The 113,508-nt window shown below is 71.7% G+C and carries 104 protein-coding genes, 1 tRNA gene and 2 pseudogenes (2 of these 107 running past the window's edge); 48 read left to right on the forward strand and 59 right to left on the reverse strand.

Going from position 1 to position 113,508, the window contains the following annotated elements; translation table 11 throughout:
• Positions 1-591, reverse strand: the 5' end (the start) of a protein-coding gene (argS, locus tag ACMCNO_RS29495) for an arginine--tRNA ligase (protein WP_412752698.1). The gene continues 1,074 nt to the left of window position 1, outside the view; the window shows 591 of its 1,665 coding nt (coding positions 1-591); it begins with the start codon at positions 589-591; its stop codon lies off the left edge, out of view.
• A 97-nt stretch (positions 592-688) separates the two neighbouring features.
• Between argS and ACMCNO_RS29500 the strand changes: the two genes are divergently transcribed.
• Positions 689-1,492 carry a DUF3105 domain-containing protein gene (locus ACMCNO_RS29500; protein ID WP_412752699.1) on the forward strand — a complete coding sequence of 268 codons (804 nt, stop codon included), beginning with the start codon at positions 689-691 and terminating at the stop codon, positions 1,490-1,492.
• Positions 1,489-2,166, forward strand: a complete 678-nt coding sequence (locus ACMCNO_RS29505; RefSeq protein ID WP_412752700.1) for a DUF305 domain-containing protein — start codon at positions 1,489-1,491, stop codon at positions 2,164-2,166. The genes ACMCNO_RS29500 and ACMCNO_RS29505 overlap by 4 nt, the downstream gene beginning before the upstream one ends.
• Positions 2,167-2,311: 145 nt before the next feature.
• On the opposite strand, the gene ACMCNO_RS29510 is transcribed toward ACMCNO_RS29505, so the two are convergent.
• Positions 2,312-2,725 carry a hypothetical protein gene (locus ACMCNO_RS29510; RefSeq protein WP_412752701.1) on the reverse strand — a complete coding sequence of 138 codons (414 nt, stop codon included), beginning with the start codon at positions 2,723-2,725 and terminating at the stop codon, positions 2,312-2,314.
• Positions 2,726-3,052: 327 nt separating this feature from the next.
• Between ACMCNO_RS29510 and ACMCNO_RS29515 the strand changes: the two genes are divergently transcribed.
• Positions 3,053-3,124 (forward strand) — tRNA-Arg (locus tag ACMCNO_RS29515).
• A gap of 383 nt (positions 3,125-3,507) precedes the next feature.
• Entirely contained in the window at positions 3,508-5,274 is a 1,767-nt protein-coding gene (locus ACMCNO_RS29520) for a DUF4062 domain-containing protein (protein WP_412752702.1), read from the forward strand.
• A gap of 83 nt (positions 5,275-5,357) precedes the next feature.
• On the opposite strand, the gene ACMCNO_RS29525 is transcribed toward ACMCNO_RS29520, so the two are convergent.
• The gene (locus ACMCNO_RS29525) at positions 5,358-6,254 is read right to left on the reverse strand and encodes a hypothetical protein (protein ID WP_412752703.1); all 897 of its coding nucleotides are present in this window, start codon (positions 6,252-6,254) and stop codon (positions 5,358-5,360) included.
• Positions 6,255-7,572: 1,318 nt separating this feature from the next.
• Between ACMCNO_RS29525 and ACMCNO_RS29530 the strand changes: the two genes are divergently transcribed.
• The 3 genes from ACMCNO_RS29530 to ACMCNO_RS29540 all read left to right on the forward strand — a co-directional run bounded on the left by ACMCNO_RS29530 (position 7,573) and on the right by ACMCNO_RS29540 (position 12,335).
• Positions 7,573-8,778 carry an MFS transporter gene (locus ACMCNO_RS29530; protein WP_412752704.1) on the forward strand — a complete coding sequence of 402 codons (1,206 nt, stop codon included), beginning with the start codon at positions 7,573-7,575 and terminating at the stop codon, positions 8,776-8,778.
• Between the two features lie 441 nt (positions 8,779-9,219).
• Complete coding sequence (locus tag ACMCNO_RS29535) at positions 9,220-11,958, forward strand: amidohydrolase (RefSeq protein WP_412752705.1); 2,739 nt, start codon at positions 9,220-9,222, stop codon at positions 11,956-11,958.
• Positions 11,955-12,335 (forward strand): amidohydrolase family protein, encoded by a 381-nt coding sequence (locus ACMCNO_RS29540; protein WP_412752706.1) that lies wholly within the window; start codon positions 11,955-11,957, stop codon positions 12,333-12,335. Before ACMCNO_RS29535 ends, ACMCNO_RS29540 begins: the two co-directional genes overlap by 4 nt.
• Before the next feature lie 58 nt (positions 12,336-12,393).
• On the opposite strand, the gene ACMCNO_RS29545 is transcribed toward ACMCNO_RS29540, so the two are convergent.
• Positions 12,394-13,560: a hypothetical protein gene (locus ACMCNO_RS29545; protein WP_412752707.1), complete on the reverse strand. Its 1,167-nt coding sequence runs from the start codon at positions 13,558-13,560 to the stop codon at positions 12,394-12,396.
• A gap of 177 nt (positions 13,561-13,737) precedes the next feature.
• Between ACMCNO_RS29545 and ACMCNO_RS29550 the strand changes: the two genes are divergently transcribed.
• Positions 13,738-14,349, forward strand: a complete 612-nt coding sequence (locus ACMCNO_RS29550) for a hypothetical protein (RefSeq protein ID WP_412752708.1) — start codon at positions 13,738-13,740, stop codon at positions 14,347-14,349.
• 12 nt (positions 14,350-14,361) lie between these two features.
• On the opposite strand, the gene ACMCNO_RS29555 is transcribed toward ACMCNO_RS29550, so the two are convergent.
• Genes ACMCNO_RS29555 through ACMCNO_RS29570 form a run of 4 tightly spaced genes read right to left on the reverse strand, consistent with a single transcriptional unit; the run spans position 14,362 to position 18,687 of the window.
• Positions 14,362-15,561, reverse strand: coding sequence for an ABC transporter ATP-binding protein (locus ACMCNO_RS29555; protein ID WP_412752709.1), 1,200 nt, complete (start codon positions 15,559-15,561; stop codon positions 14,362-14,364).
• Between the two features lie 18 nt (positions 15,562-15,579).
• Positions 15,580-16,413 (reverse strand): carbohydrate ABC transporter permease, encoded by an 834-nt coding sequence (locus ACMCNO_RS29560; RefSeq protein ID WP_412752710.1) that lies wholly within the window; start codon positions 16,411-16,413, stop codon positions 15,580-15,582.
• Entirely contained in the window at positions 16,413-17,345 is a 933-nt protein-coding gene (locus tag ACMCNO_RS29565) for a carbohydrate ABC transporter permease (protein WP_412752711.1), read from the reverse strand. The genes ACMCNO_RS29560 and ACMCNO_RS29565 overlap by 1 nt, the downstream gene beginning before the upstream one ends.
• A gap of 19 nt (positions 17,346-17,364) precedes the next feature.
• Complete coding sequence (locus ACMCNO_RS29570) at positions 17,365-18,687, reverse strand: extracellular solute-binding protein (protein WP_412752712.1); 1,323 nt, start codon at positions 18,685-18,687, stop codon at positions 17,365-17,367.
• 348 nt (positions 18,688-19,035) lie between these two features.
• Here ACMCNO_RS29570 and ACMCNO_RS29575 point away from each other — a divergent pair, with 348 nt between their 5' ends.
• A complete protein-coding gene (locus ACMCNO_RS29575; protein ID WP_412752713.1) occupies positions 19,036-20,034 on the forward strand; it encodes a hypothetical protein in 999 nt (332 codons plus the stop codon).
• A gap of 39 nt (positions 20,035-20,073) precedes the next feature.
• Positions 20,074-21,408, forward strand: coding sequence for a hypothetical protein (locus ACMCNO_RS29580; protein ID WP_412752714.1), 1,335 nt, complete (start codon positions 20,074-20,076; stop codon positions 21,406-21,408).
• Between the two features lie 12 nt (positions 21,409-21,420).
• On the opposite strand, the gene adhE is transcribed toward ACMCNO_RS29580, so the two are convergent.
• The 4 genes from adhE to ACMCNO_RS29600 form a co-directional block, all read right to left on the reverse strand.
• A complete protein-coding gene (gene adhE, locus ACMCNO_RS29585) occupies positions 21,421-24,060 on the reverse strand; it encodes a bifunctional acetaldehyde-CoA/alcohol dehydrogenase (RefSeq protein ID WP_412752715.1) in 2,640 nt (879 codons plus the stop codon).
• A 124-nt stretch (positions 24,061-24,184) separates the two neighbouring features.
• The gene (locus ACMCNO_RS29590; RefSeq protein WP_412752716.1) at positions 24,185-24,859 is read right to left on the reverse strand and encodes a type II CAAX prenyl endopeptidase Rce1 family protein; all 675 of its coding nucleotides are present in this window, start codon (positions 24,857-24,859) and stop codon (positions 24,185-24,187) included.
• Entirely contained in the window at positions 24,856-25,674 is an 819-nt protein-coding gene (locus tag ACMCNO_RS29595; RefSeq protein WP_412752717.1) for a hypothetical protein, read from the reverse strand. Before ACMCNO_RS29595 ends, ACMCNO_RS29590 begins: the two co-directional genes overlap by 4 nt.
• Positions 25,671-27,116 (reverse strand): hypothetical protein, encoded by a 1,446-nt coding sequence (locus ACMCNO_RS29600; RefSeq protein ID WP_412752718.1) that lies wholly within the window; start codon positions 27,114-27,116, stop codon positions 25,671-25,673. The genes ACMCNO_RS29595 and ACMCNO_RS29600 overlap by 4 nt, the downstream gene beginning before the upstream one ends.
• Positions 27,117-27,259: 143 nt before the next feature.
• Between ACMCNO_RS29600 and ACMCNO_RS29605 the strand changes: the two genes are divergently transcribed.
• The gene (locus tag ACMCNO_RS29605) at positions 27,260-28,819 is read left to right on the forward strand and encodes a GGDEF domain-containing protein (RefSeq protein ID WP_412752719.1); all 1,560 of its coding nucleotides are present in this window, start codon (positions 27,260-27,262) and stop codon (positions 28,817-28,819) included.
• Here ACMCNO_RS29605 and ACMCNO_RS29610 read toward each other — a convergent pair.
• Together ACMCNO_RS29610 and ACMCNO_RS29615 are read right to left on the reverse strand one after the other, a co-directional pair.
• A complete protein-coding gene (locus ACMCNO_RS29610; RefSeq protein ID WP_412752720.1) occupies positions 28,779-30,425 on the reverse strand; it encodes a serine/threonine-protein kinase in 1,647 nt (548 codons plus the stop codon). The two genes, ACMCNO_RS29605 and ACMCNO_RS29610, sit on opposite strands and share 41 nt — an antisense overlap.
• Positions 30,426-30,550: 125 nt before the next feature.
• On the reverse strand, positions 30,551-31,735 hold the full coding sequence (locus ACMCNO_RS29615; protein ID WP_412752721.1) for a serine/threonine-protein kinase: 1,185 nt from the start codon (positions 31,733-31,735) through the stop codon (positions 30,551-30,553).
• A gap of 172 nt (positions 31,736-31,907) precedes the next feature.
• On the opposite strand from ACMCNO_RS29615, the gene ACMCNO_RS29620 reads away from it, so the two are divergent.
• The 3 genes from ACMCNO_RS29620 (at position 31,908) to ACMCNO_RS29630 (ending at position 35,123) form a co-directional block, all read left to right on the forward strand.
• Positions 31,908-33,578, forward strand: a complete 1,671-nt coding sequence (locus ACMCNO_RS29620) for a CocE/NonD family hydrolase (protein WP_412752722.1) — start codon at positions 31,908-31,910, stop codon at positions 33,576-33,578.
• Between the two features lie 140 nt (positions 33,579-33,718).
• Positions 33,719-34,198, forward strand: coding sequence for a VOC family protein (locus ACMCNO_RS29625; protein WP_412752723.1), 480 nt, complete (start codon positions 33,719-33,721; stop codon positions 34,196-34,198).
• Between the two features lie 52 nt (positions 34,199-34,250).
• The gene (locus ACMCNO_RS29630) at positions 34,251-35,123 is read left to right on the forward strand and encodes an alpha/beta hydrolase (RefSeq protein ID WP_412752724.1); all 873 of its coding nucleotides are present in this window, start codon (positions 34,251-34,253) and stop codon (positions 35,121-35,123) included.
• Positions 35,124-35,186: 63 nt separating this feature from the next.
• On the opposite strand, the gene ACMCNO_RS29635 is transcribed toward ACMCNO_RS29630, so the two are convergent.
• Positions 35,187-35,543: an STAS domain-containing protein gene (locus tag ACMCNO_RS29635; protein WP_412752725.1), complete on the reverse strand. Its 357-nt coding sequence runs from the start codon at positions 35,541-35,543 to the stop codon at positions 35,187-35,189.
• A 273-nt stretch (positions 35,544-35,816) separates the two neighbouring features.
• Between ACMCNO_RS29635 and ACMCNO_RS29640 the strand changes: the two genes are divergently transcribed.
• Positions 35,817-36,815 (forward strand): AraC family transcriptional regulator, encoded by a 999-nt coding sequence (locus tag ACMCNO_RS29640; RefSeq protein ID WP_412752726.1) that lies wholly within the window; start codon positions 35,817-35,819, stop codon positions 36,813-36,815.
• A 46-nt stretch (positions 36,816-36,861) separates the two neighbouring features.
• Here ACMCNO_RS29640 and ACMCNO_RS29645 read toward each other — a convergent pair whose 3' ends face one another.
• A complete protein-coding gene (locus ACMCNO_RS29645) occupies positions 36,862-37,200 on the reverse strand; it encodes a hypothetical protein (protein ID WP_412752727.1) in 339 nt (112 codons plus the stop codon).
• A 316-nt stretch (positions 37,201-37,516) separates the two neighbouring features.
• Between ACMCNO_RS29645 and ACMCNO_RS29650 the strand changes: the two genes are divergently transcribed.
• Entirely contained in the window at positions 37,517-37,807 is a 291-nt protein-coding gene (locus ACMCNO_RS29650) for a hypothetical protein (protein WP_412752728.1), read from the forward strand.
• A 252-nt stretch (positions 37,808-38,059) separates the two neighbouring features.
• Here the strand turns inward: ACMCNO_RS29650 and ACMCNO_RS29655 are convergent, their stop codons facing one another.
• The gene (locus ACMCNO_RS29655; RefSeq protein ID WP_412752729.1) at positions 38,060-38,965 is read right to left on the reverse strand and encodes a Gfo/Idh/MocA family protein; all 906 of its coding nucleotides are present in this window, start codon (positions 38,963-38,965) and stop codon (positions 38,060-38,062) included.
• A gap of 76 nt (positions 38,966-39,041) precedes the next feature.
• Here ACMCNO_RS29655 and ACMCNO_RS29660 point away from each other — a divergent pair, with 76 nt between their 5' ends.
• Entirely contained in the window at positions 39,042-39,407 is a 366-nt protein-coding gene (locus tag ACMCNO_RS29660) for a hypothetical protein (RefSeq protein WP_412752730.1), read from the forward strand.
• A gap of 34 nt (positions 39,408-39,441) precedes the next feature.
• Positions 39,442-39,882, forward strand: a complete 441-nt coding sequence (locus tag ACMCNO_RS29665) for a hypothetical protein (protein WP_412752731.1) — start codon at positions 39,442-39,444, stop codon at positions 39,880-39,882.
• Between the two features lie 58 nt (positions 39,883-39,940).
• Here ACMCNO_RS29665 and ACMCNO_RS29670 read toward each other — a convergent pair whose 3' ends face one another.
• The 6 genes from ACMCNO_RS29670 to ACMCNO_RS29695 all read right to left on the reverse strand — a co-directional run bounded on the left by ACMCNO_RS29670 (position 39,941) and on the right by ACMCNO_RS29695 (position 47,000).
• The gene (locus tag ACMCNO_RS29670; RefSeq protein WP_412752732.1) at positions 39,941-41,401 is read right to left on the reverse strand and encodes a glutathionylspermidine synthase family protein; all 1,461 of its coding nucleotides are present in this window, start codon (positions 41,399-41,401) and stop codon (positions 39,941-39,943) included.
• Between the two features lie 6 nt (positions 41,402-41,407).
• Positions 41,408-41,809: a hypothetical protein gene (locus tag ACMCNO_RS29675; RefSeq protein ID WP_412752733.1), complete on the reverse strand. Its 402-nt coding sequence runs from the start codon at positions 41,807-41,809 to the stop codon at positions 41,408-41,410.
• Between the two features lie 80 nt (positions 41,810-41,889).
• Positions 41,890-42,657 (reverse strand): 3-oxoacyl-ACP reductase FabG, encoded by a 768-nt coding sequence (gene fabG / locus ACMCNO_RS29680; RefSeq protein ID WP_412752734.1) that lies wholly within the window; start codon positions 42,655-42,657, stop codon positions 41,890-41,892.
• 242 nt (positions 42,658-42,899) lie between these two features.
• The gene (locus ACMCNO_RS29685; protein WP_412753854.1) at positions 42,900-44,015 is read right to left on the reverse strand and encodes a chitinase; all 1,116 of its coding nucleotides are present in this window, start codon (positions 44,013-44,015) and stop codon (positions 42,900-42,902) included.
• Between the two features lie 106 nt (positions 44,016-44,121).
• Positions 44,122-45,405: a chitinase gene (locus ACMCNO_RS29690; protein ID WP_412752735.1), complete on the reverse strand. Its 1,284-nt coding sequence runs from the start codon at positions 45,403-45,405 to the stop codon at positions 44,122-44,124.
• A 173-nt stretch (positions 45,406-45,578) separates the two neighbouring features.
• Positions 45,579-47,000, reverse strand: a complete 1,422-nt coding sequence (locus ACMCNO_RS29695) for a carbohydrate-binding protein (protein WP_412752736.1) — start codon at positions 46,998-47,000, stop codon at positions 45,579-45,581.
• Between the two features lie 954 nt (positions 47,001-47,954).
• On the opposite strand from ACMCNO_RS29695, the pseudogene ACMCNO_RS29700 reads away from it, so the two are divergent.
• Positions 47,955-48,620, forward strand: a pseudogene (locus tag ACMCNO_RS29700) (polysaccharide deacetylase family protein); the annotation flags it as partial.
• Positions 48,621-48,873: 253 nt separating this feature from the next.
• Here the strand turns inward: ACMCNO_RS29700 and ACMCNO_RS29705 are convergent.
• Entirely contained in the window at positions 48,874-49,803 is a 930-nt protein-coding gene (locus tag ACMCNO_RS29705; RefSeq protein WP_412752737.1) for an Fpg/Nei family DNA glycosylase, read from the reverse strand.
• A 408-nt stretch (positions 49,804-50,211) separates the two neighbouring features.
• On the opposite strand from ACMCNO_RS29705, the gene ACMCNO_RS29710 reads away from it, so the two are divergent.
• The 5 genes from ACMCNO_RS29710 to rocD all read left to right on the forward strand — a co-directional run bounded on the left by ACMCNO_RS29710 (position 50,212) and on the right by rocD (position 54,325).
• The gene (locus ACMCNO_RS29710; RefSeq protein ID WP_412752738.1) at positions 50,212-50,454 is read left to right on the forward strand and encodes a GntR family transcriptional regulator; all 243 of its coding nucleotides are present in this window, start codon (positions 50,212-50,214) and stop codon (positions 50,452-50,454) included.
• Between the two features lie 169 nt (positions 50,455-50,623).
• Positions 50,624-51,235, forward strand: a complete 612-nt coding sequence (locus tag ACMCNO_RS29715; protein WP_412752739.1) for an ATP-dependent Clp protease proteolytic subunit — start codon at positions 50,624-50,626, stop codon at positions 51,233-51,235.
• Between the two features lie 106 nt (positions 51,236-51,341).
• Positions 51,342-51,968, forward strand: a complete 627-nt coding sequence (locus ACMCNO_RS29720) for a hypothetical protein (protein ID WP_412752740.1) — start codon at positions 51,342-51,344, stop codon at positions 51,966-51,968.
• A gap of 333 nt (positions 51,969-52,301) precedes the next feature.
• A complete protein-coding gene (ddaH, locus tag ACMCNO_RS29725; protein WP_412752741.1) occupies positions 52,302-53,108 on the forward strand; it encodes a dimethylargininase in 807 nt (268 codons plus the stop codon).
• The gene (gene rocD, locus ACMCNO_RS29730; RefSeq protein ID WP_412752742.1) at positions 53,105-54,325 is read left to right on the forward strand and encodes an ornithine--oxo-acid transaminase; all 1,221 of its coding nucleotides are present in this window, start codon (positions 53,105-53,107) and stop codon (positions 54,323-54,325) included. Before ddaH ends, rocD begins: the two co-directional genes overlap by 4 nt.
• Before the next feature lie 57 nt (positions 54,326-54,382).
• Here the strand turns inward: rocD and ACMCNO_RS29735 are convergent, their stop codons facing one another.
• Together ACMCNO_RS29735 and ACMCNO_RS29740 are read right to left on the reverse strand one after the other, a co-directional pair.
• Entirely contained in the window at positions 54,383-55,525 is a 1,143-nt protein-coding gene (locus ACMCNO_RS29735) for an FHA domain-containing protein (RefSeq protein WP_412752743.1), read from the reverse strand.
• An 80-nt stretch (positions 55,526-55,605) separates the two neighbouring features.
• Positions 55,606-55,899 (reverse strand): 4a-hydroxytetrahydrobiopterin dehydratase, encoded by a 294-nt coding sequence (locus ACMCNO_RS29740; RefSeq protein WP_412752744.1) that lies wholly within the window; start codon positions 55,897-55,899, stop codon positions 55,606-55,608.
• Positions 55,900-56,028: 129 nt separating this feature from the next.
• Between ACMCNO_RS29740 and ACMCNO_RS29745 the strand changes: the two genes are divergently transcribed.
• Entirely contained in the window at positions 56,029-56,811 is a 783-nt protein-coding gene (locus ACMCNO_RS29745) for a hypothetical protein (protein WP_412752745.1), read from the forward strand.
• Positions 56,812-56,839: 28 nt separating this feature from the next.
• On the opposite strand, the gene ACMCNO_RS29750 is transcribed toward ACMCNO_RS29745, so the two are convergent.
• The 12 genes from ACMCNO_RS29750 to ACMCNO_RS29805 all read right to left on the reverse strand — a co-directional run bounded on the left by ACMCNO_RS29750 (position 56,840) and on the right by ACMCNO_RS29805 (position 71,830).
• Positions 56,840-57,898 carry a 1-acyl-sn-glycerol-3-phosphate acyltransferase gene (locus ACMCNO_RS29750; protein ID WP_412752746.1) on the reverse strand — a complete coding sequence of 353 codons (1,059 nt, stop codon included), beginning with the start codon at positions 57,896-57,898 and terminating at the stop codon, positions 56,840-56,842.
• Complete coding sequence (locus tag ACMCNO_RS29755; protein WP_412752747.1) at positions 57,898-58,755, reverse strand: patatin-like phospholipase family protein; 858 nt, start codon at positions 58,753-58,755, stop codon at positions 57,898-57,900. Before ACMCNO_RS29755 ends, ACMCNO_RS29750 begins: the two co-directional genes overlap by 1 nt.
• An 89-nt stretch (positions 58,756-58,844) precedes the next feature.
• Positions 58,845-60,350 carry a chitinase gene (locus tag ACMCNO_RS29760; protein ID WP_412752748.1) on the reverse strand — a complete coding sequence of 502 codons (1,506 nt, stop codon included), beginning with the start codon at positions 60,348-60,350 and terminating at the stop codon, positions 58,845-58,847.
• 51 nt (positions 60,351-60,401) lie between these two features.
• Positions 60,402-61,622, reverse strand: coding sequence for an ABC transporter ATP-binding protein (locus tag ACMCNO_RS29765; RefSeq protein WP_412752749.1), 1,221 nt, complete (start codon positions 61,620-61,622; stop codon positions 60,402-60,404).
• Between the two features lie 46 nt (positions 61,623-61,668).
• Complete coding sequence (locus ACMCNO_RS29770) at positions 61,669-62,589, reverse strand: hypothetical protein (RefSeq protein WP_412752750.1); 921 nt, start codon at positions 62,587-62,589, stop codon at positions 61,669-61,671.
• A 61-nt stretch (positions 62,590-62,650) separates the two neighbouring features.
• Positions 62,651-62,806 (reverse strand): hypothetical protein, encoded by a 156-nt coding sequence (locus ACMCNO_RS29775; protein ID WP_412752751.1) that lies wholly within the window; start codon positions 62,804-62,806, stop codon positions 62,651-62,653.
• A gap of 112 nt (positions 62,807-62,918) precedes the next feature.
• Positions 62,919-66,092 (reverse strand): cyclic nucleotide-binding protein, encoded by a 3,174-nt coding sequence (locus ACMCNO_RS29780; protein ID WP_412752752.1) that lies wholly within the window; start codon positions 66,090-66,092, stop codon positions 62,919-62,921.
• 234 nt (positions 66,093-66,326) lie between these two features.
• On the reverse strand, positions 66,327-67,880 hold the full coding sequence (locus tag ACMCNO_RS29785) for a S1C family serine protease (protein WP_412752753.1): 1,554 nt from the start codon (positions 67,878-67,880) through the stop codon (positions 66,327-66,329).
• 70 nt (positions 67,881-67,950) lie between these two features.
• On the reverse strand, positions 67,951-69,513 hold the full coding sequence (locus tag ACMCNO_RS29790) for a sensor histidine kinase (protein ID WP_412752754.1): 1,563 nt from the start codon (positions 69,511-69,513) through the stop codon (positions 67,951-67,953).
• A gap of 7 nt (positions 69,514-69,520) precedes the next feature.
• A complete protein-coding gene (locus ACMCNO_RS29795; protein WP_412752755.1) occupies positions 69,521-70,237 on the reverse strand; it encodes a response regulator transcription factor in 717 nt (238 codons plus the stop codon).
• Positions 70,238-70,307: 70 nt separating this feature from the next.
• Positions 70,308-71,069 carry a lysophospholipid acyltransferase family protein gene (locus ACMCNO_RS29800; protein WP_412752756.1) on the reverse strand — a complete coding sequence of 254 codons (762 nt, stop codon included), beginning with the start codon at positions 71,067-71,069 and terminating at the stop codon, positions 70,308-70,310.
• Positions 71,069-71,830 (reverse strand): GNAT family N-acetyltransferase, encoded by a 762-nt coding sequence (locus ACMCNO_RS29805; RefSeq protein ID WP_412752757.1) that lies wholly within the window; start codon positions 71,828-71,830, stop codon positions 71,069-71,071. The genes ACMCNO_RS29800 and ACMCNO_RS29805 overlap by 1 nt, the downstream gene beginning before the upstream one ends.
• 128 nt (positions 71,831-71,958) lie before the next feature.
• Here ACMCNO_RS29805 and ACMCNO_RS29810 point away from each other — a divergent pair.
• The 11 genes and pseudogenes from ACMCNO_RS29810 to ACMCNO_RS29860 all read left to right on the forward strand — a co-directional run bounded on the left by ACMCNO_RS29810 (position 71,959) and on the right by ACMCNO_RS29860 (position 84,573).
• Positions 71,959-72,325: pseudogene (locus ACMCNO_RS29810) on the forward strand (type II toxin-antitoxin system RelE/ParE family toxin).
• Positions 72,322-72,639: a helix-turn-helix domain-containing protein gene (locus ACMCNO_RS29815; RefSeq protein WP_412752758.1), complete on the forward strand. Its 318-nt coding sequence runs from the start codon at positions 72,322-72,324 to the stop codon at positions 72,637-72,639. Before ACMCNO_RS29810 ends, ACMCNO_RS29815 begins: the two are co-directional and overlap by 4 nt.
• Before the next feature lie 41 nt (positions 72,640-72,680).
• On the forward strand, positions 72,681-73,346 hold the full coding sequence (locus ACMCNO_RS29820; protein ID WP_412752759.1) for a hypothetical protein: 666 nt from the start codon (positions 72,681-72,683) through the stop codon (positions 73,344-73,346).
• Between the two features lie 51 nt (positions 73,347-73,397).
• Entirely contained in the window at positions 73,398-74,330 is a 933-nt protein-coding gene (locus ACMCNO_RS29825) for an ABC transporter ATP-binding protein (RefSeq protein ID WP_412752760.1), read from the forward strand.
• The gene (locus ACMCNO_RS29830) at positions 74,327-75,154 is read left to right on the forward strand and encodes an ABC transporter permease (protein WP_412752761.1); all 828 of its coding nucleotides are present in this window, start codon (positions 74,327-74,329) and stop codon (positions 75,152-75,154) included. Before ACMCNO_RS29825 ends, ACMCNO_RS29830 begins: the two co-directional genes overlap by 4 nt.
• Positions 75,155-75,279: 125 nt before the next feature.
• Positions 75,280-79,008, forward strand: coding sequence for a multifunctional oxoglutarate decarboxylase/oxoglutarate dehydrogenase thiamine pyrophosphate-binding subunit/dihydrolipoyllysine-residue succinyltransferase subunit (locus ACMCNO_RS29835; protein WP_412753855.1), 3,729 nt, complete (start codon positions 75,280-75,282; stop codon positions 79,006-79,008).
• 95 nt (positions 79,009-79,103) lie between these two features.
• The gene (locus ACMCNO_RS29840) at positions 79,104-79,283 is read left to right on the forward strand and encodes a DUF6104 family protein (protein ID WP_412752762.1); all 180 of its coding nucleotides are present in this window, start codon (positions 79,104-79,106) and stop codon (positions 79,281-79,283) included.
• A complete protein-coding gene (locus ACMCNO_RS29845; protein ID WP_412752763.1) occupies positions 79,273-79,998 on the forward strand; it encodes an AAA family ATPase in 726 nt (241 codons plus the stop codon). The genes ACMCNO_RS29840 and ACMCNO_RS29845 overlap by 11 nt, the downstream gene beginning before the upstream one ends.
• Before the next feature lie 71 nt (positions 79,999-80,069).
• Positions 80,070-82,136: a phosphate acetyltransferase gene (gene pta, locus ACMCNO_RS29850; RefSeq protein WP_412752764.1), complete on the forward strand. Its 2,067-nt coding sequence runs from the start codon at positions 80,070-80,072 to the stop codon at positions 82,134-82,136.
• Complete coding sequence (locus tag ACMCNO_RS29855; RefSeq protein WP_412752765.1) at positions 82,133-83,245, forward strand: acetate/propionate family kinase; 1,113 nt, start codon at positions 82,133-82,135, stop codon at positions 83,243-83,245. Before pta ends, ACMCNO_RS29855 begins: the two co-directional genes overlap by 4 nt.
• A gap of 98 nt (positions 83,246-83,343) precedes the next feature.
• Positions 83,344-84,573 (forward strand): acyltransferase family protein, encoded by a 1,230-nt coding sequence (locus tag ACMCNO_RS29860; RefSeq protein WP_412752766.1) that lies wholly within the window; start codon positions 83,344-83,346, stop codon positions 84,571-84,573.
• Between the two features lie 84 nt (positions 84,574-84,657).
• On the opposite strand, the gene ACMCNO_RS29865 is transcribed toward ACMCNO_RS29860, so the two are convergent.
• The 3 genes from ACMCNO_RS29865 to ACMCNO_RS29875 form a co-directional block, all read right to left on the reverse strand.
• Positions 84,658-85,359, reverse strand: a complete 702-nt coding sequence (locus ACMCNO_RS29865) for an anti-sigma factor family protein (RefSeq protein ID WP_412752767.1) — start codon at positions 85,357-85,359, stop codon at positions 84,658-84,660.
• Positions 85,356-85,928: a sigma-70 family RNA polymerase sigma factor gene (locus ACMCNO_RS29870; RefSeq protein ID WP_412752768.1), complete on the reverse strand. Its 573-nt coding sequence runs from the start codon at positions 85,926-85,928 to the stop codon at positions 85,356-85,358. The genes ACMCNO_RS29865 and ACMCNO_RS29870 overlap by 4 nt, the downstream gene beginning before the upstream one ends.
• A gap of 150 nt (positions 85,929-86,078) precedes the next feature.
• Positions 86,079-86,564: a hypothetical protein gene (locus ACMCNO_RS29875; protein WP_412752769.1), complete on the reverse strand. Its 486-nt coding sequence runs from the start codon at positions 86,562-86,564 to the stop codon at positions 86,079-86,081.
• Between the two features lie 205 nt (positions 86,565-86,769).
• Between ACMCNO_RS29875 and ACMCNO_RS29880 the strand changes: the two genes are divergently transcribed.
• Positions 86,770-87,801 (forward strand): CHRD domain-containing protein, encoded by a 1,032-nt coding sequence (locus ACMCNO_RS29880; RefSeq protein WP_412752770.1) that lies wholly within the window; start codon positions 86,770-86,772, stop codon positions 87,799-87,801.
• Positions 87,802-87,996: 195 nt separating this feature from the next.
• Here ACMCNO_RS29880 and ACMCNO_RS29885 read toward each other — a convergent pair whose 3' ends face one another.
• Positions 87,997-88,161 (reverse strand): hypothetical protein, encoded by a 165-nt coding sequence (locus tag ACMCNO_RS29885; protein WP_412752771.1) that lies wholly within the window; start codon positions 88,159-88,161, stop codon positions 87,997-87,999.
• Positions 88,162-88,331: 170 nt separating this feature from the next.
• Between ACMCNO_RS29885 and ACMCNO_RS29890 the strand changes: the two genes are divergently transcribed.
• Positions 88,332-89,987: a hypothetical protein gene (locus ACMCNO_RS29890; protein ID WP_412752772.1), complete on the forward strand. Its 1,656-nt coding sequence runs from the start codon at positions 88,332-88,334 to the stop codon at positions 89,985-89,987.
• Between the two features lie 80 nt (positions 89,988-90,067).
• Here ACMCNO_RS29890 and ACMCNO_RS29895 read toward each other — a convergent pair whose 3' ends face one another.
• The 3 genes from ACMCNO_RS29895 to ACMCNO_RS29905 all read right to left on the reverse strand — a co-directional run bounded on the left by ACMCNO_RS29895 (position 90,068) and on the right by ACMCNO_RS29905 (position 92,835).
• Positions 90,068-91,018 (reverse strand): zinc-binding dehydrogenase, encoded by a 951-nt coding sequence (locus tag ACMCNO_RS29895; RefSeq protein ID WP_412752773.1) that lies wholly within the window; start codon positions 91,016-91,018, stop codon positions 90,068-90,070.
• Between the two features lie 102 nt (positions 91,019-91,120).
• Complete coding sequence (locus ACMCNO_RS29900; protein WP_412752774.1) at positions 91,121-92,374, reverse strand: NADP-dependent malic enzyme; 1,254 nt, start codon at positions 92,372-92,374, stop codon at positions 91,121-91,123.
• A 152-nt stretch (positions 92,375-92,526) separates the two neighbouring features.
• Positions 92,527-92,835 (reverse strand): S26 family signal peptidase, encoded by a 309-nt coding sequence (locus ACMCNO_RS29905; RefSeq protein ID WP_412752775.1) that lies wholly within the window; start codon positions 92,833-92,835, stop codon positions 92,527-92,529.
• A gap of 85 nt (positions 92,836-92,920) precedes the next feature.
• On the opposite strand from ACMCNO_RS29905, the gene sodN reads away from it, so the two are divergent.
• From sodN to ACMCNO_RS29920, 3 genes are read left to right on the forward strand one after another with little or no spacing between them, the layout of a single operon-like run.
• Positions 92,921-93,325 (forward strand): superoxide dismutase, Ni, encoded by a 405-nt coding sequence (gene sodN, locus ACMCNO_RS29910; RefSeq protein WP_412752776.1) that lies wholly within the window; start codon positions 92,921-92,923, stop codon positions 93,323-93,325.
• Positions 93,326-93,381: 56 nt separating this feature from the next.
• On the forward strand, positions 93,382-93,834 hold the full coding sequence (locus ACMCNO_RS29915; RefSeq protein ID WP_412753856.1) for an N-acetyltransferase family protein: 453 nt from the start codon (positions 93,382-93,384) through the stop codon (positions 93,832-93,834).
• A 29-nt stretch (positions 93,835-93,863) separates the two neighbouring features.
• On the forward strand, positions 93,864-94,277 hold the full coding sequence (locus ACMCNO_RS29920; RefSeq protein ID WP_412752777.1) for an anti-sigma regulatory factor: 414 nt from the start codon (positions 93,864-93,866) through the stop codon (positions 94,275-94,277).
• 78 nt (positions 94,278-94,355) lie between these two features.
• Here ACMCNO_RS29920 and ACMCNO_RS29925 read toward each other — a convergent pair whose 3' ends face one another.
• Complete coding sequence (locus ACMCNO_RS29925) at positions 94,356-95,105, reverse strand: FadR/GntR family transcriptional regulator (protein WP_412752778.1); 750 nt, start codon at positions 95,103-95,105, stop codon at positions 94,356-94,358.
• Between the two features lie 156 nt (positions 95,106-95,261).
• Entirely contained in the window at positions 95,262-95,660 is a 399-nt protein-coding gene (locus ACMCNO_RS29930; RefSeq protein WP_412752779.1) for a hypothetical protein, read from the reverse strand.
• A gap of 70 nt (positions 95,661-95,730) precedes the next feature.
• Between ACMCNO_RS29930 and ACMCNO_RS29935 the strand changes: the two genes are divergently transcribed.
• Both ACMCNO_RS29935 and ACMCNO_RS29940 read left to right on the forward strand, forming a co-directional pair.
• On the forward strand, positions 95,731-96,681 hold the full coding sequence (locus ACMCNO_RS29935) for a diacylglycerol/lipid kinase family protein (protein WP_412752780.1): 951 nt from the start codon (positions 95,731-95,733) through the stop codon (positions 96,679-96,681).
• A gap of 417 nt (positions 96,682-97,098) precedes the next feature.
• Complete coding sequence (locus ACMCNO_RS29940) at positions 97,099-97,353, forward strand: WhiB family transcriptional regulator (RefSeq protein ID WP_020513708.1); 255 nt, start codon at positions 97,099-97,101, stop codon at positions 97,351-97,353.
• A 218-nt stretch (positions 97,354-97,571) separates the two neighbouring features.
• Here ACMCNO_RS29940 and ACMCNO_RS29945 read toward each other — a convergent pair whose 3' ends face one another.
• The 4 genes from ACMCNO_RS29945 to ACMCNO_RS29960 are packed head-to-tail and all read right to left on the reverse strand — an operon-like array spanning position 97,572 to position 101,036.
• Positions 97,572-98,408 (reverse strand): sirohydrochlorin chelatase, encoded by an 837-nt coding sequence (locus ACMCNO_RS29945; RefSeq protein WP_412752781.1) that lies wholly within the window; start codon positions 98,406-98,408, stop codon positions 97,572-97,574.
• Complete coding sequence (locus ACMCNO_RS29950; protein ID WP_412752782.1) at positions 98,390-99,151, reverse strand: phosphoadenylyl-sulfate reductase; 762 nt, start codon at positions 99,149-99,151, stop codon at positions 98,390-98,392. The genes ACMCNO_RS29945 and ACMCNO_RS29950 overlap by 19 nt, the downstream gene beginning before the upstream one ends.
• Positions 99,148-99,345, reverse strand: coding sequence for a hypothetical protein (locus tag ACMCNO_RS29955; protein WP_412741089.1), 198 nt, complete (start codon positions 99,343-99,345; stop codon positions 99,148-99,150). The genes ACMCNO_RS29950 and ACMCNO_RS29955 overlap by 4 nt, the downstream gene beginning before the upstream one ends.
• Positions 99,342-101,036, reverse strand: a complete 1,695-nt coding sequence (locus tag ACMCNO_RS29960; protein WP_412753857.1) for a nitrite/sulfite reductase — start codon at positions 101,034-101,036, stop codon at positions 99,342-99,344. Before ACMCNO_RS29960 ends, ACMCNO_RS29955 begins: the two co-directional genes overlap by 4 nt.
• Positions 101,037-101,380: 344 nt before the next feature.
• Here ACMCNO_RS29960 and ACMCNO_RS29965 point away from each other — a divergent pair, with 344 nt between their 5' ends.
• Positions 101,381-103,039, forward strand: a complete 1,659-nt coding sequence (locus tag ACMCNO_RS29965) for a glycosyltransferase family 39 protein (RefSeq protein ID WP_412752783.1) — start codon at positions 101,381-101,383, stop codon at positions 103,037-103,039.
• Between the two features lie 36 nt (positions 103,040-103,075).
• Here ACMCNO_RS29965 and ACMCNO_RS29970 read toward each other — a convergent pair whose 3' ends face one another.
• A complete protein-coding gene (locus ACMCNO_RS29970; protein WP_412752784.1) occupies positions 103,076-104,608 on the reverse strand; it encodes a sensor histidine kinase in 1,533 nt (510 codons plus the stop codon).
• A gap of 23 nt (positions 104,609-104,631) precedes the next feature.
• The gene (locus ACMCNO_RS29975; RefSeq protein ID WP_412753858.1) at positions 104,632-105,666 is read right to left on the reverse strand and encodes an SIS domain-containing protein; all 1,035 of its coding nucleotides are present in this window, start codon (positions 105,664-105,666) and stop codon (positions 104,632-104,634) included.
• A gap of 200 nt (positions 105,667-105,866) precedes the next feature.
• Between ACMCNO_RS29975 and ACMCNO_RS29980 the strand changes: the two genes are divergently transcribed.
• Complete coding sequence (locus ACMCNO_RS29980) at positions 105,867-107,582, forward strand: tetratricopeptide repeat protein (protein ID WP_412752785.1); 1,716 nt, start codon at positions 105,867-105,869, stop codon at positions 107,580-107,582.
• On the opposite strand, the gene ACMCNO_RS29985 is transcribed toward ACMCNO_RS29980, so the two are convergent.
• Positions 107,563-107,784 carry a biotin/lipoyl-binding carrier protein gene (locus ACMCNO_RS29985; RefSeq protein ID WP_412753859.1) on the reverse strand — a complete coding sequence of 74 codons (222 nt, stop codon included), beginning with the start codon at positions 107,782-107,784 and terminating at the stop codon, positions 107,563-107,565. The genes ACMCNO_RS29980 and ACMCNO_RS29985 overlap by 20 nt on opposite strands.
• 156 nt (positions 107,785-107,940) lie before the next feature.
• On the opposite strand from ACMCNO_RS29985, the gene ACMCNO_RS29990 reads away from it, so the two are divergent.
• Positions 107,941-108,015: a 50S ribosomal protein bL37 gene (locus tag ACMCNO_RS29990; protein ID WP_369752275.1), complete on the forward strand. Its 75-nt coding sequence runs from the start codon at positions 107,941-107,943 to the stop codon at positions 108,013-108,015.
• A 72-nt stretch (positions 108,016-108,087) separates the two neighbouring features.
• Here ACMCNO_RS29990 and rsrA read toward each other — a convergent pair whose 3' ends face one another.
• The 5 genes from rsrA to ACMCNO_RS30015 form a co-directional block, all read right to left on the reverse strand.
• Entirely contained in the window at positions 108,088-108,366 is a 279-nt protein-coding gene (gene rsrA / locus ACMCNO_RS29995; RefSeq protein ID WP_412752786.1) for a mycothiol system anti-sigma-R factor, read from the reverse strand.
• 4 nt (positions 108,367-108,370) lie between these two features.
• Positions 108,371-109,189, reverse strand: a complete 819-nt coding sequence (locus ACMCNO_RS30000; RefSeq protein WP_412752787.1) for a sigma-70 family RNA polymerase sigma factor — start codon at positions 109,187-109,189, stop codon at positions 108,371-108,373.
• Between the two features lie 162 nt (positions 109,190-109,351).
• The gene (locus ACMCNO_RS30005) at positions 109,352-109,972 is read right to left on the reverse strand and encodes an alpha/beta family hydrolase (RefSeq protein ID WP_412752788.1); all 621 of its coding nucleotides are present in this window, start codon (positions 109,970-109,972) and stop codon (positions 109,352-109,354) included.
• A gap of 191 nt (positions 109,973-110,163) precedes the next feature.
• Complete coding sequence (locus ACMCNO_RS30010; RefSeq protein WP_412752789.1) at positions 110,164-110,559, reverse strand: WhiB family transcriptional regulator; 396 nt, start codon at positions 110,557-110,559, stop codon at positions 110,164-110,166.
• A 250-nt stretch (positions 110,560-110,809) separates the two neighbouring features.
• Complete coding sequence (locus ACMCNO_RS30015) at positions 110,810-111,490, reverse strand: SOS response-associated peptidase (protein ID WP_412752790.1); 681 nt, start codon at positions 111,488-111,490, stop codon at positions 110,810-110,812.
• An 86-nt stretch (positions 111,491-111,576) separates the two neighbouring features.
• Between ACMCNO_RS30015 and aroA the strand changes: the two genes are divergently transcribed.
• Positions 111,577-112,884: a 3-phosphoshikimate 1-carboxyvinyltransferase gene (aroA, locus tag ACMCNO_RS30020; RefSeq protein WP_412752791.1), complete on the forward strand. Its 1,308-nt coding sequence runs from the start codon at positions 111,577-111,579 to the stop codon at positions 112,882-112,884.
• Between the two features lie 44 nt (positions 112,885-112,928).
• Positions 112,929-113,508, forward strand: partial view of a ribosome small subunit-dependent GTPase A gene (rsgA, locus tag ACMCNO_RS30025; protein ID WP_412753860.1) — the 5' portion only. 437 nt of this gene lie beyond the right edge of the window; the window shows 580 of its 1,017 coding nt (coding positions 1-580); it begins with the start codon at positions 112,929-112,931; its stop codon lies beyond the right edge, outside the window.

A 113,508-nucleotide genomic window follows, 5' to 3' on the forward strand; every position in this document is an offset into this window, starting at 1 on the left:
GCCGCCGTACCCGTCCTCGGGGACCGGCTCACCCTTGGCGCTGGCGTACAGGGACTTGGCGAACCGGTCGATCTGGGAACCGGCGTCGTTGAAGTAGTACTCCGTGCCGACGTCGGCGCCGGAGGCGCGCAGCAGCCGGGCCAGCGCGTCGCCGACCGCCGCCCACCGGACACCCCCGATGTGCACGGGACCCGTGGGGTTGGCGGAGACGAACTCGAGGTTGATCCGCTGGCCGGTGAGGCGGGGGGTGTGGCCGTACGCGCCGGCCGCCAGCACGATGTCGCGGGCCAGCTGACCCGCCGCATCGGCGTCCAGGCGGATGTTCAGGAAGCCCGGCCCGGCGATCTCCACGCTCTTGATCCCGGCGCGGCGGCCCAGTTCCTCGGCCAGCGCGGTGGCCAGCTCGCGGGGGGCGACCCCGGCGCGCTTGCCGAGCTGCATCGCGAGCGTCGAGGCGTAGTCGCCGTGCTCCGGGTTGCGGGGCCGCTCGACGGTCGTCGTTGCGGGCAGCACGGTCGCGTCGATGCCTCGGGCGGCGAACACGGCCCGGGCGGCGTCGAGAACGGTGATGGCGAGGTCGGCGGGAGTCACCGAGTCATGCTATCCGGGTAGACTTTGGCGTTCGGCGGCGTCCCGGTGCCCTGCTCACGGGCCCGGCTCTCATTTTCGAACACATTGACGAGGCACGATGAGCATGAGCACCCCGGGTCCTGAGCGGAACCCGTCCAGTGTCAAGGTCGACAAGACGTCGGGCCAGGGCAAGCCCCCGGCGAACGGCGCCAAGCCTTCCCCCAGGCCCGGCGGCGCCAAGCCCGGCGGCGCGAAGTCTGGCGGCAAGGGCCGCAAGACGGTCGCACCGGTCAAGGTCAACAGTGGTCGAAGCTGGGGGCCGATCGCGGTCGTGGGCGCCGTCATCGTCATCGCCCTCGGCATCATCGGGTTCGGGGTGTACGCGACCGTCCAGGGCAGCAAGGCCTGGGAGGACAAGGCCGCCGACATCAAGGGCATCGTCAACTACCGCGCCCAGAAGAACCCGCAGATCGACGCCAGGGATCACAAGAAGGGACCGCAGACGTACGTCACCAACCCGCCGGTGGGCGGCGCGCACAACTCGGCGTGGCAGAACTGCATGGGTGACGTGTACACGGAGCCGATCGCCAACGAGCACGCGGTGCACAGCCTGGAGCACGGCGCCGTCTGGGTGACCTACAAGCAGGGTCTGGGCGCCGACCAGGTCGCCGAACTCGCCGACAAGGTCAAGGGCAAGGACTACCTGCTCATGAGCCCGATGGCGAACCTCGACAAGAACGTCTCGCTGCAGGCGTGGGGTTACCAGCTCAAGGTCGACAGCGCGAGCGACCCGCGGATCGACGAGTTCGTCAAGGCCCTGCGGCTGAACGCCTCCATGGAGCCCGGCGCGCCCTGCTCCGGCGGCAACACCACGACCGGCCCGGTGGCGGACGCCACCAACGGCACCAACATGAACAAATGACGGACGCACCCACCGACGCGGACGCGGCGGCCCCGGCGGCCGCCGCGCTCGGCGACGAGCCCGAGCGGCCCACGAGGCGCCGGTGGGGCGCCGGCTGGGTCGCCGCGGCGCTCGTCCTCGGCCTGGTGGTCGGCGCGGCCGTGGGCCTGCTGATCCCGCGCCTGAACACGCCCGCCGACGACTCGGTCGAGGCGGGCTTCCTGCGCGACATGAGCACCCACCACGCCCAGGCGGTCGAGATGTCCATGATCGCCCACGCGAACTCCACGAATCCGGAGATCGTCACGCTGGCGAACGACATCGCGCTCACCCAGCACGGCCAGATCGGCTACATGCAGGCGTGGCTGCGCGACTGGGGTCTGAGCCCGACCAGTTCCCAGCCGCCGATGGCGTGGATGCCGAATTCGGCGGGCTCGGTGGTCAACGGCCTCATGCCGGGCATGGCCAGCCCGGACGAGATCGCCGCGCTGCGCAAGGCGACCGGCAAGGAGCTGGACATCCAGTACCTGACCTTGATGCGCAAACACCACCTGGGTGGGATCCACATGACCCAGGAAGCATTGAAGTCGTCCGACAACGAGGACGTGACCTGGCTCGCCCAGACCATAGTCACCAGCCAGCAGGGCGAGATCAATCTGATCAACGATCTGCTGAAGAAACTCGGGTCGGCGTAGACCACGGACAATGTCGCCCTGGGCCTGTTTCCTCAGGACATCCAGATGGGCTGTGCCAGTAATGAAACCGGCACAGCCCATTGGTGAATTACTCAGGCCGTCGGACGCCGACCGTATGGCGATCGGTTCGACGCGAATCCGATGGTCAGTTCCGCACCGAGATCGTGGGGCTGTCCACCGTCATGTGCAGCGCACCCGAACGGGTGTAAACGTAAACCCGGGTCTTCACCGACTTCGTCGACACCGGCAGCGTCTGGAGGTTCAGGTACAGGCAGCAGTGCCGTCCGGTCTGCGTGATCCGGCCGGTCTTCGAGCCTCGCTCGGACCCGTTGACGACAAGCACTTCCTTGTACTTGTAGATGCTGGAGTCCGGGGTGCGGTTGATGTAGAAGTCACCGCGCGTGTTAAGGCCGGAATCCCCGTGATTGACGCAGACACTGATCGTCGGGTTCGACGTGTTGCAACCACCCGCGGCAAAAGCCGGGGAGGCGCTCGTCACCGTTACCAGAGCGACACCGACAGCAGCTGCCATCGCATGACGAGCAAACTTTAGCCGCATCAAGAATCCTTCCGACGTGGGGGGTTCATTGACACGACCCACCGCCGCACAAGGCGGTTACATGACACGTCGCGCGCAAGGCAACCCCCGTGATTACCAGGCGGTAAGCACAGTAGCCATCGCCTGGCGATGATTCAAGGTCATATATCGCTCCCCACAGGCAGCGCCCCCGACCCGGGTGCCAGGCAGCCGGGCGACCATCATCCCGCCCGCGCGACTGCCGCACGACAAGATCGGCTAGCGGGAACTCCGGTCCGGTGGCCGCGACGCGCCGCCGGAGCCGGTTGGTCATTCGTCAGCGGCGCCTGCTAGGCTTCTCAGCGCTGAGCCCCCGTAGCTCAGGGGATAGAGCGTCGCCCTCCGGAGGCGAAAGCGCAGGTTCGAATCCTGCCGGGGGCACGTCACAGAACCGTGCAGTGCCAGCGGGTACGTTGATCGTCGAAGCGACCTACCCCGCTGCCACCGGGCCGCAAGGCCAGATCCGCACCCTCCGCTCCGGGAAGCTAAGACGTTTTGGCGATCTGCCCGCGCGGACGGGTGATCGGCAGGCGGCACGCACCGGCACGCCAGGGGGCACCGATGGCAACTATCGCACCCAATGCTCGGCGTGTTCGCGTTGATGGTCGCGACGATATCGGGATCGTGGTCGACGAGGGCAAGGAGCACGCGGCCACGGAGTAAGTTCCGAGGACGTAGCGTTCCATCAGGGGTGACCGCGCGGTGATCAGCTACGTGACTGCGAGACGATGACACGGTGAGGATTTTCGTCAGCAGCGTGCGGCGTGGGCTCGAGGAGGCGCGCGATGCGCTCCCGGCCTGTCTCGGCGATTGGTCACACCCCGGTTCGGTTCGAGGACTTCACCGCCCAGCCCCTGCCGAGCCGGGAGGCATGCCTCGCGGGAGTAGCCACCGCCGATGCCTATCTCCTGATCTTGGGGCCTAACTACGGCTACCGCTTCCCGGACACCGGACAGTCACCCACCCACGACGAGTGGGTGGCCGCGCAATCTACCGGCATCCCGAGGTTGGTGTACCGGAAGCTGGACGTGACCTTCGAGGCGGAGCAGGAGACGTTCGTCCGATCCATAGGCGACTACGCGACGGGCGTTTTCTACGACACGTTCTCGACCACCGCCGAGCTGCTGACCAAGGTCGCCGGCAAGCTCCGGGAACTGCAAGAGGCCGGCAACCCGCTCGCCTTCTCACCACTGACCGCACCCGTCACCGTGACATGGCGAACAGACTTTGAGCAGCAACAACGCCATGGCTTCACCTCCCCGCCCACAGCGTTGGAGGTCCACGTCGTGCCCGCCAATGCCTCCGTCCGACCCGCACGGATCATGGGCGACCTAGCGAACGCCCTACCGGCTCGGCTACGGGAGAGCGGGCTGGTGAACGCGAGCGAACCACTGACTACCTCGCGGCCCGACGGCGCGATCATGATCACCGTGCCGCACCAACAAACCGGGTGGGACACCGTCCGAGACCCACAGCTACTCGGTATCCGGCTGAGCCCGAACGGCCAGGCATCCGTATGGGCAACCCTGCCTGGTGACGGCATGGGCTCCATCCTCGACGACACGGAACTCCCAAAGCAGGTAGCAGGACTGCTGCGCTTGATCGGGCAGCTTCGCATCGTGGAGTCGCCGAATATGGCGATAGACGGCGAGCCCGTCGCCGTCATTCACTCCGCATGCCTTACTGCCGATGATCCTCGGTTCTTCCTGTATATCAATCAGATAGAGCGGGAGTATCTTGCACCGGCAGGCATTCACGGCGGCGGGCGCAGCTTCATGGTCGTACTACACAAGAACAATTCAGCAGACCTCTATACCGGCTACCAACCGATTGTCACCGGCACCGTCATGCCTGATATCAACGCTGGCGATCCAGTCGATGTGGAAGACGTAACGGACCCTTCCTCCTACCGAGTGCCGGATGTGGACATCGCACCGGGCGACCGCGTGGTCTGCGTCGTGCAATCTGGCTGGAAGTTCGGCCTATACTTTGACTTTTCTCGCAATGTTTCCGGAGCGGACGAAGTTTGGGGGAACCTTGGACCGCTTGCCGACGCTTTGCACACAGCCCGCATCGTCAAGAATCTGCAATTGCAGCTCCTGTTGGATGAGCAGCCCCACATCCTGACGGAAGGCAAGACCGATTTGCAGCACCTTGAGGCTGCGCGCCGTCGTCTCGTCCCTGATCTGCCGTTGCGCTACTTCCGGCCAGGTGAGACCTTCAGCGACAGCATGCTTTACAACGCGTGCGAACAGCAGGCACTCTACGGGCCACCAAACAAAAACAAGTCATTGCAATCTTCGACCGCGACAGTCCCAGTACTCTGCGCAAGCTACAGCAGATCGGGCCATTGGACGGGTTTCAGTCGTGGGGCAACAACGTGTACTCAATGGTGCTGCCCATTCCGCCGCACCGTCGTCCTGGCGGCTATCCCTAAAGCCGCCTTTGCTAGATGCGTGCTAGAGGGCACCGGCGGCTTCGCCGATGTTGACTTTGCGGGATTCGGTGGCGTGTTTAAACGATTAAGCTGATATTGCGCCATGACGCCAACCGTTGTACAGGTCCCGCCGATCTACCCAACATCTTCAGCACAGCACCGGCGCGGTCAGCGGCTTTATCCCGCTGGCGTTTCGTTCAAGCCCAAACCACGCAGGATGTTATCGCGGTTCGCGTTTCCGCGCAGCGCGGTCAAGGAATTCAAGCGGCCCAGCAAAGTCGTGGAAGATGCGGGGCATTTCAAGTCTTGAATCGCCGACAAGGTTTTTTCAAAACGTTGGATGCGGCTCTCAAGGTCCGTTCCACTCGGAAAGTTCGCATTCTTGAGCGCTACCTGCGCGTTCACTTGGGCTTGAGTGGGTGGGCAGCGACCGGGAACTTTTACCCCGGTAGGGCCCACGCGGTCGGCCGTCGCATTCGGATTGCCCGGGCTGAAACCCAGCGCCGGCACCAAAGCGTTAATGTTACCGGAGCCGGCTCCGGCGTTCCCCGTCGCTCCACTCGCGGCCGCGTCACCGGATCCTGTGGCGGCGGCTTTATCCGCTGGCGTTTCGTTCAAACCCAAACCACGCAGGATGTTATCGCGGTTCGCGTTTGTGCGCAGCGCGGTCAAGGAATTCAAGCGGCCCAGCAAAGTCGTGGAAGATGCGGGGCATTTCAAGTCTTGAATCGCCGACAAGGTTTTTTCAAAACGTTGGATGCGGCTCTCAAGGTCCGTTCCACTCGGAAAGTTCGCATTCTTGAGCGCTACCTGCGCGTTCACTTGGGCTTGAGTGGGTGGGCAGCGACCGGGAACTTTTACCCCGGTAGGGCCCACGCGGTCGGCCGTCGCATTCGGATTGCCCGGGCTGAAACCCAGCGCCGGCACCAAAGCGTCAATGTTACCGGAGCCGGCTCCGGACTCGGCGGCCTGGCTCATCCCCGTGCCGACCGCGAGCGCCGAGCCGAGCAGCGCTGCGGCGGCACCTGCAATCACCAGCTTGCGCGTCCGGCTGCTGACTCCGCGTCGATACATGCACGGCTCCACTTCGTCTCGGTACTGCTTGTGCCGAGATATACGAGAAATGATGTGGCAGCAGTTCATGACGCTGAGCAAGCGTTCCTTAAAGCTTCTTTAACGCCACTCCCGGGGCGTGCAGCCGCCAGCATCGTCGCGCCCACGTCCGCGGGCACCCGGCCGCGCCATTCTCACCGGTGCCGAACCCGTCGCGGTATCAAGACTCGTCTTCCTAACCCTGATCATCGCCGGCGTGATTGGGCTCAAGGTCAGTCACTGAGATCCACGCCGAGCGACTGTCAACGCCAGCGCACAACCGGACCGACGGATAGCCCACCCGGCGGCCGAGGAGTGCCACTGGCGCCCAGGCCCTTCGATGGTGCGCCCCATCCCTCCGCTGACCGGGGCACCAACCTGCGCACCAACGGAATATGGAAGGCCAAGGTCAGTCGTAACAAATCGCAGCGCAGGCACACCGTGCAGCCGACCCGCGAGCGCAGGGCCGTCTCCAGCCGGGGGCACCATTGCTCACCAGGACTTTCAGGCCACCGACCAGCGCAAACGCTGGCGGTGCCTTACTCGCCTGTCCGGCCGTGTCCGGCCCTCACCGGCTGTTCACGGCAAACACGCGGCCAAGTTCACGGCCGAGACGTGGGCCGAAGGGCCATGCCGAGCGGCGTCGGCGAGGCCACTCCTTCGCCGGGCCGGCCGCAGCCCACGCGCAAGCGGGGCCGGGCGGGGAGCAGCGCCACCGGCACGAGCAGGGCCTCGCCACGAGCCATGGCGGGGCCTCTTCGCGCCGGATCGGGCCCCCGTTCGGTGCGCAGTCTGCCCCGTACACCTAAATTGATGGCCGTAATGAGCGGCGCTACCCCGTAGGCAGTTGAGAGGGGCGGCTCGTGACGGTCCATCATGCGGCGATCCAAGGGGCTGACGCCGGGCCCAATCAGCGAGTCCATCGTCGGTGGCCTCGACCGGCAACCTGACGAACAGGTCGGACACGGCGCAGGAGCCCGACCAGCTTCGGGAGGTTGTCGTCCGCGCGGGCGGCGACGACCACAGACACGCGCCCGCCCTACCGACGCACTCCAGTACGTGTCGAATCAGCTGCCGATCTGGGTTGGGCTCGGTGCGTGGTGCCCGCTACTGTGCCCGCAGCGTTGATCCACAGTTGGGAGCCTGAGATGCGCCTCGGCCTGGTGACGGTCCTCGTTTCGCTGCGAGAGCACACCGCCCGCTGATCGGTTCACCCGTCGGTTAGCCCCGGCGGTGCGGTGCTCCTCGCCGCGAAGCGGTCCTACGTCGACCGTTTCCTTCCCTGGCTCGAGGAGCTCTTTTGCGTGCCCTTCTATCCGCGCGTCTGGGCGCGGATTTCACCAAACTGTGGACCGCTTCGGCGGTGTCGAACATCGGTGACGGTGTCACCATGGCCGCCGGCCCGCTGCTGGTCGCATCGGTTACCGGCAATCCGGCCTGGATCGCCGGTGCCGCCTTCGCCCAGCAGCTGCCGTGGCTGCTGTTCGCTCTGGTCAGTGGCGCCTACGTCGACCGGCTCGACCGGCGCGTGCTCGTCGTCGTGGTGAACCTCGCCCGCGGCGTCGCCCTGGCCACCCTGGCGGCGACCGTCGCGACCCACACGGTCACGGTGCCGATCATTTGCACGGTGGTGTTCCTGCTAGGAACCGGCGAAACCCTCGCGGACACCGCGATGGGAGCGCTGCTGCCCGCCGTGGTCCTGCCCGAGAAGCTCCCCAGCGCCAACGCCCGGCTCTACGCCACGTTCAACATCGGTCAGCAATTCGTCGCCAAGCCGCTGGGCGCGTGGCTGTTCGTCATCTCGGCGGCCGCACCGTTTGGCTTCGACGCGCTGACGTTCGCGGTTGCCGCCGTGCTGATCGCGGGCATCCGCCCGGTGCCAGCTGCGCCGCAACCTGGGCCGCGGACCTCGCTGCGCGGCGAGATTGCGGAAGGGGTGCGGTGGTTGTGGCGGCACCGTCTGGTGCGGACCCTGGCGGTCAGCATGGGCATCGGCAACATCGCGTTCTGTGCGGCGTTCGCGGTGTTCGTCATCTACTGCCGGCAGCGGCTCGGCCTGTCCGACGTCGGCTACGGTTTCCTGCTGACCGCGTTCGCGGTCGGTGGTGTGTTCGGTGCCACCATCGCGGCCAAGCTCGCCCGCCGGTTCGGCAGCACCGCCGTGCTGCGGGCGGGACTCCTTATCGAGGTCGTCACGCATGTCACCCTGGCGGTCACGACGACGCCCTGGATGGCAGCCGGCATCCTGGTCGTCTTCAGCATCCATGCCACGGTGTGGGGCGTCATCGTCGCCTCGATCCGCCAGCGCGTGGTCCCCTCGCACCTGCTCGGCCGGGTCGGCAGCGTGTACGCGCTGCTGGACCAGGGCGGAGCCGCCCTGGGCTCCCTAGCCGGCGGCCTGCTGGCGAGCGTCTGGGGCATCACCACACCGTTCTGGATCGCCGCCGCAGCCATGACGGCGATCACCGTCTGCGCCTGGCGCCCGCTGCGCGAGGCAACCGCATAGGCACACCCGCATCCGGCTCCGGCCAGCGACGGTAACGCTGGCCGGACGCCGGACCGCTCACCGGGAGTCAGGGCCATCGCCCTCCGGAGTCAGGCCGCTGACCTGCACCAACAGGGTCAGCGGCCTGACTCGTCCGGTTGGCCGTGCCCGACGATCGCAGAAGGCAGTTCGTGCCGCTGGCCCGCAGGCCGAAGACGGCCTCGGCGGCGCGGTTGAGCCGCCTGGGCCTGGCCGTCGCGGGTCCCGTGACGCTTGCCGCTGCCCTGGTGGCGGTGTTCCTGCGCCGCCCGGCCGTGCCCGCCCCGATCCCTGCACCGTCGGTGCCGCACACGCCGCCGATCGGCCGTCGCCTGACCGGGACAACTGGGAGGTTTCCATGTCTGTCGATACTCTGAAGAGATCGTCGTGTCGTCCACTACAGACGATTCATGGGGAAACGTGTTGCCTGAGACCAGATACAGCCGTCGCCGGGTCCTTCAGATGGGCGGCCAGGCGGCCGCGGTCGTCGGTGCGATCACGGTCGCGGGCGCCTCCGCCGAGGCGGCCCCGGCCGGGGCGCCGGGACCCGGCCCGCTCACCCTCAGCGAGGGTACGAACGTCGCCGCGGCGGCGTCGCCGGATGGTCGCTGGGTGGCGCTGGACCTGCTGACCATGGTGTGGGTGCTCCCCGCGACCGGCGGGGTGGCCCGGCGGCTGACCGACGAGCTGCTCGACGCCACGCTGCCACACTGGTCACCCGACTCGGCCTCGGTGGTGGTGCAGGCGTACACCGACGGCAACTACCACCTGTGGCTGATCCATCTGGACGGCAGCCGCCGCCAGCTCACCTCGGGCCGGTTCGACCACCGCGAACCCCGGTTCGCGCCGGACGGCAGATCGGTCGTCTTCGCTTCGGACCGCAGCGGCTCCGGGTACGGCATCTTCGCGTACGACCTGGCCACCGGCGCGATCAGCACCATCTCGGACACCGCGGCGGAACAGGCCGCGCCGACCTGGTCACCGGACGGCCGCCGGGTGGCGTACACGGTGGACGGTGCCGCGATCGACGTGATCGACGTGCCGACCGGCGCGGTCACCCGGGCGATCGAGGCGACCGCCGGGGTCAGCGTGTTCTCTCCCGCCTTCACCCCGGACGGCAGGTCGCTGGCGTACGTGCGGCTCGCCGGTGCCGCCTGCGATCTCATGGTCGGCCAGACCCGGGTGAGCACCGGCGAGGACGTCTTCGTCCAGCCGCTGACCTGGCTGGGCGCCGATCGGCTGGTCTACACCGCGGACGGCCGGATCTGGCAGCGCACGCTCGACGGGCCGCGCACCGCGATCCCCTTCGCCGCAACGGTCGCGCTGCCGCCGCGAGGCCGTCCGCCACGCTTCGTCCGCGACCTGACCGGCACCGCGCCGCAGCCGGTACGCGGGATCGCCAGCCCGGTCGCGTCGCCGGACGGCACCCGGGTGGCGTTCCGGGCGTTGAACGCGCTGTGGCTGCTGACCGTCGGCTCGCCGCGCCCCGAGCGCCTGGTGGCCGACGGCTACTTCAGCTCCGACCCCGACTTCTCCCCCGACGGCCGCTACCTGGTGTTCAGCTCGGACCGGGCGGGCAGTGCCGACCTGTGGCGCTACGACCTGACCTCCGGCGCCCAGGAGCAGCTCACCGCGCTGCCCGGCGGCCAGGTCGCGCCGCGCTGGTCACCGGCCGGCGACCGGATCGCGTTCGCGGACGACGACGGCGCGACCTGGATCCTCGACGTCGCCTCCCGCCAGACCCGGCAGGTGGTGGCGGCGATGTTCCAGCCGGGCCGGGCCAGCTGGTCGCCGGACGGGCGCACGTTGGCGCTGGCGGCGGTCAAGCCGTTCAGCAAACGGTTCCGGGAGGGCACCAGCCAGATTCTCACGGTGGACGTGGCGACCGGCGCGCTGGCCTACACCGAGCCGATGCCGGGCGCGTCCCTGTCCACCCGGGGTGACGACGGCCCGGCGTGGTCGCCGGACGGGCGCTGGCTGGCGTTCGTGGTCGACTCGGTGGCCTGGGTGGCGCCGGTGGACGGCGCCGGGCGGATCACCGGCCCGCCGCGCCAGGTCACGCGGGAGTACGCCGACTCGCTGTCCTGGCGGGGTGACCGGCTGATGTATCTGCACGCGGGATGGCTGCGGGAGGTGCCGGTGTCCGGTGGCGACCCGCGGACCATCCCGCTGGAGCTGTCCTGGCGGCGGGCCCGGGCCACCGAACACGTCGTGATCCAGGCCGGGGCACTGTGGGACGGCGTCGCGACCGGGCTGCGCCGCGACGTCGATGTGGTGCTCGACGGCGACAAGATCGTGGCGGTGGAGCCGACCCGCCCCCGCTCCGGGGCCCGGGTGATCGACGCGCGGTCGTCGACCGTGATGCCGGGCCTGATCGACGCGCACGTCCACTGGCATCTGCGCGGCAGGCAGTGGGGCGACCGGCAGGGCCGCCTGTGGCTCAGCTACGGCGTCACCACCACCCGCTCCCCCGGCGACCCGGTCTATCAGATGCTGGAGACCCGGGAGGCGCTGGAGTCCGGGGCGCGGATCGGTCCTCGTTACTTCGCCACCGGCGAGGCGATCGACGGGTCGCGGGTGTACTACAACTTCATGCGCCCGACCCGCGACGTGGCGCAGGCCGACCGGGAGATGGGCCGCGCCGAGGACCTCGGCTACGACCTGATCAAAACGTACGTGCGGTTGCCGCTCCCGGCGCAGCGCCGGGTCGTCGCGCGGGCCCACCGCACCGGCCGGAAGGTCAGTTCGCACTACCTGTACCCGGCGGCGTTCCTGGGCATGGACGCGATGGAACACACCGGCGCCACGAACCGGCTCGGCTACTCGCACACGGTCAGCCGGCTGGCACGCTCGTACGCGGACGTGGTCCAGCTCTTCGCCGCCTCGGGCATGTCGCTGACCCCGACGCTGTTCAACAACACCGGCCTGTACGCCGAGGACCGGTCGCTCGTCGACGACCCGCGGACCAGGACGCTGTTCCCCTCCTGGGAGTACGCCCGGCTGCTCCAGCGGGTCGCGGACGCCGGGACCGCGACCGGCCAGGTGGCCCGGGAGCTGTTGCGGGCCAACGTGGACGCGGTGCTGCGCATCCACCGGGCCGGTGGCCTGGTCATCGCCGGCACGGACGCGCCCTGGACCACCTCGCGATCTCGCTGCACATGAATCTGCGGGCGATGGTGCGGTTCGGGTTCACCCCGCACGAGGCGTTGACCACGGCGACCGCCAACCCGGCCCGGTCACTGGGGCTGGCGGGGCGGCTGGGTGTGGTGGCGCCGGGCGGCTTCGCCGATCTCGCGATCGTGGACGGCGACCCGCTGACCGACATCACCGCCGCCGCGGCGGTCCGGGGTGTGCTGGTCGGCGGGGTGCTGCACCGGGTCGACGATCTGTTGGCCGCGTTCCCGGAACCCGCTTCGTCGGCCGCCTCGAAGGCCGACCGTGCGCGACCAGACGCGGCTGGGCACGCGGCAGTCGTGGCGGCGGGCGAGCACTGGTGGCACGAGCCGGAGTGGACAGTGCACGCCTGCTGCGACGCCTGACGACGATGCTGCGAGCCGCCGCGCGGGCCCGGACCTGATCCGGGCCCGCGCGGCGGTATCAGCGGGCGCTCCGGCCGGACAGGCCGCTGCACCCGTAGAAGCAGAACTGCGCGAAGTGCGGGGTGCTCTTTCCCGCGAACGCGGTGAACTCGCCGCCGACCGCGATGCTGCCGAGCAGCGCGTTGGCGTCCATCGTCAGCACGCCCCACTTGCCGTTGCTGCGCGGGTTCCAGTCCTGCAGGAAGCCGGTGGCCGCGTCCAACGCCACCAGTTTCGGCTGGCTGCGCAACGTCGCCGGGCACCAGGAGATCGCGGTGGCCGACGGTTTCGGGCAGGCGACGTCCCAGTGGCCCCCGGCGTACACGACGCCGCGCAGGTAGGTCATCGCCTGGACGTCGCCGTCCGTGACGCTGCTCCACAGGAATCCGCCGTCCGGCCGGTACGCGGCGACCCGGCCACCTGGGCCGCCCTGGCCCGCGAAGACCCGGTCTGCCGTGAGGGCCAGCGCGCCGACCGGATACGGGGTGCCGGGCCGGAAGCCCGCGTCCACCTGCCCGTCGGCCAGCGCCAGCGCGCCCAGCCGGGCCGTGTTGTTCGCGCCGTTGAGGCGCTTGAACCCGCCACCGACGTAGAGCCGTGATCCACCCACGGCCAGCGCCTTCACCTGGCCGTCCGCGTCACCGCGGAACGTGGTGTCCAGGGTGCCGTCGGTCAGCCGGAACGCCGCCAGGTTCTTTTCCGCACGGCCGTCCACGGCGCTGAACGCGCCGCCCAGGAACAGCCGTCCACCGCCCGCCGTCAGGACGTTCCCGGTCCCGCTGATGGTGTGCTTGAGCGTGCCGACGGCGGCCGTCTTCAGGCTGACCGCGGCCAGACCGGGACGGGCCTGCCCGCCGACGGTCTTGAACTTTCCGGTGATGTAGAGCGACGTCCCCGCGGCGGTCAGCCCGAACACCGTGCCGTCCGCCACCGGCGCCCACGGCAACAGCTCACCGGTACGGGCGTCCAGCGCGGCCAGGCGCTTGCGGACCACGGTCCGGCCGTTGACGAGGGCATTCCGGAAGCTGCCGCCGACGTAGATCGTGGAGCCGACGTACGCGCTGGTGTACACGAGCCCGTCGAAGGTGACCGCGCGGGCCGGGGTGATGGAGACCAGCGGTACGGCCGCGGCAGCGGGGGCAGGTGTCCCCGTCACGACCAGCCCGGCGGCAAGAAACAGTCCCAAGTGGCGCCGCCGCGGAAGAACGCGGCGCGCAATCGCAGCAAAACGCATGAATATGACCGTAAGTTAATGAAATCTCCATAAGTATTGAATGAGTGACATACCCCCTAAAGGGCTAGTTCAATGGTCTGACCGGCAGCAAAGCTCAACCGGGCGACACGGCTGCCGAAGGATCGGGGCATGCCCACCGACGCACACCTGCCCGAATCCGGTCCGCCCGCCGAGCCCACGCCGATCACACTGACGAGCGAACCCGCGCTGATCGACCTCTCGGCACCGCGACCGGCTCCGCAGACGCCGGAGGCGGTCCGCTACCTGCGCGCGGTGATCGTGCCGTCCGCGCCGGGACGCGTCGCCTACGGCCTGGCCTGGCTGTGCGTGCTCGCCCTCGTGGCCACCGCGATCGTGTTCACGCACCTCACGGGCGACCACTGGGGTGCGCTCACGATCGTGTTGTCGGCTGTGGGCGTGGCCGCCGCGGTCTGCCTGCACCTGGCCGCGATTTCGGTCAACCGGCGCCGCGACCTCGGGTATTCGATCTTCGCCGCCTGCCTGATCGTCGTGTTGGTCCTGCCCGCGGCGTACGTGACGTTCATGATGGCCAGCTTCGGCGCCGCGAGCTCGACCGCCTTCGGCGGAGACGGTGGGGACGGCGCGGAGTCGTCCTTCAGCCCGGACAGCGGCTCAGACGTCTCGCCGACGGAATCGGGCAATGTCGCGTGCGAGGCCCCGGACGGCTCCACGATCGAGGTCGAACCCGAACTCTGTGTGGACGGCCAGTACACCCCCTGACCGGCCAGCCCATCAAGATTTCGCCGTCGCCACGGCCTCGCCGGTGCGGTCCGGGTTTCGGGTGAGGTTCTCCCCGGTGCGGGCGTCGAAGATGTGCATCCGCTCCGGGTCGAACCACAGCTCGGCCGGCGCCCCCGAACGGATCCGGCTGGCCGGATCCAGCGTGACCACCAGCTGCGTACGCATCTGCTCACTGTCGAGATCCCGTTCCAGCTCCCGCAGCGCCTGCGTGATCTCCTCCGGCGCCTCGTACGGCACGTACGCATAGAGCTCGTGGCCGAGCCATTCGGTGACGTCCACCTCCGCGGTGAAGGCCTGCCCGCGGGCGCGCTTCTCCTGCGGCACCAGCGCGGCGTCGGAGAACAGCTCGGGTCGCAGACCCAGGATCACCAGGTCACGGTCGCCGACCCGGGTGATCCGTTCACCGGACGGCTGGACGGCGCCGAACGGGGTTTCGATACGCCCCGAGGCGATCCGGCCGGGGACGAAGTTCATCGGCGGTGACCCGATGAATCCGGCCACGAACAGGTTGACCGGCTCCTCGTAGAGTTCCTGCGCGCTGCCGACCTGCTGCAGCACCCCTTTGCGGAGCACCGCGATGCGGTCGCCGAGTGTCATCGCCTCGGTCTGGTCGTGGGTGACGTAGACCGTGGTGGTGCCCAGGCGGCGCTGCATCCGGGAAATCTCGGTGCGCATCTGGCCGCGCAGCTTGGCGTCGAGGTTGGACAGCGGCTCGTCGAACAGGAACGCGTCCGCCTTGCGGATGATGGCCCGGCCCATGGCGACCCGCTGGCGCTGGCCGCCGGACAGGTGCGCCGGTTTGCGGTCCAGGTGCTCGGTGAGCTGTAGCAGCTCGGCCACCTCGGCGACCTGAGTGCGCACCTCGTCGTCCGCGATCTTCTTCAGCCGCAGCGGGAACGCGATGTTCTCGAAGACGGTCAGGTGCGGGTAGAGCGCGTAGTTCTGGAACACCATGGCGAGGTTGCGGTCGCGCGGGGCCTTCTGGTTGACCCGCGTACCGCCGATGACCATGTCGCCGGAGGTGATGTCCTCCAGCCCGACGATCATCCGGAGCAGCGTCGATTTCCCGCAGCCGGAGGGGCCGACGAGGATCATGAACTCGCCGTCCGCGATGTCCAGGCTGACGTCGTTGACCGCTGGGAAACCGTCCGCGTACCGCTTGACGATGTTGCGCATTTCGATGGTGGCCACGGGCGTTCCTCCTCGAACTCAGCCTTTGACGGCGCCGGCGGTCAGACCGGCCATGATCCGGCGCTGGAAGATCAGCACCAGGATCACCACGGGAATGGTGACGACCACCGAGGCGGCCATGATGGCCGTGATCGGCGACTGGAACTGCGAGGCTCCGGTGAAGAACGACAGGGCCGCCGGGACCGTACGGGCGTTGTCGGTCGACGTGAGCGAGATGGCCAGCAGGAACTCGTTCCAGCAGAAGAAGAACGTGAGGATGGCCGTGGTGAACACACCGGGCGCGGCCAGCGGGACGATCACCTTCCGGAACGCCTGCCACGCGGTCGCACCGTCCACCTGCGCGGCCTGCTCCATCTCCCACGGGATCTGCCGGAAGAACGCCGACATCGTCCAGATCGACAGCGGCAGGGCGAAGGTCAGGTACGGGATGATCAGGCCGAGCCAGGTGTCGTAGATGCCGAGCGTGCGCCACATGTTGAACAGCGGGCCGACGAGTGCGGCCTGGGGGAACATCGCGATCGCCAGCGCCATCGACAGCAGGAACCTCTTACCCGGGAAGTCCATCCGGGCGATCGCGTACGCCGCGAACATCGCGATGATGACCGACAGCAGCGTGGCGATCAGCGCGATGCCGATCGAGTTGCGCAGCGCGCTGGTGAACAGCGAGTCGCTGAACACGGTCTTGTAGTTGACCCACACCCAGTCCTTCGGGAAGAAGGTCGGCGACTCGCTGCGGAACGTGTTCGGGTCCTTGAACGACAGCGACACCATCCACAGCAGCGGGAACAGCGCCCAGACCAGAATCACCACCCCGGCGGCGGTCCACCAGTGGCTGACGCGCCGGTCACCCATCACTGATCACCCCGTACCTGCGACAGATCCGTACGGAATCCCTTGACGAAGATGAAGGCGATCACCACGACGGTGAGGAACAGCAGCACCGAGATCGCCGAACCGGCGCCCAGATTCACCAGCGTCACGTTCTGCCGGTACGCGAGGAACGACAGCGTCTCGGTCTTGTTCGCCCCGGCGGTCATGATGAACGGGTTGTCGAAGATCCGCCACGCGTCCAGCGTCCGGAACAGCAGCGCGACCATGATCGCGGCCTTCATGTTCGGCAGGGTCACCCGGGTGAGCCGCTGCCACGCCGTGGCCCCGTCGACCCGCGCCGCCTCCTGTAACTCCTCGGGCACCTGCACCAGCCCGGCCAGCAGCAGCAGCGAGATGAACGGGGTGGTCTTCCAGATCTCCGACAGGGTGATGACGAACAGCGACGCCCACCGGTCGCCGAACCAGTTGAACGCGCCGAGGCCGAACCACTGGTTGACGAACCCGGAGTCGAGCTGGAACGCGTACCGCCAGATGTAGGCCGAAACCACGGTGATGATCCCGTACGGAATGAGGATTCCGGTGCGGACCAGGGAACGGCCCGCGAGGATCCGGTACATGACGAAGGCGAAGGCGAAGCCGAGCACGAGTTCCACCGCGACGCTGGCCACCGTGATGATCGCCGTGGTGGTGAAGTCCGTCCACCACACCGGGTCCGTGAGCACGGTGACGTAGTTGCCCAGCCCGACGAACTCCTTGCCCGACGGGTCGGTCAGCCGGTAGTTGTACAGCGAGAGCACCACCGCGTAGACCAGCGGATATGCGGTCACGAACACCATGACGACGAAGGCGGGGGCGGACAGGGTGAGCCCGAGCCGGCGCTCGTGGCGTGCCCGGTCGGACACCTCGGCGGGCCTGGTCACCGGCGTCTCGGCCGGTGTCTGCGTCAGCGTCACCCGATGCTCCTCTCCGGCCTCACAGCAGCCGCTGTCCCTTGAGGACCTCACTCATGAACGTGGCGGTCTCCTTCGGCGTCCCGGGCGCCCGGACCTCGTCCGCGGGATGCCAGGTCAACTGCACCGAGGTCGACACGTCGTTGTAGTACGGCGTGACCGGCCGCGGCCCCGCCTCATTGATCGACTGCCGGATCAGCGTCGCCATCGGAAACGCCTTGCGCACCTGGGGATCGTCGTACGCGGCGCCCTTGGCCGCCGGGTTGCCCGAGTCGAGCATGTAGTCGACGTTGCTCTTCAGCGACGTCGCGCAGCGGACCAGGTCCACCGCCTGCCGCGCATGCTCCGAGTACGCGCCGACGGCCAGGTCGATGCCGCCCAGCGGCGGCTTGCTCGGCTGGTCGGCGAGCACCCGCGGGTACCGCGCCCAGCCGATGTCGTCGACCACCGACTGGGTGGTCGCCCCGCTCTTCACGTCGCCCTGCGCCGCGCTGTACACGTACGGCCAGTTGACCATGAAGCTGCCGGACTGGCCCTGGAACGCGGACCGCGACTCCTCCTCACCCGCGGTCGACATGGCGGGTGGAGCGGCCGGGGACCGGGCCAGATCGCCGACGACCCGGGCCGCGGCGTCACCGGCCGGGGAGGCGATGTCCGGGGTGGCGTTCTTGCCCGCCTCGGTGTTGCCGATGATCTGGCCACCGGCGGAGACCACCAGCGCGTTGATCCAGACCATGTAGCCCTCGTACCGGTTGGCCTGGACGCCGATGACCTTGTGCTGGCCCTCCGCGGCTTTGATCATCGCGTCCCAGGTGAACGAGGGCGCGCCCGGATCGACTCCGGCCGCCTGGACCACGGACTTGCGGAACCACAGCAGCTGGGTGTTGGCCCAGAACGGCGCCGCCACCAGCTGGTCCTTCCAGTACGCGGTCTTCAGTGGCCCGTCGAGCACCCCGTCGGTGAACGTCGCCACGTCGGCCGTGTCGAACGGGCGCAGGAAACCGGCGTTGGCGAATTCGGCCACGAACGGTGGGTCGAGGCTCATCACGTCGATGGAACTGTCCTTCGCGGCCAGCCGGCGTACGAGCTGCTCGCGTTGCTGCGAGGCGTCGTTGGGCAGCGTCTGCACATCGACGGAGTAGGCGCCGTTCGACGCGTCTGCGCACCGCTGGGCCAGGCGTTTCTGGCCGCCGTTGTCCGGGTTGACGTACCAGGTGACGACCGGTGGGCCGGTCTCGCTGCCGCAGGCGGACACCCCGCTGAGCGTCCCCGCGCACAGGGTCAGCGCGGCGGCCACGCGGACGAGGCGGCCGCGACGCAGGCTTGCGATGCGCGCTCCGTTCACCCCTGCCTCCCGGGCCAGTTTCACCTTAATCCCGCTCATTGCCCGCAGGAGGGCAATCCCATGCATGATCTGGCGATCTTGGCGGAAAGGCCGCGGTCGACGCATCCCAAACCGGACAATCACGTTCTGTAGTCACATAAGGGCATCCACCGATCGTCCCCATGCGTTTCCCGGGCCCGGAAGCCACGAAGGTGTCTGAGGTGGGTGCCCAGATCGGCCCCGGAGCCGTAACATGCCGCTCGTGATCGAGGGTTCGAATGGTGGATGGCTGGCGTGACTGACCGTAACGATGGGGGTGGCACAGCACGGCAGTCGTCAACCGAGCTGAGGCTGGTACGCCCGGTGGTCGTGTCGATGCCGCACACGGCACCCCGCAGCGCCGGTCGGTCGCCGGAGCCGGGCGCGTCGGCGGCCGGGCCGTACCCGGCCGAAGGCGGTTGGTCCTCGGCCGGGCGTGGCGCGCGGACGCGCCCCGGACGCGGCGCGGACCGGGTCCGCCGCCGCCGCGTGGCGCTCGCCGCCGCCGCAGCCGTGTTGGCGGCCGTGTTCAGCGGGGTGGGCCTGGGCGCCCTCACCACCGCGGGACCCGAAGCCGAGAACAACGCCGTCGCCACCAACCCGGCGGGCGCGCCGATCGACCCGGCGCTCGCCGGTTACCCGGGCATGCCGGTCGCGCCCGCGCCGACCAGCTCGGCCGCTTCGCCCGGTACCACCGCACCCCGTCCCACCGGCAGCGGGCACGCGCCCTCCCCGAGCCTGTCCACCGCTCCGGCGGCCCTGAACAGCGCGACGACCTCGACCAGCAAGCCCGCCCCCGCCGCCCCGCCCGTCGCAACGTTCGCGGCGCTGAGCGGCGAGAGCTGCCCCGAGTCCGGCGACCGCGGCTTCTTCACCCGCGGCCAGGCCAGCGACTGGTACTCGCGGTCGCACGGCGGGTGGGACGGCGACGGATGCGGCGGACGCATGATCGCCGTACCGATGAGCGGCTCGGCCACCCGCGACGACCGGGACAACGTCATCGTGTGGTGGTTCCACACCGGCAGCGTCCGCACCGGCACCTGTGCGGTGCGCGTCCACGTCCCGGACACGGGCACCGGGAAGGACTCCGCGGGCAAGCCCGCGCACTACTTCGTGCACGGCACCGACGACACCGACGGCGCCGTGATCGGCCAGTTCGACGTGGACCAGCCCGGGAACCGGGGACGGTGGGTCGACGCCGGGCAGTTCCCGGTGACCACCGGCGAGATCTCCGTCCAGCTGGGCACCCGGGGAATCGACTTCGGCAGCGGCCGCGACGGCGACCACCTCGGCGTTTCCGCGCTGCGGGTGGACTGCCGCGCCACCTGAGCCGCGCCCGCCCGCTTCTCACAGGAAGGACCAAGCCCGGTGTACGAGCACACCTCCGCCCCGATGATCCGCCAGCGCGGCTCGCTGCTCCTGGTCGTCGACGACGACCACGCCGGGATGGACCTGCCGGACCTGCCCAGCGACCCGCAGGTGACCACGGTCGTGGTGGCCACGGCCGAACCGCCGCAGACCCTGGTGCTGCGCGCGCTGCTCAACGCCGCTCTGGCGCCCCGCTGCGCCGCGGTACGGCTCGTCCTGGCCGGGGCCGGTGCCGCCGATCCCGACGGCTGGTGCCCGGCCCGGCAGCTCGCCGACTCACTGGGCCTGCCCGTGATCGCCCCGGACGGGCCCGTGATCGCGTTGCCCGGAATGTTGTTCGTGGTCGGCGGCGACTGGTGGACGTTCCGTCCCGGAGCAGGCCCGCTGGCCGAGGGCCCGCGGCAGCCCGCGCCCGCGTGGCAGCGTGCGGTGACCCGCCCGGTACCCGCCGGTGCCCGGCTGGTGGCCACGCCCATCCCGGCCGGTGTCTGGCTGCACGCCGGGGAGGAGCCCATCGACGCGGACGATCCCGTACTCGCGGTGCCGTCCGACCCGGCCCGGGTCACGCTGGTGATCGGCAGGCCGGGCAGCACCGACCCGGACCCCCGGGCCCTGAGCGAGTACGTCCGTGCGCTGGCGCCCGCCGCCGGCGAGGAACTGGTCCTCGTTCCGTACGGGCCGGGGGGCCGGTTCGTCGACGACCTCGCGGCGCGCCTGCCCGGCGACGCGGTCGCGGCGGTACGCGTCGACGCGGGACTGGTGGCCGTCGAGCCGGACGGCGCGACGGTCCGCATCGTGGTCGACGACGCGGGCCGCCCGGCCTGGCGGCCCCCGGCTCAGCGGCTGCGCTACCACGGTGGCGCCGCACCCCGGCTGCTGGAGTGGCGCGCGCCGCTGCCCCAGCTGCCCGCGCTGGACGTGGGCACCCAGCCGCTCGGCGAGGGATGGCTGGTCGAGGTCGTCCGATGCGGCCTGTGGGTCCGCCCCGAGCACGCCGACGACGACACCGTACGCCGGATGCCCGCGCACCCGGACCGGCTCCTGCTGCTGGTGGGTACGCCGTCCGCCCCGCCCGCCGCGACGGCGTGGCCCGCGGTGCGGTGGCTGCTCGACGCGCTGCCCGACAACGAGTTGCGCCACCTCCAGCCGGTGCTGCCCGCGGGGACGGCACAGCCGGACGGTTTCCCGGACGCGTGGAGCCTGACCCCCGACGCGGAAGTCATGCCCGTGCCGCCCGGCGGCCCTGCCGGCGATCCGTCGCCCGAGTGGAGCGACGACCCCGGCTGCCGCGAAGGGCGCGACGGCGACCCGGCCCGGCAGCCGGCCCTGCCGTAACCGGCACCCACGTCAGCCGACGGCGGCGGGCTCCCGGGTGCCGAGGTACGCCGCGCGCATCAGCTCCTGCATGTCCTCCAGCATCGGCATGCGGGGGTTCGCCGGGGCGCACTGGTCCTCGTAGGCGTTGACCGCCTGCTGCGGCAGCGACGCCATGAACGTGTGCTCCTCCACGCCCAGCGCGGCGAACGACGGCTCGATGCCGACCGCGTCGCGCAGCTTCTCCACCGCGTCGGCCAGGGAAGCCACACCCTCCTCCGGTGAGCCCGCGGGCAGGCCGAGCATCGCCGCTATCTCGGCGAAGCGCTGCGGCGCCCGGTAACTCTCGTACTTGGGCCAGCCGGTCAGCTTCGTCGGGGCGGTGCCGTTGTAGCGGATCACGTGCGGCAGCAGCACCGCGTTGGTCCGCCCGTGCGCGACGTGGAACGTGGCACCGAGGGTGTGCGACATGGCGTGCACGATGCCCAGGAACGCGCTGCCGAACGCCATGCCCGCGATCGTCCCGGCGTTGTGCATGCGTTCCCGCGACTCGGTGTCGCCGTCGACCACCGACTTGGTGATGTTGGCGAAGATGAGCCGGATCGCGTGCAGCGCCAGCCCGTCGGTGAAGTCGTTGGCGTAGACCGACACGTACGCCTCGATGGCGTGGGTCAGCGCGTCGAAACCGCTGTCCGCGGCGATCGCCCGGGGCAGGCTGGCGGTCAGCGCCGGGTCGACGATCGCCACGGTCGGGGTGAGTGCGTAGTCGGCGAGCGGGTACTTCTTGCCGGTGCGGTGGTCGGTGATGACCGCGAACGGGGTCACCTCGGCGCCCGTACCCGAGGTCGTCGGGATGCACACCAGCCGGGCCTTCTCCCCCAGCGTGGGGAACGCGAACGCCCGCTTGCGGATGTCGAAGAACTTCTCCCGCATGTCGTCGAAGACGACCTCGGGGTGTTCGTACTTCAGCCACATCACCTTGGCCGCGTCCATCGCCGACCCGCCGCCCAGCGCGATGATCGTGTCCGGCTTGAAGGAGCGCATCAGGTCGGCGCCGCGGTCCACGGTGGTCATCCGCGGCTCGGGCTCCACGTCGTCGATGATCTGCAACGACACCGCCCCCGGGCGGCGCTGCAGCACCCGGTTGACCCGGTCGACGAAGCCCAGGCGGGTCATCGTCTCGTCGGTGACCACGGTGACCCGCTGCACGTCCGGCATGTCCGCGAGGTAGCGGATCGCGTTCGGCTCGAAGTAGATCTTCGAGGGGACCTTGAACCACTGCAGGTTGTTGTTGCGCCGGCCGATCCGCTTGACGTTGATCAGGTTGACCGCGGACACGTTGTTGGACACCGAGTTTCTCCCGTAGCTGCCGCAGCCCAGGGTCAACGACGGCAGGAACGCGTTGTACATGTCGCCGATGCCGCCCTGGGAGGCCGGGGAGTTCCAGATCACCCGGACCGCCTTGACCCGCTGACCGAACTCCTCCACCAGCGCCTGATCCTCGGTGTGAATGACGGCACTGTGCCCGAGGCCGTCGAACTCGACCATCTCGGTGGCGTAGCGCAAGCCTTCGGCGCGCGAGCGGGACCGCAGCACCGCCAGGACCGGGCACAGCTTCTCGCGGGTCAGCGGCTCGTTCGGGCCGACCTCGCTGACCTCGACCAACAGTACGGACGTGTCCGGCGGCACGCTGAAGCCGGCCTTCTCGGCGATCCACGTGGCGGACTTGCCGACCACCTTCGCGTTGAGCTTCGCGCCGCCGCAGTTCGTGCCGTACGCGGTGGCGCCGAAGATGTACTCCTCCAGCTTGCGCTTGTCGTCGCCGGAGACCATGTGCGCGTGCAGGGTGCGGAACTGCTCGAGGGCCGGCTCGTAGATCTCGTCGTCGATGATGGCGGCCTGCTCGGACGCGCAGATCATGCCGTTGTCGAACGACTTCGACAGCACGATGTCGTTCACCGCCCGGGCCAGCTTCGCCCCCGCCTCGATGTACGCCGGGACGTTGCCCGCGCCCACCCCCAGCGCCGGTTTGCCCGCCGAGTACGCCGCCTGCACCATGTTGTTCCCACCGGTGGCGAGGATCGTCGAGATGCCGGGGTGGCGCATCAACGCGTTGGTCGCCTCCACCGACGGATGCTCGATCCACTGGATGCAGTGCTCCGGGGCCCCCGCCGCGATCGCCGCGTCGCGCACCGTCCGGGCCGCGGCCACGCTGCACTGCTGGGCGGCCGGGTGGAACGCGAACACGATCGGGTTGCGGGTCTTCAGCGCCAGCAACGACTTGAAGATCGCGGTCGAGGTCGGGTTGGTGACCGGGGTGATCCCGGCGACCACACCCACCGGGTCGGCGATCTCGATGATGCCGTTGATCTCGTCCCGGCTGATGATCCCGACCGTGCGCAGGCTCGCCATGTTATGCGTGACGTGCTCACAGGCGAAGATGTTCTTGACGGCCTTGTCCTCGAAGACCCCGCGCCCGGTCTCATCGATGGCCAGCTGGGCCAGTTCGGCGTGCCGGTCCAGCGCCGCCACGGACGACTTGGCGACGATGTGGTCGATCTGTTCCTGGTCGAAGTCCTCGTACGCGGTCAGGGCCTTGAGCCCGTGCCCCACCAGGGTGTCGATGGCGCCGTGGAGATCCGGCACGGCAGCGGTAGCGGTATCAGTGGTCATCGCACAACACCTCGGCAGGTACGGTTCGGGCGCCCAGCGCGTCCGGTGGTGGCTGACCTCCCGATTCTCGTCGGCAGTCGCCCCGCGTGTCCGCGGATCGCGACGATTCCCGTGCTGCCGTCCCTCAGCGCAGCCACCAGGCGGCCAGGTCGGCGGCCGTGTGCGCGACCGCCGGTGCGGCCCAGTCGCCGGTGATCTCGCGCAGCACCCCCAGGCACAGGCCGACCGCGACGTTGAGCACGACGGTGTGCCAGCCGTAGAACGGCACGTGCAGTGCGGCGAACGCGACCGCGCCGACCGCCGACGCCGCCGATGGTCCGTGGCGGGTCAGGACCGCGTCGTACAGGGCGCCGCGCAGGAACGCCTCCTCGGCCACGGCGACGACGGCCACCACCGCGGCCCAGGTCAGGTACGTTCCGCCGGGGCGGTGCGCGGCGCCGTCGGCGGTGAGGCGGCCCAGGGCCGCCGGGACGCAGAGCAGGGCGGCGAGGGCCAGGCCGGGCAGGACCGCGCGGCGGCGGCGCAGCGGCACCCGGACACCGGCGGCCACGGCGAGTACGCCCAGGGCCAGGGCGAAGGCGAGCCCGGCGCGGATCGAGTCGGCACCGGCCGTACCCACGATCAGGACCCGCAGCGCGACTGCGGCCACGAACCCGGCCAGGAGCAGCGGCAGGGTCCCGGCCGCCGGGCGGCGCGGGCCGTTCGTCGCTGCCGCCGGAGCCGGCCCGCCGGGCCGCTCCACCGATCCCGCCTGCGGTCCCGCCGGGGCCGGGTTGCCCGGCTGTGCGGGCCAGGTCATCGGTTCCGCCCGCGGGCGCGAATCAGGCGGAGCCCGGCGATGCAGGCTCCGAGCACCAGTAGCACCGCGGCGAGCCCGATCAGCTGGCGCCCGGGGTGCCCCGCCGCCGGACGGGCGGCGGGCGCCGGGCCGGATCCCGTGGTTCCTCCGACGCTCGGTGCGGTGGCGGGCGGGGCGGTGGCGGGCGGGGCGGTGGGCGGGGGCGCCGCGGACGGCAGGACGAGGGCGAAGTCGCCCAGGCCCGGCATCACGACCTCATAGATGTCGTTGCCGATCTGGAAGGCCACCAGCTCCCGCCACGCGGCGGCGGGGCGCTCGCGGTACACCGCGGTCACCGTCGCCGAGGTGGCGACCGTGCTGCGCAGGTCGATGCCGGGCAGGAAGTTCGGATCGGTGACGCGCAGCCGCACCGGCCCGGCCGCATCCGCGGCGGCGCTCACCCGGTAGACGTTGCCGTTGATCACGCCCGTGGGCGGGGCCCGGTCCGGGGCGATCGGGCGGGCCGTCAGCGTGAGCCGGGTGGCGGCGGCCGGCCCGATCAGGTCACCGGCGGGCACGGACACCGCCACCTGCGGGCCGATCTCGGCGCTCGCGACGCGCATCGCCTCGCGGTTGGCGCCTCCGGTGGCGGCGGCGCTGCCGGTGGCGGTGGTCGGCGGGGCCGTGGCCACCGCGCCCGGTGGCGGGTCGACGAACCGGTACGGCTCGTCCGGGAAGCCCAGCCCGTCGTAGAGCGGGACCCCGGCCGGTGTGATCACCCAGGCGCAGCCGAGGGCGAGGACGCAGACCACGACCCGCACCGCCCGCCCCCTCATCCGGTGTGCTCCACCTCGGTCACCAGCGGCTGGGCCAGCAGCCACAGGGACAGCGCGGTGTAGGCCACCATCACCGCCAGCCACGGGTACTCGCCGAGGCGGGCTCTGCCTGCCGAACCCGCCACCCGGCGCAGCTGCACGCTCGCCACGACGACCGCGATCACGTGCACGGCCACCACCGCCGCCATGCTCACGTACCAGTACACGGCGCTGGGCAGCAGGTCCACCCGGGGCTGGAAGTCGTCGTCGAACGGGTACGGCAGCCGCAGCGGCCATCCCGGCAGGCCGGGCGGATTGCCCAGCAGCGGCGCCAGCAGCTGGGCGTTGACCAGCAGGTACTGCAGGTTGTGGGCGAGCAGGTAGCCGTAGGCGATCGGCAGCAGCGAGGGCAGCAGGTCGCTGAGGCCGCCCCGGCCGGTGCGACCGCTCGCCAGCCGCCGGGAGACCCCGGCGAACATCCCGAACACCACCGCCAGCGCGGCCGCCAGGAGCAGGAAGGCGACCGTACGCCAGGCCGCCAGCCAGCCGGGATGCAGGACGAGGTTGCCCGGGATCCGCCGCTCCAGCCGGTCCCAGCCGGGGGTGGCCAGCAACCCGTCGAACGTCACGCTGACGAGCAGCAGCAGCACGAACGCGGTCCGGGACGGGCTCGGGTCGAACGGCACCACCAGTCCACCGCCGAGGCCGGGCCGCCCGGGCCCTCCGAAGCGCCGGTGCCCGAGCCTGCCCCACGTGGCGAACAGGACGGTGAACATCTCGCCCCGCCGCTCGAACCCGGTGCCGAACACCAGCCCGGCGGCCGCGCACACCAGGGCGTACGCCAGCAGCCCGAACGCCGTGTTGGCGGGTACGACGGCGGTCGCGTTGACCACCAGCTCGGCCCAGGCGACGAGGAAGAACCCGACCGTGGCGGGCCACCACCCCAGCCGGGACGGCCAGGGCACCGGCTCGTCGGAGCCGAGCAGCCGCCGCCGCAGGCCGGGCCGGTCCGCGAGCCGGACCAGCACCGCGAACGGGTTCACCGGCCGGGTCCAGTCGCCGATCAACCCGCAGGACAGCGGCACCGCGATCCACCCGAGCAGCCAGAACGTCGTCGGCAGCAGGTTCTCGGCGGGCTCCTGGGCACCCCACAGACCGCAGGCGGCCAGGGCCGCGAACACCGCGAGGCTGAGCCAGCCGGGCAGACCCCCCGGCGAGGGCCCGGCACCGGGATCATCCCCCACCGACGCGGGTGCGCCACTGCTGTCGGGAGCCGGGCCGCCGTCCCCTTCCGGCACGGTGTCGCCCCGGCCCCCCGGTGGCACCGGCACGGTGCCGGGCTCGCCGCCGCGCCGGGCCAGGAGCAGGAACGAGAAGACGACGACGAGCGTGCCGCCGAGGAGGAACACCGACAGCGGCAGCGGCAGCTCGTACCGCTCGCCGAACGCGTGCGCGAGGTACACGCCGCCATCCCCTTCCACCGTGCTTCGGGCGCGGCCCGCGTACGGTGCAAAAAGTGTAAGTCAGACGAAAAGGTCGAGATCCGCGGTTCAGGCGGAGCGCGCGAACTCCTCAACGGTCGGACCTTTACGCCGATGGAATCCGCATGGGCGCGACAACAGCGGGCGCGGGCCGGGCCTGGGCCTGGGTAGGTGGTCTCGGCCTGCTCGCGATCACCGCGTTCGTGCTGATCCCCAGCGGCACCGGGGCGGCCGTCCTCTACGACGGCCTGGAGTTCGCGCTCGTCGCCGCGATGGTGCTCGGGGTCCGCCGCAACCGCCCGGCCGCGATCGCCGCCTGGTCGCTGCTGATCGCGGGTCAGGCCGCCAGCGTGATCGCCGACGTCATGTACGACGTGTACGCCCTGATCCTGCACGACGACAGATGGCCGGGCCCGTGGGACGTGCCCTACCTGCTCGGCTACGTCGGCACCATCTGCGGCCTGTGCGGGCTGCTGCTGCGGCGCAACCGTGGGCGCGGCTACGCGGGCCTCGTCGACTCCCTTCTGGTCGGGGTCGCCTGCGCGCTGCTGAGCTGGGTCTTCCTCATCCGGTACCTCGCCGAGGGCGAGACGATGGGCACCCTCGGGCACGCGGTCATCCTCGCGTACCCATGTCTGGACCTGGTCGTCCTCGCGCTCGTGGCCTGGCTGCTCACCACCGACGGAAAGCGCCGTGCCGCCTTCCTGCTGCTGGTCGGCGGCATGGTCGCAGCCCTGATCGCGGACGACCTGTGGGCGTTCGTGGACATGACCTCGTACGACCCGGCGCTGTCGGTGGGCCGGTTCGTCAGCGCCGCCTTCCTCGTCTCGTTCCTGCTGCTGGCGATGGCGATCACGCACCCCGGCATGGTGGCGGTGGGCCTGCCCGCACCCGCCCCGGCCACCCGGCCGATGGGTTGGCTCCGCTTGAGCCTGCTGGCCGGGGCGGCCCTCATCACCCCGGCGCTGCTGGCATGGCAGGCGCTGACCGGCAACGGCATCGTCCGCGACGCCCTGCCCATCGCCGGGGCCAGCGCGGCCATGTTCCTGCTCGGGCTGACCCGGACGACGATGCTGATCCGGCGGCTGCACCGGCAGGCGCGGGTCATGCAACGGCAGGCCGAGCAGCTGCGCGAGCTCGCGGAGCGGGACCCGCTGACCGGGCTGCCCAACCGCCGTACCTGGGACAGCTCGCTGCCCGCCGCGCTGGCCCGGGCCGGGCGCGACGGCACCCCAGTCAGCGTGGCGATCGTCGACCTGGACCACTTCAAGGCGTTCAACGACCGCCACGGCCACCAGATGGGCGACCGCCTGCTCGCGGAGGCCGCGGCCGCCTGGGCGGACGGCCTGCGCGGCGGTGACCTGCTGGCCCGCTACGGCGGCGAGGAGTTCGTGGCGCTGCTGCCCGGCGCCGACGGCGCGGAGGCCGCCCGCGTTGTCGACCGGCTGCGGCGGCGGACCCCGATGGACTGCACATTCTCCGCGGGGCTGGCCGCCTGGGACGGCCGGGAGAGTGGCGAGGCGCTGCTACGCCGCGCGGACCGCGCGCTGTACCGGGCCAAGGCCGCCGGTCGCGACCGCATCGAGCGTGCCGAGGCCGCCGGTCGCGACCGCGCCGAACGTCCCGAGGCTCCCGCCCGGACGCCTACGACACCTCGGCTGTCGGGCCCCCACTGCCACAGGTGACGGTCATCTGGACGCGCCGGTTGCCGTGCCGGAACACGATCGAAGCCGCCTCCGAAGGGCCCGCGTCGACCCCGTCCACCTTGTACGGCTTGACCGGGCTCCACGACACCAACCGGGCCTGCCCCTGATCGCACGACGCCTCGACGGAGCCACCGTCCGAGGTCAGGGTGCGTACGGTGACGGTCGGGTCGGTGCTCGGCTCGGCGGCCGGGGTGGTGGTCGCGGGATCGTCGGGTGGCCTCGTCGCGGGGGCGCCCGGAGCGCCGTCGGTGGCTCGCCCGGTGGGCCTGCCGGAGCGGGCCGCGGTCGTCCGGTCGGCGTCGCCGGCTCCGGCCGCACCGGTCCCGCCCGCCGGGCGGGCCGCACCCCGGCCCGGCGCCGCCGACACACCGCCGGAGGCGGCAGGGCTGGACCGTGGGGTGGGCGGCGGAGAACCGTCGGGTGCTGCGGGCGGCGGAGCCGCGGCCTCCGTGGTGGCCCGCCCAGCCTGCCCGAACTGCCACACCGACAGCGCCGCCACGGCCGCCGCGGCGCAGGCGCACCCGCCGACGAGCACGCGCCGCCAGCGACTGCGGCCGGGCGGCGGGCCGGGCGTGGCAGCCGGCCGCAGCGGCACCCCGGCCGGCGGTACATCGCGATGCGGCCCGGAAGCGGACCGCACACCGGCGGGCGGCACAGCGGCAGGCGACCCGGCAGCGGACGACGTGCTCGCCTGCGGGAGGACGGCCGGTGGCCCACCGGCGGGTGAGGCGGCGCCGGGCGTGGCGAAGGGGACGGCGTCGGCCCGCTCCGCCAGCTGCTCGGCGCGGGCGAGGATGGCGGCCGCGTCCGCGGCGGTCGGCCGCTCGGTCGGATCCTTGCGCAGGCACCGGTTGACCAGGTCGACCACGAACGCGGGGACACGGGGAAGCTCCGGCAGCGGGCTCGGCTCGAGGTAGATGTGCGCGCTCAGCAGCTGGGTCGTGCTCTCCACCCGCCACGGCGAATCCCCGGCGAGCAGCCGGTACAGCAGCACCCCGAGCGCGTACACGTCCGAGGCGGGCTCGACGGAGTCACCGGTCAGCCGCTCCGGCGCCAGGTACGCCGGGGTACCGAGCAGTTCGGACTCCGGCTCCCCCGGCCCGGCCGTCGCGGCGATGCCGAAGTCGACCACCTTCGCGCCACCCTGGGTCACCATCACGTTGCCGGGCTTGATGTCGCGATGCACGAGACCGTCGGCGTGCGCGGCGGCCAGCGCCATGGCCACCTGACCACAGATCCGGAAGACCTCCGGCGGCGTCAGCGGTCCCATGCCGACCCGCTCCTGCAACGTCACGCCGTTGACCAGTTCCATCACGACGTACGGCACGCACTGGCCGTCCTTTGTCGACTCCCCGTAGTCGTGCACCTGGGCGATGTTCGGATGCGACAGCGTGGCGGCGGCCCGGGCCTCGGTCCGGATCCGGGCGCGCGAATGCGCGTCGGCGGTGTGCCGCCCGGCCAGCACCTTGACCGCGACCTCCCGCCCCAGGACCGCGTCACGCGCCCGCCACACCACCGCCATGCCACCGCAGCCCAGTTCCTCGATCAGGGTGTACCGGCCCCCGAGAGTCTGCTCAGCCTCCACCCGTGGGAGTCTGCCGTGATCGCGACGGATTCGCACATCCCGATGCGGGTCACCGTCGGCCCGGCGTGTCGAAACGCCAGGCAAAAGGGTGAAATACGGCCATCTCGGCCAGGTGGGCACGCCGTTCAGACGCCGGTCGGAGCGGCGGAGTCGCGGTGCGCCCGCAGCACCGTGCGGGGCAGCCAGTTCCGGTACGACCACCACCGGCTCCGCCGGACGGCCGTCGGTCTCCCGGCGGACTCGCGGCGTGGCATACCACCGTCCTCGAAGGCCGCGGGCTGCCGTGCGGGCACCCGGTTCCGGGCGCGACCGGTGCCCCCACGTGGCCCCCGGCCACCCGGCACCGCCTGGCCGCGCTCCGGGAAGGGGGCCCGGACACGCACCGGCAACCCCGCCCGGACACGCTCCGGGGAACCGGCCCGGCCCGCCGCCGCGGGCTGGACGATGCCGCGGTGCCGCCGCCCGGTGCGCCCCCGCGCCGCCGCCCGGGCGGGCCGGTGGCGTTCGGCGCGGGTCAGGAGCACCGCCACGTCCGCGGCGCTCGGCCGCTCGGCCGGATCCTTGCGCAGGCAGCGGTTGATCAGGTCGACCACGAAGTTGGGCACACCGGCGAGCGGCGGCAGCGGGTTCGGTGGCCGGTGGACGTGCGCGCTCAGCAGCTCCGTCGTGCTCTCCACCGTCCACGGCGACTCCCCCGCGAGCAGCCGGTGCAGCAGGACCCCGAGCGCGTACACGTCCGAGGCGGGCTCGACGGTGGGGCCGGTCAGCCGCTCGGGCGCCAGGTACGCGGGCGTACCGATCAGCTCGGCCTCGGGCTCCCCCGGCCCGGCCGTGGCGGCGATGCCGAAGTCGACCACCTTGGCACCGGTCCGGGTGACCATGACGTTGGCGGGCTTGATGTCGCGGTGCACCAGGCCTGCGGCGTGCGCGGCGGCCAGCGCGGCGGCCACCTGGCCACAGATCCGGAAGACCTCGCGCGGCGTCGGCAACCCCGTGGTCACCCGATCCTGGAGGGTGACCCCGTCGACGAGTTCCATCACCACGTACGGCACGCATTGTCCGTGCTGGATCGACTCACCGTAGTCGTGGATCTGCGCGATGTTCGGATGCGGCAGGATCGCGGCGGCCCGGGCCTCGGTCCGGATCCGGGCGCGCGAGCGCGGGTCCGTAGTGTGCTGCCGGTCCAGCATCTTCACCGCGACGTCCCGGCCCAGGATCTGGTCGCGCGCCCGCCAGACCACCGATGTCCCCCCGCGGCCCAGCTCGTCCACCAGGGTGTACCGGCCACCCAGGGTCTGCTCAGCCTCCACGTGTCGGAGTCTGCCTCGATGATCGCCGATTCGCCTACCTCGAATGAGCGCCGCCACAGCCTTGACGTGCTGAAACCACCTACGGAGGGGCGAAACACGCGGTGTCCGCGGGCCCGGGTGCGGCCCTACGATGGCGGCCGGGACGGGGTCGGTCGCGGACGGAGGATGATCGATGAACGTCGTCGGGGCGGGCACCGGCCGGACGCCGGGGCGGCTGCAGCGGCTCGCCGACGCCGCACTCGGGCGGGCACTCGGTCACACCCCGCGACGCAACCAGTACACGGTGGCGCGCGCCGTGCCGATCCCGATGCGCGACGGGGTCACTCTGCTGGCGGACCACTACGTGCCGCTCGGCACCGCTCCGCGCGGCACGGTGCTGATCCGCACCCCGTACACCCGGGGGTTTCCGGAGGGCTGGGTGCACGGGCGCACGTACGCGGCCCGCGGATATCACGTAGTGATCGTCAGCGTGCGCGGCACGAACGGCTCGGGCGGGACGTTCCGGGCCATGGCCCAGGAGACCGACGACGGGCAGGACACGGTCCGGTGGCTGCGCACCCGCTCGTGGTTCGACGGACGGCTGGCCACCCTCGGCGCCTCGTACCTGGGCTGGGCGCAGTGGACCCTGCTGCAGGATCCACCACCCGAGCTGCGGGCGGCCCTGGTGTACACCGCCCCGCACGACTTCCAGCAGGCGGTGTTCGGCACCGGCTCGTTCACGCTGGCGGACTTCTTCACCTGGAGCGCCCAGGTGGCCCGTCCAGCCGAGCGCGGGCTGCTGCGCCGCCTCGGTGGCGGCCCCGCAACCCGCCGGCGGCTCGCGCCGGGCCTGCACGGACTGCCGCTGGCCGACGCGGGCCGGCGGGTCCTCGCGGGCCACGCCCCCTGGTACGGCGAGTGGCTCGGCAACGCGGAGGGCGGCGAGGAGTTCTGGGCCCCGTACCGGGCGACCGGCGCGCTGGACCGGGTCGGCGTTCCGGTGCTGCTGGTCGGCGGCTGGCAGGACCTGTTCCTCGACCAGACGCTGGAGCAGTACCGGGTGCTGCGCGGCCGCGGGCTCGACGTGGCGTTGACCGTGGGCCCGTGGACCCACGTCGGGGCGGCCACCCGCGGCGCCGGGACGGTCGGACGCGACGCGCTGGCCTGGCTGGACGAGCACCTGGCGGGCGGGCCGCCGGGACGCGCCCGGCCACCCGTACGGGTGTACCGCACCGGGGAAGGGGCCTGGCACGGCCTGCCGGACTGGCCGCCGCCGACCACGTCCGCCGCGTGGTACCCGTACCCGGATGGGCGCCTCGCGGCCGGTGCGGCCGCGCCCGCCGACGCCACGGTGAGCTTCCGCTACGACCCGGCCGACCCGACGCCGTCGGTCGGGGGCAGGGTGCTGACCGGGACGGCCGGGGTCCGCGACAACCGGGCCCTGCAGGCCCGTGCCGACGTGGTGTCGTTCACGACCGCGCCGCTCGGCGCGGACCTGGAGGTGGCGGGCAGCCCGGTACTGGAGCTCGCGCTGGCCCTGGACAACCCGCACGCGGACGTGTTCGTCCGGGTGTGCGACGTGGACCCGCGCGGACGCTCGCGCAACGTCACCGACGCGTTCCGCAGGCTCGATCCCGCCGTCCCCGCGGGCGAGGTACGGCGGCTGCGCCTCACCCTGGACGCATGCTTCCACCGGTTCGCCGCGGGGCACCGGGTGCGGCTGCTGGTCTGCGGCGGCGCCCATCCGCGCTACGCCCGCAATCTCGGCACCCCGGGCACCATCGGCGGCGGATCGGCGCTGACCCCGTCACGGCACACGATCCGGTGTGCCGGCTCGCGGCTGATCCTGCCGGTCCCGCGGTAACCCGGCCGCGCCCACCACCGCGGGAAGCCGCCGACCAGGCAGAACCGGCGCCCGGCTGCATCGCCGACGGGTTACGCCTCGTTGAGCTTGACGTCACCGGTATTGCGCCGGTGCCGATGCCAGCCCGACAGGAGCCCGCCATGGCCAAGGACAAGCAGGTGATCCGGCACGCCGCGAGGGCGGCGATGACCTCCGAGCGCCCACGGAAGGGCAAGGTCGCGAAGGGCGTCGCGGCGCCCGCGCCCCGGTCCGCAGCCACGCCGGGGCTGCACCTGCGGCCGCTGGTGCACGTGGCCGACATGGCGGCCTCGGTCACGTTCTTCGAGCATCTCGGCGCGGAGCTGGTGCACGGCGGCCGGGACACCGACTGGGTGCTGATGCAACTGGGCACGCTCCAGCTCACCCTGGTGGCGCGTACCCCGATCTGGTCGCGGGGCGACGGCGCGGTCGAGCTGAACTTCGCCGCGACCATGCCCCTGGACGATCTCGAGCGGCTGCTGCGCGACCGCCGGGTGACCGTCTCCGGCGTCGTGAACCACCGCGACTTCGGCCGCCAACTGCAGGTGCTGAGCCCGGACGGCCTGCTCGTGCGGATCACCCAGCGCGAACCGGACTGCTAGCGGCCGGGGCGCCCGCTGGGCATCGGTCCACGCGCGACCTATTGTCCGGGGGGTGACTGAGATCCGTACCGAGGACGTCGTGTTCCGCGCCGATGGGCTGCGGCTGGCCGGAGTGCTGCGCGTACCGTCGGAGCCCACCGGCCGGGCGGTCGCGCTGACCGGGCCGTTCACCGGCGTCAAGGAACAGGTCACCGGCGGCTACGCCGAGCGCCTGGCCGCCGAAGGGATCATCACGCTCGCGTTCGACCACCGCGGCTTCGGCGCCAGCGAGGGGCGCCGCTGCCACGAGGACAGCCAGGGCAAGCTGGCGGACCTGCGGGCCGCGGTGTCCGCCCTGGCCGGTCGCCCCGAGGTGGACCCCGAGCGGATCGGGGTGGTCGGCGTGTGCCTGGGCGGCGGGTACGCGGTCCGCGCCGCGGCCACCGACCCACGGGTACGGGCGGTCGCCGGTATCGCGGGCGGGTACAACAGCCCGGCGTGGTTCAGCCGGCAACTGGGCGACGAGGCGTACCGGGGGGCGCTGCGCGGCTTCCTGGACGCGTACGACGAATTCCTGCCGGCCGTGGCCCCGGACGGCGGGGAGGCCGCGATGAGCGGCGAGGAACCGTGGTCCTACTACGGCACGGACCGCTCCCGCGCGCCCGGCTGGGAGAACCGGATCACCCGTGGCTCCCTGCACTCCCTCATGACCTTCGACGCGCTCGGCGCCGCCCCGCTGCTGGGGGCGGTGCCGCTGCTGGTGGTGCACGGGACCGAGGACGCGTACTGCTCCCCGGAACTGGCCCGGGCCCTGCATGCCGAGACGCCGGGCCCGGCCGAGATCGTCTGGCTGGACTGCCACCAGCACGTCGATCTGTACGACGTGGAGCCGCACGTGAGCCGCGCCGTGGCGGCCGCTTCGGAGTTTCTGCACCGGACGCTGTGACCGCCCGGGTCACCGTCCACGATGGCAATACGGCCTGCGGGTGACCCCTTGACGGGGGAAAACTCAGGCGGGCCGCAACCCGACCGAGGTACGCGGCGACGGCGGCTCCGCGCAGCCCAGCAGTCCCACGAGCCCGGAGACCCAGAGCTGCCGATACACCGTGGGGCTGGGATGGGTGACCACGAGTTTGACCCCGCTGGCCGCGGCCGCGTGGAAACAGGCGACCAGGATGCCGATGCCGATGCTGTCAATGAGCATCACCCGCTGCAGATCGAGACTGATCTTGCCGGGCCGCGCGGTGGTGAGCACGTCGTTGACGGCGTCACGCATCATGTGTGCGTTGTCGAGGTCGATCTCACCGCTCGGTGCGATCTCGACGGTCCCGTCGGCCAGCTGGCGAGTGGTGATCGGCAGATACACGGCTGCCCTCTTCCTGGCGTCGTCACGGCCGACGCCGACCTTACCGCGGGTGCTGCGCTGACCAGCCGCGCAATACGGCGCCGCACCGGGCGCCGAGTCCAGACCGCGTACCAACAACAATCCGCTGGACTGCAAGTTACGCCTCGTAGGCGCGGAACGCCAGAGTAGTTCATATGGCCTGAATGTGCGGGAACGAGCAGGGCGTGGCGCGGACGTTGACGTTGGACACATCCGCGCCGAATACTCACCGTATGCGGCTAGGCGCTCGACACGATGACTGATGCACGGCCTCGGCCGAGTTCCCCCGCACCCCTCGACGTCGTCCGCTTCAGCAGCCAGGACCCGGACGAGTTCCGCTCGGTGCTGAACCGGTTCTTCTACCGGTCGGTGGTGGAGCTGCCGGACGGGTCGAAACGGTTCCAGGCGTCCGCCGACATGATCCAACTCGGACCGATCACGGTCGCCCAGTTCCGTCTCGCGGTGCCGGTGGTGGCCGCCGCCGAGCTGGACGCGTACCACGTCACGCTGCCGGCCCGGGGCCGCGTACGAGTCCGCCAGGCCGGCCGCGAATACCTGGCCGGCCCCTCCACCGCGGCGGTGTTCGGGCCGACCGGCCGCGCCTTCGTGCTGCGCGACGGGCCGCCGATGGAGGAGCTGGACATCAAGATCGAGCGGTCCGCGCTGGAGGCGGAACTGTCCGCCCTGCTCGGCCGCTCGATCGAGGGACCGGTCGACCTGCCGCCCACGCTGGACCTGTCCGACGGCCCGCGGCTGACCTGGCGCCGCCTGGTCTACCTGCTGCGCGACGAGCTGGCGCACCCGGGCAGCCTGCTGCTGCAGCCGCTGATCGCCGAGCAGCTGCGGCACAGTCTGCTGAGCGGCCTGCTGCTGTCAGCCCCGCACCGCTATCTCGCGGAGCTGACCGCCCCCGCACCCGCCGGGCCACCGCGCGCGATCCGGCGCGCGCTGGAGGCGATCCACGAGGATCCGCGGCGCCAGTTCAGCGTCGCCGACCTCGCGGCCGTGGCCCAGGTGAGCGTCCGGTCGTTGCAAGAGGGGTTCCGCCGCCACGTCGGCTGCGCACCGATGGCCTACCTGCAGCGGGTCCGGCTGGACCGGGCCCGGGACGCGCTGCGGGTGGCGGACCACTCCCGGGTGACGGTGGCCGCCGTGGCGCATCGCTGGGGCTTCGCGCACCTCGGCCGATTCGCCTCCGCCTACCGGGCACGGTTCGGCGAACCGCCGTCGGTCACCCTGCGGGCCGCCGGTTGACGGACCGGAAAGGTGGGCGGCGGATCGCCGATTTCACCCGGACGGGTTACTCCCCGGGGTCACTGCGACGGGGCTGGTTGGGCACCCCGTCGGGCCGGGTCACCCCGTCGCGCGCCCCGAACAGATGGCCGCGCGGCGGCACCCACTCCCGCCAGGGGCCGATCCGGGGCGGCACCAGCGCCGCCACGCCGTCCCCGGGACCGCGCACCGCCTGCAGGTACTCCAGGACACGTTCCGCGGCCGCCCCGCCGTCCTCGGCCAAGGTCAGCAGCAGGCTGGCCTCATCGCCGGGCTCGATTCCATACCGCCTGATCAGGGCAGCGAGACCTGCCAGCGCACGGACGACCTCGCTGGCGTCGCGTTCCGCATCGGGCAGGCTGCTCACTGCGGCACATCCCTGCATGCGCTCATGTGTCGTTCCCCTCGCCGCACGTGCCCGTACCGTCGCCGCCGGCGCACGGCCGACGGCACCCGAGCGATCCCCGGAGCACTTCACACGTGACAAGCGGAAAATGTATTCGCCCGGCTACTAACCGTCCATCCGTTGCACGCGTAAGCGTTGTCCGAATCACGCTCACTTCGCTTCGCTGCTGACTGATCGTCCGTTTCCGCACCCCCTGGACCCGCGGTGTCGTAGGGTCCACCCGATAGGTGGGTACTGCAGCGGAGTAGGAAGCACCAGCGATCCGCATGGAGGAGCCATGACCGAATCGAACCGGCCTCCCCTCGAGGAGACGGACCAGGTCGCCGATGCGGTGGCGGACGATGCCGCGGTCGGCGCGTTCATGACCGGCGGCGGCCCCGACGCGGACACTCCCGCGTTCCTGGCACCGACCGCCGAACCCCGCATCCGGACCGGCGCCGACCAGCCCTGGGACCCGGTGGACCTGGCCACTGCGCAGGGCCGCGACCCGACACCGGAGAACATCGAACGGGCGCGGCGCGAGCTGGAGCGCGACGGCGCCGCGGCCATCGAGCGCACCGTGCCCTGACCGTCCGCTGCATCCACCGGACGGCCCCTGGGGCGGGCCTGAGCGCGGCCCCGCGGTCCTCACGTCCGATCAACGGCTGACCGAGGGATTCGGCGCGGCCCGCGCCGCGGATGAACGAACCGGGCCTCCGGCAGCGGGCCGCGACGGAACGTGCGCGCGGCGCACCGCAGCGGCCAGGCGGGTGTCCGGCACATCGCGGCGGCGGCTCGTGCGCGCGGCGGGGCGGGCCGGTGGGTCGGTCTGCCGGGCGGCTCAGATGGCCGGGGGGAGGGCGACCGTACGGCCCGTCCGCGCCGACTCCTCGGCGGCCGCGAGAATCGCGGTCACCGTGGCCCCGAACCGGACGTCCAGGCCCAGCGGGGCCCCGCCCGCCGCGGCGGCCAGCAGACCGTCCAGTGCGTTCCGCAGCGCCGCGACCGGCTCCCAGGGCAGCTCGGGCACCATCGCGACCCCGGCCTCCCCGACAAACACGGCTTCCTCCCGGGCCGCCGCCGGTGGCGCGTCGACCGAGAGGGCGAGCGTGCTGATCCCGCCCCCGGCGTGCCGCAGCAGGGCGTGCGTCATGTCCCGCGCACCGACCATCGCGGTGACCTCGGTGACCGGCCCGAGCACCGGCAGCACGAGCGCGACCGCGTGCGGTCCGACGTCCCACAGGCCGCCGCTCTCCTGGCGCCAGGGCGACGCCCCGAACGGGTTGCCGTCGGCGTAGATGGAGCCGAGGTGGTCCACCCGGGCCGCCAGCCAGCCGCCGGTGGCGACCGCCCGGTCCACGAACTCGGCCAGTTGCGGCATGAACCGCCGGGTGAAGAACACCGCGGAGGCGAGTTTGCGCTCGGTCACCACGGCGGCGATCTCGTCGGCCACCGCGGGGCTGAACGCCACCGGTTTGTCCAGCAGCAGGTGCCGGCCCGCCTGCGCGGCGGTGAGCGCGATCGGCGCCTGCACGTCGGGGGGCAGGGCCACCGCGAGCGCGTCCACGTCCGCGATCAGTTCGTCGACCGTGCCGTACGCGAGGGCGCCGTACGACTCGGCCAGCGCGGTGGCCTTGACCTCGTTGCGCCCCCAGACGCCGACGAACTCGACGCCGTCGTGGGTCGCCAGGGCGGGCGCGTGGGCGAGATGCGCCCATGGGCCCGTTCCGCAGAGTCCGAACCTCACCGCCGCGCCCCTTTCGCCGCGAATGCACGCCCTGGCCGAAGCTAACACGCCCACCCTGATCAGTACGCTGTGCCGCGTGAACGGTCCTCTGTCAGTGGCGACGATCGTCGTCTCGCTCGCTCTGGCGCTCTGGTATCTGGCCCGCGCCGCCCTGAACAAGCCGCCCAGCAGGTTCGACCTGTACGCGATGGCCGCCCTGGGCGTACTGGTGACGGTGCTCGTGGGGCTCGCCGTGGTGGGCCTGTTCGACGGCAGCCGCCCGAAGGAGACCGCGACCTTCATCGGGTATCTGATCACCACGGTCGCGTTCGCGCCGACCGGTGTGGTGCTGGCCCGGATGGAACCGACCCGGGCCGGCAACGTGATCCTCGCGGTGATCGCCCTGGTGCTGCCGGTCCTGGTGTTGCGGCTGGAGCAGCTCGCGGCGGTGACCGGTGGCTGAGCCCGCACCCGAGAACGCACCGGAGGATCAGGCAGTGGACCAGAGCACGGCGGCGGAGCGGACGAAGCGGGAACGGCCCCGGGACGCGGCGCTGGGCAGCGGACCCGGCCGTGTCCTGCTGACCGTGTACATGATCTTCGCGGTGGCCGCGAGCGCCCGCGCCGGGGTGCAGATCGCCACGAAGTTCTCCGAGGCGCCGCTGGCCTACCTGCTGTCGGCGCTGGCCGCCGTCGTCTACATCGCGGCCACGATCGGGCTGGCCATCGGCGGGCGCCGGGGCCGGGTCATCGCGTGGTGCAGCTGCTCGGTGGAGCTGGCCGGAGTGCTCGTGATCGGCACGCTGAGCCTGGCGGACTCGGCCGCGTTCCCGGACGAGACGGTGTGGTCCGGGTTCGGCAGCGGATACGGCTACGTCCCGCTGGTGCTGCCGGTCGTCGGCCTCTACTGGCTGTGGCGCAACCGCCCGCGAGCCTGATCAGCGCCGGACCCTGGTGGGTTCGGGTCAGCCCCTGACCCGAACTCACCCAGGATCGTCAGTTCGCGCCGATGGTGTGCGGCACGAAGTTGCACTGGTCCTTGGTCACCAGGCCCTCGTCGCCGAGCCCCTCCCGGATGCCCATCCCGGCGGGTTCGCCGTCGATCAGCCAGGAGCCGATCACCGGGTGCACGGTGCCCTCCAGCCCGTCGAACGACGGCAGCTCCAGCAGCTGCTGCACGACGTAGCGGCCGTCCGCGCCGTACTCGGACGGGTTGTCGGCGAGCACGGCACCGTCCTTGACCAGGGTCACCGAGCCGCCCTCCCGACCCCAGACCGGCTTTTTCGCGTACGAGGTGAGCTTCGCCGCGGACGACGACCCGGCGAAGTACGCGGGCAGCAGGTACTTGCCGCGCTCCGGGTCGTCACCGAACAGTTTCCACAGCACCGGCAGCAGCGCCTTGTTGCCCAGCAGGGCGGCGGTGTACGGCGGCTCGATCCACACCGTGCCCCGCTTGGCGGGGTCGGCCATGTTGCGGAAGAAGCCCTTGCCGCCCTCCTCGTTCCAGAACCACTCCCACGGGTACAGCATGAAGATCACGTCGATGGGCTCGGCCTTGTGCTCCTGGCCGGGGCCGGGCACGAACACCACCCGGTCACCCGCGACGTCCCAGCCGATCTGGCTCATCGCGATCAGCTCGACCGGAAAGCCTGCCTCCTCGGCGGTGGCCATCAGGTAGGCCACGTTCATCCGGTCCTCGCCGGAGGTCTCGGACGTCTCGTACGCAAAGAAGATCTTGGGTTTCTCGGGGAGCCACGGCCGGGCCTCGCGCAGCTTGGCGATGTTGCGCCGCCACGCGCCGGGGTTGGCGGGCTCGCCATCGGCGGCCTCCCAGCCGACCAGCCGGTCGTGCATCGAGTTCCACTGCCGCCACGGGTGCTGGGTCAGGTTGGTCTGATCCGCCCAGTGCCACTGGATGACCGCGGCCTCGACCAGCGAGGTCGGGGTCTGCGCGTTGAACTCCAGCAACCGCGGGGTCGACCCGGCGCCGTTGTACCAGAGGTCGAGGCGGCCGTAGACGCTCGGCGAGTAGTCCGGGGTCTGCGGCGGAAAGCGCTGGTCGAGGTCCTTGTCCTCGTGCGTCCAGGTCTCGGCGTCACCGTCGAACCAGGTCCGGATGATCTGCTCGTGCGCGAACTCCGGGATGCCGATCTTCGCGAGGAAGCAGCTCTGCGGGCTGCAGACCGACGCGAGGTAGCCGTCGCGGCGCCCCTGGCGGGTGTGCCGGGGACACTGCTTGACCATCCAGTCCCCGGCCTCCAGGCACATGGCGTGCAGCGCCGCGGTGGCGGTCTCCAGCTCCTCGATCTCGGCCTCGGTGAAGTCGTAGTACGGCCCCTCCTGCCAGTACGACTGCATCGTGCCGTCGGGCAGTTCGGTGTCGTTGTACGTCAGCCCGAGGCTGAAGTTGGTGAGCCGCCACCCGTCCCGGACCGGGCCGTACGGAATCCGCCGCACGCCGGGTCAGCCGCCCGACTTGCTGCTGGACGAGCGGCTGCCACTGCCGCTGCCGCCCTTGCCGACCACGCTGGTCTTGATCGTCCCGTTGCCGATCTTGCCAGTGGGCGGCAGCCCGTACGCCATCCGGGCCGCCGAGTCCTTGTACCCGAACTTGCTGCCGCCCGCGGGCAGCTTGTGGCCGATCGGGTAGCCGGAGCGGTACCCGGTGGAGTGCCAGATGAAGAAGCCCGCCCCCGGGTGGTAGCTGTCATCGTCGTCGCAGTAGTCCTCGTCGACGATGACGCCGTTGGCGTCGGCGCAGTAGAAACCCTCGTCCTGGTAGTCGTCCCCGCTGTCGCAGGCGGCGAGGCCGCCCGCGGCCAGCAGCAGGAACGTCCCGGTCAGCGACACGCTGCGGGAGGTCATCCGTCGGTTCACCGTCTGTCGCTCCACCCCTGGTTCACGGCTGGCTCACTTCTTTGTAACGGTCGTGAGCAACCGGTGGATTAGCAGCGCGGCCCACCTGCGACGTACACGACCTGCCCGGACACGAAGCCCGCGCCCTCGCTGGCCAGGAAGGATACGGTGTGCGCGACGTCCTCGGGACGACCCGCCCGGCCGACGGGAATCTGACCGATCGCCGCCTTCTCGAAGTCGTCGAAGCTCATCCCCACCCGTGCCGCGGTGGCCGCGGTCATGTCGGTGACGATAAAGCCCGGAGCGACCGCGTTCGCGGTGATTCCGAAGCGGCCCAGCTCGATCGCGAGCGTCTTCGTCAGGCCCTGGATGCCGGCCTTGGCCGCGGCGTAGTTGGCCTGGCCGCGGTTGCCGAGGGCAGAGGTGCTGGAGAGACTGATGATGCGCCCCCAGCCCGCGTCGACCATGTGCTTCTGCACGGCCCGGCTGAACAGGAACGCGCCGCGCAGGTGGACCGCCATGACGGTCTCCCAGTCGTCTTCGCTCATCTTGAACAGCAGGTTGTCCCGCAGCACCCCGGCGTTGTTGACCAGCACGGTCGGCGGGCCCAGCTCGGCGGCCACCCGGGTGACGGCCATGGTCACGGCGGTCGGGTCGGAGACGTCGGCGCCGACGGCCAGCGCGGTACCGCCCGCGTCGTGGATGGCGGTGACCGCGTTCGCGCAGGCGGCCTCGTCGAGGTCGACGACCGCGACGGCCATGCCGTCGGCGGCGAGCCTGCGGGCGGTTGCCTCGCCGATGCCCCGGGCGGCACCGGTGACGACGGCTACGCGGGTGGGCTGGTCGGACTGCGTCATTGCGGCCTCCGGGCGGTGATCTCGGATCGACGGCCGAGCCTAACCCGGGGCTCGGCCGTCGACGCCGCGGTGTGACGCATCCGCACCACCCGCGGACGACCTGGACCGGGCGGACCGGTGGTTCGAGCGGCACGAGCGCGGCGCGGTGTTCTTCGGCCGGAGTGGTCGGTACCTGGGTGTGGCGAAAGCGGCGCGGGCGCGCGTCCGCGGACCGCTGAGCGATCCGCGGACGCGCGGTCCGCTCAGAACCCGGCGCTGATCTTGGTGAACGCCCAGTCGGCCTGGGCGATGCCGCTGCAGTTGGAGACCACGCCGCCGCCGGGGCAGCCGCGGTCGCGGTTGACACCCCAGAAGCTGAACCGGGCGAGGCCCTTGCTCTTGGCGTAGTCACGGATCTTGGTCCAGGTGTCGGGCGAGGTGACCTCCTGCTGGTCGGACAGGCCGTTCATGCCGGAGATGCCCAGGTGCGCGTACGCCTGCGCGTCGCTGTAGCCGAACGTCGACTTGAGCAGGTTCTTCAGGCCCTCGGAGGCGCCGACGGTGGCGCCGTACATGTCCGCGCCGCCACCGAAGTCGAACGGCATCTGGGTGAAGATGTCGATGTTCGCGCCCAGTGCCTGGGCCTGCTTGACCAGCCGGGTGCCGTAGTAGGTCGGGCCGGTGGTCGTGGTGCCGAACGTGAGGATCGTCTTCACGGACGGGTTGTTCTGCTTGATGATCTTCAGTGCGCCGAGGATGCGGTCCTGGACCGCCTCGTTCTCGAACTCGTCGGTGTTCTCGATGTCGATGTCGATCGCCTTGAGCCCGAAGGTGTCGATGACCTTCTGGTACGCGCCCGCGAGCGCGCTCGCGTTCGGGCAGTTCGGGCCGAGCTTGTTGCCCTGCCAGCCGCCGATCGACGGTACGACCGACGCACCGGCCGCCTTGATCGCGTTGATGGTGCTCTCGTGCACGCCGCCGGTGAGACCGCTCTCCCCGTCCCACGCCGGGTTACAGCCGTTGGCCAGGACGAAGGCGATGGTGAACGCCTTGATGCCGGTCGCGTTGACGACCGTGGACGGCGCGGGCGGGTTACCCCAGCCGGGGAAGATGTACGGCGCGGCCGCCATCTTGGTACCGCCGGGCGGCGGGTCGGACGGGATCGGGTCGGTGGGCGTCGGGTCGGGGGTGCCGCCGCCACAGGCGCCGTTGTCGATCCAGACGTCCCACTGGCCGCTGTGGGTGGCCGGGCTCTCGTTCTGGGTCCACCACTTCGCGGTGTAGTTGTGGCTGTTCTGCGAGGCCTGGTTGTCCTTGACGTAGACCGCGGACGAGGACCATGCCGGGGCGCACGCCACGGCCGCGTTCGACGCTGCCATCGGCAGGATGGCGGCGGCCAGACCGGCGAGCAGCACGCCGCCGATGGCCACGAACCTCTTGGTGGGTTTCACGGGTTCTCCTGTGGGGTGGGGTGGGGCGGGTGGATCAGGGCAGGGTGGACAGGTGCGGCTGGACCGTGTTGGCGAAGCCGCCGCCCGCGGTGACGTCCCAGTTGACCGACCAGGTCATCGCGCCCCGGATGCCGGGATACGTGGCCGGGGGCCGGAACGTGCCGCAGTTCGTGCCGCGGGCCAGGCAGTCGAGGGCCTGGTTGACCACCGACGGCGGGACGTAGCCGCCGCCGGCCGCGCTGGTGGTCGCGGGCAGCCCGAGCGCCACCTGGTCGGGGCGCAGGCCGTTCTGCAACTGGATGCAGGCGAGGGCGACGAGGAAGTTCACCGTGCCCTGCGAGTAGGCCGCGTTGGAGTCGCAGCCGAGCATCGCGCCGGAGTTGTAGTACTGGGTGTGGACGACCGTGAGGATGTCCTTGATGTCCAGCGCCAGCTTGAAGTACGAGCTCTGCGGCGACTGCATGTCGATGGTCTGCGGGGCCATCGTGATGATCAGACCGTTGCCGACCTTGGCGTGCAGGCTGCGCAGCGCGCTGGCCATGTACGTCGGGTTGAGCCCGTTCTCCAGGTCGATGTCGACGCCGTCGAAGCCGTACGTCTGGATGAGTCCGTACACGGAGTTGGCGAAGTTGGTGGCGGCCGCCGCGTCGCCGACGCTGACCGAGCCCTTCTCACCGCCGACCGAGATGACGACCTTCCTGCCGCGCGCGTGCAGGGTCGCCACGTCCGCCTTGAACTGCTCGTTGGTGTAGCCGCCGACGCTCGCGGACAGGCCGGGGTCGATGCTGAAGGACACCGCCCCGGGGGTGCCGGTGGCGTCCGCGAAGGCCACCGCGACGAGGTCGTACGTGGACGGCACCGCGGCCAGCTTGATCTCGTTGGCCGGGTTGTCGAAGTTCTGCCAGTACCCGGTGAGCAGGTGGGCCGGGAGCACGCCGGTGCCGGTCGGCGGGGTGGTGGTCGGGCCAGTGGTCGGCGGCGTCGTCGGCGGCGTGGTGGTCGGGCCGGTGGTCGGCACGGTGGTGGGCGGCGTCGTGGTGGGCGGCGTGGACGGGGCCGGACCGCCGTCGCAGGCGCCTTTGTCGGCCCAAACGTCCCACTGCCCGCTGTGGGTCTGCGGGCTCTCGTTCTGGGTCCACCACTTGGCGGTGTAGTTGTGCCCGGCCACCGAGGCGCTGTCGCCGTTGACGTAGACCGTGGCCGAGTTCCATTGCGGGGCGCAGGCGGCCGCGGCGGACGCGGACCCGGCGAGGTATGTGGTGGCCGCCGCGGCCACCGCGGCGATCGTGGCGAGGATGACGGACCTGGAGCGCTGCATGGCCGACTCTCCCTGGGGATGTCGTGGGGGGACGGCCAAATTATTAGGACTGTTAACAGTCCCCGTCCATAGGTCGTTACTTAACTTTGACTTAAGACCGATGTGAACAAATGGGAGGGCCGGAAGCGCTGGTAGCGCTCCCGGCCCGGGGATTCAAGCATTGAACGAAGTCACTACCTGCGGAATTGGAACCAATTGACGTTCACGAAGTCGGCCGGCTGGCCGCTGGCGAACGTCAGGAACACGGTGTGCTTGCCGGTCACGCTCGCGACGTTGCCGGGGACCGACCGCCAGTTCTGCCAGCCGCCGGTGTTGGCCACGGCGAAGCTGCCGATCGGCGCGTTGCTCCGGCTGTCGAGACGGATCTCCACCAGACCGCTGACACCGGCCGCGGCACCCGAGGCGACCCGCGCGACGAAGTCGCGTACCCCGCCCGTGCCGAAGTCGACGTTGTCGTACTGGAGCCAGTCACCGTTGCCGGCGGACGCGACGTCCTGGCCGCCCTCGACGCACACTTCCGCCTGCACCCCGGCCGAGGCGTTGAACGACTCCGCCTCGGTCAGCGCGTACGCGTCGCGGGTGCCACCGGGCGGGGTCGTGGTCGGCGGGGTCGTGGTGGGCGGGGTGGTCGGCGGGGTCGTGGTGCCGCCGGCGGACTGCCAGACCGCCACGTAGTCGACCAGCATCGCCGCGCCGGACTGGGTCGACGCGGTCGGGCCGCCGCCGAACGCGTCCGGGAAGCCGCCGCCGATCGCCACGTTGAGGATGACGAACACGCCGTGGTGGGTGGCGTTGTTCCAGGTCGTGGCGTCCATCTCGCTGGAGTTGACCGTGAAGTACTGCTGCCCGTCGAGGTACCAGCTCAGTTTCTCCGGGGAGGTACTGCGGTCGTACTCGACCGCGTACGTGTGGAAGCCGGTCTGGCAGCCCGCGCAGGCGCGCTCACCGCTGGTCTTGCCGACGGTCTCGTTGCAGGGCCCGCCAGGGTTGACCCCACAGTGGAGGGCCGCGAAGACGCTGGAGCGCCCGTTGATGTCTTCCATGATGTCCCACTCGCCGATGCTGGGCCAGTTCGTGGCGCCCACCGGCCGCGCACCCTCCCCCATCGTCCAGAACGCGGGCCAGTAGCCCGCCGCCGCCGCGCCGCTGACGTTGGGCTGCTGCAGGCGGGCCTCGATGCGCACCTTGCCACCGACCGGGGCGGCGAAGTCCGTACGCTGCGTCTCCACCCGGCCGGAGGTCCACTTGCCGGCACTGTCCCGGATCGGCTTGATGGCCAGGTTGCCGTTGCCGTCGTGGAAGACGTTCTGGGTGGAGTCGGTCATCGTCTCGATCTCGCCGGTGCCCCAGTTGGCGGCGCCACCGGGGTAGGACGTACCGATGTCGTAGAGCCAGTCCGAGCGGTTGAGGCCGGTGCCGGCCGCGCCGGTGAAGTCGTCACTGAATACCAGGCTCATGCCGGACGGAGCGCCGGGCACGGCGGCCTCGGCGTCGAGCACGAAGGTCGCGGAGGCGGCGACCGCGGCCAGTGTGGCGGCCACGGCGAACAGCCGCCTGCCCCGGCGCGGCCGGGTGCGGTGTGCGGGTGGGTTCATGGGGATGACCTTTCGGGGAAGGCATGCGAGAGTGTCGAGAGAGCGCTCTCTCCAGAAGTTAACGGCCTGTTTCAGGAAGTTGTCAATATGTATCAGCGCCGATTGATCGAGGTCGCCTCGCCGACGCGGTGCGGCGCGCCGACCTTCCGTCGTGGCCACACAACCGCGTGACCTGCAGAGATCCACGATGGGTGAACGGGCCGTCACTCGACTGGTATCGCGCTCGCGATGATCACGCGGTAGTTATGACGGGTGTCGTGGCAGACCCCTGACGAGCGGACGCCGGTCGATGGACCGGGCGTCGCCGCAACGTCGCCGTCCCCGGGTGGACGACACCGGCGCCCGCGATCGCTCGCCAGCGCCTCTGACCTGGGACCGGACTCGGCGCCACCGGTGCACGGCGCGGCCGGTCACCTCACCGAACGCCACTGGACCGGCGAGCCGGGAAGCGGGACCCGGCGCTTCCAGGACACCGCGGCGGCATACCCGTCCGAGCGTCATTGGACCGACGACCGACGTACGACCGAGCGTCACCGGGCCGTCGACCCAACGGAGCGCGCCGAACGGCACTGGACGTCCACGGACGACGGCGGGCGACGGCGGGCGGACGGCATCCGGGCGGGGCACCGCGCCGAAGGGCTGCCCCGGGCACAGCGGCGCGCCCAGCGCCCGTCCGCCGGGGGCGCCCCCGGGCGGCACCACGCGCAGGCCGAGACCCGGACGCCGATCATCACCGTACGGGCCCTGCCGTCCGTCCGCGACGCCGTCGCGGACGGGTTGCCCGCCGCCCGGCGGATGGCCGGCGCGGTGCGTGCCTGGGCCCTCGACCCGGGCGACAAACCCCCCGCCACCGGCGCGCACCGGGCGCCCGGCACACTGCCGATCGAATCGTGGCTGCTGATCGGGCGGCAACGTCAACAGGTCCTGCTGGCCTCACTGGTCGCGGCGGGCCTGATGCTCGTCGCCATCCCGGTGCAGCAACACCAGCAGCGCGTCGACGCGGTCAACGCGGCCGAGCAGGCGGCCGCCGCCCGGCACCGGGCGGGCAAGTCCACCAGCAAGCCGCCCCGGCACGCGGCCACCTCCGGCCAGCAGAACGGCGACGGCGACGAGGCCGACGGGTCCACGACGCCGCGGGACCCGGCAAAACCGAACACCCCGGCGCCCACCGCACCCACACCGGCGGCATCATCCGCGCGGAGCACGGCCACCGACATCCCCGCCTCGCTGCCCAAGGGCACCGGCCCGGCGCATTCGCTGCGCACCACGGGTTCCAGCACCGTCGCGCTCACGTTCGACGACGGGCCCGACCCGGTGCAGACCCCGAGGCTGCTCGACCTGCTGGCCCAGTACGACGTCAAGGCGACCTTCTGCCTCGTGGGCACCCAGGTGCAGAGGCACCCCGACATCGTGCGCCAGATCGTGGCCGCCGGGCACACGCTGTGCAACCACTCCTGGGACCACAGCCTGACCCTCGGCAAGGCCAAGCCCGCACAGATCCAGGCCGACCTGGAGCACACCAACGAGGCCATCCGGGCGGCGGTGCCCGGAGCCGAGATCCCGTACTTCCGGGCACCCGGCGGGAACTTCACGGACCGGCTGGTACGCACCGCCGCGGCCCAGGACATGACCTCCCTCTACTGGGAGGTCGACCCGCGCGACTGGGAACACCTGCCCGGCGAAGGCGACGCCGCGCACGTCGACAAGGTGGTCGACGGCGTCAAGCATGCGATCCGGCCCGGGTCCATCGTGCTCTCGCACGACTTCAGCCAGCCCGACACGATCGAGGCGTACCAGCGGCTGCTGCCATGGCTGGCCAAGAACTTCCGCCTGGGTCTGCCCACCGGCCCGCAGCCCGAGCCGCCGGCCGAACCTACCCCGCCGGCGCCGACCCCGACGGAGTCCGCCCCGGCCGACCCGGCGCCGTCGTCGTCTGCGCCCGCGGCCGCCGAGCCGCCGGACGCCGCACAGGACGGGCAGCCGGCCCAGCCGTAGCCTCCGGCTGGCAGGTCGGGCACCAGTACAGATTGCGCCCAGCCAGCGGGCCCCGGGCCACCTCGGTGCCGCAGACCAGACACGGCTGGCCGGGACGGCGGTAGACGTACACCTCGCCGCCGTGCCGGTCGACCCGCGGCGGGCGACGCATCGCCTCGGGGGTGTGCGCGGTGTGCACGGTGTCGATACGGCCCCGGGCCACCCCTTCGGCCATGAGGCCGCACAGATCCGCCCAGAGCGACGCCCACGTCGCGGCGTCGACCCCGACCCCGGGCGTGGTCGGCGAGAGTCCGGCCCGGAACAGCACCTCGTTGGCGTAGATCAGGCCGCAGCCCGCCACGATCGCCTGGTCGAGCAGCAGCGCGAAGACGGGTTTGGTGCTGGCACGGACCCGCGCGTACGCGGCGTCCGGGTCGGCGTCGGCGCGCAGCGGGTCCTGCCCCAGCCGCGCCCGCAGGGCCGCCAGCCGGCCCGGGTCCAGCACCTCGCAGGCGGCCGGGCCCCGCAGGTCCAGCCAGTGCGCCTCGGTGGTCATCCGCATCCGCACCTGCCCGACCGGCGGGGGCGCGGGCGGCTCCCCGTCGCTGAACCGGCCGTACAGTCCCAGGTGGACGTGCAGGCTGCGGTCATCGGCGTAATGGTGCAGCAGGTGCTTGCCGTACGCCTCGGTGTCGATGACGGTGCGGCCGGTCAGCAGGGCCGCCCCGGCGGCGAACCGGCCCTGCGGGCTCTCGACGGTGACGGCGCGGCCCGCGAACAGCTCGCGATGGCGGGCGGCGAGGCGGTGGATGGTGTGTCCCTCTGGCACGAGGAGCTACGGTACCCACTCGCAATGATCAGCCTCGACGGCCTCGGCGGACCGCGACGTAATCCACCACGCCCACGCCCACGCGTCGTGACCGGTGACCGGTGACCGTCAGGCTCGCGCTTGCCGGTCTCCGCGTTGTCGTGTCCAGCCGATGAAGCGTTCGAACGCTTCGTCGAGGGGTCGGGGGTCAGCTTCGAGCGCGTATTGCGGGTCGGCGGTCTGCGGACCGGTCGGAAACGGACGTCACGGTGCCTCCTGGAGTCGGCCGCCGCGAGACCCGGGATGCAACCGCCACCGAGCCCCGCAGCGGATGCAGGCCACCTTACTTCACTTGTATTACATTGTATTAGGACAGGTCGTCCTGAGGCATCACACAATGACCCGAGATAGATCGTTTAGCGTCGTGTTGTGGCAGGCAGAACCCTGGATCCGGAAAGTGCACAGCCGCTGTATCGGCAACTGGCTGACTTGTTGCGCGCGGACATCGAGTCCGGACGAATTCCGCCAGATCGACCATTGCCGTCTGAACTGACGCTGCAGCAGGAGCACGGCGTCAGCCGGGTGACCGTACGCCACTCCTTTAGGCTGCTCCGCGAGGCGGGTTTGGTTGTCACCGTGCGCGGCAAGGGAACCTATGTAGCAGCCCGCTGATCGGCCCCGACGCGGTTCGGACCGGTGTTGTCCTTCGGGGACAGCGACAACGAGGCGTGCCGCCCCGATTATGCCCACAGCGGATTCGCCATCAGGGGAATCGCTGGGTCGGCACGCCGGTACGGGGGAGGCTGGGACACATCCGGACGCGAGGTGAGAGGGTTGGCCCATGAGTGTTGACGAGATCGTGATGCGGGCGGGTGGCGCATCCTTCGACGACCAGGTCTTCGAGCGGCTGCTCCGCGAGCGGATCATCTTCCTCGGCAGCGAGGTCAACGACGAGGTGACCAACCGCATCTGCGCCCAGCTGCTGCTGCTCGCCTCCGACGACAGTGAGCGGGACATCGCCCTCTACATCAACTCGCCGGGCGGGTCGATCAGCGCGGGCATGGCCGTCTACGACACGATGCAGTACATCAAGAACGACGTGGCCACGATCGCCATGGGCATGGCGGCCTCGATGGGCCAGTTCCTGCTCTGCGCGGGCACCCCCGGCAAGCGGTACGCGCTGCCGCACTCCCGGATCATGATGCACCAGCTCTCCGGCGGCATCGGCGGCACCGCTGCCGACATCGCCATCCAGGCCGAGAGCATGCTGCACATCAAGCAGGTCATGAACGAGCGGATCGCCTTCCACAGCGGTCACACCCCGGAGGAGATCGAGCGGGACTCCGATCGCGACCGCTGGTTCACCGCGCCGGAGGCCCAGGCGTACGGACTGATCGACCACGTGATCACCCGGTCCTCGGACGTGCCGTCGTCGCTGCCGTCCCTGGTCTGATCAGCGTCCGGAGGCGCGCGGGGTGTCTGCCCCGCGCGCCTTCGCGTGTGCGCGGGCGGGCGCCGGGGTAGTAGCGCAGGCATCCCCACCGAAAGAAGGTGCCGACGTGAAGATCCCCACATTCTCCCGCCATCCGCACCCGGCCACGGCCGACGAGTCCCGCGGCGGCGTTTCGGCGCCGACGCGCACCGACCGCGACGTCCCCGCCGATGAGTCACCGACCGTGCGACAGGTGCGGCCGCGCGCCGACCGCCCCGTCACCGATCGGCCTACTCCCGATCTCCCCGCCGCTGACCGCCCGGCATCCGAGCGCCCGGCATCCGAGCTGCCGACATCCGAGCGGCCCACATCCGAGCGGCCGGGCGCCCACCGGACCGGCCTCGGGCCGGCTGAGGCGGAGCAGGCCACCCGAGGCCGGGCCGTCGCCACGCCCAAGCCGCGCGCCAGCCTGCTGGCGACCCTGGGCCTCATCGCCGCCGTCACCAGCGCCCTGTTGGTGCTCTCCGGCCCCCTGGTCGGATACGGCATCGGGCTGGCCGGTCTCGCGCTCGTCCTGTCGCTGGCCGGCTTCTCGGCCACCGGCAAGAGGCATGTCGCGGGCAAGACCGACGCGCTGATCGGCATGTCGGTGGCGCTCGGCGCGATCGTCGTCGGCGTCCTCGCCCTGACCGGCTCCCTGCCCTGGCTGGGCACGGACACGGCAGCCGGTGCCGAGTCTGCGCGAGTGGCTTGACGCACAGTTTGCGAACCGGTTCTGACCGGGTACTGACCCATCGCCGGCCGCGGTGCGCGGCCGGCGATCGGAACCGGGGTGGCTATCCGCCACCCCGCCCCGAACGCTCCGGCGGTGCGCCGGACAGCGCGGAAGCCGCCGACCGGCGATCACCATCGCCCCGGCTGTACACCGCATGGTCGCCGGGGGTGGTGTCTGGACACCACCCCCGGCAGCGTGTCCGGACGACCGTGCAACGAATCACCGTCCGGCCCGGTAATGACGCAACGATCCGCCGTCGCGCGCATGGTTGCACAGGGCCATACGCAGGCACTTCACGCATACCGTTTCGGCATGACCCCCACTGCCACCCGTCGCCGGTACCTGATGTGCCGGCCCACGCACTTCGCCGTGACCTACCGCATCAACCCCTGGATGGACCCGAGCGCGCCGTACGACAACGCCCTCGCGGTCAGCCAGTGGGAGAACCTGCGGCAGACGTTCCTGGATCTCGGCCACACGGTCGACCTGATCGACCCGCTGCCCGGGCTGCCGGACATGGTCTTCGCCGCGAACGGCGCCACCGTGGTCGACGGCAAGGTGCTGGCGGTGCAGTTCCGGGACGCGGAGCGGGCCGACGAGGGTCCCGCGTACGCGGCGTGGTTCGCGGCCAACGGCTTCGACGTGCACGAGTCGAAGCACACCAACGAGGGCGAAGGCGACATCCTGCTGGCCGGGGACGTGCTGCTGGCCGGGACCGGTTTCCGGACCTCGCACGCCGCGCACGCGCAGACCCAGGAGGTCTTCGGCCGCCCGGTGATCACCCTGCAGCTGGTCGACCCGGCGTACTACCACCTCGACACGGCGCTGTGCGTGCTCGACAAGACCAACGTGGCGTACCTGCCGTCGGCCTTCTCCCCCGGCTCCCAGGCGGTGCTGCGCCAGCTGTTCCCGGACGCGGTCATCGCCACCCCCGAGGACGCTGCCGTGTTGGGCCTCAACGCGGTCAGCGACGGCCGTACCGTTGTCTTGCCCGTGCAGGCCACCGGCCTGAACGCCGCCCTGCGGGAGCGCGGATACGAGACCGTGGGCGTCGACGTCTCCGAGCTTCGCAAGGCCGGCGGCGGCCCGAAGTGCTGCACCCTGGAGGTCCGAGGATGACGACCGTGGACATGCTTACCCCTGCCGCGCTCGAAGAGGCCGAGCGCTGGACGGCACACAACTACCACCCGCTGCCCGTGGTGATCGCCGAGGCGGACGGGGCCTGGGTGACCGACGTCGACGGGCGCCGGTACCTGGACTTCCTCTCCGGCTACTCGGCGCTGAACTTCGGCCACAGCAACCGCGACCTGATCGCCGCCGCGCACGCCCAGCTGGACAAGCTCACGCTGACCAGCCGCGCGTTCGTGCACGACCAGTTCGCCGAGTTCTGCCAGTCGCTGGCGCAGCTGTGTGGCAAGGACATGGTCCTGCCGATGAACACCGGCGCCGAGGCCGTGGAGACCGCCATCAAGGTGAGCCGGGCCTGGGGCTACCGGGTCAAGGGCGTCGCCGCCGAGCAGGCCAACATCGTGGTCGCCGAGAACAACTTCCACGGCCGCACCACCACCATCATCAGCTTCTCCACCGACCCGGACGCCCGCAACGACTTCGGGCCGTACACCCCGGGCTTCACGGTCGTTCCGTACGGCGACCTGGACGCGATCGCGGCCGCGATCGACGAGAACACCGTCATGGTGCTGCTCGAGCCGATCCAGGGCGAGGCCGGGGTGCTGGTGCCCCCGGCGGGCTACCTGGCCGGGGTACGGGCCCTGTGCGACGAGCACAACGTGCTGTTCGCCGCGGACGAGATCCAGTCCGGGCTGGGCCGCACCGGCCGTACCTTCGCGATCGAGCACGAGGGTGTCGTGCCGGACATGTACCTGCTCGGCAAGGCGCTGGGCGGCGGCATCGTGCCCGTCTCGGCGGTGGCCGCCAACCGCGAGATCCTCGGCGTGCTGCGCCCGGGCGAGCACGGCTCCACGTTCGGCGGCAACCCGCTGGCCTGCGCGGTCGGCGCCGCGGTGGTCCGGCTGCTGCAGACCGGCGAGTTCCAGAAGCGCTCCGCCGAGCTGGGCGAGCGGCTGCACGCGGGCCTGAACAAGCTGATCGGGCATGGCGTCGTGGCGGTCCGCGGGCGTGGCCTGTGGGCCGGGGTGGACATCGACCCGGCGCTGATGACCGGCCGGCAGGTGTCCGAGCGCCTCATGGCCCGCGGTGTGCTGGCCAAGGACACCCACGGTTCGACGGTCCGGCTGGCCCCGCCGCTGGTCGTCACGGAGGAGGACCTGGACCACGCGCTGGCCCAGCTGGAGGCGGTCCTCACCGAGGCCGCCTGAGGTCGCACACGCACGCGGCGGGTCACTGGAGTCGTCCAGTGACCCGCCGCCTGCGTTTCAGCGCTCGAACTTGCGGATGGCCATCGTCGGGGCCTCCGCCATCACGGAAGCGGGCTGGCTCACCCCGCCGGTCGACCACATCCGGGCCCGGCCGATGTGCACCCCTGCGTACAGCTCGACGAGGTCGGCGGGGCCGAGCGGGCGGGTCTCGTCGCGGGCCAGCGTGATCCGCTCGTCGTCGTCGGTGGAGCCACTGGGGCGGATGCCGGTGCCGTTCGTGCTGATGTCGCGTACGGTCAGCTCGCCGTCGGCCAGCGCCAGCCGCACGTGACCCCGGCTGATCCACTTGCGGGCGTCCTCGGTGAGCCACTGGCCCAGCATCACGCCGTTCTCCGGGGCCCGGCCCACCACGACCGGCTGATCCTCGGCGACCACGAAGCGCTGCCGGATCACCCCGTCGATGCGTACGGACAGCACCTCGACCGCCGGACGCGGGCCCGCGTCCGTGAGGCGGGTGCCGTGCCGGGGGCAGGTCGGCGCGCCCGCCCGCAGCGTGGGCGGCGGCTGCGCGACCGGGCTCGTGAACGTCCGCATGTCCGCGAACGGACTGTCGGAGTCGACGGCCGCGCCGAAGCCGCTGCAGTTCGACTCGGGGCAGCGCCAGACCCGGGCCAGCAGTTTGGCGCCCATCGGGGAAGGTTCACCCACCGGGGGGACCTCGCCGCGTCCCACCCGGGCGACCAGCACCGGGCCGCCCGCGCCGGGCACCGCCGCCAGCAGCCGCCCCGGCTCGTCCACCCACGCGCGCTGGCCGCGGAACTGCTCGGCGCGCGATCGGGTCAGCACCGGCAGGCCCAGCAGCTCGGCCACCTCCAGCACCCGGTCGTCGAGCTGCGGCACGACCTCGACGACGCCGTCGTCCGCCCAGCGCCGCACGACCATCCGCTCGTTGGAGGTGAGATCGGCGTCGGAGAGCAGGCTGCGGGGCACGACCGCGTACACGGGGACGTTCTCCTCGGCCACGTGCCGGCCCAACGCGTCGATGACCAGACCGAGCCGCAGCATGCTGGCCGGACGGCCACCGTCGAGGTCGGCGTAACGGACGACCTCGGACAGGTCCACCACCGCCCGGGCCAGGGCAGGGTCGGTGGTGAGCCGGGCCTCGATGGCGTCGAGGACCTTGCTGACCTCGAATCTCACGGGCACTCCCTCTACGTACGCGGGCCGCTACCTGACGGTCATCATGCCGCCTGGGCGGTCAGCGCGGGACACCCGGGCGGTCAGGAGGCGTCGGCGAGAATCCGATCGATACGGTTCGCGAGGGCGATGTCACGGGTGGTGACCCCACCGGCGGCGTGGGTGGAGCAGCGGAACGTCAGCGTCCGCCAGCGGATGTCGATGTCGGGATGGTGGTCCATCTCCTCGGCGACCACGGCGACCCGGTCGACGACGGCGATCGCGGCCGGAAAACTGCGCAGGCCGACGGTCCGCACGATGGCGTCCGGATCGCCCTCCCAGCCGTCGAGGACGGCCACGGCACTGCGCACGGAGTCGGCGTCGAGCAGCTCTTCCATGCCCATCACCATAGTGCCCACCGGGGGTCGGGTTATGGCCACGGGACGCGGATGTCGCCCGGCTCCGCTACGGTGTGCGCCGGAACTGCCGTCCATTCCGGGGCGGCGGCTGCCACGGGGAGGGACAACATGAACAATCGACGGCTGGCGTTCGCGGGCCTGGTGCTGGCCGCCGCGGTCACCGTGACCGGATGCGGCCCCAACGACAAGCCCGCGGCCTCGGGCGCGCCCGGCGCCGCCGCCGAGCAGGCCGCTCAGCAGGCGGACCCCACCACCGAGCTGGCGGCGGCGGTCACCAAGCTGAACCAGGACACCATGAAGGTCTCGATGACCATGGTCGGCGGGATCAGCATGACCGGTGTGGCGGACCCGAAGGCGCAGACGGCCGACGTGAAGATGACCATGGGCGCGGCCGGCAAGGGCACCGAGATGGAGGTCCGCAAGGTCGGCACGGACGTCTACATGAAGATCGGCGGGGAGCTGGGCAAGCTGGCCGGGGGCGGCGGCAAGTGGATGCACCTGGACACCACCAAGCTCCCTGGAGGGAGCAGCCTGGGCGCGCTCTCCGGTGACGACCCGGCGGGCACCAAGACCCTGATGAAGGCGGTGACCGACGTCAAGCGCACCGGCGAGGGCACCTTCTCCGGGACGATCGACCTGACCAAGTCCCCGCAGTACGGCGGGGACAAGCTGAAGGAGCTCGGCGGCAAGATCAAGCCCGTGCCGTTCACCGCGAAGGTGGATCAGGGCCGCCTGGTCGAGATGACCATCGACATGTCGAGCATCGCGCCCAGCGCCGGAAAGATGACCTCCACCTACTCGGACTTCGGCACCCCGGTCTCGGTGAGCCGTCCGGACAAGTCGGAGATCACCGAGCTGCCCAGCCAGTTCAAGGGCCTCCTCGGCAGCTGAGCCGGGTCGCCGCCGCACCGGCCCGGGGTCACGGGCGGGTGCGGCGGCGCTGCGGCCAGACGGTCGGCAGGGGACGCGGCTGCGGCTGGTGCTGTTCGATCCACTCGTCGATGCGGGCCCACCAGTCGTACAGCCAGGCGACGCGCTCCTTCTCGCCGCGCGGCACCTCCTCCGGCGGCACACTCCAGAACTTCATCAGCAGCTGCTTGTCCATGGGCAGCTCCCGCCACACGTCGCCGACCGTGAGCATCCGGTCGAGACCGGTGTGCGCCACGAAGATCACCCCGGCGTCCGGGGCGGCGTCCAGGGCGGCCAGCAGCCCGCCCGGTTTGGGCGGCAGCACGTGGCGCAGGGCCTGGGCGCGGACGGCCATGTCGTGCAGGCCGCGGTCGCGCAGGAAGGCGATGGCCCGCGTCCGGCGGCGCGGCGTGAAGTTCCCGCCCTCGGGGAAGATGACGAACGCGTCGTTGTCGTCGAGCCCCGTGGCCAGCTCCCCGATCTGCTGTTCCAGTGTGTCGGTCCCGGTGCGCCCCGGCGAGATGAACCGGTTGGGCAGGCGGTTGAGCAGGACGTCCACGGCCGGGTCCCACTGCAGGGCCGCCTTGAGCACGATCCGCGGCTCCCGCGCGAACCAGTTGACCAGCGCATGGATGAGGATGAACGAGTCGCCCGGCCCGGCGTGGCGGCTCACCACGATCTCCGGGCGCCCCGGCACGGCGGTATCCGGGTCGGTGCCGACCACATCCACCGTGAGGTGCAGCGACCAGCGCGCGATCCAGAACAGCGCGGCGAGGAACCGGCCGGTGAGGACGTAGTGCGCCCGCTGGAATCGCGGCGAGCGGATCCGGGCGCCGAAGCCGGACACCACCCACAGCGCGGCCAGCGCGACGAGGGCGGCGGCGTCCCAGACGACGTACACGATGGCCAGCCAGACCAGGCGCGGCACCCGCAGATGGCCCGGCACCAGCGGCGACGCCGCCAGCGCGGCGATGAGCCAGAGCGGCAGGGTGCTCACCAGGACACCCGCCAGCACCACCACCAGCGGCGCGAACACACACCGGCGGACCCACGCGGGCGGCATGGGCATCACCCGTCCGCGCGCCGGCCCGGTGGCGGTTCCACGGTCGAGGCCAGGTAGCGGCGGGTGGCGGTGTACGCACGGCTGATCCGCCGCCCGATGGCCGCCATGTCCCGGTACGCCCACGGCGAGTCGTCGCGGCCCTCCCCGCCCCCGGTCGGCAGCACGTGCACCCGCACGTCGCCGGGGAGCGTGGCGAGCTCGCGGGCGAACCGGTGCCGCCGCGCGATCTCGAACGCCACCTGCGCCACCTCCCACGGCCGCCGGGGCACGGTGAGCGGCCGTTCGATCCGCCCCACCTGAAGGACGAAGATCAGCTTGGCGCCGATGCGTACCGCCTCCCCGATCGGGATCGAGTTGACGATGCCACCGTCGACGAAGTGCTCCCCCTCGATCTGCATCGGCGGCAGCAGCCCGGGCACGGACGAGGAGGCCAGCACCGCGTCGACCAGCGGTCCGCTGTCGAACCAGTGTTCCGCCGCCCGTTCGATGCTGGCCGCGCAGCACCGGAACGGCACCTTCAGGTCGGCGAAGGTGGCCTGCTCCCCCAGCTCGCTGGCCAGCAGCCGGCGCAGCGGCAGCGGCGAGTGCAGATGGGTCCGGGCGGCGAAGCGCCGCAGCTGCCGGGCGATGGAGTCGCCGTAGACGTCGGCCGCCTCGGGTGAGGACCACAGCTGGACGAGCCGGTCGGTGACGGCCTCACTGGGGTCCGCGGCGACCAGCGCCCCGTTGACCGCGCCGATCGACGTGCCGACGACGACGTCGGGCGTGTACCCGGCACGGAACAGGGCGCGCAGCATGCCCACCTCGACGGCGCCGAGGACACCGCCGCCACCGAGCACGAACGCGACCGGGGTGTCGACCATGCCGTCATCGTGTCACGGCACACCAAGATCCACACAGGTCGCCGGTGGCGTTCCACCGGCGACCCCGGTGGAACGCCACGACCGGCGGGTCAGCCGAGCGCGTTCAGGAACGGCTCGTGGGCGTTGCGGAACTCCCAGCCGTAGTACCGGTCCCAGTTGATGGACCAGGTCATCAGGCCACGGAGGTCCGGGCTGGTGCCGCTGCGCGGGGTGTAGCCGCCACAGCCGGTCCCCTTGACCAGGCAGTTCACCGCCTGCTGAACGCCGGCGGGGGCCACGTACCCGTTGCCCGCGCTGACCGCCGCGGGCGCGCCGAAGGCGACCTGGTCCTCGCGCAGCGCCGGGAACATGTTGGCCGTGTTGCCGGCCACCGGGAAGCCCGCCAGCAGCATGTCCGTCATGGCGATGTGGAAGTCCGCCCCGCCCACGCCGTGGTACTGGTTGTCCAGGCCCATGATGGAGCCCGAGTTGTAGTCCTGGACATGCAGGACGGTCAGGTCGTTGCGCATCGCGTAGATGACCGGCAGGTAGGAGCCGGAACGCGGGTCCTGCCCGCCCCACGGCCCCGAGCCGTAGTACTGGTAGCCGAGCTGCACGAAGAAGGTCTCCGGGGCCATGGTGAGCACGAAGCCCGCGCCGTAGCGGGCCTTGAGCGACTTCAGGGCCGAGATCAGGTTGACGATCACCGGGGTGGTCGGGTTCTTGAAGTCCGTGTCGCCGGTGTTCAGCGACAGCGAATGGCCCTCGAAGTCGACGTCGACGCCGTCGAGGCCGTACTTGTCGATGATGGCGCCGACGGAGCTGACGAACGCGTCGCGCGCCGCGGTGCTGGAGAGCTGCACCTGGCCCTTCTCGCCGCCGATGGAGAGCAGGACCTTCTTGCCCGCGGCGCGCTTGGCCCTGATCGCGGCGATGAAGTCGGCCTCGCTCTCGACGCCGGGGCATTCGACCGCCGGGCAGAGCTTGAAGCGGATGTCGCCGGAGGTCGGCGACGTCGGTTCGCCGAAGGCGAGGTTGATGATGTCCCAGTCGGCGGGCACGTCGGCCATGCGCAGGTATCCGGAGCCGTTGGCGAAGCTGGCGTGCAGGTAGCCGATGAGGGCGTGCTTGGGCAGTCCGGTGATCGGCGGCTCCGTGACCGGGGGCGTGGTGGTCGGCGGTGTCGTGGTCGGCGGGGTGCTGACGGGCGGGGTGCCACCGCCGCACGGGGCGCCGTTCAGCAGGCAGTTGGTGGGCGAACCTGAGCCACTGCCGAGGAAACCGAAGGACGCGGAGGCGCCGGGCGCGAGCGGGGCGTTGTACTCCCGGTTGGTGAACGTGAAGTGCTGGCCGCTCGTGGTCAGCAGCGCGTCCCAGTAGGACCCGACGGACGAGCCCGCGGGCAGGTCGAACTCGACCTTCCACGAGGTGAGGGCCGCGTCCCCACCGTTGGTGACGGTGGCCTGGGCCTGCCAGCCGGAGCCCCAGTCGGAGGTCTTGGTGATCGTCGCCGTGGGGGTGCCCGCGGCGCTGGCGGATCCTGCGGTCCAGGTGGCGGCGCCGCCCGCCGCGAGGGCGGCCACTACGGCGAGGACGAGGGAACGGGATGGGCGCATGGGGGTGGCCTCCACGTCGAGACATCGACAGTTGGCCAATTATTAGGACTGTTAACTGATTATGTCCAGCCCGATCCTGCGACCCGCCCGGTCGAACAACAGCAGATCACCGAAATCCAGACCCGCGGTCAGCCGGGCACCCACGCTCACCGTGCCCGGTGCGGCGATCCGGACCAGCACCTCCCCGGCGGGCGGCGGTTCGCCCGGCACCTCCGGGTCGTACGCCGGAATGAAGCCGTACGGCGTCCGCTGGGGAGAGCGGCCACCGACCGCCAGGCCGTCGACCACCTGCGGCGGCGTCGGCACCGCCCCGGTGTCCAGGTACGCCAGCACGTCCGGCCCCCGGTTCACCACCGCCCGCACCGTCCCGGTGAGCTGGACCGGGTCCCCCGCGGCCGGGCGCAGCGCCCGCAGCGCCACGGTCACCCGCTCCGCGTGCCGCCGGGCGAGCGCGGCCGTACGCGGGTCGCCGGGCGGCAGCTCGATCTCCTGCGAGCCCAGGTCCAGCACGACCCGGCCCGCCACGGCGTACACGGCGGCCTCCAGCAGGCTGGTCGGCGGCGTGCCGAGGAACGCGGCCACGAACAGCGTGCGCGGGTCCGTGTACACCTGGGTGGGCGGGCCCACCTGCTGCAGCGCGCCGCGGCGCAGAACCGCCACGCGGTCGGCCATGCTCAGCGCCTCGTTCTGGTCGTGCGTGACGTACACGGTCGTCACGCCGATCCGGCGGGCCAGCGCGGTGATCTCGCCACGCAGATCCGCCCGGACCCCGGCGTCCACGTTCGACAACGGCTCGTCGAGCAGCAGCAGCGCCGGGCGGCGCACCAGCGCGCGGGCCAGTGCCACCCGCTGCCGCTGCCCGCCGGACAGGTGCTCGGGGCGGCGCCCGAGCAGATCGGCGATGCCGAGGTGCCGGGCCATCTCGGCGATCCGCGCGGCCACGTCAGTGGCCGAGCCGCCCGCCGCGCGCAACGGAAAGCCGATGTTCTGCGCGACCGTGAGGTGCGGATACAGCGCGTACGTCTGCACAACCAGGGCGACGTTGCGTTCCTGCGGGGCGATCGCGGTGGCCGGTACGCCGTCCAGCAGCACCTGGCCCCGGGTCGGCTCCTCCAGGCCCCCGATCAGTCGCAGCAGCGTGGACTTCCCGCAGCCGCTGGGGCCGAGCAGCACGAGGAACTCGCCGGACGCCACGTCGAGGTCGACGTGATCGACTGCCACCGCGCCGTCGCCGAAGACCTTCGAGACCGCCCGGACGGCGATCGCCACCATCCGTCCATCCTGTACGGCGGCGACGGCCGAAACCAGAGGATCGGCGTCAGTGCTCCTGCCAGACGGATCGGTCGAGCCAGCCGTCGCCGTTGTCGTCGTACATCCGCTTCTCGAACACGCCGTCGTGGTTCTTGTCGTAGTCGGCGTAGTCGACCGTGCGGTCCGCGTCCACGTCGTGCCCGACGAAGTCGGTCCGCCCGTCGTGGTTGAGGTCCACCAGGATGTCCGCCCCGCCGTCGGCGCGACCCCGGTAGGTGGCCTTGTCCCAGGTGCCGTCGCCGTCCGCGTCGACCCGGTTGTGGTAGCCCTTCGGCGGCGCCAGGTGCTCCGCCTCGCCCTGGAACCGCGACGCCTCCCCCAGGCCGGTGTGCGGGGCCTCGCCGATCCGCGAGACCGGTGGCATGGCGTTCAGATCCGGTGCGCCCTCCCCGCTGGGCGGGCCGTCCAGGCCGGGGGCCGAGCCGAGCCCGGAGTGGGCCAGTGGCATCAGCTCGTCGGTCATCCCGCCGCCCGCACCCCAGGCCGGAGCCGAGCCGAGGCCCTGGGTCACCCCGGGCCCACCGGAGACGTCCGCGGCGTGCTGGGCGGCCACGCCCGCCGCCGAGCCGAACTCCGACCACGGGCCGAGCCCGGCGGCAGCGGGAGCGGAGCCGAGGCCGGTCCGCGCCTCACCCGCACCACCCAGGCCGGAGTGCGCAGTCCCGGAGCCGGAATGTGCGTCGGTCACGGCGCCCGCGCCCAGCTCGGTGAACGCGGAGAGCAGCCCGAACGTGCTCGACTTGCTCGTCCGGGTCTCCACCACGGCGTGCGTGGCACCGGCGTCCGCCGCCACCTGGCGACGCAGCAGCTCGGCCTCGCCGTCGTCCAGCACGTAGCCGGACAACGCGGCGTCCGCGTCGCGGGCCAGTTCGGCAGCGAACGACGGCTCGTTGAGCAGCCGTTCCAGCACGGCGTCGAAGTCGCTCATACCCAGCAACGCTAGCCGACCTCGTCGAGGCCGGGTATCGCCCGGCTCACCGAGATGCCACTCAGTCGAGTTCCGGCATCGGGATCGGCTGGGGGCGGGGCTTGCAGGTGCCGCATTGCACCGCGTCCTCCACCACCAGCGCCTCCGCCCGGCGCCGGCTCTCCGACCGGCTCACCTGCAACAGGTACGGCCCGAACCGCGCGTGGTCCTCGCACACCCCACGACCGCAGAACCGGCAAGATCCTCGCGCCGCCTTGGCACAGAACCAGCACAACACCGACTTGTCTCCTCTGCCCTTGTCCTTACCAGGAAGAATGCCGCTATTTCGGTCAAAAGAGGATGATCGGCGGCGTGGTCGGCGGGTTGGTGGACGGGCTTCCGGTCGGCCTCGTCGTCGGCGTCGTCGTCGGCGTGGTGGTCGGCGTCGTCGTCGGCGTGGTGGTCGGCGTGGTGGTCGGCGTCGTCGTCGGCGTCGTCGTGGTCGGCCGTGTCACCGGCGGACGGGTGGTCGGCGGCCGGACCGTGGTCGTCGCCGCCGGCGGCCGGGTGGTCGTGGCCGTGGCACGCGGGTTGGTCGGCTGCGGCTGGGGCTGCGGGGCCGCCGTCGTGGGCGGGACCGTCGTCTCCGTCGGCAGCGGATCGGACGGGAGATCCGACGGCGGGTCGTCGCTCGGCGACTCGCTCGGCCCGGCCGCCGGCGGCGCTACGGGCACCCCGTCGCCGCAGGTCAGACCCTTGCCGGTGGCCGCGCTCGGAGCTCCGCCGACCGCGGCCCCGCCGGACGAGACCGTGACCGCACCCGGGTCGACCGCGAACCACGAGGCACCGGTGCTGACCACCTCGCCGAGCGGGCGCTGCACGGTCAGGGCCAGCGGCCGGAACGCACCGCTGGTACTGGTCGTGTCGGCCAGCAGGCGACCGTTGTCGATCGACAGCTCCCCGTGCGGCACCCGGTGCCGGGCCGTGTCCGTCCAGAGCCGCCCGACCTGGGTACGCGAGCCGGAGCACACGACCGCGGCGGCGCCGCCGACGAACGTGAGCCGGCCGGTGGCCTGGTCCGGCACCTCGATCCGGGTGCCGTCACCGACGTACCGGCGGTCCCCCTCGTCGAGGATGACGGTGGTGCCCTCGATCAGGGCGGTCACCCGGCCGCGCTCGGCGGTGAGCAGCACCCGGTCGGAGGGCATCTCCGCCCAGGCCGGGCCGGGCGCGAGGTTCGCGCCGGTCAGCAACAGCGCCAGCAGCAGCGCCAGCAGCACGAGCCACCACATCCGCCGCTCGAAGTGCCGATCCACGTCGGGGTCGTCGGTCTCGGACGGCGGACCCGGCGGCACTGCCAGCGGCGGGTACACCGACGGGTGCACCCCGGCGGTCGGCGCGGTGGTGCCCGGCCGCAGCACCGGCGGCGGCGTGACGCGGCGGGCCGAACCGACCAGGGGCGGCAGGTACGAGGCGTCCGGGATGACCCACAACCGGACCGGCGTACGGGTCTGCGCGACCATCCCGGGGTCGCCGTCGCCGACCGGCCCGACCAGCGTGCCGCGGCGCAGCTCGACCCCGTCGGGCATGGCGATGACCCCGGATTCGACCACGACCGCGTGGGTGGGTCCGGGAAGGGTGACCGGCGCCCCGGGACCGAGGTCGACCGGGTGCGCGGAGGCGATCAAGGCGAGTCGGTCGTCGGCGGCGAGTCCGGCCAGCGCGGGGGTGTCCGCGAACAGCGTCTCGGCCTCCGCCCGGTCCTTCGGCGGGGGGCCGGGCATCGGCCCGACGACCGTGGCCACCGTGGCGGTCGGCACGGCCAGCAGGGTGGTGTCCGCGGTGTGCCAGTCCAGTGCCGTGGCCCGCCCGGTGAGCGCGCTGGCCAGGCCGACGACGCCGCCCGGGCCGACGTGGTGCCGGATGGTGCCGCCCGGGTCACCCGGCTTGCGGGCCTGCATCGCGCCGTCGACCACCACGTACACGGCCTGCGGGGCGCTGCCCGCGAGCACGAGCTGGCGGCCCGTGGCGGGGCGTTCCCAGCGGGCGCGCTCCGCCAGGTTGGCCAGCACCGGCTCGGGCAGGCCGCCCAGTTCGGAGGAGAGCAGTGCGGCCAGGCGGCGGGGCGTGTCGGCCTCGCGTTCCCGTTCGGCGGAGCGCTCACGGGTGGTCCGCCACCAGCGGGCCAGCCGCCCGGAAGCCAGGTAGATCAGGGGGGCGCAGAGCCCGCCGACGATGAGCAGGAGCAGCAGCTGGCTGCCCACCCCGCCGTGCCACAGTCCGGTGATCACCCCGGACACCCGGTCGGCCCAGACCCGGTACGCCAGGTTCGCGGCGACCGCCAGCCACAGGACGGCCAGGATCCCGTACAGGGCGACCAGGCGGCCCTCGCGGTCCAGCTCGCCCCACTTGCGGGGGCGCCCGCGCAGCCGTCCGCCGACCCAGGCCAGCCCGCGGGCCCGCAGGTTCGGGATCTCCAGCCAGTCCATGAGCAGGTAGTAGCCGTCGAGCGCGATGAACGGGTTCAGGTTGAACAGCACGTTGATGTACCACGCGAAGGCGAGTTTGAACGCCAGCGGCCCCAGCGCGGGGATCGCGAAGCCGACCATCTGCATCGCCCCGGCCAGCACCAGCCCGGTCAGCGGTCCGGCAGCCGTGGTGAGGATGCGCGCGCGGCGCCCGGCCATCCACACGTCCGTGGTATCCACGAACACCGACGGGATGCCGAAGTAGACCAGCAGCCCGGCGGCGGGCACCTCCCGCCCGGCATGCTTGGTGGCCAGCGCGTGGCCCAGCTCGTGGCTGGCCAGGGCGAACACGTTGAGCAGCAGCAGCACGATCGCCCCGAGCAGGTACGACCCCCCGGCCAGGAAGACCGTCTGGCTGGCCCGCCACCACGTACCGATGAACAGCATCAGGCCGAGCGCCGAGACGACGGCCATCGCGATGGCGGCGCCGCGGGTGAACAGCAGGCGCCCGCCACTGCGGTAGAGGGCGGAGACGAATCCGTCGATGTCGACGGACAGCATGCGCCGCCCGCGCAGCGCGGCCAGCAGCGTGCTGCCGACCCGCTCGGGCAGCGCCTTGCGCTGGATCTGCGCCAGCGGCGCGAACGCGTCGACCGGCAGTTCCTCGAGCATCCGGTTGCCGGCAAGGTCGGCGACGACGCGGCGAACCTGGTCGGGGGCGAGCCGTCCCGCGATGCGGGCGAACTCGGCCACCAGCCGGGCGACCGTGTGACTGCCGTCCATCATGAGCGCGAGCTGGTACTCCTGCGGGGTCAGCCGCAGGTAGCAGGCGCGGCCGCCGTCGTCGGGCGAGCGCAGCATCACGTACGCGGAGCCACGCGCGCTGGTCAGTTCGACGGCTTCGATGCCCGCCCGCAGCACCGGCATGGCGCGGGCCGGGTTGAGCCGGTCGAGGACCGCAGCCCACAGGCCGGGGTCCGCTGGTCCGACGGGCTCGCCCGGCGCGCGCCCGGCCAGCGCCTCCCAGACGTTCATCCGGGTCTCGACGTAGGTCACTCGGGTCGGCCTTCCACTCCGCGCCAATGGCGAATGGAGACTAGGCGGTGGAACGGCTCGAAGGCGACCCCTCCGCGCCGATTACTCACGCCATATATCCGACGGAAGCGGGCATTTCCTTTCTGACAAGGGACCGAAAGCAAGCGGTGGGCGGGTGCGATCAACCTTCGTGATCACACCCGCCCACCGCTGCGGGGAGGGAGATTCGGCCTAATGGCCGACGGCGTCAGCGCGTCAGGACGCTTCCTGCAACTGGGCCGTCACGGTCTTCTGGGCGCCGTCGCGGGTGTACACGATGGTCACCTTGTCACCAACGTTGGCACTCTGGACAATTCCGACGAGGTCGTCGGAATCGTTCACCGCCTTGCCGTTCACCGACGTGATCACGTCGCCCTGCTTCAGGCCGGCCTTGGCCGCCGCGCTGTCCGGCGTCACGCTCCTGACCATCGCGCCACCACCCTGCGCCTCGGCGACGCTCACTCCCAGTGCCGGGTGGCTGACCTTCTTGCCCGCCGTGATCGAGTCGGCGACCTGCTTGGCCTTGTTGCTCGGGATCGCGAAGCCCAGACCGATGTTGCCCGAATTCTGGCCCGACGTCGCGATCGCGGAGTTGATACCGATGATCTCGCCGTTCGTGTTGACCAGCGCACCGCCCGAGTTGCCCGGGTTGATCGGGGCGTCGGTCTGCAGCAGGCCCGACATCGTCGTGGTGGCCGGCTGCTCCTGGCCGCTGTCGAACGGAGACTGCGGGCTCTCGCCGCCGGACCGGATCGTGCGGTCCTTCGCGCTGATGATGCCCGCGGTCACCGAGCCCTGCAGGCCGAGCGGGCTGCCGATGGCCAGCACGGTGTCACCGACCTGCATCTTGGAGCTGTCACCGAAGTGCGACGCGTTGAGGCCGGAGACGCCGGACGCCTTCACCACGGCCAGATCCGTACGCGGGTCGGTGCCCACGATCGTCGCGTCGGCCTTCTTGCCGTTCGCGAAGATCACCTGCACGGTGTTGCCGCGCGCGGTCGCCACCACGTGGTTGTTGGTGACGATGTAGCCGTCCTCGCTGGTGATCACCCCGGAGCCCTCGCCGGATCCCGTGGTGATCGAGACGACGCTGTCCTGCACCGCCGCGGCGATCTGGGCCAGCGACGAGCGGTCGACGACCCGGGTCACGGACGAGTTGCTGGTCGGCACGGTCGCGGTGCCGTGGTCGTCGCGCAGCGCCAGCGCGGCGGCCGCGCCGACCCCGCCCGCCCCGATCGCGATGACCGCGGCGGCCGCCCCCGCGACGAGGATCTTGCGGCCACGGCCGGGCTTGCCGGGTTCCTGAGGGCCGGCGGCGCCGACCGGGGCGGCCCAGGCGGGCACGGACTCGGTCGGGGCGCCACTCCAGCCGCCGGGCACGCCCGGGGCACCGTGCGCGCCTGCCGGGGCACCGTGCGCGGCCGGGGCGCCGGCGGCGGGGTACTGCGGCTGCGCCGGGTAGCCCGGGTACGGCTGGCCGGGGTACTGCTGGCCCGAGTACGCCGAGTGCGGCTGCTGCCACGACGAGGTCCAGCCACCGGGCTGCCCGGCGGGCGCACCCGGCTGGGGCATGGCGCCTGCCGGGGTGGCGGTCTCGGGCTGGGTGACGGCCGCTTCGGCGGCGGGCGCCACGGCGGGCTGCACGACGGTGGGGTCGGACTCTCCCGGCTGGGCGATGCTGCTCTCGTGGGAGGCGTCCGCGGGCCGGTGCGACGGCTCCTCAGAGGGGGAGGTCTCGCTCCGCTGCGGGTGGGTCTCGAACTCGGTCATGACTCAACAGTGCCGGGCCGTACTCGGGTGGGCCTGTGTTTGCCCTGAATGTTTTCTGTGAAAGGTTCTGTCACGCTTCGCCAGGTACGTCAGCATCCAGCGCCGGCAACGCCACCCGGAAGGTGGCGCCCTTGCCCTCCTCGCTGACCACCTCCACCGACCCGTGGTGCGCCCGCACGATGGCCGCCACGATGGCCAGCCCGAGGCCGGTGCCGGTGGCCTCCCGGTCGGTGTTCCGCGTCCGCGCCTCGTCGGCCCGGTAGAACCGCTCGAAGACCCGTTCGCGTTGCGCGGCGGTCAGGCCCGGCCCGGTGTCGCTCACCTCCAGCGCGACCCGGTTGCCGTCCTCCCGGAACACGCGCACGGTCACCTCGGCGTCCGGCGGCGTGTGGGTCAGAGCGTTGGTCACCAGGTTGCCGATGACCTGCCGCAACCGCGCGTCGTCGCCGTACGCGATAAGTTTGTCCGCATCGTCGCGGATGTCCACCTCGATGCGGCGTTCCGGGGCGGTGGCCTGGGCGGCGTGCACGGCGTCGACCGCCAGCACGGGCAGCTCGACCGGGACCAGGGTGAGCGGTCGCTCCCGGTCCAGCCGGGCCAGCAGCAGCAGATCCTCGACGAGCAGGCCCATCCGGGCGGCCTCGTCCTCGATGCGGCGCACCAGCCGGGCGACGCCCGTGGGGTCGGCGACCGCACCCTGCCGGTACAGCTCGGCGAAGCCACGGATCGTGGTGAGCGGCGTACGCAGCTCGTGCGAGGCGTCCGCCACGAACTGGCGCATCTTCTCCTCGGAGCGCACCGCGCGGGCCTCGGAGAGCTGGGCGGCGTCGGCCGCGTCCCGGGCCTGGGACTCCGCCGCGCGGGCGGCCGTCTCGGACTGGGCCCGCGCGGTGAACGCCGTCTCGATCTGGGCCAGCATGGTGTTCAGCGCCCGGGACAGCCGGCCCAGCTCGGTCTGCGGTTCGGCGCTGTCCAGCTCGGGGTCGGGGACCCGCTGGGTGAGGTCGCCCGCGGCGATGGCCGCGGCCGTCTGCTCGATCTGGATCAGCGGACGCAGGCTCTGCTGCACGATCGCCGCGCCGATGGTCGCGAGGGCGAGCAGCACACCCGCGCCGACGAGGACGTCGACCCAGATCAGGCGCGCCGTCACGAGATCGATGCCGGAGAGCCGCTGCGCGACGTGCAGCACGGTCCCGTTGCTGTATTCCGTGACCAGCACGCGCCAGTAGGTGCCGTTGGGAGACCGGACCGTGTAGGGCTTGTCCAGCCGCTTGTTGACCTCGTCGACGCCCTTGGCCAGGGGCGGCAGGTCGGCGGCGGTCCACGAGTCGTCACCCTTGATCGGTGTTCGGCCGAATCCGCCGACCGTGGTGACATAGACGTAGAAGTCCGTGGGCAGGATGAGGTTCTCGCGCACCTCGAGTTGCGCCAGCTTGTTGGTGAAGTCGACGAGCTGGGCGTCGAGCCTGCTGACCAGATAGCGGTGCAGGGCCACGGTGCTGGCCGTGCTGATCAGCGTGATCGCCGCGAACACCAGCACGAGCACCGAGGTCACGAGCTTGGTGCGCAGCGACACCCGCCGAAGATCTGGATGCTGCGGCAGCTTGGCGCGCCACCGATCCAAGAGGATCACCGGAGGCTCAGGCGGCGGGTTTGCGCAGGACGTACCCGACGCCGCGCAGGGTGTGGATCAGCCTGGGTTCGACGTTGTCGACCTTGCGGCGCAGGTACGAGATGTACGACTCCACGATGTTGTCGTCGCCGCGGAAGTCGTACTTCCACACGTGGTCGAGGATCTGCGCTTTGGACAGCACCCGGTTGGCGTTCAGCATCAGGTAGCGCAGCAGCTTGAACTCGGTCGGCGACAGCTGCACCCGCTGGCCCGCCCGATACACCTCGTGGGTCTCCTCGTCCAACTCCAGGTCCGCGAAGACCAGCCGCGACGGCTCCTCGTCGGCCGACGAGGTGCGCCGCAGCACCGCCCGGATCCGGGCGGTCAGCTCCTCCAGGCTGAACGGCTTGGTGACATAGTCGTCGCCGCCCAGGGTCAGTCCGCGGATCTTGTCGTCGGTGTTGTCCCGGGCGGTGAGGAACACGACCGGAGTGCGCGCGCCACTCTCCCGCATCAGCCGGATGACCTCGAACCCGTCCAGGTCGGGCAGCATCACGTCGAGGACGACCAGGTCCGGCGGCACGTCCTTGGCCGCGGTCACCGCCGCGCTGCCGCTGGTGGCCGTGCTGACGTCGAACCCGGCGAAGCGGAGGCTGGCGGAGAGCAGCTCCAGGATGTTCGCGTCGTCCTCGACGACGAGCAGCTTCGCCTCGGTCTGCTTCTGCGCGGTCTGAGTGGCGGCCATGCTGCCATTATTCTCCGCGCGACCTGCGCCGCGCCTGCACAGCGGCTGAAAGATCTCTGTGAGCGCTCGCCTACGCCGCCAGGTCGAAGCCGGAAGTCACGCCGACGCACGCCTGCGCAGCCCGGGCCAGCGCCCGCCGGTCGGTGCCCTCGGTGGGCCGCAGCGCGGACGCCGCCACCATGGTCACGGTCAACCCGCGCAGGGCGGCGACGCGGCGGATCGACGCCCACAGCGTGTCGTCGCCGACGAATGCGGCCGCGGTCGTGTCGTACCGGATCGCGATCGGCGCCACGGGAGCGCCCGCATCGACCGCGGCCTGGAACACCGCGGGCCGGAAGCGGCCCTGGCGGGCGCCGCAGAACGTCGTACCCTCCGGAAAGACCGCGACCGACCGCCCGGCCCGCAGTGCCGCGCACACCTCGGCCACCGTCCGCGGCAGCGTCCGCGGCCGGGCCCGGTCGAGGAAGATCGCGCCGCTCGCGGCGGCGAGCGCACCGACCCCCGGCCAGTCGCGGATCTCCCGCTTGGCGACCAGCCGGACCTCCACGATCGCGTGCAACGCGAGGATGTCGAGCCAGGAGACGTGGTTGGCGACCACCAGGCTGCCCGGGCGCGGCAGCGGGCCGCGCCAGACCAGCCGCACCCCGAGCAGCGCCAGCAGGACGCGGGCCCCGGTCCGCACGGCGGCGCGGCGCAGCAGCGGCACGATCCCCAGACCAATGACGAGTACGGCGCACACCCCCGCCAACCGCAGCGCCGCCGTCCCGCGGCGGGCCGGGTCGTCGCCGCCGGCGCGGCACCCCGGCCCGCACCCGGATGCGGGCTGCCACATCACCGGGTCGCCCCGAGGAAGTGCCGCCGGTACCGCGGGTCCATCCGGTCCGTGGACAGCAGCACGTAGAAGTCGGCGGTGCGGAAGTCCGGGTCGTACGCGGGTTCCCCGCACACCCAGCTGCCCAGCCGCAGGTAGCCGCGCAGCAGTGGCGGCGCCGCGGCCCTCGGGTCGCCGGCCGGGGTGGTCCCGGACAGCCAGGGACGCCGCGGCCGGACCCGCAGGGCAGGCGGCGACAGGTGCTTGGCCTGCGCCCGGGCCCACACTCCGGCGGCGGTGTGCCCGCCGTCGTCAAGCCCGACGGAGGCGCAGCCGCCGAGCCAGCGCAGGTTGTTCAGGTGCAGGTAACGGGCGATGCCGGCCCACATGAGGTTGACCACGGCGCCGGAGCGGTGCGCGGGGTGCACACAGGAGCGTCCGGTCTCGACGAGCTGGTCGCGCAGCGGAGCGAGGCGGCTGAGGTCGAACTCGCCGTCGCCGTAGCGGCGCCCGGCCCGCTCGGCCGCCGCCGGACGCAGCATCCGGTACGTGCCGACCACGGTGCCGATGGCGTCGTCGCGAACGATGAGGTGGTCGCAGTGTTCGTCGAACTCGTCGGTGTCGCGGCCGTCGACGGCGTGCGGCAGGCGGGCTCCGAGTTCATGGGCGAAGACGTCGTGGCGCAGGCGCTGCGCCGCGGCCACCTGGTCGGCGTCGTCGGCGATCAGGAGCGAATAGCCGCTGGTCCCGGTGGGTGCGGCGGCGGTCATGAGAACGGCCATGCCCTCTGTGTAAGGTCCACAACTGCCACCGGCGTTTCGACCATGGTGGCGCCGGATGACCAGCACATGAACGCCTCCCGCAATCCGCCGAACGCCGAGCCAGGTTTACCGAACGCTATACTCACCCAGTGCCGGCTGAAGAGTGGGATGTCTATCTCGTCGACGAAGTCCGGGATTGGATCGACAGCCTTGATCCGACCACCTAGTGCCCGCGTCGTGCAGGCGATCGACCTTCTCGCCGAGGCCGGGCCGGGACTGGGCCGGCCCGTGGTCGACACGATCCACGGCTCGTCGATCGCCAACCTCAAGGAGCTGCGCCCGGGTACCGTACGCATCCTGTTTGTGTTCGATCCATGGCGCGCCAGCATCCTCCTGGTCGCCGGTGACAAAACTGGGCAGTGGAACGACTGGTACCGCGGAGCCATCCCTCTGGCGGAGCAACGTTACGAGAGGTACTTGAAGGAACGCGCCGAAGAGGAGGGCCCACAGGCATGAGCAGCCATGTGCGCTGGCAGGACATCCGCGCCGATCACGTCGACCGTGCCGGCGGCGAGCAGAGCGTCGAGGAAGGCAAGCAGGAACTCCTTGCCACCGTGGTAGGGCACCGCCTGGCTGAAGTGCGTCGCTCCCGCGGGTTGACCCAGCAGCAGGTAGCCGACCGTATGGGCGTCACGAAGGGCCGGGTCTCCCAGATCGAACAGGGCAAGATCTCCGGACAGGAGGTACTCGCCCGTTACGCGGCAGCGCTGGGCGGCCGGCTCCACCAGGCGATCTATTTCGAAGATGGCAACATCGCCGCCATCGCCTAGCCTCGCCCCCGCTGTCGGACGTGTGTGAGACGGTGTCGTGCATGCAGATTCCCGCGCGGTTCAACGGGCCTCCGACCTCGGGTAATGGCGGCTGGTCGGCGGGCACCTTCGCGGTGGCGTGCGGCGCCGCGGCGGACGGCCGGGCGTTCGAGGTGACCCTGCGGATCCCGCCTCCGCTGGACACGGAGCTGGCCGTGGCGGACGGCAGGGTGACCGCCCCCGACGGCACGCTGGTCGCGGAGGTCACCCGGGCAGCGGACGCGGGCCCGGGTGTCCCGGCAGCCTCGCCGGCCGAGGCGGAGGTCGCCGCCAAGGCGTATCCGGGCTTCACCGACCACCCGTTCCCCACCTGTTACGTCTGCGGGCCGCAGCACCCCGACGGGTTGCGCATCTTCCCCGGCCTGTTGCCGGACGAACGCACCGCCGCGCCGTGGACCGTGCCGCCCGACGTCCGGGTCGAGACGATGTGGGCCGCGCTGGACTGCCCCGGCGGCTGGTCGGCCCTGCACATCGGCCGGGTGTACGTGCTGGGCCGCATCGCGGTCGCGGTCGACGCGCTGCCGGAACCGGGCGCGACCTGCGTCGTGGTCGGCCGGGCGAGCGCGTTGCAGGGCCGCAAGGCGATGGTCGATTCGACCGTGTACGGCCCGGATGGTGCCCGTCTCGCCACCGCCCGCGCCACCTGGATCGCCCTGTCGGAGGAATGAGCATGCGTCCGATACGGTGATCCACCTGCGTCTACGACAAAGGAGCGGCGGTTGAGCGTCGGGCAGCAAGGTCCGGGACCCGAGGCGATCGTGGTCCGGAACCTCACGAAGCAGTACAAGAAGTTGCGGGCCGTCGACGATTTGTCGTTCTCGGTGCGCTCCGGCCGGGTCACCGGCTTCCTCGGCCCGAACGGCGCGGGCAAGACCACGACGCTGCGCATGCTCGTGGGTCTGGTCCGTCCGACGGCGGGCACGGCCACGATCAACGGCCATCGGTATCCGGACCTGCCCGATCCGCTGCGCCAGGTCGGCGCGGTGCTGGAGGCGTCCAGCGCGCACAAGAGCCGGACGGGGCTGAACCATCTGCGGGTCATCTGCGCCTCCGCCGGCCTGCCCCGTGAGCGCGCCGACCAGGTGCTGGAGCTGGTGGGGCTGTCACCGGCGGCCAAGCGCAAGTTCAAGGGCTACTCGCTGGGCATGAAGCAGCGCCTCGGGATCGCAGCCGCGATGCTGGGCGACCCGCGCGTGCTGATCCTCGACGAGCCGGCGAACGGCCTCGACCCGGAGGGGATCCGCTGGATGCGGGACCTGCTCAAGGCGCTGGCGGCCGAGGGGCGCACGGTGCTGGTCTCCAGTCACCTGCTGGCCGAGATGCAGCAGCTGGCCGACGACGTGGTGATCATCGCGGCGGGGCGGCTGATCCGGCAGGGCCCGGTCGAGGAGGTACTGGGCTCGATGGCGGGCGCGGCCCAGACCCGGGTCCGCACTCCGCAGGCCGCCGAGCTGTCCGCCGCGCTGCAGACCCAGGGCGCGACCGTGACCGCCCAGCAGGACGGCGCGCTGGTGGTGACCGGCCTCGACGCCGCCGCCGTGGGTCACGCCGCGTTCGTCGCGGGGGTGGAGCTGCACGAGCTGGCCGGTGAGCGCGCGGACCTGGAGCGCGTGTTCCTGGAGCTGACCGCGGGAAAGGCGGGGATCCGATGAAACTGGTCAGCGCCGAACTCCTCAAGATCCGCACCACGCCGACGTGGTGGATCTTCGGCCTCATCCTGCTCCCGCTGTATGCGGCGAGCATCCTGATCAACTGGGGCAGCTCGGTGGCCGTCACCTCGGCCGAGACGGGTGGTGACGTCTCGGCCAACCAGGCGGACCAGCTCCAGGCCGCCGGCGAGACCGTGAACGTGGCCGCCAACCTCTACACCAGCGGGCAGTTCATGGGCGTGCTCATGGTGCTGCTGCTGGGCGCGATCCTGGTGACCAACGAGTTCTTCCACCAGACCGCCACGACCACGTTCCTGGTCACCCCCCGGCGCGAGTCGGTCGTGCTGGCCAAGTACGCCGCGGCGGCGCTGCTGGCCCTGGTGTTCTGGCTGGTCCTGACCGTACTGAACCTGATCTTCGCGCCGATCATCCTGCACTCGCTCGACCTCGGCCCGCAGCTCGACGACCCCGCAGTCTGGCGCGCGATCGGGCTCAACGGCCTGGCGTTCGGGCTCTGGGCCGTGCTCGGCGTGGGGGTGGGGGTCCTGATCCGCAGCCAGATCGCGGCCACGATCGTCCTGACCGCGGTCTATGTGGTCGGCTCCCAAGCGGTCGGCATCATCTTCTTCCTGCTCACCGAGTACGTGGCCCACTGGTTCACGTACCTGCAGGTGATCATGCCGACGGCGGCGTCACAGCTGATGATCTCGGGCACCGACCTGCCGGGCAGCCCACCCCGCTGGGTGGGTGCGGCGGTACTCATCGGCTACGCGGTGGTGATGGGGCTTATCGGGACAGCCATCATCAAACGACGCGACGTGTCGTAAGCGTCCGGGGGGCGGGATTGGCGTTCGTCACACGGTGGACGTCCGGGTGGGTCGGCGTGGCGCACGGCGTAGCCTTGACGGGAATCCGTTCCGTCCCCTGTGACGATTGCCGTCGCGTGTTGACAATGGTGAAAGAGGCGAACACGGAAGTGTCGACCCAGCAGACTTCGCAGGACAACCCACTCGCGGATTTCGGTCCCAACGAGTGGATCGTCGACGAGATGTACCAGCGCTACCTGGCCGACCCGGCCAGCGTCGATCCCGCCTGGCACGACTTCTTCGCCGACTACAAGCCGGCCATGGCCGCCGGGTCCATCGCGACGCCCGACGAGGCGACCGCCGCGAACGCGACCGCCACCGCGGCGCGCGCGGGCACGGACGCCCCGGCCGCCGCGACGGTCGCCCCGGTCAAGCCGACCGTCCCGGCCGCCCCGAAGCCTGCTGCGCCGACCGCCGCGAAGCCCGCCGCCCCGCCGAAGGAGACGGCCGCGGTCCCGGCCGGCGCCAAGGTCACCCCGCTGCGCGGCGTCGCGAGCAAGATCGTGCAGAACATGGAAGCCTCGCTGGAGGTGCCGACCGCCACGAGCGTGCGCGCCGTCCCGGCCAAGCTGCTGGTCGACAACCGCATCGTGATCAACAACCATCTCGCCCGCGGCCGCGGCGGCAAGGTCAGCTTCACCCACCTGATCGGCTGGGCGATGGTCCGCTCGGTCATCGCGCACCCCGAGATGAACAACTCGTACGCCGTGGTCGACGGCAAGCCGTCCCTGGTGCAACCCGAGCACATCAACCTGGGCATCGCCATCGACCTGGCGAAGAAGGACGGCTCCCGGTCCCTGGTCGTTCCGTCGATCAAGAACTGCGAGCAGATGGACTTCCGCAAGTTCTGGCAGGCGTACGAGGACGTGGTCCGGCGGGCCCGGCGCAACGAGCTGACCATGGACGACTACACGGGCACCACGATCTCGCTGACCAATCCGGGCGGCATCGGCACGGTGCACTCGATCCCGCGCCTCATGGCGGGGCAGAGCGCGATCATCGGCGTGGGTGCCATGGAGTACCCGGCGCCGTATCAGGGGATGTCCGACGAGACGCTGGCCGACCACGCGGTGAGCAAGGTCACGAGCCTGACCAGCACGTACGACCACCGGGTCATCCAGGGCGCGCAGTCCGGTGAGTTCCTCAAGTCGATGCACGAGCTTCTGCTCGGCGAGCACGGCTTCTACGACGACATCTTCACCTCGCTGCGCATCCCGTACGAGCCGGTGCGCTGGGTGCGCGACGTGGCGCACACCTCCGAGGGCCAGATCGGCAAGGCGGCCCGGGTGCCGGAGCTGATCCACGCGTACCGGGTGCGCGGGCACCTGATGGCGGACACCGACCCGCTGGAGTTCACCATCCGCCGGCACCCCGACCTGGACGTGCTCCAGCACGGGCTGACCCTGTGGGACCTGGACCGCACGTTCCCGGTGGGCGGCTTCGGCGGCAAGCAGATGATGAAGCTGCGCGACGTGCTCGGCGTGCTGCGCGACACCTACTGCCGCCGGGTGGGCGTGGAGTACATGCACATCCAGGGTCCGGAGGAGCGCCGCTGGATCCAGGAACGCATCGAGATCAAGTACACCAAGCCGGACACCGACGAGCAGAAGCACATCCTGAACCGGCTCAACGCGGCCGAGGCGTTCGAGACGTTCCTGCAGACCAAGTACGTCGGTCAGAAGCGCTTCTCGCTGGAGGGCGGCGAATCGCTGATCCCGCTGCTCGACGAGGTGTTGCAGGCCTCCGCCGAGGGCGGGCTCGACGAGATCGTCATCGGCATGGCCCACCGGGGCCGGCTGAACGTGCTGGCCAACATCGTCGGCAAGCCGTACGAGAAGATCTTCAATGAGTTCGAGGGTCAGATGGACCCGAAGTCGGCGCACGGCTCCGGTGACGTCAAGTACCACCTGGGCCAGACCGGCAAGTACACCACCCCGGACGGCGAGCACTCCACCACGGTCAGCGTGGTCGCGAACCCGTCGCACCTGGAGGCGGTCGACCCGGTGCTGGAGGGCATCGTCCGGGCCAAGCAGGACCGCCTCGACCTGGGCCTGCACGGCTTCACCGTGCTGCCCGTGCTGGTGCACGGCGACGCCGCGTTCGCGGGCCAGGGCGTGGTCGCCGAGACGCTGAACCTCTCTCAGCTGCGCGGCTACCGCACCGGCGGCACGCTGCACGTGGTGGTCAACAACCAGGTCGGCTTCACCACCGCCCCGGAGTACAGCCGCTCCTCGCTGTACTCCACGGACGTGGCCCGGATGATCCAGGCGCCGATCTTCCACGTCAACGGCGACGACCCCGAGGCGGTCGTGCGGGTGGCCCGGCTGGCGTTCGAGTACCGGCAGGCGTTCAACAAGGACGTCGTCATCGACCTGGTCTGCTACCGCCGCCGCGGGCACAACGAGGGCGACGACCCGTCGATGACCAACCCCCGGATGTACGAGATCATCGACACCAAGCGCAGCGTCCGCAAGCTGTACACCGAGGAGCTGATCGGCCGTGGTGACATCACCGTGGACGACGCCCAGGAGCAGCTGCGCGACTACCAGCAGCAGCTGGAGCAGGTGTTCAAGGCGACCCGCGACGCGGCAGGCTCCCCGCCCCGGGCCCGTACGGTCGTGCAGGAGCCGGAGCCCGAGGTGGACTCCGCCGTCGACGCGAGCGTGGTCCGGGCGATCGGCCAGGCCCACGTGGAGCTGCCCGAGGGTTTCACCCCGCACAAGCGGGTCCAGCAGCTGCTCGACCGGCGGGCCAAGATGGCCGCGGACGGCGGCATCGACTGGGGCTTCGGCGAGCTGATCGCGTTCGGCTCGCTGTTGTCCGACGGCGTCACGATCCGCCTGGCGGGCCAGGACTCGCGGCGCGGCACCTTCACCTCGCGGCACGCGGCGATCATCGACGCGAGGACCGGCAAGGACTTCCTGCCGCTGTCCACGCTGGCCACCGGCAACGCCCGCTTCTTCGTGCACGACTCGCTGCTCAGCGAGTACGCGGCCATGGGATTCGAGTACGGCTACTCCGTGGAGAACCCGGACGCCCTGGTGCTGTGGGAGGCCCAGTTCGGCGACTTCGTCAACGGCGCCCAGTCGATCGTCGACGAGTTCATCTCGTCCGGCGAGGTGAAGTGGGGTCAGCGTTCCTCGGTGGTGCTGCTGCTCCCGCACGGCCAGGAGGGCCAGGGCCCGGACCACTCCTCCGGCCGCCCGGAACGCTTCCTGCAGCTGTGCGCGCAGGACAACATGCGGGTGGCGAACCCGACCACCCCGGCGAACTACTTCCACCTGCTGCGCCGCCAGGCCCTGTCGTCCAAGCGCAAGCCGCTCGTGGTGTTCTCGCCGAAGTCGCTGCTGCGTCACAAGCTGGCGGTGTCCTCGGTCGCTGACTTCACCAGCGGCCGGTTCCAGCCGGTGCTGGGCGACACCGGCGTCAACGGCACCCCGCTGCAGCCCGAGGCGGTCAAGCGGGTGCTGCTCTGCTCCGGCAAGGTCTACTACGACCTGTACGCCGCACGCGCGGAGCGGGGCATCACGGACACCGCGCTGATCCGGATGGAGCAGATCTACCCGCTGCCGGTCGAGGAGCTGAAGGCGGTGCTCGGCCAGTACCCGAACGCGGAGGACTTCGCGTGGGTGCAGGAGGAGCCGGCCAACCAGGGCGCCTGGTCGTTCGTGGCGCTCAACCTGCTGGAGCACCTCGAGGGCGTACGTTTGCGCCGGATCTCCCGGCCCTCGGCCGCCGCGCCCGCGGTGGGCTCGGCCAAGATGCACGACGCGGAGCAGTCGGCGCTGATCGAGGCGGCCCTGCCGCGGCCGTGACCGGCGGTTGAACCAAGAGGGCGCCCCGCCGATCCGGCGGGGCGCCCTTCGCACCTGAGAAACCTGACCGAGACGCTGTCCACCTGGGAGAGCTTGTGTACTTCACCGACCGTGGCATCGAGGAACTGGTCGACCGGCGCGGCGAGGAGACCGTCACGTTGGAGTGGCTGGGCGACCAGCTGCGCACCTTCGTCGACGTCAACCCCGAGTTCGAGACCGCGATCGAGCGCTTCGCCACCTGGCTGGCCCGCGCCGACGAGGACGATGACGAGTAGCGCCCGACGCCCGGTCCGCCGGGTCGAGGCGGACCCGGCGGCCGAGATCGACCGGGCGTCGTGGTGGGCCCGGATTCCCGCCGTCCGGTCCGTGCTGGAGCAGGGCCTCGACCTACCGCCGGGCGTCACGTTCCTGGTGGGCGAGAACGGCTCGGGCAAGTCCACCCTGGTGGAGGCGCTCGCGATCGCGCACGGCCTGAACCCGGAGGGCGGGTCCCGGCACGCCCGGCACCGCACCCGGGCCACCGAGTCGCCGCTGGGGGACGCGCTGCGCCTGGTGCGGACGCCGGGCGGGGCGGCGCACGCGTACTTCCTGCGCGCCGAGACCGCCCACGGCCTCTACACCTACCTGCAGGATGAGGTGGGCGACGGGGGTGTGTTCCATGAGCGCAGCCACGGCGAGGGATTTCTGGAGCTGCTCGGGCACAAGTTCAACGGGTACGGCTTCTACCTGATGGACGAGCCGGAGGCGCCGCTGTCGTTCACCTCCACCCTGGGACTGCTGGGCCGGTTGGATCACCTGCGCACCGACGGCGCCCAGGTGGTCGTCGCCACGCACTCGCCGCTGCTCACCGCGCTGCCGGACGCCACCATCCTGGAACTGGGCGAGCACGGCATCCGCCGGGCCTGCTGGCAGGATCTCGACCTGGTCGCACACTGGCGGCACTTCCTGGACCGCCCGTCCGGCTACCTGGACCCGCTGCTGCGGGGATGAGGCACAAGACCCGCGCGACAGAGTCGGGCGGCCGGGGGTCACGATGATCGGCCGACCGGTACGTTGGGGGTGTGGCGCGCAGCGTGTACGTCGCGGGGCTGGGCCCCGCGGTAGGCAAGGGCATCGTGGCGCTCGGCCTGGTCGAGCTGCTGTCCCGGCAGGTGGCCCGCATCGGCGTGTTCCGGCCGCTGATCGGCGACCACGGGCCCGACCCGATCCTGACCCTGCTGGTCGACCGCTATCCCGCGCTGACGCCGCACGCGGACTCGTTCGGGGTGACCGCCGGTGAGGCGGCCGCGCTGTTGGCCGACGGGCGGCGCGAGGAGCTGACCTCCCGGATCATCGAGCGTTACCGCGAGGTGGAGCGGCGCTGCGCCTCCGTGGTGGTGATCGGCACCGACTTCACCGAGAGCCGCCCCGACGGTCCCGACGAGATGCCCCGGGAGCTGGCCCTCAACGCCCGGCTGGCCACGGAGTTCGGCAGCGTCGTCATTCCGGTGGTGAGCGCGCTGGGGCGGCCCGACCTGGGCGCGGTGGTGCGGTCGGCGTACCACTCGCTGGTGGATCTGCACGCGACCGTCGTGGCCGTGGTGGCGAACCGGGCGCCGGTCGGCGCGGCCACCCCGACCGGGCTGCCCGTACCGGTGTACGTCATCCCGGAGGTCCCCACCATCGCGTCGCCCACGGTGGCCGAGGTGGCGGCGGCGCTCGACGCCACCGTGGTCAGCGGCGGCGCCCCGGCGGCGCTGGACCGCGACGTCCTCGACTACCTGGTCGGCGCCGCACACGTGCCCGCGGTGCTGGAGCACCTGAGCGACGGGGCTCTGCTGATCACTCCGGGCGACCGGTCGGACCTGCTGGTGGCCGCCAGCGCCGCCCACGCGGCGGGCAACGTGACCCTGGCCGGGCTGGTGCTGACGATGGGCGCCCTCCCCGATCCCCAGGTCGTGAAGGTGATCGAGCCGCTGAACACCGGGCTCGCCATGCTCGTGGTCAAGACGGACAGCTACGACACGATCGCGGCGGCCGACCGGATCGAGGCCAGGCTGAGCCCGGCCACCCCGCGCAAGGTCGAGGCGGCGCTCGGCGCGTTCGAGACCAATGTGGACACCGCCGAGCTGAACCAGCTGCTGGACGTCACCCGGTCCAGCCGGCGTACCCCGCTGATGTTCGAGTACGACCTCATCGACCGGGCCCGCGCCGACCGGCGGCACCTGGTGCTGCCCGAGGGCACGGACGAACGGATCCTGCGCGCCACGGAAACCCTGCTGCGCCGCGGGGTCGCCGACCTCACCCTGCTGGGCGACCCGGCCGAGATCACCCGCCGGGCGCGGGAACTCGGCGTGGAGACCGACGGCGCCCGCCTGGTGGACCCGGCCACCAGCGAGTGGCGGGACCGCTTCGCCCGCCGGTACGCGGAGCTGCGTACCCATCGCGGTGTCTCCCTCGATCTGGCGCACGACGTGGTCCGCGACGTGAACTACTTCGGCACCCTGATGGTCGACGCGGGACTGGCCGACGGCATGATCTCCGGCGCCACGCACACCACCGCGGCGACGATCCGCCCGGCGTTCGAAATCATCAAGACCGTGCCGGGGTTGTCGGTGGCCTCCAGCGTGTTCTTCATGCTGCTGGCCGACCGCGTCCTGGTGTACGGCGACTGCGCGGTCAACCCCGACCCGGACGCCACCCAGCTGGCCGACATCGCGGTGTCGTCCGCGCAGACCGCCGCCGCGTTCGGCATCGAGCCGCGGGTGGCGATGCTGTCGTACTCGACCGGCAGTTCCGGGGCGGGCGCCGACGTGGAGAAGGTCGCCGCCGCGACGGACCTGGTCCGCGCGCGCCGCCCGGATCTGCCGGTCGAGGGCCCGATCCAGTACGACGCCGCGATCGACCCGGCGGTGGCCGCCGCGAAGCTGCCCGACAGCGCGGTCGCGGGCAAGGCCACGGTGTTCGTCTTCCCGGATCTGAACACGGGCAACAACACGTACAAGGCGGTGCAGCGGTCGGCGAACGCGGTCGCGGTGGGCCCGGTGATGCAGGGTCTGCGCCGCCCGGTCAACGACCTGTCCCGCGGCGCGACGGTCAAGGACATCGTCAACACGGTGGCGATCACGGCGATCCAGGCGGCGACATGACGCGAATCCTCGTCCTCAACACCGGCTCGTCGTCGGTGAAGTACCGGCTGTTCGACGGCGCCGAGACGGTCGCCAAGGGGCTGGTGGAGCGGATCGGCGAGCCCGGCGGCGACGTGCCGGACCACGAGACCGCGCTGCAGCAGATCATGGACAAGCTCGACCTGGCCGGGCTGGTCGCGGTCGGGCACCGGGTGGTGCACGGGGGCAGCGAGTTCACCCGGGCCACGGTCATCGACGACGAGGTCGTCGCCACGATCGCGCGGCTGGTGCCGCTGGCACCGCTGCACAACCCGCCCGCGCTCAGCGGCATCGAGGTGGCCCGCAAACTGCTGCCCGAGGTGCCGCAGGTCGCGGTGTTCGACACGGCGTTCCACGCCACGATCCCGCCCGAGGGCGTCACGTACGCGATCGACGCCGAGCTGGCGCAGCGCTGGGGGGTGCGGCGCTACGGCTTCCACGGGACGTCGCATGCGTACGTGGCCCGGCGCACCGCCGCCCTGCTCGGCGTGCCCGCCGAGCGGGCCGACATCATCACCCTGCACCTGGGCAACGGCGCCAGCGCCTGCGCGGTCCGGGGCGGGCGCAGCGTCGCCACGTCGATGGGCATGGCGCCCCAGGGCGGCCTGGTCATGGGTACGCGTAGCGGCGACATCGACCCCGCGATCGTCTTCCACCTGCACCGGGTGGCCGGGCTGTCGGTCGACGAGGTCGAGAACATGCTGAACCGCCACGCGGGTGTGCGCGGCCTGGCCGGTGAGAACGACATGCGCGAGGTGGAGCGTCGTTTCGAGGACGGCGACCCGGCCGCCACGCTGGCGGTGGACGTCTACTGCCGGCGGATCCGCGAGTACGTCGGCGCGTACCTGGCCGTGCTGGGGCGGGCCGACGCGATCGCGTTCACGGCGGGGGTCGGCGAGCATTCGCCGATCGTCCGGGGCCGGGCCCTTGCGGGATTGTCTGCACTGGGTATCGACGTGGATCCGGAGCGTAACGAGCGCAACGCGCCCGTGATCTCCCCGGACGGGGCGCCGATCGCGGTGTGCGTGGTGCCCACGGATGAGGAGCTGGAGATCGCCGAGCAGGCCCGGGCGACGCTGTCCGGCGGCTGAGCCGGCGGGAGACAAATGCCACCTTCCGCGGCCCGGCGGTTCCCACTATTCTGGGCGCTTCCGTCCCCCGGCCGCCGACAGAAGTTGACAGCTCACCTATGCCCACACTCGGCTTCAGGGCCAGCCCGGCCATCCTCCCGAAGCGCCTGGATTCCCTGACCAGCCTGCGATTCTTCGCGGCCTTCGCGGTGTTCACCCACCACTTCACGGGCGTGGGAGGCGCGACCGGCTTCGGCCGCTCACCGCTGATCTTCCCGTACTCGGAGATCGGCGGGCACGGCGTCACCTTCTTCTTCGTACTCTCCGGGTTTCTGATGATGTGGGTCTTCAAGCCCCACGAGCATCCCGGTGTCTTCTACTGGCGCCGCGTCGGCCGGATCTGGCCCGCTCACCTGGTCGCCCTGGTGCTCGGCGTGTTCGCCTACTACATCGCGGCGCACCAGGCGATCCACTGGCCCAGCCTGATCTCCTCGGTCTTCCTCGTCCAGACCTGGTTTCCGCAGGTCACGCCGATCCTGCCGGGCAACGAGGTGACCTGGACGCTCAGCGTCGAGCTGCTCTTCTACGCACTGTTCCCGCTGCTCGGGCGGATCGCCGCCCGGATGCGCACGCGCTGGCTGGTCGCGGCCACCGTGGCCGGTCTGGCCGGGATGTGGGCCGTGCACTGGTTCGCGACCGCGCACTTCTCCCGGGGCAACGCCGGCTGGGTCATGCGCCACCCGCTGGTCTATCTGCCGGAGTTCCTGCTCGGCATGACCCTCGCGCTGGCCGTGCGGCGCGGCTGGCGGTTGCCGCTGCGCCCGGTGGTGCCGGTCCTCCTGCTGTTCGGGTACGTCTTCTGCTACTACCAGGGCCGGATGCGGCTCTCCGACGGCGTGGTGGCGCAACTCGACTTCACCGTTCGTCCGGCGATCGCGATGCTGTCCGGCCTGATCATCGTCGCGTTCGTCCAGCGCGAGGTGCGCGGGCTCCGCGGCATGCTGAACGCCCGGCCGTTCGTGCTGCTCGGCCTGTGGTCGTACAGCTTCTATCTGATCCACCACTCGATCAGCCGGCTGGCGACCTACGAGTGGGGCCGCATGCCGGACAACGACGCGGTGCTGTTCACCCTGCTCGGCATGGCCGTCGTGGCGAACGTGCTGTCCTGGGCGCTGTTCGCGTACGTCGAGGAACCGGCCGAGAAGTGGTGGCGCAAGCGCACCCCCCGGCGCTGGCTGGACCGGACGGGGTCCACCCCGGCGGAAGCGGTGATTCCCGCGCCGCGCCCCGGAACAGACCAGAGTCCCGAGCGTCAGGCGGAGCGCGAGCCGCAGCCCGCCCCCGTCTAGCCGGACACGAGCCGTGATCCGCCCACGTCATGCCGGAGGCGACCCCCTCGGCCCGGCGGCCGCAGGACGGCGCGTGCGGCCCCGCTACACGGGTACCGAGACCAGCTTGCGACCCTCGACGGTTTCGACCTGGATCGCGGCGACGTCGCTCGGCGCGACCAGGGCGAAGCCGTCCAGATTCGTGCCGGTTGCCTCGCTGGCGGCGGACACGAGCCAGCTGCCGGCCTCCCGGCGGCTGCCGTCGTGTGCGACGACCAGCAGCCGACAGCGTTGCCCGCTGGCGATCCCGGTCACCGAGGCGTTGACCCGCACCCAGCCGGCGGCCGGGCGGACCGCCACACTCATCCGGGCGCCGGACGCCGGGTCCTGGGCGGATCCGAGCCTGGTGCCGGGCACCGACACCGGCGTCGTCACCGGTGGTGGCAGCGCGGTCGGCGCAGGGGCGGTGGCGCGGCCCAGCACGGCACCGCCGCCCAGGACGGCGCCGCCCACCGCCACCGCCGCCGCCACCAGCGTCCCCCGCCGCCGCCAGTCCTGCCGGCCCCGCTCCTGGCGTACCGTCCGCAGGGTGCGTTGCAGCAGCAGCTCGCCGTCGACCGGCGGCCCGTCGATCAGCGCCTCCGGAAGCACCTCGCCCAGGGCGGCCTCGACGCTGCGCAGATCGTCGGCCTCGAGCCGGCACTCCGGACACGACGCGATGTGCTGATCCACCGTGGATACCTCCTGCCCATCCAGGGCACCGAGCACGTAGGCGCCGAGCAGTGGAGTCACGTGTTCCGTGGTCATCCGGCCACTCCCTTCATGGCAACCACCTGGCCGTGCAGTTGCGCCGGTTGACTGGTGAACGCCTCGCGCATGCGCCGTAACGCGTAGTAGGTCCGTGACTTGATGGTGCCCGGGGGTACCCCGAGTGCGTCGGCGGCTTCGGCCACGGTGTGGCCCTTGAAGTAGATGGCGTGCAGGACCTCGCGGTGCTCGGGCGACAACTGCTCCAGCGCATCGAGTACGACGATGGAGTCCACGACCTCGTCGGCATGGTCGTCCCGCACCGGCACGGTGGTCGGCGACTCCGCCACCTCCGTGGGGCGCCTCGAGCGGGCGCGGAACCGGTCCGTCGCGATGTTGCGGGCCACCGTGAGCAGCCAGCCACGCACCGACCCCTTGCTGTTGGTCAGCGCCTCCGGATGCCGCCAGGCGCGCAGCAGGGTCTCCTGCACGATGTCCTCGGCCGCGGCACGGTCACCGGTGAGGCGGATGGCATACGCCAGCAGGGCGCCGCCGTGCTCCTCGTACAACGCGCGGATCAGCACCTCGTCAGCGGCGGTGTCCTTGCGGCGGGACCACACGGCAGCCATTCGCGCCTCCTCCTCGCCCGTGGTGATGGCCGGGCGATGCCTTCCATGCCTGCATTGGCAAACGCCCCGCGCCGCGGCCCGGTTCATCTCCGGCAGAAAGCGTCAGCCACGCCACACTCGCACCGATCCCTCGCCGCGGCGCTTTCCCGGTCAGCGTGCCGGATCGTCCTTTATCAGCTTGCCGTCGCGGCCGACGACGAACCACGTGCCGTCCACGCCCTGGCCGTCGATGTCACCCGGGCCGAGGTCACCGGCGTAGTAGTAGAGCGGCCAGCCTCCGTACACCGCCTGGCTGGCACCCTCGGCACGGGAGACCGTGGTCAACAACGAGCCCTCGACGCCGGTCCCGGTGGTGACGGCCTTCTCGCTGGTCAGCGCGGGCCAGGTCGCGATGCACGTCCCGGTGCAACTGCTGGCGCCGCCCTTGTCGGCGGTGAACGCGTACAGGCTTCGGCCGGTCTGGTCGACGAGGATGGAACCGATCGCGGAGTCCGCGAACTGAATGCCGGTCGGCGCCGCCGCGGTGCTCCCGCTGATGACGGCCGTCGACGACGACGTCGGTGCGGTCTTGGCCGGCGGCCCGCTGCACGCGACCGCTCCGATGGCGAGTACCGCCCCGCTCAGGACCAAGGACACCGGCGTGCCCACTGTCTGTCGCATTAGCTCCCTCTCCACGATGGTGTCGTGGGCCAAACGCCACAGGCCGAGAACCGGTTCACCACATCCATACCCGATGTGATCCAGACCATGGTCTCCCGATTTCCGTTGAACCGAGCGGAACCGCCAGGCGTGTGCAGCCCGGAACGGCAGGAAGCCCACCATCGACATCGTTGGAGACCTCATGAAAATGCCCGTCGCCGTGTCAGCCCTCGCGCTGAGTGTCTGCGGACTCGTGCTGGCCTCGGCCGCGCCTCCCGCTTTCGCAGCCCCGGGCACACCGACCACACCGGGCACCCACGCGATGTCCGGCATGGACCATGCGGCCATGGCCGGAATGGACCACGCGGCGGCGCCCGCCACGGCACCGACTCCGGCCGGCAACCACGCCGACGGCGTACGCCGCTCGCACCAGCGGGCGCGATACTTCGCGGCCACGCTGACCGGACGCAACGAGGTACCGGTCGCCGGTGGACCAAAGGTCGGCGACTACGACGGCCAGGCCACCGGCCTGGTACGGGTGCAGGGAAACCGCGTCACCTTCGCGTTCCGGTGGAAGAAGATCGGCGCACCGACGCTCGGCCACATCCACCAGGGCAAGGCCGGTGCCAACGGTGACGTGAAGGTCCCGCTGTTCACCACGGCGATGCCCGCGACGGTGAACGCCGCCGCCGGTGTCACCACGGTCAGCGATCCGGCCATCGCCGACGCGATCCGCCAGCGGCCCGCCGACTTCTATCTCAACCTCCACACCGCCGAGTTCCCCGGTGGTGCGGTACGGGGACAGTTGCACAGCCTGCGTTCGGCGGCGGATGTGCTCGGCCTGCTGCAGGGCGGCACCCTGAAGGCGTTCCTCTCCGGTGACCAGGAGGTACCCACGCCCGGTGGTCCCGCGGTAGGCGACCCGACCGGCCGGGCGGTCGCCTTCATCCGGCCGCGCGGGAACGCACGCGTCGACTACTCGTTCGCCTGGGTCGGTGTCCGCCCGACGCTGGGCCACATCCATGAGGGCAAGACCGGCGTCAACGGCCCCGTCGTCGTCCCCCTGTTCACCACCGCGATGCCCAGCACGATCATCGCGGTCTCCGGCACGGTGGTCGGACTGGACGCGAAGATCGTTCGCCGGATCAAGAAGGCGCCGTCCGGGTTCTACGCCAACCTGCACACCGCGGAATTCCCCGGTGGCGCGGTCCGCGGGCAGCTGTTCCGTCGCTGACCGACCCCGCACCAACCGCCGGCCCGGCTACCACAGCGGGTCGGCGGTTCCGTCAGTGGCGCACCGTGCTGTGGCGGCCACGGCGGCGGCCCGCGGCGGCGGCACCCGCAGCCCGGCCGAGCCCTGGTCCGCACCCAGCGCGGAGGAAGCCCTCCGCCGCATGCATCCGGCCGAATTCGCGGGCTGGACAGACGATCAGGCGACCAGCCAGACGATCAGCGCCACCAGCACGGCCGCCACCACGACACCGCCGACGAGGAGCGGAACCTTCGAGGCCGGCGGCTCCTCCGGGGCGGGGTTCTGCGTGAAGGCGCGGAAGGCTTCGGTGTTGCCGCTGGGGTCGACGGAGTTGTCAGGCATGGGCAGGACAATAGCGAAGCGGTGCATCCCGCCGACACCCCGCCGATGGTGATCAGCGCGACGGCTGCCAGGGCGAACGTCCCGCGTCGCCGGAAATCACTCCTCCGTGGTCGAGTCCCGCCTACGGTCGTGACGTGGGAACAAAACGGATCTTACGGACGACGATCGCCGTGGCGCTCGCCGTGCCGGCCGCCGCCTGGGCCGCGGAACGGTCAGTGCCCCGTCCGGCCCGGCCACACGCCGCCGTACCCGCCCCGTCCGGCCCCGCGACATCGGACGGGCCCGCCCTGCGGTACGCCGTCGGCGTACGGACCCTGATGCTGTCCCGTGGCGCCGACCGCCCCCTGCGCACGCTGCTGTTCTATCCGGCTGCCGGTCCGCCACGCCCCGCACCCGCAACCCCGGGCCCACCGGCAAGCCCGGCGGCATCCCCCACCGCGCTGCCGAACCCGATCGCACCCCCGACCGCGACCGCACCCGCCGCCGCGACCACACCCGCCGTCCCGATCGCACCCGCGATCGCCCCCGGACACGTGACCGCGACGATGCGCACCGCCTCCGCCCCCGGTCCACGGTTCGTCGCCGCCCTCGCACCCTCTCCACCCGGCTCATCTGCCGCTTCCCCGCCGCTCGCCTCCCGGCCCAGCCCAGCCGTCGTGTCCAGCGCACCCGCGCCCGGCCCGGCCGCGGCGTCGAGTGTGCCCGGCTCGGCCACCAACCCCGGTGCGCCCGGCCTTGCCACCGGGTCCAGTGCGCCCGCCACCACGTCCAGTGCGGCCACCCCGGCTCCCCACCTCCACACCTCAGCGCCGCACGACACCTCAGCGGCACGCCCCGGTTCCGTATCCCACGCCGCCGCCTCGGCCGTGCCGTCGTCAGCCGAGCCCTGCCCGCCGCCCGCAGCACTGCCCGGTGGCAACGCCCGAGGGGACCATCCGACCGGTACCGCCACCACCGCACCGCCTGGCGAACGGCCGCCCGGCGAACGGCCGCCCGGCGAGCGGCCGCCCGGCGAGCGGCCGCCAGGCGAGCGGCTGACAGGCGAGCGGCGGGCCGCTCCGGCACCGGGCCGCTTCCCGCTCGTACTGTTCAGTCACGGCCTGTCGGGCACCCCCGAGCGATATGCGCCCGCCGCCGCGACCTGGGCGGCGGCCGGATTCGTGGTCGCGGTGCCGGCGTTTCCGCACACCTGCGCGGGCGCACCACGATTCCGCAAGGCCGACATCGTGCAGCAGCCCAACGACGCGTGGTACGTCCTCCGGCAGGTCCGCCGCCTCGACCACCGGCCCGACGACCCGCTGTACGGCCGGATCGACGGGGACCGGGTTGCCGCCGTGGGCCACTCGGCGGGCGGATACACCACGACCGGCCTGTTCACCGCGGGACATCCCCGGTGGCTGCGATCGGGTGTGGTCATCGCCGGGTGGCGGGCGGCCGGCGCGTTCGCCGGGTGGCCGGCCACGATGTTGTTCCTGCAGGGCGACTCCGACCGCGTGGTCCCGCTCGCGCTCGGACGGGCGGCGTTCGACGCCGTGCCGTGGCCGAAGTCGTACGTGCTGATCCCCCACGCCCGGCACGCCGGATACATGCTGCCGGGCCGCTACGGCTGGGCGCAGATGAACGCGATCGTCACGGACTTCCTGCTTTGGACGCTGACCGGCGACGAAGAGGCACGGCGGCGGCTGCCCGCCAGTAGCCTCCCGGCCACGGAGCTGGGACCGGACGGCACCCCTTCCCCGGCACCCCCGGATCCGGCCATGAGCGGGCAGCCCGGCGATCCCGTCAGGGCCGATTACCCGCACCTGCCCGGCACAGCCCACCCGTAGGCGCCGTCCGGCCCGTAGCGGACGGCGGTCGCGGACCCGCCCGTGACGGGGACACCGGCGAAGGTCGCCCGGGCGCGATATCAGTGCAGGTGGTCGATCGCGACCTTGCCGAACACGTCGCCCGAGTGCAGGTGCGCGAAGGCGTCCGCCACCGCGCTGAAGCCGTACGTCGAGTCGATCACCGGGCGGACGTTGCGGTGCACCACCAGGTCGAGCAGCGCGGCCAGCTCGTCACGACTGCCCATGGTGCTGCCCAGGATCTCCAGCTGCATCGCGAACACCCGGCGCAGGTCCACCGTGGCGAGATGCCCACCGGTCGCGCCGCAGACCACGATCCGCGCCTGCGGCTCGGCGCACTTCAGCGAGTGCTCGAACGTCGGCGCGCCCACGGACTCGATGACCACCCCGACCCGTTCGGGCAGCCGGGCGCCGGGCTCGACCGCGGTGGCGCCGAGGGCGGCGATCCGCTCCCGCTTGGCGGCGTCCCGGCTGGTCGCGTACACCCGCTTGCCGAGCGCCGCGGCCAGCACGGCGGCGGCCGTGGCGACGCCACCACCCGCGCCCTGCACGAGCACCGCCTCGGTCTCCGCCACCCGGCCCTTGGTCACGAGCATGTGGTACGCCGTCAGCCACGCCGTCGGCAGGCACGCCGCGTCCAGGAACGACAGCCCCGCCGGCTTGGGCAGCAGGTTCTCCGCCGGGGCGGCCACCCGCTCCGCCAGCGTGCCCGGGTGGCGCTCGGACAGCAGGGAGAAGCCTCGCGGGTCAGCCGGATCCGGCACCACCGGGTAGACGACGACCTCGTTGCCGTCCGGGTCGATCCCGGACGCGTCACACCCCAGGATCATCGGCAGCCGGTCCGGCGGCAGGCCCACCCCGCGCAGCGACCAGAGGTCGTGGTGGTTCAGGGAGCTGGCGCGCACCTCCACGGTCACCCAGCCGTCAAGCGGCGACGGCTCGGGCTGGTCGCCGACCGCGAGCGCGGCCAGGGGGTCGTCAGGCTTGGTCACGGAGGCGTAGGCGGCGCGCATGACGGGAGCCTACTGTCTTGCCTTCCGTACGCGGCGTCCCCTGTGGCCGATTCACCACAGGCCGCGCGGCCGAGGAGCCGCGCGGCCGGGCAGGGGGGCGGGTCAGGCCGGGACGGGAGCCGTGGCCGCCGTGGCGGGGCCCGCGACGCAACGGGCCACGCCGTCCAGCTCGGCGGCCCGGGCCACCGCAGCCGCCACGGCCGGGGCGACGCGCGGGTCGAGCGGCGACGGCACGATCGTGTCGGCCCGCAGGTCCTCGCCGACGACCTCCGCGATCGCCTCGGCGGCGGCCACCTTCATCCGGTCCGTGATCGTCGTGGCGCGGGCGTCCAGCGCACCCCGGAAGATGCCCGGGAACGCCAGCACGTTGTTGATCTGGTTGGGGAAGTCGCTGCGCCCGGTCGCGACGATGGCCGCGTACTTGGCGGCGATCGACGGGTGAACCTCGGGGGTCGGGTTGGCCAGCGCGAAGATGATGCCGCCCGGGGCCATGCCCGCCAGCGCCTCCTCCTCGATTGCCCCGCCGGACACCCCGATCAGCACGTCCGCGCCGATCAGCGCCTCGCGGATCCCACCCGTACGCAGGGAGACGTTGGTGTTCGCGGCCAGCGCCGCCTTCTCGGCGGTGAGGCCGGGGCGGTCGGCGTGGATGATGCCGCGCGAGTCACAGATGATCATGTTGGCGCCCGGCACCCCGGCTGCGATGAGCGTGTTGGTGATCGCCACCCCGGCCGCGCCCGCGCCGCTGATGACGACGCGCAGGTCGGCGAAGCGGCGCCCGAGCACCGTGACCGCGTTGCGCAGCGCGGCGAGCACCACGACCGCGGTGCCGTGCTGGTCGTCGTGGAAGACCGGGATGTCGAGGGCCTCGTCGAGGCGCCGTTCGATCTCGAAGCAGCGGGGGGCGCTGATGTCCTCCAGGTTGATGCCGCCGAACGAGGGCCCGAGCGCCTTGACCGTGGCGACGATCGCGTCGGTGTCCTGGGTGTCCAGGCAGATCGGGACCGCGTCGACGCCGCCGAACTGCTTGAACAGCACCGCCTTGCCCTCCATGACCGGCATGGCGGCCTTCGGGCCGATGTTGCCCAGGCCCAGGACGGCGGAGCCGTCGGTGACCACGGCGACGACGTTGCCCGACCAGGTGTAGTCCGCGGCCAGTTCGGGCGTCTCGGCGATCGCCTCACACACCCGGGCGACGCCGGGGGTGTACGCCTTCGACAGGTCGTCGCGGCTGTTCAGCGGGACGGTGCAGGCGATGGCCATCTTGCCGTGCCGGTGCAGGTCGAAGACCGGGTCGGCGGCGAGGGCGGGATCGGTTTCAAAACTGAAAATAGACACGGGGACTCCAGGGCGCATCGGAAGGTCGATTTGCCAGCCGGCCTGGGCGCGAGTGGGCGCCGGCCGACCTGCGATGCGGGGGTCACCCGGAACGAGGTCGCTAGACACAACACTTGAGCGGTAATGCTCGTAAGGGCCGCAAGACTTCGGTGTGCTGCGGTTACCGAAGATTAACTTAGCCACCCCGGTCGCGGCCAGTAGCGAAACACGACTCGTCCGATGACATCTGCCACTCCGAACGCCCGCGAGTCGTCCGTACCGAACTCGTTGTCGCCGTGTAGCCACCAGCCGTGCTCGCGGGCCTCGACCGCGCGTTTGACGACCAGCAGGTCCGGCCGGGACCGGAAGCGCGCGACCACCACGTCGCCGGGGCGCACGCGGCCGCCGCGGCGCACCAGCAGGGCGTCGCCGTCGCGCAGGGTGGGCGCCATGGAAGGACCCCGCACAAGTACGGCGAACAGCGGCAGTTGCAAGCTCATGGCATCAAGTCCCGCGTCGCGTGTGGCCGGAGGTGTAAGGGGTAGGGTCAGACACGGATCATCGCAAACGTATGGAGGGGTCCTGATGCGACTTCCGCGCATTCTCACGCCGCGCACCCTGGTCAGCGCGCACTGCGACCTGCCGTGTGGCGTCTACGACCCGGCACAGGCCCGCATCGAGGCCGAGTCGATCAAGGCGATCGCCGAGAAGTACCAGGCGAACACCGACCCGGAGTTCCGCACCCGGGCCATTCAGATCAAGGAGCAGCGCTCCGAGCTGGTCAAGCACCACCTGTGGGTGCTGTGGACCGACTACTTCAAGGCACCGCACTTCGAGAAGTACCCGCACCTGCACCAGCTGTTCAACGAGGCCACCAAGCTGGCCGGTGCCTCCGGGACCAAGGGTTCGCTGGACCCGGCGGTCGCCGAGCAGCTGCTGGGCAAGATCGAGGAGATCTCCAAGATCTTCTGGGAGACCAAGCAGGCGTGACCCGCGACGTCACCGTACGGCCGGCGCGTCCCGAGGACGTGCCGGCCGTCGTCGCGATGGTGCACGAACTGGCCGACTTCGAACGCGCCGCCGACCAGTGCCACCTGACCGTGGAGCAGCTGAGCGCGGCCCTGTTCGCCCCCGCACCCGCGGTGTTCGGCCACGTCGCGGTCGACGCGGACGGCCTCCCGGCCGGCTTCGCACTGTGGTTCCTCACCTACTCCACCTGGGAAGGGACCCACGGGATCCACCTGGAGGACCTGTACGTCCGCCCAGGCGCCCGCGGCACCGGGGCGGGCACCGCACTGCTGGCCGCACTCGCCGCGATCTGCGTGGACCGCGGGTGGCGACGCCTGGAATGGATGATGCTCGACTGGAATCCGGCCGCCGGGTTCTACGCCGCCATCGGCGCCACGGTCAAGAGCGACTGGTTGCCGTACCGCCTCGCGGGCGAGCCGCTGCACCTGCTCGCTGAACGGGCCTCCCGGGCCTCCACCGGCAGCGGCTAGAGTCTCCTCCATTGGGAGGATGGGGTGCGGTGACTCACGCGACGACGACACAGCCCGAGCCGGCGACGGAGGACGATGTCGTGCTGCTCACGGTGCCCGCCGACGGCGGGTATCTGAGCGTGCTCCGGACGGCCACCGCGGGGCTCGCGGCGCGGTTGCACTTCGCGCTGGACGAGATCGAGGATCTGCGCATCGCGGTCGACGAGGCGTGCGCGATGCTGCTGGCGATCGCCACCCGGGGCGCCGAGCTGGCGTGCCGTTTCGCGGTCACCGAGGACGCGCTGACGGTCGAGGTGTCCGTGTCGACCGTGCGGGGCGCCCGGCTGCCGACCACGTCCTCCTTCGCGTGGAAGGTGCTGACCGCCCTCACCACCGCGGCATCGGCCGAGGCGGACGGGCGCCGCGCCATGATCCGCCTGGTCACCCGCCGCTCGGAAAGCTGACCACCCGGCACAGGTCAGCGGCCCTGAACGCCGGACCTCCGGTCCGCCGGACCTCCGGTCCGCCGGACCTCCGGAACGCTAGGAACCGGCCACGAGAGCCGCCGGTCGCTGGTGATCGCCGTTCAGTTCGAGCGAGCGGCGATTCGCCTCGACGATGTGATCCAGGTGGATGCGGGCGGCCGCGGCGGCCCCCTCCGCGTCGTACGCCAGAATCCGGGCCAGCAGCTCCCGGTGGTCCTCGTCGACCTGCGCCCAGTAGCCCTCGGGCAGGTCGCGGATCACGTCGTCGCCGCACGATGCGTCGTACACCGGGCGAGTGACCAGCTCGAACAGCGGGTTGCGGGTCGCCTTGCAGACCACCGCGTGGAACGCGGAGGCGGCGCTGCACATACGGGCGGCATCGTCTCCGACCGGGTCGAACATCGCCGCGTGCATGAGCGCCACGTCGCTGTCGGTGCGGCGGCGTGCCGCCATCGAGGCGGCGGGCACCTCCAGCGCGATGCGCAACTCCAACACGTCCGTGACACCCACCGCCGCGGAGTTGGTGAGCAGGGTGAGCCCGGTGGTGAGGCCCTCGCAGATCTGCTCGGCGTCCGGATGCGCCACGAAGCTGCCGCCGGTCACGCCCCGGGTGGTGATGATGAGGTGCTGGCTGGCCAGCAGGCGCAGCGCCTCGCGGACCGTGCTGCGGCTGACCCCGGAGCGGATGCACAGCTCCGGTTCGGGCGGCAGGCGTTCCCCCGGCCGGAGGCGGCCGGAGGTGATCTCGGTGCGGAGCTCGTCGGCGAGCATCTGGTACGCCGGTGGGCGCACCGTAGATCCGGTCACTCGTCCTCACCCCCGAAGCGCCGTCGCTTCGATCTGCCTAGGCCAGTCTCAGCCTAGGCCTTTCCACGCGGCGGGGAGAGCGGGACGGCCACGCGACCGGCGCCGACGGCGAATTCCCACGCCGGTCCGCCGCCCCGGGATCCGCCGGGACGAGCATCAACCCAGGCCGAGCGCCCGGGTGCTGGGCGGCAGCACGATCAGCACGATGGTGGCCGCGGCCAGCACCAACACGAGCGCCCCGAGCCAGGTGGGCCCGGTCTGGACCAGGAATCCGCCGGTCGCCAGCAGGAAGAGCTGCACGACCACGGTGGGCCCGCGGGCGCGGGCCGAGCGCCGGGCCAGGGCGCGGGTCAGCAGGCCGAGGGCGGCCGCGCCGAGCGCCGCGAAGGCCGTCAACGCGACCGCGACGGTCACGCTCTGCTTGTCCGCGGTGACGTCCAGCACGATGAGGTACGCGGTGAGCACCCCCAGCCCACCGGCTTCCAGCCCGAGCAGTCCGACCGCTCCGGCGAGGGTCGGGGGCAGGGAGGTACGCGGGGGCTGCGGCGCGGTCACGGCTCTGCACCCTACCGGCCGCGATGATCGAGGACTGACCGCGCGCCGATCGGCGGGTACAGTGCCGCGCATGCGTGCCCTACTGGTGGTTAACCCCAAGGCCACCACGACCAGTGAGCGCAGCCGGGATGTGCTTGTCCGGGCGCTGCGCAGCGAGGTGGACCTGACCGTCGAGTACACGTTGCGGCGGGGCCACGCGATGACGCTGGCCCGCACCGCGGCCGACAGCGGCGTCGACGTGGTGGTCACCCTCGGCGGCGACGGCACCGTGAACGAGGCGGTCAACGGCCTGCTCACCGCGGACGCGGCGGACGACGCGCAGGCGGGGAGCCCGGCGCACCGGCTGCCCGCACTCGCGGTGGTGCCCGGCGGATCGACGAACGTCTTCGCCCGCGCACTGGGGCTGCCCGGCGACTGGGCGGACGCCACCAGCGTGATCCTGGACGGGCTGCGCGACGGCCGCCACCGGCTGGTCGGTCTGGGCCGGGCCGACGACCGCTACTTCACCTTCTGCGCCGGAATGGGACTGGATGCGGCGGTGGTGCGCGCGGTGGAGCAGGCCCGGTTACGCGGCCGCACTTCCACGCCCGCACTGTACGTTCGCGCGACGATCGGGCAGTTCTTCGGTGGCGATGACCGGAAGAATCCGCCGCTGTCCGTGGAGCGTCCGGGAGAAGAGACGGAATCGGGACTGGGCACTGTCATCGTGCAGAACACCGCGCCGTGGACATACGTCGGCGACCGCGCAGTGAACCCGAATCCGGACGCATCCTTCGATCTGGGACTTGACGTACTCGCCCTACGACAGCTAGGCGTCTCCAGCACAACACGGACAGTGACGCAACTGGCTCGCCGTACGGGGACTCCGCACGGGCGCCAGGTGCTCCGGTTGCACGACCAGGCGGAGATGACCGTCGCCGCGACCCGGCCCCAACCGTTCCACCTGGACGGCGACTACCTGGGAGAGCGCCAGAAGGTGCACTTCGTGTCCGTCCCCGAGGCGCTGCGTGTGGTCTGCTGAGTACGGGGTAGGCCCCAGAGGGCAAGCCTCACGATCCGTATTCAGAAACACAGGCAAAACCTCCGCGCGCGCCGCGGCACGGTACTACATTGATGGGAGCGGTCGTCAGCCGGGACTGGAAGAACCCCCAGAACCGGACAAAGGGGTCGTGAGCTAGCTCACCCGCTGGGAGATTTTCCGAGCGCTACCCTTGACATCGCGCTAGTTCGTGAAAGCATTCACAAGCGATAAGAAGTAACCGGATGCCGCCCGTGCACGTTCCTAATCGAGAAGCCCGGAACGGCTCTGTGTAACCGAAATAGCTTGCTCACGCACCGGTGATCGAACGGATGCAGCCCGTCGGTCGCCATGCGTATGCAAATAGGTAAGTCAGCACTGCGTTTACTACCCCATCCGGAAACAAGGAGTGTTGCCGCCATGGACTGGCGCCACGATGCGATCTGCCGCGACGAGGACCCGGAGCTGTTCTTCCCGATCGGGACCTCCGGCCCTGCGCTCCTGCAGGTCGAGCAGGCAAAGGCCGTGTGCCGGCGGTGCCCAGTGACCTCGGAATGCCTCTCCTGGGCACTCGAGTCCGGTCAGGACGCCGGCGTATGGGGCGGTATGAGCGAAGACGAGCGACGCGCCGTCAAGCGTCGTGGCGGCCTCCGGGTCGGCGCTCCCACCGCCTGAGCCATCCCCCGCAGCACCGCATTTCACGCCCCGAGCCGTTCCGGCCCGGGGCGTCGTGCTGTTTCGGGCCGATTACCGCACGCAATGGCGGCACCGCGCGGGAAATCAGGTCACACGCCGTTCGCGAAATGATCTCGAAATTACCGGCAATCGTTACTGAGACGATTAGCACGCCCACCCACTGTGTGTCTTCCATCGCATCGGGAACGGCGAGCCGGTCAGGCGGCGACGGGCACCGCGAAGCCGGCCGCCGCCCGGGCGGCCTGAGCCACCACGAGTGCCGCCAGCTCCGGCGCGTCCGTGAGCGGCTCCGCCACGGCCACCGCCCCGGCCGACCACGCCGACCGCACCGCGGCGTCATACAGCCGCCCGGGAGCCAGAAAGTAGGACGCCACCCCGACCCGGCGCGCGCCCGCCCCCCGCAGGAGCCCCACCGCCTCGCCGGCGACCGGCGGGGACGCCGACGCGTACGCGACCCGGCACGGCAGGCCCAGCCGCTCGCCGAGCGCTGCGGCCACCTGCTCCACCGTTGCGCGGGCCGCGGCGTCGCGGGTGCCCGCCGCCGCCAGCACCAGCGCGTCCAGCTCACCTGCCCGCCGCACCGGTCCACCGGCCGTCGACCGGAGCGCCGGCAGGCGCCGCACCAGCCCGTCCAGCAGCAACGGCGGGACCGCCCCGGCCACCGGTCCCAGCACCTCGGCGACGGCCACCTCCAGGCTCAGCCCGTCCGCCCGCGCCGCGGCGACCTCGGCGGGCACGTCGACCCGCCCGTGGTACGCCGACGTCAGCAGCAGCGGCACCAGCACCGCCCGTTGATGGCCGGCCGCCGCCAGCGCGGCAAGCGCCCCGGCGGGCCGGGGCAGACTGTGGTCGAGGTAGGCGGCGTGCACGTCCCAGTCCGGCCGCAGGCGCGCCACCGCCCGGGTGAGCGCCTGCGTCGCGGCCGCCGCCCGAGGGTCACGGCTGCCATGCGCGGTCAGCACCACGCCCAACCGGGCGTGCGCCTCCGGCGCCGCGCGGTCTGGGGGCGCCGCAGCTAGGCGTGCAGGCCGCATTCGGTCTTCTCGAACATCGCCCAGCGGCCCGCGCGCGGGTCCTCCCCGGCCTTCGTGCGCCGGGTGCACGGCCAGCAGCCGATCGAGCCGTACCCCTTCTTGAAGAGCTCGTTGACCGGCACGTTCCAGCGGGCGATGTAGCGATCCACGTCGGCCTGTCGCCACGCCGCGATCGGGTTGACCTTGACCTTGCCCTTGCGGGCGTCGAACGTCACGACCGGCGTGTTGGCCCGCGTCGGGGATTCGTCGCGGCGCAGGCCCGTGGCCCAGGCGTCGTAGTCCACCAGGGCCCGCTCCAGCGGCTCCACCTTGCGCAGGAAGCAGCACTCGTCCGGGTCGCGGGCGAACAGCCGGGGACCGAACTCGCCGTCCTGCTGCCCCACGGTCATCCGCGGCCGGATCGAGCGCACGTTCACGTTCATCGTGCGGGCGACCGTGTCGCGCACCTTCAGCGTCTCCGGGAAGTGCAGGCCGGTGTCGAGAAAGACGACGTCCACGCCGGGGGTGACCCGGGAGAACAGGTGCGCCACCACCGCGTCCGCCATCGAGCTCGTCACACAGAACCGCGCGCCGAACGTGTCGGTCGCCCACCGGGCGATCTCCTCGGCCGGCTTGCCCTCCAGCGCCGACGCCGCGTCGCGAGCCAGCGCCTCCAGCTCGGCCGGGGTGCGGCGGGTCGGGTCGGCCGGGGCGGATCCCCCGAGGGACACCAGGCCCAGGCCGGTAGCGGTCACGACAGTCATCGGTTAGCTCCCTCGACAGCGCCGTCGTCGCCGGCCACGCCTTTCAGACGCGCGGCCAGCAGCCCGTTGAACTTGACCGTGAAGACACGCGCGCAGGAGTGGCACTCCCACGCGCCGTGCGATGCCTCGTGCGGGTACAGGTCCTCGTCCCCGCAGTAGGGGCAGTAGAGGGGCGTCGACCGGGCGTCGCTCACTTGAGCAACTCCTCGTCGGCGCGCACGACCCAGGTAGCGAACGACTCCCCGTCGGCCCGCCCGGCCAGGTAGTGCCGGGCGACGCGTTCCACGTACCCGGGAAGTTCCTCGGCCGTGGCCTTGAGGCCGCGCAGCTTGCGGCCGAAGCCCGCGGTCTGGCCCTGGGCCATGCCGAGGCCGCCGCCGAGGTGGATCTGGAAGCCCTCGACCTGCTCGCCCCGCTCGTTCATGACGAGCTGGCCCTTGAGACCGATGTCGGCGACCTGGGTGCGGGCGCAGGCGTTGGGGCAGCCGTTGATGTGGATGGAGATGTCCGCGTCGAACTCACGCAGCCGCTCCTCCAGCTTGGCCACCAGCTCCTCGCCGCGCGCCTTGGTCTCGACGATGGCGAGCTTGCAGTACTCGATGCCGGTGCAGGCCATCGTGCCGCGCCGCCAGGCCGACGGCCGGGCCTCCAGGCCGATCCCGCGCAGGCCCGCGACCAGCGACTCGACCTGGTCGTCCGCAACATCCAGAACCAGCAGCTTCTGGTACGGGGTGAGCCGCACCCGGTCGGACCCGTGTGCCTGCGCCACGTCGGCGAGCTTGGTGAGCTGCGTGCCCGAGGAACGCCCGACGACCGGGGCGGCGCCCACGTAGTTGCGGCCGTCGACCTGCTTGTGGACCCCGATGTGGTCGACCGGCTTGGCGGGCAGGTCCGGCTCGGGCCCGTCCACCAGCGCCCGGCCCAGGTACTCCTTCTCGAGCACCTCGCGGAACTTCTCGACGCCCCAGTCGGCCAGCAGGAACTTCAGCCGGGCCCGGTTGCGCAGCCGCCGGTAGCCGTAGTCGCGGAAGATCCCGACCACGCCTTCCCAGACGTCCGGCACCTCCTCCAGCGGCACCCAGGCGCCCAGCCGCTCGGCCAGCCGCGGGTTGGTGGACAGTCCCCCGCCGACCCACAGGTCGAAGCCGGGCCCGTGCACCGGGTGCTGCACCCCGATGAACGCGACGTCGTTCGTCTCGTACGGGGTGTCCACCAGCCAGGAGATCGACGTCTTGAACTTGCGCGGCAGGTTGGAGTACTTCGGGTCGCCGAGGTAACGCTCGACGATCCGGTCGATCGCCGGGGTGGGGTCGATGACCTCTTCCGTGGAGACGCCCGCGACCGGGCTGCCCAGCACGACCCGGGGGCAGTCCCCGCACGCCTCGGTGGTCTGCAGGCCGACCGCTTCGAGGCGGCGCCAGATCTCCGGCACGTCCTCGACCCGGATCCAGTGCAGCTGGATGTTCTGCCGGTCGGTGATGTCGGCCGAGTCGCGGGCGAACTCGGTGGCGATGCCCGCGATCGTGCGCAGCTGGGCCAGGTTGAGCGCGCCGCCGTCGATGCGCACGCGGAGCATGAAGTACTCGTCTTCCAGCTCGTGCGGCTCCAGCACGGCGGTGCGCCCGCCGTCGATGCCCGCCTTGCGCTGGGTGTACAGGCCCCACCAGCGGAACCGGCCGCGCAGGTCCTGCGGGTCGATGGAGGCGAAGCCCTGCTTCGCGTAGATGTTCTCGATGCGGGCGCGGACGTTGAGCGGGTTGTCGTCCTTCTTCATCCGCTCGTTCGGGTTCAGCGGCTCACGGTGTCCGAGCGCCCACTGGCCCTCGCCGCGCGCCTTGCGGGGGCGGGCGGCGGGCTTCGCAGCGGTGATGCTGTCGAGCGCCATGTCGGCGGTCCTCCGGGTCATCGAGGGCACGCCATGGCGGAACGGCCACCCCGAAGGGCTCGCGACATCGGTGTCTGGAGAAGGCCGGCGCGTCGGGCGCGCCCGAAATCAGAGATCGGGCGGCGTCAGGAAGCCGGACACATCGCGCTGCGGACGCGCCCGTAGTCAACGTGGCGGCGGGCCACGAAGCGGCGGTCGACTGCAGCGGTCATGCCGACAGCCTCTCACGGCCGCCCCTTGTGGGCCAGTCCGGTCCAGAATCCGGGAGGGTGTCCTGGCACACCACCGGCACCGAATGTCGCACCGGGCCACATGAGGACTCAGCAGTTTGGAATCCTGTCCTGATGACGACCACGTCTGGCGACCGCCCCGCCACCGCGGGGCCGTCGTCCGTGCCGGACGCCGTCCGACCGGGTTCCGAGCCCGCCGCCGTCGAACCAGCGCCGCACGCCGCTCCAGCGGAGCCCGAGCCGGCGGCAGACGCGCCCCGATCGGATCCCGCGCCTGAGCCGCCGCGCGCGGCGTCCCGCCGGATTTCCCGCCGGGCACTGACCGGAGCGCTCTGCTGGGTGGTGCCCACCGTGGTCACCGGGCTGGTGGTGTGGTTCCGGGTGGGCGAGGCGCCGCCGTGGCGCGACGAGTTCGCCAGCTGGGACGCCGCGATGCGTACGGTGCCGCAGATCATCGCGCTGGGGCACCACATCGACGGGGTCATGCTGCCGTACTACCTGTTCCTGCACTACTGGGTGGGGTGGTTCGGCGACTCGGTGACGGCGCTGCGGGTGCCCTCGGTGCTGGCCATGACGGCCACCGCCGCGGCCACCGCCCTGCTGGCCCGCCGCCTGTTCGGCCACCGGGCCGCGCTGCTGGCGGGCCTGTTGCTGGCCACGGTGCCGGTGGTGTCGCGCTACGGCCAGGAGGCCCGCGGGTACGCGGCGGCAGCGCTGTTCGCCACCCTCGCCACGCTGGCCCTGGTCGCGGCGCTCACCCGGCCCCGATGGTGGCGCTGGGCGGCGTACGCCGGTTGCGTCCTGCTGCTCGGCTGGTCGCACCAGGTGGCCCTGCTGCTGCTGCCCGGGCACGCGGTCGCCGTGCTGGTGCTGACCGCCCGCTCCCCGCGCCGGGCGACCTTGCTGTGGTGGGCGGTCGCGGTCGCGGTCGCGTGTGCGGGGGTGGTGCCGCTGGCCCTGCTCGGTGCGACGCAGCGTGGTGCCCAGCTCAACTGGCTGTCCCGGGCGACACCGGACGCCCTCGCCGAGCTGCCGTCGACGTTGTTCATCTCCAGCCTGGTCGGCGGCGCGCTGTGCGCCCTCGCGGTGTTCGCGCTGCCCCGCCGCGGGACACCGGGCCCCGGCGACGCCTGGAGCCGGCTGCTCTGGCTGTCGGTGCTCCTGCCGTACGGACTGCTGTTCGCCATCGACCAGCTGGTCGCGCCGATGTTCCTCGGCCGGTACCTGATCTTCGTGATCCCGCTGCTGTGCGTGCTGGCCGGGCGGGCCCTGGGCACCCTGCGCCTGCCGACGGCGCTGGCGGTCGTGCTGGTGCTGGGGCTGATGGGCCTGCCCGCACAGAACGAACTGCGGAAACGGCACTCATGGTTCGACTACCGGTCCGTGGCACAGCTGCTGGGGGCGTGGTCGGTGCCGGGCGACGGGGTGGTCTACGCGCACCGGCAGGGCTGGCAGTTCTCCGACACGGCGATGCGCTACTACCTGCGCGGCAACGGGCCGCGCGACCTGCTGCTGCGCTCCGACGCAGTGCATAACGCGTCGCTGTGGGCCACCGAGTGCGACGACCCGGCCCCCTGCCTCGCGGGCGCCCCGCGGGTATGGGCGGTGAGCGCGGACGACCTGGCCACCGGCCGCCGTGCGGGCACCACGGATCAGCTCCCGGAGGCGGTCCGCGGGGCCCTCACCCAGCGTTACCGGGTGGCCGAACGCTGGCGCTTCGACGGCTTCACCGTGGCGCTGCTGCTGCCCAGACGCCGCCCGGCGGGCGGCTGAGCCCGCCCCCTCGCCCAGCGGCCCGGTCCGGCTGGATCAGCGCTTGCCGAGCGGGACGACGAGCACCGCCTCGGTGCCGCCACCGGCCCGGTTGCGCAGCTCGATGCTGCCGCGCAACTCACCGGTGGCCAGCGCCCGGACGATCTGCAGGCCGAGCCGCCCACTCGCATCCGCCCGGAACCCCCCGGGCAGGCCCCGGCCGTTGTCCGCCACGGTGACGTGCAACTGCTGACGGAAGCGGTGCGCCGCCACGACGACCTCGCCGGGACGGTCGGCGGGCTCTGGCGCACCACCCTCCTCGATGCCCGGGAAACCGTGTTCCACCGCGTTGATGAGCAGCTCGTTGAGGACCATCACGAGCGACGTGGCGATCTCGGCGGGCAGCACACCGAACGTGCCCTCGCGGCGCATCGTCACCGCGCTCTCGGTGGCCGCGACCTCGGTGGCGGCGCTGGCCACCCGGTCCACGATCCCGTCGAACTCGACCGCCTCGTCGCTGGACATCGACAGGGTCTCGTGCACCAGCGCGATGGAGGCGACCCGGCGTACGGACTCCTGCAGCGCCACCTGCGCCTCGGGGTGGTCGACCCGGCGGGCCTGCAGACGCAGCAGGGCGGCGACGGTCTGCAGGTTGTTCTTGACCCGGTGGTGGATCTCCCGGATGGTGGCGTCCTTGGTCATCAGGGCGCGGTCGCGGCGGCGTACCTCGGTGACGTCGCGGACCAGCACCAGCGCGCCGATCGGCACCCCGGCGGGCATCAGCGGCAGAGCCCGCATGAGTACGGTCGCGCCGCGCGCCTCGACCTCCTTGCGCGCCGGGTGCTCACCACGCAGCGCAGCCAGCATCCGCTCGGCCGTGTCCGTGCCCTCCAGCGGGTCCGCGGCCAACCGGCCGGTCAGCACCGCCAGCTCCTCGCCGACCAGGTGGGCGCTGAACCCGAGCCGCCGGTACGCCGACTGCGCGTTCGGGCTGGCGTAGGTGACCTTGCCGGAGGCGTCGAGGCGGATCAGGCCGTCGCCGACCCGGGGCGCGGAGGTGGTTTCGCCGGGGTGCCGGGGCGGCGGGAACGTCCCGTCGGCCACCATCTGTGCCAGGTCGTCCGCCGTGGTCAGGTAGTTCAGTTCGAGCTGGCTGGGGGTACGCGCGGTGGACAGGTTGGTGTCGCGGCCGATGACCGCGACGACCTCGCCGTGCTCCTCCTCGCCCCGGATACGGACCGGGATGGCCTCGTGCCGGGCCGGGGTGTCGCCGTACCAGACCGGGTCACCCTCGCGCCAGATCCGGGCCTGCGCGTACGCGATGTCCAGGTGCGCCACCTCGGGCCCCCCGGCGATCTTGCCCACCTGGTCGTCCTGGTACGCCGTCGGCGCGGTCGTCGGACGCACCTGGGCGACGCACAGGAACGTCCGGGGCCGGGCGTCCGGGGGCCGGACCGGCACCCAGAGCAGCAGGTCGGCGAAGGACAGGTCGGACAGCAACTGCCAGTCGCCGGCCAGGCGGTGCAGGTGGTCGATGTCGGCGGGACCGAGGTCGGTGTGCTCCTCGGCGAGGTCGCGCAGGGTGGACACGGATCAAGCCTGCCATGCCTGTTCTAGAGCGTCGTCGTGACCTTCTTCAGGCCGCGCGGGGCGTCCGGGTCCTCGCCGCGGGCCAGCGCCAGGGCCAGGGCCAGCTTCTGCAGCGGCAGGATGTCGAGCAGGGGTGCGTAGCGCTCGTCGACCGCGGGGACGGCGAGGCGGCCGGAGGCGCCGGGCACGTCCGCGGGGCCGACGGTGACCACGTCGGCGCGCCGCTCGCCGAGCCGGTTGACCACGTCCCGCATCGCCTGGCCGCCCGGACCGTCGCCGACGACGGCCAGCACCGGCACGTCCGGGTCGGCCATGGCCAGCGGGCCGTGCAGCAGATCCGCGCCGGAGAAGGCGAGGGCCGGCAGGTACGACGTCTCCATCAGCTTGAGCGCGGTCTCCCGGGCGGTCGGGTACGCGTAGCCCCGGCCGGTGGCGACCATGCGGGAGGCGAAGCGGTAGCGCTGGGCGAGCGCGTCGGCCCCGTCGTCCGCCAGTACCTCCTCGGCGAGCTGCGGCAGCTTCTCCAGGGCGGCGCGCTCGTCGACGGGCAGCGCCCCGTCGCCCGCACGGATGCCTTCGACCAGCAGGAGCAGGGCGAGCAGCTCGGCGGTGTACGTCTTGGTGGCGGCCACCGCCCGTTCGTGGCCGGCGGCGACGTCGATCGCCAGCTCGGCCGCCGCGACCAGCGGCGAGTCGGGGTTGTTGGTGACCGCGAGCGTCAGCGCGCCGGACTGCCGGGCGACCGTGAGCACACCGGCCAGGTCGGGCGAGCCGCCGCTCTGGCTGACGCCGACGACGAGGGCGTCGGAGAGGTCCGGCCGGGCGCCGTAGAGGGTGATCGCGCTGGGCGAGGCGAGGCCGACCGGGATGCCGAGCCGGATCTCGGTGAGGTACGCGCCGTACAGGGCCGCGTGGTCGGAGGTGCCCCGGCCGACGAAGATCACGTGGCGGGGCCGGTGGGCGGCCACCCGGGCGGCCACGGCCGCGATCGCGGTGGCGTGTTCGCGGTCGAGCAGACGGGCCATTCCCGCTGGCTGCTCCGCGATGTCGGCCGCCATGCCCTGCCCTCGCTGCGTCACTGACAGACCCTCCCCTATGCACGGTCCCGCGCGTTTCGTGCGCAGTCTTGCACGAAAGAGCGGCCAAGCGCAACGTTTCGCGCAGCAATGCGCAGATCCCGGCCTGACATATCGATCGCCGTCGCCTAGGCTCGCGTCGTGGCGTATCCCGCGCGACGTCGAAAGGTTGGCGCAGCCCCATGGAAGACCCCCGTCGCTCCGCCGACAGCGACCTCGAACAGGCCCGCGCGGCCCTCGACCGCGGCGAGATGCACCACGCGGCCGATCATCTGGCGGGCGCCATCGCGCAGGCACCCACCCTGCCGGAGACCCACGAGCTGCTGAGCCGGCTCGCCGCCCGGTCCGGCGGCGGCCTGGAGCTCTTCCCGCTCGGGCAGCACGCGTTCGTCGGCACGGTCGTCGCCCGCGCCCACCTGCTGGCCGCCGCCGGGCGCCCCGAGGACGGGCTGCCGCTGCTGGCCGCTGCCAGCGGGCACACCCCCGGCATGGACTGGGCGGGGGTGCCCTGGGTCGCCGAACCGTCGCTGGGCGCGCGGCTCGATCCGGACACCCTGGCCCGCATGGTCATGCGGCTGTGCACCGCGGTCGGCGACCCGGCCCCCGAGCAGGACCGCGGGGCCCTGCTGCCGTACCTGACGGTGGTCCGGCACGCGATCGCCGCCCAACCCGCCCACCACCTGCTGCTCGGCGCCGGATCGGCGCTGGCGCGCCGGATCGGCGACGCGACGCTCGCCGTCGACTGGGCCGCCCGCGGCGTCCGGGCCCAGCCGTCGAAATTGGGCGAGATCTGGCTCGGGTACGCCTACCGCAGCGCCGGCCGCCTGCCGGAGGCCCTCGACGCGCTGCGCCGCGCGGTCGGGCACGACCCCGACGACCTGTCCGTGTACGCGGACATCGCGGGCACCCTCGCCGCCCAGGACCGGCTGGACGAGGCCCTCACCTGGGTGGACCGGGCACTGGCGCGCGACCCCGAGTTCGACTGCGCCGTGCACACCGGTCACCGGCTGCGATACCAGGCCGACGGGGACGTGGCACACCTGGTCCGCCTCGCCGACTTCCAGCGTTACCACCCGGACGATACGCACGAGCACACCGACCTCGCCGAATGCTGCCAGGACGTGCCGTGGCTGAGCCGGGTCCCGGCCGCCCCGGACTCAGACCCCGACCCGCGGCGCCGCTTCCCCACGCTCGCCCGTCCGCCGGCGCCCCGGCCCTCCACCGGTTACCCCACCGTTGCCCGGCCGGACGTCGCCCCGCCCTCGGCGTCGGCGGTGCAACGGCTGCAACGGGTGGCGCACCCGTTGTGGCCGCACCCGCCCGCCGCATATGACACCGCCGTGGGGCTGCTGCTGGTCGAGCCGCAGGAGTTGCTGGCCCTCATCGCCCACCCGCCGGCCGCACCCGACACGGAGGTCGGCCGGGCCCTGGCGGCACACGATCCCGCCCGGTGGACCCGCTGCGTGTACGTCTGGGCCTGCCTGGGGCTGCTGCATCACGACGCGGATGAACCGTGGCCCGGATCGCGGCGCCGTCGGTTGCTGGTGGAACTGGCCGCGGGTGGCGTGGACGCGATCACCGAGGCGGCGCTGTTCGCGCTCGTGACGTACGCCTGGGTGGAGCCGGCCGCGCGGGCGGACGTGGCCGACCTGGTCGGGCGGACCCTGGCCGAGGTGGTGGCCACCCCCGCCGCGGAACTGACCGGCATCGCGTGGTCGGTGGCGCAGCTGGCGCTGGTGACCCCGGACCTCAGCCCGGCCGCGCAGGAACTGGCCGCCGCGGTGGTACGGGTCGAAGAGGGCCGGGCGGTCGCCGCGATTCCGCGTCAGCGCGACCGCCGTGCCGGGCGGCGGCTGGTGGGCTGGCTCGTCCGGCGCCTCACTCGACCACGGCGATGAGGTCACCCTCCTGGACGACGTCGCCCTCGTTGACCGCCAGCTGGGCCACGGTGCCGTCCGACTCGGCCAGCACCGGGATCTCCATCTTCATCGATTCGAGGATCACCAGCGTGTCACCCTCGGCGACCTCGTCGCCGGCGGCGGCCACGACCTTCCACACATTGGCCACCATCTCGGCACGGATCTCGTCGGCCATGGTGATTCCTCCTCGTCGACGCTGTCGGGTGGAGATTATCCAATCACGAGCACTTGATGGGGGAATCCGGGCCGCCCGGTAGGACGGACCGCCGCGAGCATCCCGGCCGGACCCGACGACTACGATCAGGCGCGACGACCTGCCACGAAAGAGGAGGCCGACATGGCCAAGAAGGCCCGCAAGAAGAAGGCCCGGAAGAAGAGCTCTGCCAACCACGGCAAGCGCCCCAACTCCTGAGCCTGGCCGCGATACGACGGGAGGGCCGGCAGCGCACCGCTGCCGGCCCTCCCGCGTCTGTTCTACCCGCCCTCAGGGCAGGAACTCGCGGGTCTCCACTTCGATGACCATCTCGTTCAGCTTGACCCGGAGCCGCTCCCGCAGCTCCCGCGGCGCCACCTCGTCACCGCAGCAGCGGGCGACCAGTGCCTTCACCTCGTGCTCGATGCCGTACTCGTGCAGGCAGTGCGTGCAGTCGTCGAGGTGCTTCTTGATCAGAATGCGGCGTTCCTCGCTGCACTCCAGGTCGAGGTAGAGGTAGACCTCGCTGATGACGGCACCGCAGTCCGGCTTGTGTTCTTCGCCGTTCACGTCGCTACGCCTCCTGCCGGGCCGGCGCGTCGGTGCCGCGCGTGATGCCCCGGTCCGCGGCGTACTGCTCCAGCAGCTTGCGCAGGTTGCGACGGCCACGGTGCAGGCGGGACATCACGGTCCCGATCGGGGTGCCCATGATGTCGGCGATCTCCTTGTACGAGAAACCTTCGACATCGGCGAGGTAGACGGCGAGGCGGAAGTCCTCCGGCAGCGCCTGCAGCGCGTCCTTGATGTCGCTGTCCGGCAGCCGGTCCAGTGCCTCGGTCTCGGCGGAGCGCAGACCCGCGGAGGTGTGCGACTCGCTGGCGGCGAGCTGCCAGTCGGTGATTTCGTCCGTCGGCGCCTGCACGGGCTGCCGCTGCTTACGCCGGTACGAGTTGATGTAGGTGTTGGTGAGAATGCGGTACAGCCACGCCTTGAGGTTGGTGCCCTCCTCGAACTGGTGGAAGGCGGAGAACGCCTTGAGATAGGTCTCCTGCACCAGGTCTTCGGCATCGGCCGGGTTGCGGGTCATCCGCAGGGCCGCGGCGTACAACTGGTCGACGAACGGCAGCGCATCGCGCTCGAAACGCGCGCGGCGCTCCTCCGTCCGTTCCGTCCGCTCTGCTGGCGTCACCCGTCCGTCTCCCCTCGGCCGCCCCGCCGAGGATACGGGTAGTGCCCCGCCCAACGTTCCCGAAACCGCCGGTGTGCTGACAGTCACCGATGGCGACGGGGTCGGCGCCGGCTGCACCGCGGGCCAGTCCGGGGCGGTCAACAGCTCCCGCACCTGCCGCTGCTTCGCGCCATCGCGCTCGACGCATCCGGTTTCGGCACGCACCGCTGACCCCTTCCGACGTACGGCTGTCCGCGTGTTGCAACGGTCTGCATCTTGCACACATTCCCACTCGCCCCGGCCCCGACCTGCGTGATCATGAAAATGGCCCACGACAAACAGCCGGAAAATACCCGTTAACCCCACGATTTGCCGGGACGTTCGGGGTCAGTGTGCCCAGTGGTGCTCGCGCAGCCAGCCCAGCACGGCGTCACCCGTCCCGGCAAGATCCTTGCGCAGATCATGGGTGGCGCCCGGCCGGACGATCACCCGTACGGCACCGACCGCCTGCGGCAGCCCGAACGGATCCCGGTCACCGTTCACGACCAGCGTGGGGATCTCGGTGGGCAGCTCCCCCGCCCGGCTGCGCTCGGGTCGGCCCGGCGGATGCAGGGGGAAGGCCAGCGCCAGCACCCCCGCCGCGCCGAGCGCACCGGCCGTCCGGCAGGCGACCCGGGCGCCGCTGGAGCGCCCGCCGCAGATCAGCGGCAGCCCCGGCACGGCGAGTTGTCCGACGGCAGCGGTCCAGGCCTCGTCCAGGTGACCAGCCGGGGCCGGAGCACGCCGGCCCGCCATCCGGTACGGCTGGGTGACCAGTGCGACCCGGACGCCGGCCGCGACCGCGACGTCGTGCACCCGGGTCAGATCGGGGGCCTCCACCCCTCCGCCCGCGCCGTGCCCGAGCACGAGCAGGGCGAGCGGCGGGCCCGCGGGCTCGCTGACCCGGATCCCCGCCGGGCCGCGTGCCGTCTCAATCGTGTAGCCGCTCGTGGTGGTGTCGCTGCGCACGACGTCATTGTCGCCCGGTGGTGATCGCCGGATCAGCGTCTGGCCAGATGAGCGTCTGGCCAGATGAGCGTCTGGCCAGATGAGCGTCTGGCCAGATGAGCGTCTGGCCAGATGAGCGTCTGGCCGGATGAGCGTCTGGCCGGATCAGCATCTGGCCGGATGAGCGTCAGTGCCTGACCGGGATGAGGCGGTCAGCGGCTGACCGGGATGAGGCTGAGGAGTCTTCGGTCCTCGGCATCCGGCCCGTCGTCGACCGGCTCGCCGTCGGGACCGACCCGCTCACGCCAGGCGACCAGCATGGCGCGGCGCTCGCGGGGCGTCGTTCCGCCCCAGACGCCGTGGCAGTCGCCGACCTGCAGCGCCCGGGCCAGGCAGGCCCCCTGGACGTCGCAGGTACCGCAGAGCGCGAGCGCGCGGTCGGACGGCTCGTTCGGAGCCGGGAAGAACACCTCCGGGTCGACGCTGCGGCACGCGCCGCGAATGCGCCACGCCTCGTCCGACCGGCGTTCGTCGATCGCCTGAAGCAGCCTGGGGTCGCGTCGCGCGATGGCGACCTCGTGCGGACGTGGCATTCGTGCCCGAGTCATCTGCCCACCTCCCCCGTGGGACCGGTGAACGTGGTCGCGACGTCCGCACCCTGCGAACTCGTAACCACACCGGCGGTGGTTTGTATCGCAGGAACGAAGATCAGAACAAGGGGCTTGTGCGTACCGTAACTAAGTTCGCCGAAGCGGCCATCCCCATACCGGGATGATCTACGCAAATCTCCGGAGGAATGTAACGCGCCGTAACATGCTGTACACGACTCACCGGTAACCGTCGGATAGCCGACTACTGTCAGAAGAGGGTTGACTCAGCGGGCTCGGGCGATGGCGTGACCAGCTCAGGGCCGTTGTTGCGGACGTTGCCGACGTCGGGGCGGACCGCCCGGACCTCGATCCCCGCCGGCGGCTCCTGGCGCGGCCCCAGCACCGCGACGCCGTCCCCGTCGGCCAGCCACGCCGCCCAGTGCTCGGGTGCCAGCACGACCGGCATCCGGTCATGCACCCGGGCCAGATCCCCGAGCGCCGCCGTGGTCAGCACCGTGCAGGTGAGCACGGAGTCAGGCCCCCACGCCGACCACAGGCCCGCGAACGCGAGCGGGGAACCGTCCGCGGGGGTCATGAAGTACGCCTGCCGCTCACGGCCGGTGCGGACCCACTCGTACCATCCGTCGGCGGGGACCAGGCAGCGCCGCCGGGCGAACGAGGGGGCGAACGCGGGCGAGGTGGCGACCGTCTCCGTGCGCGCGTTGATCATGCGCGCGCCGCCGCGCAGATCGGGTGCCCACGGCGGGACCAGCCCCCAGCGCGCGGTGTCGAGCACCCGGCCGCCGTGCCGTCGCGACATCCGCACCACCGGCACGAGGTCGGTGGGCGCGACGTTCCAGCTCGGGCTGACACCGGCGGTCACGTTGGCGGCATCGAACAGCGCGCTGAGATCAGCGTCGCTGCGTGTCGTCGCGTACCGGCCGCACATGCGGCAGACAGTACGCCGCCGCGCCCCGTCCCGGGGGGCGGGAACACGCCGGAGCACTGTCAGACGCCCCCGGCACAATAGGGACCGTGACAGATGAACCTGGTCAGCCGACCGCCGCCGCGCCCCGCCCCTGGACCGCCCCACTCGCCACCGGCCCCGTGCACTCGGCCATCCGGCTGCCCGGCTCGAAATCGATGACCGCCCGCGCGCTGGTGCTGAGCGCCCTGGCCGCGGAACCCTCGCGGATCGAGCGGCCCCTGCGTGCCCGCGACACGTCGCTGATGGCGGCCGCCCTGCGGGCCCTCGGCGCCACGGTGGACACGACCTCCGACGACACCTGGACGGTCGAGCCCGGCCCGCTGCGCGGTCCGGCCCACATCGACGTCGGTCTGGCCGGCACGGTGATGCGGTTCGCGCCCCCGGTCGCGGCGTTGGCCGATGGCACAGTCACCTTCGACGGTGACCCGCACGCCCGCAACCGCCCGCTGGGCCCCATTCTCGCGGCGCTGCGCGCGCTCGGCGCCGACCTCGACGCATCGCCCACCGGCGGGCTGCCCCTGACGGTCCGTGGCCGGGGCCAGGTCGACGGCGGTGAGGCGGTCATCGACGCCTCCGCCTCCAGCCAGTTCGTCTCCGGCCTGTTGCTGTCGGCGCCCCGCTTCGCCAAGGGCCTGGTGCTGCGCCACGAGGGCCCGCCGGTGCCCTCCGCCCCCCACCTGCGGATGACCACCCACATGCTGCGCGCCGCCGGGGCGACCGTGGACGACAGCGTGCCGGACGTGTGGACGGTCGAGCCGGGATCGTTGCGCGGCCGCACCTGGACCATCGAGCCTGACCTGTCCGGAGCGGCGCCGTTCTTCGCGGCCGCCCTGGTGACCGGGGGCGCGGTCACGCTGGCCGGCTGGCCGCAGGAGAGCTGGCAACCGGTGGGCCGGGTCACCGAGCTGTTCACCGCGCTGGGCGCGCGGGTCGAGCAGAACGCCGACGGGCTCACCGTCCGCGGCACGGGCACGGTGCGCGGCGTGAACGCCGATCTGTCCGAGGTCAGCGAGCTGACGCCGGTCGTCGCCGCCCTGGCGGCCCTGGCGGACGGGCCCTCGCAGCTGCGCGGGGTGGCACACATCCGGGGCCACGAGACCGACCGCATCGCCGCGCTCGCCCGCGAGCTGACCAAGCTCGGTGCCCATGTCGTCGAGCACCCCGACGGGCTGGACGTCAGCCCGGGCCCGCTGCGCCCGGCTCTCTTCGAGACGTACGCGGACCACCGCATGGCGCACGCCGCGGCGGTTGTCGGCCTGGCGGTCGAGGGCGTTCACCTCAGCGACGTAGCGTGTACGTCGAAGACGCTGCCCGAGTTCCCCGAACTCTGGGCCGGACTCGTGGCGAGGAGCTGAACCTGCCGGGGCGCAAGCGGGAGTACGACGAGGACGATGTCCGGATCCGACCGGGCAGGTCCTCGCGGCCGCGTACCCGCACCCGTCCACCGCATTCCGACGCCGTCGACGGCCTGGTCATCAGCGTGGACCGGGGCCGGTACGGCTGCGTGCGCCCCGAGGCTCCCACCGAGGACGACATCATCACCGCGATGCGCGCCCGTGAGCTGGGCCGCAAGTCGGTGGTGGTGGGCGACCGGGTGGCGCTGGTCGGCGACACGTCCGGCGCGCCCGGGGCGCTGGCCCGGATCGTGCGCATCGCCGCGCGCACCTCCGTGCTGCGCCGCACCGCGGACGACGACGACACCACCCCGGAGGGCCGGCTGGAGCGGGTCGTGGTCGCCAACGCCGACCAGCTCGTCATCGTCAGCGCCCTGGCCGACCCGCCGCCACGGACCGGGTTCATCGACCGGTGCCTGGTCGCGGCGTACGACGCGGACGTCGAGCCGCTGCTGTGCCTCACCAAAGCCGACCTCGCCGGCCCCGAGGCCGTACTCAACTACTACGCCGAGCTGGACCTGCCGTACGTGCTGGTGCGCCCCGACAGTGACCTGGCCCCGCTGCGGCAGCGGCTCGCCGGGCAGA

The organism is Krasilnikovia sp. M28-CT-15, assembly GCF_047159595.1.
In the GTDB taxonomy this organism is placed as follows: Bacteria; Actinomycetota; Actinomycetes; order Mycobacteriales; family Micromonosporaceae; genus Actinoplanes.

Excerpts from the sequence above, each read along its gene's own strand:
- ACMCNO_RS29500 (WP_412752699.1), top strand. The coding sequence starts at position 689 with ATGAGCATGAGCACCCCGGGTCCTGAGCGGAACCCGTCCAGTGTCAAG.
- ACMCNO_RS29505 (WP_412752700.1), top strand. The coding sequence starts at position 1,489 with ATGACGGACGCACCCACCGACGCGGACGCGGCGGCCCCGGCGGCCGCC.
- ACMCNO_RS29510 (WP_412752701.1), bottom strand. The coding sequence starts at position 2,725 with ATGCGGCTAAAGTTTGCTCGTCATGCGATGGCAGCTGCTGTCGGTGTC.
- ACMCNO_RS29525 (WP_412752703.1), bottom strand. The coding sequence starts at position 6,254 with ATGTATCGACGCGGAGTCAGCAGCCGGACGCGCAAGCTGGTGATTGCA.
- ACMCNO_RS29540 (WP_412752706.1), top strand. The coding sequence starts at position 11,955 with ATGAATCTGCGGGCGATGGTGCGGTTCGGGTTCACCCCGCACGAGGCG.
- ACMCNO_RS29550 (WP_412752708.1), top strand. The coding sequence starts at position 13,738 with ATGCCCACCGACGCACACCTGCCCGAATCCGGTCCGCCCGCCGAGCCC.
- ACMCNO_RS29560 (WP_412752710.1), bottom strand. The coding sequence starts at position 16,413 with ATGGGTGACCGGCGCGTCAGCCACTGGTGGACCGCCGCCGGGGTGGTG.
- adhE (WP_412752715.1), bottom strand. The coding sequence starts at position 24,060 with ATGACCACTGATACCGCTACCGCTGCCGTGCCGGATCTCCACGGCGCC.
- ACMCNO_RS29590 (WP_412752716.1), bottom strand. The coding sequence starts at position 24,859 with ATGACCTGGCCCGCACAGCCGGGCAACCCGGCCCCGGCGGGACCGCAG.
- ACMCNO_RS29595 (WP_412752717.1), bottom strand. The coding sequence starts at position 25,674 with ATGAGGGGGCGGGCGGTGCGGGTCGTGGTCTGCGTCCTCGCCCTCGGC.
- ACMCNO_RS29605 (WP_412752719.1), top strand. The coding sequence starts at position 27,260 with ATGGGCGCGACAACAGCGGGCGCGGGCCGGGCCTGGGCCTGGGTAGGT.
- ACMCNO_RS29620 (WP_412752722.1), top strand. The coding sequence starts at position 31,908 with ATGAACGTCGTCGGGGCGGGCACCGGCCGGACGCCGGGGCGGCTGCAG.
- ACMCNO_RS29625 (WP_412752723.1), top strand. The coding sequence starts at position 33,719 with ATGGCCAAGGACAAGCAGGTGATCCGGCACGCCGCGAGGGCGGCGATG.
- ACMCNO_RS29640 (WP_412752726.1), top strand. The coding sequence starts at position 35,817 with ATGACTGATGCACGGCCTCGGCCGAGTTCCCCCGCACCCCTCGACGTC.
- ACMCNO_RS29650 (WP_412752728.1), top strand. The coding sequence starts at position 37,517 with ATGACCGAATCGAACCGGCCTCCCCTCGAGGAGACGGACCAGGTCGCC.
- ACMCNO_RS29675 (WP_412752733.1), bottom strand. The coding sequence starts at position 41,809 with ATGACCTCCCGCAGCGTGTCGCTGACCGGGACGTTCCTGCTGCTGGCC.
- fabG (WP_412752734.1), bottom strand. The coding sequence starts at position 42,657 with ATGACGCAGTCCGACCAGCCCACCCGCGTAGCCGTCGTCACCGGTGCC.
- ACMCNO_RS29685 (WP_412753854.1), bottom strand. The coding sequence starts at position 44,015 with ATGGCAGCGTCGAACGCGGCCGTGGCGTGCGCCCCGGCATGGTCCTCG.
- ACMCNO_RS29690 (WP_412752735.1), bottom strand. The coding sequence starts at position 45,405 with ATGCAGCGCTCCAGGTCCGTCATCCTCGCCACGATCGCCGCGGTGGCC.
- ACMCNO_RS29695 (WP_412752736.1), bottom strand. The coding sequence starts at position 47,000 with ATGAACCCACCCGCACACCGCACCCGGCCGCGCCGGGGCAGGCGGCTG.
- ACMCNO_RS29715 (WP_412752739.1), top strand. The coding sequence starts at position 50,624 with ATGAGTGTTGACGAGATCGTGATGCGGGCGGGTGGCGCATCCTTCGAC.
- ddaH (WP_412752741.1), top strand. The coding sequence starts at position 52,302 with ATGACCCCCACTGCCACCCGTCGCCGGTACCTGATGTGCCGGCCCACG.
- rocD (WP_412752742.1), top strand. The coding sequence starts at position 53,105 with ATGACGACCGTGGACATGCTTACCCCTGCCGCGCTCGAAGAGGCCGAG.
- ACMCNO_RS29740 (WP_412752744.1), bottom strand. The coding sequence starts at position 55,899 with ATGGAAGAGCTGCTCGACGCCGACTCCGTGCGCAGTGCCGTGGCCGTC.
- ACMCNO_RS29745 (WP_412752745.1), top strand. The coding sequence starts at position 56,029 with ATGAACAATCGACGGCTGGCGTTCGCGGGCCTGGTGCTGGCCGCCGCG.
- ACMCNO_RS29750 (WP_412752746.1), bottom strand. The coding sequence starts at position 57,898 with ATGCCCATGCCGCCCGCGTGGGTCCGCCGGTGTGTGTTCGCGCCGCTG.
- ACMCNO_RS29755 (WP_412752747.1), bottom strand. The coding sequence starts at position 58,755 with ATGGTCGACACCCCGGTCGCGTTCGTGCTCGGTGGCGGCGGTGTCCTC.
- ACMCNO_RS29760 (WP_412752748.1), bottom strand. The coding sequence starts at position 60,350 with ATGCGCCCATCCCGTTCCCTCGTCCTCGCCGTAGTGGCCGCCCTCGCG.
- ACMCNO_RS29765 (WP_412752749.1), bottom strand. The coding sequence starts at position 61,622 with ATGGTGGCGATCGCCGTCCGGGCGGTCTCGAAGGTCTTCGGCGACGGC.
- ACMCNO_RS29770 (WP_412752750.1), bottom strand. The coding sequence starts at position 62,589 with ATGAGCGACTTCGACGCCGTGCTGGAACGGCTGCTCAACGAGCCGTCG.
- ACMCNO_RS29785 (WP_412752753.1), bottom strand. The coding sequence starts at position 67,880 with ATGACCGAGTTCGAGACCCACCCGCAGCGGAGCGAGACCTCCCCCTCT.
- ACMCNO_RS29795 (WP_412752755.1), bottom strand. The coding sequence starts at position 70,237 with ATGGCCGCCACTCAGACCGCGCAGAAGCAGACCGAGGCGAAGCTGCTC.
- ACMCNO_RS29800 (WP_412752756.1), bottom strand. The coding sequence starts at position 71,069 with ATGTGGCAGCCCGCATCCGGGTGCGGGCCGGGGTGCCGCGCCGGCGGC.
- ACMCNO_RS29805 (WP_412752757.1), bottom strand. The coding sequence starts at position 71,830 with ATGGCCGTTCTCATGACCGCCGCCGCACCCACCGGGACCAGCGGCTAT.
- ACMCNO_RS29815 (WP_412752758.1), top strand. The coding sequence starts at position 72,322 with ATGAGCAGCCATGTGCGCTGGCAGGACATCCGCGCCGATCACGTCGAC.
- ACMCNO_RS29820 (WP_412752759.1), top strand. The coding sequence starts at position 72,681 with ATGCAGATTCCCGCGCGGTTCAACGGGCCTCCGACCTCGGGTAATGGC.
- ACMCNO_RS29830 (WP_412752761.1), top strand. The coding sequence starts at position 74,327 with ATGAAACTGGTCAGCGCCGAACTCCTCAAGATCCGCACCACGCCGACG.
- ACMCNO_RS29835 (WP_412753855.1), top strand. The coding sequence starts at position 75,280 with ATGGTGAAAGAGGCGAACACGGAAGTGTCGACCCAGCAGACTTCGCAG.
- ACMCNO_RS29845 (WP_412752763.1), top strand. The coding sequence starts at position 79,273 with ATGACGAGTAGCGCCCGACGCCCGGTCCGCCGGGTCGAGGCGGACCCG.
- ACMCNO_RS29855 (WP_412752765.1), top strand. The coding sequence starts at position 82,133 with ATGACGCGAATCCTCGTCCTCAACACCGGCTCGTCGTCGGTGAAGTAC.
- ACMCNO_RS29860 (WP_412752766.1), top strand. The coding sequence starts at position 83,344 with ATGCCCACACTCGGCTTCAGGGCCAGCCCGGCCATCCTCCCGAAGCGC.
- ACMCNO_RS29865 (WP_412752767.1), bottom strand. The coding sequence starts at position 85,359 with ATGACCACGGAACACGTGACTCCACTGCTCGGCGCCTACGTGCTCGGT.
- ACMCNO_RS29870 (WP_412752768.1), bottom strand. The coding sequence starts at position 85,928 with ATGGCTGCCGTGTGGTCCCGCCGCAAGGACACCGCCGCTGACGAGGTG.
- ACMCNO_RS29880 (WP_412752770.1), top strand. The coding sequence starts at position 86,770 with ATGAAAATGCCCGTCGCCGTGTCAGCCCTCGCGCTGAGTGTCTGCGGA.
- ACMCNO_RS29885 (WP_412752771.1), bottom strand. The coding sequence starts at position 88,161 with ATGCCTGACAACTCCGTCGACCCCAGCGGCAACACCGAAGCCTTCCGC.
- ACMCNO_RS29895 (WP_412752773.1), bottom strand. The coding sequence starts at position 91,018 with ATGCGCGCCGCCTACGCCTCCGTGACCAAGCCTGACGACCCCCTGGCC.
- ACMCNO_RS29900 (WP_412752774.1), bottom strand. The coding sequence starts at position 92,374 with ATGCGCCCTGGAGTCCCCGTGTCTATTTTCAGTTTTGAAACCGATCCC.
- ACMCNO_RS29905 (WP_412752775.1), bottom strand. The coding sequence starts at position 92,835 with ATGAGCTTGCAACTGCCGCTGTTCGCCGTACTTGTGCGGGGTCCTTCC.
- sodN (WP_412752776.1), top strand. The coding sequence starts at position 92,921 with ATGCGACTTCCGCGCATTCTCACGCCGCGCACCCTGGTCAGCGCGCAC.
- ACMCNO_RS29915 (WP_412753856.1), top strand. The coding sequence starts at position 93,382 with ATGGTGCACGAACTGGCCGACTTCGAACGCGCCGCCGACCAGTGCCAC.
- ACMCNO_RS29935 (WP_412752780.1), top strand. The coding sequence starts at position 95,731 with ATGCGTGCCCTACTGGTGGTTAACCCCAAGGCCACCACGACCAGTGAG.
- ACMCNO_RS29940 (WP_020513708.1), top strand. The coding sequence starts at position 97,099 with ATGGACTGGCGCCACGATGCGATCTGCCGCGACGAGGACCCGGAGCTG.
- ACMCNO_RS29945 (WP_412752781.1), bottom strand. The coding sequence starts at position 98,408 with ATGCGGCCTGCACGCCTAGCTGCGGCGCCCCCAGACCGCGCGGCGCCG.
- ACMCNO_RS29950 (WP_412752782.1), bottom strand. The coding sequence starts at position 99,151 with ATGACTGTCGTGACCGCTACCGGCCTGGGCCTGGTGTCCCTCGGGGGA.
- ACMCNO_RS29960 (WP_412753857.1), bottom strand. The coding sequence starts at position 101,036 with ATGGCGCTCGACAGCATCACCGCTGCGAAGCCCGCCGCCCGCCCCCGC.
- ACMCNO_RS29965 (WP_412752783.1), top strand. The coding sequence starts at position 101,381 with ATGACGACCACGTCTGGCGACCGCCCCGCCACCGCGGGGCCGTCGTCC.
- ACMCNO_RS29975 (WP_412753858.1), bottom strand. The coding sequence starts at position 105,666 with ATGGCGGCCGACATCGCGGAGCAGCCAGCGGGAATGGCCCGTCTGCTC.
- ACMCNO_RS29980 (WP_412752785.1), top strand. The coding sequence starts at position 105,867 with ATGGAAGACCCCCGTCGCTCCGCCGACAGCGACCTCGAACAGGCCCGC.
- ACMCNO_RS30010 (WP_412752789.1), bottom strand. The coding sequence starts at position 110,559 with ATGACTCGGGCACGAATGCCACGTCCGCACGAGGTCGCCATCGCGCGA.
- ACMCNO_RS30015 (WP_412752790.1), bottom strand. The coding sequence starts at position 111,490 with ATGTGCGGCCGGTACGCGACGACACGCAGCGACGCTGATCTCAGCGCG.